This window comes from Paenibacillus cellulositrophicus (assembly GCF_009363095.1).
Lineage (GTDB): Bacteria > Bacillota > Bacilli > Paenibacillales > Paenibacillaceae > Paenibacillus_AQ > Paenibacillus_AQ favisporus.
In genome coordinates, this window is the sequence record NZ_CP045295.1 from 5526165 (window position 1) to 5641507 (window position 115343).

Annotated in this window: 90 protein-coding genes (1 of these 90 only partly in view); 73 read left to right on the forward strand and 17 right to left on the reverse strand. The window is 51.3% G+C overall.

The window, feature by feature from the left end; translation table 11 throughout:
* Positions 1 to 250 precede the first annotated feature (250 nt).
* Positions 251 to 1159, forward strand: coding sequence for a divergent polysaccharide deacetylase family protein (locus tag GCU45_RS25345; RefSeq protein ID WP_244364245.1), 909 nt, complete (start codon positions 251 to 253; stop codon positions 1157 to 1159).
* Here the strand turns inward: GCU45_RS25345 and GCU45_RS25350 are convergent.
* A complete protein-coding gene (locus GCU45_RS25350) occupies positions 1134 to 1799 on the reverse strand; it encodes an N-acetylmuramoyl-L-alanine amidase (protein WP_425281305.1) in 666 nt (221 codons plus the stop codon). The two genes, GCU45_RS25345 and GCU45_RS25350, sit on opposite strands and share 26 nt — an antisense overlap.
* A gap of 221 nt (positions 1800 to 2020) precedes the next feature.
* Between GCU45_RS25350 and GCU45_RS25355 the strand changes: the two genes are divergently transcribed.
* A complete protein-coding gene (locus tag GCU45_RS25355; RefSeq protein WP_152401397.1) occupies positions 2021 to 2230 on the forward strand; it encodes a YqzE family protein in 210 nt (69 codons plus the stop codon).
* A gap of 98 nt (positions 2231 to 2328) precedes the next feature.
* Here GCU45_RS25355 and GCU45_RS25360 read toward each other — a convergent pair whose 3' ends face one another.
* From GCU45_RS25360 to GCU45_RS25370, 3 genes are all read right to left on the reverse strand, one after another.
* Positions 2329 to 3315, reverse strand: a complete 987-nt coding sequence (locus GCU45_RS25360; protein WP_152401399.1) for a hypothetical protein — start codon at positions 3313 to 3315, stop codon at positions 2329 to 2331.
* 141 nt (positions 3316 to 3456) lie between these two features.
* A complete protein-coding gene (locus GCU45_RS25365) occupies positions 3457 to 4398 on the reverse strand; it encodes a YqhG family protein (RefSeq protein WP_152401401.1) in 942 nt (313 codons plus the stop codon).
* Entirely contained in the window at positions 4398 to 6143 is a 1746-nt protein-coding gene (locus GCU45_RS25370; RefSeq protein ID WP_397351431.1) for a DEAD/DEAH box helicase, read from the reverse strand. Before GCU45_RS25370 ends, GCU45_RS25365 begins: the two co-directional genes overlap by 1 nt.
* 452 nt (positions 6144 to 6595) lie before the next feature.
* On the opposite strand from GCU45_RS25370, the gene GCU45_RS25375 reads away from it, so the two are divergent.
* Positions 6596 to 9208 carry an adenosylcobalamin-dependent ribonucleoside-diphosphate reductase gene (locus tag GCU45_RS25375; protein WP_152401405.1) on the forward strand — a complete coding sequence of 871 codons (2613 nt, stop codon included), beginning with the start codon at positions 6596 to 6598 and terminating at the stop codon, positions 9206 to 9208.
* A 434-nt stretch (positions 9209 to 9642) separates the two neighbouring features.
* On the opposite strand, the gene GCU45_RS25380 is transcribed toward GCU45_RS25375, so the two are convergent.
* On the reverse strand, positions 9643 to 10155 hold the full coding sequence (locus GCU45_RS25380; protein WP_152401407.1) for a hypothetical protein: 513 nt from the start codon (positions 10153 to 10155) through the stop codon (positions 9643 to 9645).
* A 27-nt stretch (positions 10156 to 10182) separates the two neighbouring features.
* Positions 10183 to 10959: a hypothetical protein gene (locus tag GCU45_RS25385; protein ID WP_152401409.1), complete on the reverse strand. Its 777-nt coding sequence runs from the start codon at positions 10957 to 10959 to the stop codon at positions 10183 to 10185.
* Positions 10960 to 12248: 1289 nt separating this feature from the next.
* On the opposite strand from GCU45_RS25385, the gene GCU45_RS34050 reads away from it, so the two are divergent.
* Positions 12249 to 13376 (forward strand): DUF120 domain-containing protein, encoded by a 1128-nt coding sequence (locus tag GCU45_RS34050; protein ID WP_152401411.1) that lies wholly within the window; start codon positions 12249 to 12251, stop codon positions 13374 to 13376.
* Between the two features lie 790 nt (positions 13377 to 14166).
* On the opposite strand, the gene GCU45_RS25395 is transcribed toward GCU45_RS34050, so the two are convergent.
* Complete coding sequence (locus tag GCU45_RS25395; protein WP_152401413.1) at positions 14167 to 15051, reverse strand: LysR family transcriptional regulator; 885 nt, start codon at positions 15049 to 15051, stop codon at positions 14167 to 14169.
* A 332-nt stretch (positions 15052 to 15383) separates the two neighbouring features.
* Here GCU45_RS25395 and GCU45_RS25400 point away from each other — a divergent pair, with 332 nt between their 5' ends.
* The 36 genes from GCU45_RS25400 to GCU45_RS34450 all read left to right on the forward strand — a co-directional run bounded on the left by GCU45_RS25400 (position 15384) and on the right by GCU45_RS34450 (position 64275).
* Entirely contained in the window at positions 15384 to 16718 is a 1335-nt protein-coding gene (locus GCU45_RS25400; RefSeq protein ID WP_152401415.1) for an LLM class flavin-dependent oxidoreductase, read from the forward strand.
* Between the two features lie 29 nt (positions 16719 to 16747).
* Positions 16748 to 18403, forward strand: a complete 1656-nt coding sequence (locus GCU45_RS25405) for an ABC transporter substrate-binding protein (RefSeq protein WP_152401416.1) — start codon at positions 16748 to 16750, stop codon at positions 18401 to 18403.
* A gap of 21 nt (positions 18404 to 18424) precedes the next feature.
* Positions 18425 to 19348: an ABC transporter permease gene (locus tag GCU45_RS25410; RefSeq protein ID WP_152401417.1), complete on the forward strand. Its 924-nt coding sequence runs from the start codon at positions 18425 to 18427 to the stop codon at positions 19346 to 19348.
* Positions 19349 to 19418: 70 nt separating this feature from the next.
* Positions 19419 to 20333 (forward strand): ABC transporter permease, encoded by a 915-nt coding sequence (locus tag GCU45_RS25415; RefSeq protein WP_244364247.1) that lies wholly within the window; start codon positions 19419 to 19421, stop codon positions 20331 to 20333.
* A gap of 1 nt (position 20334) precedes the next feature.
* Complete coding sequence (locus GCU45_RS34440; RefSeq protein ID WP_152401420.1) at positions 20335 to 22398, forward strand: ABC transporter ATP-binding protein; 2064 nt, start codon at positions 20335 to 20337, stop codon at positions 22396 to 22398.
* Between the two features lie 87 nt (positions 22399 to 22485).
* The gene (locus tag GCU45_RS25425; protein ID WP_244364249.1) at positions 22486 to 23832 is read left to right on the forward strand and encodes an LLM class flavin-dependent oxidoreductase; all 1347 of its coding nucleotides are present in this window, start codon (positions 22486 to 22488) and stop codon (positions 23830 to 23832) included.
* Between the two features lie 30 nt (positions 23833 to 23862).
* On the forward strand, positions 23863 to 25002 hold the full coding sequence (locus tag GCU45_RS25430) for an LLM class flavin-dependent oxidoreductase (protein ID WP_152401422.1): 1140 nt from the start codon (positions 23863 to 23865) through the stop codon (positions 25000 to 25002).
* A 51-nt stretch (positions 25003 to 25053) separates the two neighbouring features.
* Entirely contained in the window at positions 25054 to 25962 is a 909-nt protein-coding gene (locus GCU45_RS25435) for a CoA transferase subunit A (RefSeq protein WP_152401424.1), read from the forward strand.
* A gap of 6 nt (positions 25963 to 25968) precedes the next feature.
* Positions 25969 to 26706 carry a CoA-transferase gene (locus tag GCU45_RS25440; RefSeq protein WP_152401426.1) on the forward strand — a complete coding sequence of 246 codons (738 nt, stop codon included), beginning with the start codon at positions 25969 to 25971 and terminating at the stop codon, positions 26704 to 26706.
* A gap of 47 nt (positions 26707 to 26753) precedes the next feature.
* Positions 26754 to 27338: a cysteine dioxygenase family protein gene (locus GCU45_RS25445; protein ID WP_152401428.1), complete on the forward strand. Its 585-nt coding sequence runs from the start codon at positions 26754 to 26756 to the stop codon at positions 27336 to 27338.
* A gap of 45 nt (positions 27339 to 27383) precedes the next feature.
* Positions 27384 to 28559, forward strand: coding sequence for a CaiB/BaiF CoA transferase family protein (locus GCU45_RS25450; RefSeq protein ID WP_152401430.1), 1176 nt, complete (start codon positions 27384 to 27386; stop codon positions 28557 to 28559).
* A complete protein-coding gene (locus GCU45_RS25455; protein ID WP_152401431.1) occupies positions 28556 to 29044 on the forward strand; it encodes a DinB family protein in 489 nt (162 codons plus the stop codon). The genes GCU45_RS25450 and GCU45_RS25455 overlap by 4 nt, the downstream gene beginning before the upstream one ends.
* Before the next feature lie 763 nt (positions 29045 to 29807).
* Positions 29808 to 30587, forward strand: coding sequence for a DeoR/GlpR family DNA-binding transcription regulator (locus GCU45_RS25460; RefSeq protein WP_152401433.1), 780 nt, complete (start codon positions 29808 to 29810; stop codon positions 30585 to 30587).
* Between the two features lie 17 nt (positions 30588 to 30604).
* Entirely contained in the window at positions 30605 to 32899 is a 2295-nt protein-coding gene (locus GCU45_RS25465) for a helix-turn-helix domain-containing protein (protein WP_167527221.1), read from the forward strand.
* A gap of 341 nt (positions 32900 to 33240) precedes the next feature.
* Entirely contained in the window at positions 33241 to 34152 is a 912-nt protein-coding gene (locus GCU45_RS25470; RefSeq protein WP_152401437.1) for an ABC transporter permease, read from the forward strand.
* Between the two features lie 70 nt (positions 34153 to 34222).
* Complete coding sequence (locus GCU45_RS25475; protein WP_425281306.1) at positions 34223 to 35107, forward strand: carbohydrate ABC transporter permease; 885 nt, start codon at positions 34223 to 34225, stop codon at positions 35105 to 35107.
* Between the two features lie 64 nt (positions 35108 to 35171).
* A complete protein-coding gene (locus GCU45_RS25480) occupies positions 35172 to 36740 on the forward strand; it encodes an extracellular solute-binding protein (protein ID WP_152401439.1) in 1569 nt (522 codons plus the stop codon).
* 87 nt (positions 36741 to 36827) lie between these two features.
* On the forward strand, positions 36828 to 38927 hold the full coding sequence (locus GCU45_RS25485) for a beta-galactosidase (RefSeq protein WP_244364667.1): 2100 nt from the start codon (positions 36828 to 36830) through the stop codon (positions 38925 to 38927).
* Entirely contained in the window at positions 38924 to 39913 is a 990-nt protein-coding gene (locus GCU45_RS25490; RefSeq protein WP_152401444.1) for a DUF4432 family protein, read from the forward strand. Before GCU45_RS25485 ends, GCU45_RS25490 begins: the two co-directional genes overlap by 4 nt.
* Positions 39914 to 40282: 369 nt before the next feature.
* Entirely contained in the window at positions 40283 to 43642 is a 3360-nt protein-coding gene (locus GCU45_RS25495) for a fibronectin type III domain-containing protein (RefSeq protein WP_244364253.1), read from the forward strand.
* Positions 43643 to 43988: 346 nt separating this feature from the next.
* On the forward strand, positions 43989 to 44138 hold the full coding sequence (locus tag GCU45_RS33900; protein WP_167527222.1) for a hypothetical protein: 150 nt from the start codon (positions 43989 to 43991) through the stop codon (positions 44136 to 44138).
* A 158-nt stretch (positions 44139 to 44296) separates the two neighbouring features.
* Positions 44297 to 49726 (forward strand): sugar-binding protein, encoded by a 5430-nt coding sequence (locus tag GCU45_RS25500; RefSeq protein ID WP_152401447.1) that lies wholly within the window; start codon positions 44297 to 44299, stop codon positions 49724 to 49726.
* Positions 49727 to 50153: 427 nt separating this feature from the next.
* The gene (locus GCU45_RS25505; RefSeq protein WP_244364255.1) at positions 50154 to 50999 is read left to right on the forward strand and encodes a class I fructose-bisphosphate aldolase; all 846 of its coding nucleotides are present in this window, start codon (positions 50154 to 50156) and stop codon (positions 50997 to 50999) included.
* Entirely contained in the window at positions 50999 to 52156 is a 1158-nt protein-coding gene (locus GCU45_RS25510; protein ID WP_152401449.1) for a Gfo/Idh/MocA family protein, read from the forward strand. The genes GCU45_RS25505 and GCU45_RS25510 overlap by 1 nt, the downstream gene beginning before the upstream one ends.
* A 1-nt stretch (position 52157) precedes the next feature.
* A complete protein-coding gene (locus GCU45_RS25515; protein WP_152401451.1) occupies positions 52158 to 53360 on the forward strand; it encodes a carbohydrate kinase family protein in 1203 nt (400 codons plus the stop codon).
* Positions 53361 to 53373: 13 nt separating this feature from the next.
* Positions 53374 to 53967 (forward strand): D-lyxose/D-mannose family sugar isomerase, encoded by a 594-nt coding sequence (locus tag GCU45_RS25520; RefSeq protein ID WP_152401453.1) that lies wholly within the window; start codon positions 53374 to 53376, stop codon positions 53965 to 53967.
* Positions 53968 to 53986: 19 nt separating this feature from the next.
* Entirely contained in the window at positions 53987 to 54265 is a 279-nt protein-coding gene (locus tag GCU45_RS25525; RefSeq protein ID WP_152403323.1) for a DeoR family transcriptional regulator, read from the forward strand.
* A gap of 268 nt (positions 54266 to 54533) precedes the next feature.
* On the forward strand, positions 54534 to 55661 hold the full coding sequence (locus tag GCU45_RS25530; protein WP_152401455.1) for an ROK family transcriptional regulator: 1128 nt from the start codon (positions 54534 to 54536) through the stop codon (positions 55659 to 55661).
* A 175-nt stretch (positions 55662 to 55836) separates the two neighbouring features.
* Positions 55837 to 56799, forward strand: a complete 963-nt coding sequence (locus GCU45_RS25535) for an ROK family protein (protein WP_152401457.1) — start codon at positions 55837 to 55839, stop codon at positions 56797 to 56799.
* Entirely contained in the window at positions 56768 to 57493 is a 726-nt protein-coding gene (locus GCU45_RS25540) for a glucosamine-6-phosphate deaminase (protein ID WP_152401460.1), read from the forward strand. The genes GCU45_RS25535 and GCU45_RS25540 overlap by 32 nt, the downstream gene beginning before the upstream one ends.
* Before the next feature lie 60 nt (positions 57494 to 57553).
* The gene (locus tag GCU45_RS25545; protein WP_167527223.1) at positions 57554 to 58876 is read left to right on the forward strand and encodes an ABC transporter substrate-binding protein; all 1323 of its coding nucleotides are present in this window, start codon (positions 57554 to 57556) and stop codon (positions 58874 to 58876) included.
* A 95-nt stretch (positions 58877 to 58971) separates the two neighbouring features.
* A complete protein-coding gene (locus GCU45_RS25550) occupies positions 58972 to 59880 on the forward strand; it encodes a carbohydrate ABC transporter permease (RefSeq protein ID WP_152401466.1) in 909 nt (302 codons plus the stop codon).
* On the forward strand, positions 59880 to 60719 hold the full coding sequence (locus GCU45_RS25555; protein ID WP_152401468.1) for a carbohydrate ABC transporter permease: 840 nt from the start codon (positions 59880 to 59882) through the stop codon (positions 60717 to 60719). The genes GCU45_RS25550 and GCU45_RS25555 overlap by 1 nt, the downstream gene beginning before the upstream one ends.
* A 22-nt stretch (positions 60720 to 60741) precedes the next feature.
* The gene (locus GCU45_RS25560) at positions 60742 to 62127 is read left to right on the forward strand and encodes a family 4 glycosyl hydrolase (RefSeq protein WP_152401470.1); all 1386 of its coding nucleotides are present in this window, start codon (positions 60742 to 60744) and stop codon (positions 62125 to 62127) included.
* Between the two features lie 20 nt (positions 62128 to 62147).
* Entirely contained in the window at positions 62148 to 62822 is a 675-nt protein-coding gene (locus GCU45_RS34445; protein WP_280117451.1) for a glycoside hydrolase family 3 N-terminal domain-containing protein, read from the forward strand.
* Positions 62749 to 64275, forward strand: coding sequence for a glycoside hydrolase family 3 C-terminal domain-containing protein (locus tag GCU45_RS34450; RefSeq protein ID WP_280117452.1), 1527 nt, complete (start codon positions 62749 to 62751; stop codon positions 64273 to 64275). Before GCU45_RS34445 ends, GCU45_RS34450 begins: the two co-directional genes overlap by 74 nt.
* A gap of 114 nt (positions 64276 to 64389) precedes the next feature.
* Here the strand turns inward: GCU45_RS34450 and GCU45_RS25570 are convergent, their stop codons facing one another.
* A complete protein-coding gene (locus tag GCU45_RS25570) occupies positions 64390 to 65193 on the reverse strand; it encodes an inositol monophosphatase family protein (protein WP_167527224.1) in 804 nt (267 codons plus the stop codon).
* A 190-nt stretch (positions 65194 to 65383) separates the two neighbouring features.
* On the opposite strand from GCU45_RS25570, the gene GCU45_RS34595 reads away from it, so the two are divergent.
* The 6 genes from GCU45_RS34595 to GCU45_RS25600 all read left to right on the forward strand — a co-directional run bounded on the left by GCU45_RS34595 (position 65384) and on the right by GCU45_RS25600 (position 70339).
* Entirely contained in the window at positions 65384 to 65884 is a 501-nt protein-coding gene (locus tag GCU45_RS34595) for an ATP-binding cassette domain-containing protein (RefSeq protein ID WP_425281229.1), read from the forward strand.
* On the forward strand, positions 65881 to 66684 hold the full coding sequence (locus tag GCU45_RS25580) for a substrate-binding domain-containing protein (RefSeq protein ID WP_152401474.1): 804 nt from the start codon (positions 65881 to 65883) through the stop codon (positions 66682 to 66684). The genes GCU45_RS34595 and GCU45_RS25580 overlap by 4 nt, the downstream gene beginning before the upstream one ends.
* A gap of 38 nt (positions 66685 to 66722) precedes the next feature.
* Positions 66723 to 67211 carry a hypothetical protein gene (locus tag GCU45_RS25585; RefSeq protein ID WP_152401476.1) on the forward strand — a complete coding sequence of 163 codons (489 nt, stop codon included), beginning with the start codon at positions 66723 to 66725 and terminating at the stop codon, positions 67209 to 67211.
* Positions 67212 to 67306: 95 nt separating this feature from the next.
* Positions 67307 to 67852 (forward strand): RNA polymerase sigma factor, encoded by a 546-nt coding sequence (locus tag GCU45_RS25590; protein ID WP_152401478.1) that lies wholly within the window; start codon positions 67307 to 67309, stop codon positions 67850 to 67852.
* Between the two features lie 64 nt (positions 67853 to 67916).
* The gene (locus tag GCU45_RS25595; RefSeq protein ID WP_244364257.1) at positions 67917 to 68576 is read left to right on the forward strand and encodes an anti-sigma factor; all 660 of its coding nucleotides are present in this window, start codon (positions 67917 to 67919) and stop codon (positions 68574 to 68576) included.
* A gap of 149 nt (positions 68577 to 68725) precedes the next feature.
* Positions 68726 to 70339, forward strand: coding sequence for a GMC family oxidoreductase (locus GCU45_RS25600; protein ID WP_152401482.1), 1614 nt, complete (start codon positions 68726 to 68728; stop codon positions 70337 to 70339).
* 112 nt (positions 70340 to 70451) lie between these two features.
* Here GCU45_RS25600 and GCU45_RS25605 read toward each other — a convergent pair whose 3' ends face one another.
* Entirely contained in the window at positions 70452 to 70871 is a 420-nt protein-coding gene (locus tag GCU45_RS25605) for a DUF1259 domain-containing protein (RefSeq protein ID WP_152401484.1), read from the reverse strand.
* Between the two features lie 53 nt (positions 70872 to 70924).
* Entirely contained in the window at positions 70925 to 71344 is a 420-nt protein-coding gene (locus GCU45_RS25610) for a DUF1259 domain-containing protein (protein ID WP_076169217.1), read from the reverse strand.
* Positions 71345 to 71826: 482 nt separating this feature from the next.
* Between GCU45_RS25610 and GCU45_RS25615 the strand changes: the two genes are divergently transcribed.
* From GCU45_RS25615 to rplD, 3 genes are all read left to right on the forward strand, one after another.
* A complete protein-coding gene (locus GCU45_RS25615; protein WP_152401486.1) occupies positions 71827 to 72858 on the forward strand; it encodes a Cfr family 23S rRNA (adenine(2503)-C(8))-methyltransferase in 1032 nt (343 codons plus the stop codon).
* Positions 72859 to 72907: 49 nt separating this feature from the next.
* Positions 72908 to 73171 (forward strand): CD3324 family protein, encoded by a 264-nt coding sequence (locus GCU45_RS25620; RefSeq protein ID WP_116232485.1) that lies wholly within the window; start codon positions 72908 to 72910, stop codon positions 73169 to 73171.
* A gap of 335 nt (positions 73172 to 73506) precedes the next feature.
* Positions 73507 to 74130: a 50S ribosomal protein L4 gene (rplD, locus tag GCU45_RS25625; RefSeq protein WP_152401488.1), complete on the forward strand. Its 624-nt coding sequence runs from the start codon at positions 73507 to 73509 to the stop codon at positions 74128 to 74130.
* Positions 74131 to 74290: 160 nt separating this feature from the next.
* On the opposite strand, the gene GCU45_RS25630 is transcribed toward rplD, so the two are convergent.
* The 5 genes from GCU45_RS25630 to GCU45_RS25650 are packed head-to-tail and all read right to left on the reverse strand — an operon-like array spanning position 74291 to position 78895.
* On the reverse strand, positions 74291 to 75217 hold the full coding sequence (locus GCU45_RS25630; protein ID WP_167527225.1) for an AraC family transcriptional regulator: 927 nt from the start codon (positions 75215 to 75217) through the stop codon (positions 74291 to 74293).
* A gap of 26 nt (positions 75218 to 75243) precedes the next feature.
* Positions 75244 to 75933 (reverse strand): PIG-L deacetylase family protein, encoded by a 690-nt coding sequence (locus GCU45_RS25635; RefSeq protein ID WP_152401491.1) that lies wholly within the window; start codon positions 75931 to 75933, stop codon positions 75244 to 75246.
* 34 nt (positions 75934 to 75967) lie between these two features.
* Positions 75968 to 76813, reverse strand: coding sequence for a carbohydrate ABC transporter permease (locus GCU45_RS25640; RefSeq protein WP_152401493.1), 846 nt, complete (start codon positions 76811 to 76813; stop codon positions 75968 to 75970).
* 15 nt (positions 76814 to 76828) lie between these two features.
* The gene (locus GCU45_RS25645) at positions 76829 to 77743 is read right to left on the reverse strand and encodes a carbohydrate ABC transporter permease (RefSeq protein WP_152401495.1); all 915 of its coding nucleotides are present in this window, start codon (positions 77741 to 77743) and stop codon (positions 76829 to 76831) included.
* Between the two features lie 30 nt (positions 77744 to 77773).
* A complete protein-coding gene (locus GCU45_RS25650; RefSeq protein ID WP_244364259.1) occupies positions 77774 to 78895 on the reverse strand; it encodes an ABC transporter substrate-binding protein in 1122 nt (373 codons plus the stop codon).
* Positions 78896 to 79356: 461 nt separating this feature from the next.
* Here GCU45_RS25650 and GCU45_RS25655 point away from each other — a divergent pair, with 461 nt between their 5' ends.
* From GCU45_RS25655 to GCU45_RS25680, 6 genes are all read left to right on the forward strand, one after another.
* A complete protein-coding gene (locus GCU45_RS25655) occupies positions 79357 to 80271 on the forward strand; it encodes an AraC family transcriptional regulator (RefSeq protein ID WP_152401497.1) in 915 nt (304 codons plus the stop codon).
* A 129-nt stretch (positions 80272 to 80400) separates the two neighbouring features.
* Positions 80401 to 81681 (forward strand): glycoside hydrolase family 27 protein, encoded by a 1281-nt coding sequence (locus tag GCU45_RS25660; protein ID WP_152401498.1) that lies wholly within the window; start codon positions 80401 to 80403, stop codon positions 81679 to 81681.
* Between the two features lie 393 nt (positions 81682 to 82074).
* Positions 82075 to 82995, forward strand: a complete 921-nt coding sequence (locus GCU45_RS25665) for an ABC transporter permease subunit (RefSeq protein ID WP_152401500.1) — start codon at positions 82075 to 82077, stop codon at positions 82993 to 82995.
* Complete coding sequence (locus tag GCU45_RS25670) at positions 82992 to 83900, forward strand: carbohydrate ABC transporter permease (protein ID WP_105443991.1); 909 nt, start codon at positions 82992 to 82994, stop codon at positions 83898 to 83900. Before GCU45_RS25665 ends, GCU45_RS25670 begins: the two co-directional genes overlap by 4 nt.
* A 39-nt stretch (positions 83901 to 83939) precedes the next feature.
* Entirely contained in the window at positions 83940 to 85706 is a 1767-nt protein-coding gene (locus GCU45_RS25675) for a type 2 periplasmic-binding domain-containing protein (RefSeq protein WP_152401502.1), read from the forward strand.
* A gap of 53 nt (positions 85707 to 85759) precedes the next feature.
* Positions 85760 to 87304 (forward strand): carboxylesterase/lipase family protein, encoded by a 1545-nt coding sequence (locus GCU45_RS25680; protein WP_152401504.1) that lies wholly within the window; start codon positions 85760 to 85762, stop codon positions 87302 to 87304.
* An 18-nt stretch (positions 87305 to 87322) separates the two neighbouring features.
* Here GCU45_RS25680 and GCU45_RS25685 read toward each other — a convergent pair whose 3' ends face one another.
* On the reverse strand, positions 87323 to 88087 hold the full coding sequence (locus GCU45_RS25685; RefSeq protein ID WP_152401506.1) for a helix-turn-helix transcriptional regulator: 765 nt from the start codon (positions 88085 to 88087) through the stop codon (positions 87323 to 87325).
* Between the two features lie 314 nt (positions 88088 to 88401).
* Between GCU45_RS25685 and GCU45_RS25690 the strand changes: the two genes are divergently transcribed.
* From GCU45_RS25690 to GCU45_RS25730, 9 genes are all read left to right on the forward strand, one after another.
* Positions 88402 to 90057, forward strand: coding sequence for an ABC transporter substrate-binding protein (locus GCU45_RS25690; protein ID WP_152401508.1), 1656 nt, complete (start codon positions 88402 to 88404; stop codon positions 90055 to 90057).
* Positions 90058 to 90137: 80 nt separating this feature from the next.
* On the forward strand, positions 90138 to 91121 hold the full coding sequence (locus GCU45_RS25695; RefSeq protein WP_076169205.1) for an ABC transporter permease: 984 nt from the start codon (positions 90138 to 90140) through the stop codon (positions 91119 to 91121).
* A gap of 14 nt (positions 91122 to 91135) precedes the next feature.
* Complete coding sequence (locus tag GCU45_RS25700) at positions 91136 to 92047, forward strand: carbohydrate ABC transporter permease (RefSeq protein WP_076169204.1); 912 nt, start codon at positions 91136 to 91138, stop codon at positions 92045 to 92047.
* Positions 92048 to 92168: 121 nt separating this feature from the next.
* Entirely contained in the window at positions 92169 to 93707 is a 1539-nt protein-coding gene (locus GCU45_RS25705) for a response regulator transcription factor (RefSeq protein WP_152401510.1), read from the forward strand.
* 24 nt (positions 93708 to 93731) lie between these two features.
* Positions 93732 to 95552 carry a sensor histidine kinase gene (locus tag GCU45_RS25710; RefSeq protein ID WP_152401511.1) on the forward strand — a complete coding sequence of 607 codons (1821 nt, stop codon included), beginning with the start codon at positions 93732 to 93734 and terminating at the stop codon, positions 95550 to 95552.
* A complete protein-coding gene (locus tag GCU45_RS25715; protein WP_167527226.1) occupies positions 95545 to 97083 on the forward strand; it encodes a response regulator in 1539 nt (512 codons plus the stop codon). Before GCU45_RS25710 ends, GCU45_RS25715 begins: the two co-directional genes overlap by 8 nt.
* Positions 97084 to 97205: 122 nt before the next feature.
* Positions 97206 to 98504: an SGNH/GDSL hydrolase family protein gene (locus tag GCU45_RS25720; RefSeq protein WP_341874527.1), complete on the forward strand. Its 1299-nt coding sequence runs from the start codon at positions 97206 to 97208 to the stop codon at positions 98502 to 98504.
* A 65-nt stretch (positions 98505 to 98569) separates the two neighbouring features.
* The gene (locus GCU45_RS25725; RefSeq protein WP_152401517.1) at positions 98570 to 99340 is read left to right on the forward strand and encodes an alpha/beta hydrolase; all 771 of its coding nucleotides are present in this window, start codon (positions 98570 to 98572) and stop codon (positions 99338 to 99340) included.
* 393 nt (positions 99341 to 99733) lie between these two features.
* Complete coding sequence (locus GCU45_RS25730; RefSeq protein WP_152401519.1) at positions 99734 to 101107, forward strand: ABC transporter substrate-binding protein; 1374 nt, start codon at positions 99734 to 99736, stop codon at positions 101105 to 101107.
* 49 nt (positions 101108 to 101156) lie between these two features.
* On the opposite strand, the gene GCU45_RS25735 is transcribed toward GCU45_RS25730, so the two are convergent.
* Entirely contained in the window at positions 101157 to 101990 is an 834-nt protein-coding gene (locus GCU45_RS25735) for an AraC family transcriptional regulator (RefSeq protein WP_244364261.1), read from the reverse strand.
* Between the two features lie 98 nt (positions 101991 to 102088).
* On the opposite strand from GCU45_RS25735, the gene GCU45_RS25740 reads away from it, so the two are divergent.
* The 9 genes from GCU45_RS25740 to GCU45_RS25780 form a co-directional block, all read left to right on the forward strand.
* Positions 102089 to 102913 carry a sugar phosphate isomerase/epimerase family protein gene (locus tag GCU45_RS25740; RefSeq protein ID WP_152401521.1) on the forward strand — a complete coding sequence of 275 codons (825 nt, stop codon included), beginning with the start codon at positions 102089 to 102091 and terminating at the stop codon, positions 102911 to 102913.
* A gap of 269 nt (positions 102914 to 103182) precedes the next feature.
* Positions 103183 to 104814, forward strand: coding sequence for an extracellular solute-binding protein (locus GCU45_RS25745; protein WP_208837159.1), 1632 nt, complete (start codon positions 103183 to 103185; stop codon positions 104812 to 104814).
* A gap of 18 nt (positions 104815 to 104832) precedes the next feature.
* Entirely contained in the window at positions 104833 to 106596 is a 1764-nt protein-coding gene (locus GCU45_RS25750) for a sensor histidine kinase (protein ID WP_244364263.1), read from the forward strand.
* Complete coding sequence (locus tag GCU45_RS25755; RefSeq protein ID WP_152401522.1) at positions 106574 to 108205, forward strand: response regulator transcription factor; 1632 nt, start codon at positions 106574 to 106576, stop codon at positions 108203 to 108205. Before GCU45_RS25750 ends, GCU45_RS25755 begins: the two co-directional genes overlap by 23 nt.
* Before the next feature lie 104 nt (positions 108206 to 108309).
* Complete coding sequence (locus GCU45_RS25760; protein WP_152401525.1) at positions 108310 to 109770, forward strand: glycoside hydrolase family 43 protein; 1461 nt, start codon at positions 108310 to 108312, stop codon at positions 109768 to 109770.
* A 336-nt stretch (positions 109771 to 110106) separates the two neighbouring features.
* Positions 110107 to 110838, forward strand: a complete 732-nt coding sequence (locus tag GCU45_RS25765) for an ABC transporter ATP-binding protein (RefSeq protein ID WP_152401527.1) — start codon at positions 110107 to 110109, stop codon at positions 110836 to 110838.
* Positions 110792 to 111859, forward strand: coding sequence for an efflux RND transporter periplasmic adaptor subunit (locus tag GCU45_RS25770; RefSeq protein ID WP_152401528.1), 1068 nt, complete (start codon positions 110792 to 110794; stop codon positions 111857 to 111859). The genes GCU45_RS25765 and GCU45_RS25770 overlap by 47 nt, the downstream gene beginning before the upstream one ends.
* 43 nt (positions 111860 to 111902) lie before the next feature.
* On the forward strand, positions 111903 to 114785 hold the full coding sequence (locus tag GCU45_RS25775; protein WP_244364269.1) for an ABC transporter permease: 2883 nt from the start codon (positions 111903 to 111905) through the stop codon (positions 114783 to 114785).
* Positions 114786 to 114788: 3 nt separating this feature from the next.
* Positions 114789 to 115343: the 5' portion of an ABC transporter ATP-binding protein gene (locus GCU45_RS25780; protein WP_152401532.1), read on the forward strand. 345 nt of this gene lie beyond the right edge of the window; the window shows 555 of its 900 coding nt (coding positions 1-555); its start codon is at positions 114789 to 114791; its stop codon lies beyond the right edge, outside the window.

The following is a 115343-nucleotide window of genomic DNA, read 5'->3' on the forward strand; positions in this document are numbered from 1 at the left end:
TTGGTTCCCTTTAGCGCGCTAGATTCAGGTCCGTGTGGGCTAACCCCCCGTGGAGGTTCGAGTCCTCTCGACCGCATACATACATAAGGCGTTCCCGTTTTGAACAACGGGGACGCCTTTTTGTGTTATTTATTATTCCCGTAACTTTCCTGAGAGGGGCGAAACGGGGATTTTTGCTATACATAATTCCTCCAACTTCCTCAAACAATGAAACCACATCGTGGAGATACCGAGTAAAGGAGGAAGTTGCTTGAGTACATCATCTTTCAATAAGCTGCATCACGGCTGGCGGAATATTGCGGCAGCGGGACTGGCGCTTACGGTTGCGCTTTCTGGTCAAACCGCCTTCGCGGATGGGGAACGATCACTGGCGGCGGAGCGGGTCTTCAACGAGCAAGCGGAGCAGCCCGCAGCAGACAAGCGGCAAAGTGACATGAAGCCGGATAAAAAGGTTGCGATCATCATCGACGACTTCGGGAACGGGCAAGGGGGAACCGAAGAAATGCTGTCCCTGCCGATTAAATTGACCGTGGCCATCATGCCGTTTCTTCCTACCAGTAAAGCCGACGCGGAGCTGGCCCATAAACAGGGGCATGACGTCATTGTCCATATGCCGATGGAGCCCAAGCAGGGCAACCCCAAGTGGCTAGGTCCAGGCGCCATTACCTCCAATATGAGCAATGAGGAAATTCGCCAACGGGTGGAGGAAGCCATCGATAACGTGCCGTATGCGGTCGGCATGAACAATCATATGGGATCGAAGATTACCGGAGACGAACGGATCATGTCCATCGTGTTGGAGGTCTGCCGCGAACGCGGGTTGTTCTTCGTGGACAGCAAGACCAACTACCATTCCGTTGTCGGCAAGCTGGCCGTTCAGATGGGAATGCCTCCGGTGGCCAACAACATATTTCTGGACGACCGACACACGGTCAGCCATGTCAGCAAACAAATGAAAGCCGTTGAAACCTGGGCGAGCGAACATCAGAACTGTGTAACGATCGGTCATGTCGGCGTGCAGGGGGAAAAGACGGCGGAGGCCATTCGCCAAAGCATCACCAGTATGCAGAATTCCGTATCTTTTGTAGGAATCAGCGATCTCGTCCGGGATATCTGGGATTGGAAGCCGGCGCCTATATTGCCGTCAAATAATAATTGATTCCGTTCGCGATGGCCTGCGCGATCTTGAGCTGCCCGCGCCGATTGCACAGCATCGCCCGGTCTGCGGCATTGCTGAGAAATCCGGTCTCTACGATAACCGCAGGATCTTTGACCTGGTTCAGCAGGTAAAACGGGCTTCCCAGCCGGATGTTTCCCTTCGTCTGGTACAGCGGGTTAAGCTGCTGCTGAATGCTGTCCGCAAGCAGGACGCTGCGCCCTTCGTTCTGGTGAAGCACAAGCGCCCCGTTCTTTGAAGGATTGCGGCCCCAATTGACGTGAAGACTCACGACGATCAGGGTCGGCAGCTGATGGCTTAGCTCCTTGCGCTGCGCGAGATCGCGTTTATGGCGGGAGGAACTGCGGAGCCAGTGATTGTCGTCGCTGAGGGCGTAGTCGGCCGTCCGGTTCAAGACCGCGTCGTACCCTTGGCTGCGCAGCAGCATAAACAGCTTCTGGGCGATGGCAAGGTTAATGTCCTTTTCCAGAATGTTCTGAAATGAAGTCCCTCCGTCGACACCGCCATGTCCTGCATCCACGATAATAACTTCATGCGGAAAAGCCGGATGCTCCGGATAGGCGGTTGTACTTTGGTCACCGGGGCCTGCGGCCCAAGCAGACGAGCTGCCTGCGCACAACATTGCCGGGATCAGGAGGATGGCGGCGATCAAGCTTTTGATAGGCATAAAGGATGGCCCTCCTTTCGTTAAACGGGATTTGAGCGAAAAATTGATGTCGAAGTTAGAATGTGCAATAAACGGTAAAAAATGCACCGTCCGCACTCCTCCGTTTAAATTACAATATCTCTGTGCAAACTAAGAGCATAGCAGAGCTGTAATTTGGCATTGTGGGGGGAATGGAAATGGCCAGTGGAGATGAACTTGTAAAATACATTACAGAGCGCGTCGTCAACTACATGGAAACACCCAAGGAAGAACGAAGGAAGCAAAAATATAAAGAGCCGTGGACGGTCAAATGGTTCGGCATGATCCCGTTCGGATTGTCCCAATGGGGAGGCCGGACGGCTGACAAACGCCATCCCAAGCGGCGAAAAATCAAGATACATGACTGAACGAAAATGAAAGAAGCGGACCTCGTGTGGATACGAGGTCCGCTTCTTTTTGGGAAGGAAACGCGATAAGGGCAGGAACAGATAATCATGCAGCGGATCTAGGGGCGGGCATGAAATTCTCCGGCAGCCATCAGCATGGAGACAGGGAGGTACCGGGTTCCGGCACGTCCTGTGGCCGCATAGCTGACCACAGGAGCGCTTGCGGCTGGAGACCATGTCTGAATCCCGCTTACCGCAAACGGCGCCCCATAGGACGCGTTACGGCCGGGAGCGGTGAAGATCAGACTGCCGCCGGATGCGACTGCTTTCAGCAGATCGTCTCCGCGGCGGATGTTCAGCCGGGGGGAGGTCATCCAGAGCAGGTCGTCATAAGGATCGTTGCCATCTATCTTCGCAGCAGGTGACGATGCCTCGAGCCGGAGACCGTTCTGATTGGTAACGACTGCTGTCTTAGAAACGGAGGCGGTGCTGGCGGAAACGGCATTTGCCGGCAGAAGCTCCAAAGTCAGCGCATTGATGTACATCGCTGGCTTGCCGGGCAGGGTCACTTTCCAAACCGGCAGCATGGCCGAATATTGAGCTTGGATTTGAACGTTTGCGGGGAGGCCGGGGTGATCAGGAATAAGGCCATCCTCAGCAAGCCGGTCATGGAGCGCATCGCTGCTGTAAGGGATGGCTGGACCGCTGCCGTACTCGCTGAGCATATATCCGCCTTCCTCCCTGGCGGTGAATATTAAATATCCCAGCTGCTTGCTATCCTTTGAAACGATCGCAAGCCAGCTGTGGGTGCCGGGCCCTAGCGGGTAATAGTCGATGGCGGCGCCGACCCACTGCTGAAACTCGGACTGCACGGACAGCTCGCGGATGACGGAGCCGGCAAAGCTCTCCAGCGGCGCGGGCACCGCCTGCATGACCGATCCTGATGCGATCCGAAGCAAGGCCGTCCGCGCTGGGCTTGCCGCCTTGGCGGCAGCGATGCCGACCGCTGCGGCCGATTGCGGGACCGCAGAACCCCAGGCCGGCAAGGCGCAGCTGACGGCACAGGTCAACGCCGTCACTTTTAAAGCGAGAGATACCATCCTCACCACATTCACCCTCCTCGATTTCAGAGCTTTATTGACATCATTGTATCGGACAAGCCGTAAAAAGGCTGTTGCAAGGTGTCGGGCTTTGGGGCGCGGGCACGGGTCTTTTTTTGCCTTCTTTTAGCGAGGGAGGTCAAATGCTCATGGACGGATGGATCTTAAGTGAAACAGACCGCAGGTTATGGCGGACAGGTTCACCTTGGGTTCATACTGCCATGTCATTTCGCTGCGCCGGTTGTCGTATTGCTCCCGGATGGCCGTAAGCTTCTCCTCCTCGGTTTCCTTCAGGAGGTCTTCGTAATACATGTCGATCACTGCAAGCTCATCCCTAAGGCGCTCCCTGGCGGCTTCCGCCCAGCTGTAATCCTCGACTGCGAGCAGTCCCTTCATATGCTTCTCCAGCAGATTGGCCGCGCCTGCGAGCGAGAGGCTTCCCGGCTGGATATGGATATTCTCGGGAAGCCGCGGCCCGAGCTGAAGCGTCTCCAGACGCCGGGCAAACTGTTGGTCGATTTGCCCGGTCACCAGCGAGATACCGATGAAGTGGAGCGCTTCTTTCTTCACGTCGCAGGTCATCTCGACCTTGAAGCAGACGCCCAGCCACGGCTCGTAGGGGGCGGAGAACAGCGTCTCCCGCTGCAAAGGGCCCGGCTGCTCGAACAGGTACACGCAGGAGCCCTCCTGCCGGGCTACGGACCAAATTTGCTGCAGCCGGCTGCTGCCGTATGTGACGTCTTCACGGGGAATCCGCCCCGGGCCGATCCGCGGCCCTGCCGGATTCACCCCGAAATACCTCGACAGAATGCTGTCCTGCGGCTGGGGCTGCGTTGAAGGCGGCGGGTTTTTGGCCGCCTGTTCGTTATATTGGTCCGGATCAAAGACGAAGGTGTAGGAGAGAGTCTCCGGCTCCGCCCCAGTCCGTTCAATAAAGCCCCAGTAGTAGGGGCGGTTGGTCAGCTGTTTGTCCGCCTGCGGTGACAGCTTGACGGTCACGTGATAAGGAGACTTCTCGATAATGCTGCATTCGGTCGTTTCCAGATAGGTTAGCACTTGCTTCTGAACTTCCTGCGGGGACAGGCTCATCAAGCTTCCTCCTCAATGACGGTTTCCGCATCTTCGTATTCGATCTCGCGCTTGATCTGGTCAAGCGACTGCCCGAGCGAGCTGACCTTGCTGCGGATTTCCTCATCCGACTCCGACTCGAGGAACAGCTTGTAGAGGCTTTTCTCGAACGATTCCTTTTTCTCGAAACGCTCCAGAATGACATCCAGGCCGCCGATGACCGACTCGAACATGTTGATTTTTTCGTGCAGCAGGTTCAGGATATGCTCCTCGATCGTTCCGGTGGTGGACAGGTTGTAAATCTTCACGTCGTTCTGCTGCCCGAGCCGGTGGACGCGGCCGATCCGCTGCTCCACCCGCATCGGGTTCCACGGCAGGTCAAAATTGATCATATGGTGGCAGAACTGCAGGTTGATGCCCTCGCCGCCGGCTTCGGTGGCGATCATGACTTGGGCCCGACCGCGGAACAGGTCCATCATCCAGTCCTTTTTGCCCCGGTTCATTCCGCCGCGGTACGGTACACAGGACAAGCCGTGTTTTTGAAAATACTGAAGCAGGTATTCCTGCGTCGCCCGGTATTCCGTAAACACGATGACCTTTTCGTTCATGTCCTTGATCAGCTCGATCGTCTTTTCGGCCTTCGTGTTCGCTTTGATGTTCCGGATCGCGTTCACCAGCTCCCACACCTCGGCGGTGAGCGGGGAGTCGTCCGGAATCTTCTTGGACAGGTTCACGAGGGTCAGGAACACCGCGTCCCGGCTGCTGCACACCTCGCGCTGCAGCGTGACCAGAGACAGCATGCTGCTGAGGTTGCCCCCGGACGCTTTGTACTGGTTCTTGACGAAAGAAGTCACACCGTCGTACAGCGCCTGCTCCTCAGGAGAGAGCTGCAGGCTGACGTTGCGTACCGTCCGCTTGGTGAACTGCACAGGACCTTCGCCGCGCCGGTTGCGGATCATCACCTTCGCCAGCTCGTCCCGGAGCTGGTTCTCGTTCTTCGCCTGCCGTTTGCCGACGACGAAGTTGGCCGCAAAATCCCCCTGCCGCCCGAGCTGGCCGGGCTTCAGCAGCGTAATGAGGTTGAAGAGCTCGCTCATATCGTTTTGAACCGGCGTCGCGGTCAGCAGCAGGCAGTACTTTTTCCGAAGCTTCTGGATAAATTGATAGTTCGTCGTTTTCTTGTTCTTCAGCTTGTGCGCCTCGTCGATAATGAGCATGTCATATTCCTGCTCCATCAGCATGTCCTTGTGGGGCTCGCGCTTGGCGGTATCCATGGAGGCGACGACGACGTCGGAATGCCAGGAATAAGCCTTTTTCTGCGCGACCGCCGGAATGCCGAATTTGCTGTTCAGCTCGCGTACCCACTGAAGCACCAGGGAGGCGGGCACCAGAATCAGCACTTTGGATACCAGCCCGCGCACCATGTATTCTTTTAAAATGAGTCCCGCTTCGATCGTCTTGCCCAGTCCGACCTCATCGGCCAGAATGGCTCTGCCGGACATCTCAAACAGCACTCTCCGCGCCGTGTCGATCTGATGGGGAAGGGGGGACAGGTCCTGCAAATGCTTCACACACTGCAGCTCGTCAAAGCTCGTCACAAGCCGCGCCTCTTCGCCTTGAACGGCCAGCTGAAACAGCCGGAAGTCACCCCAGGGGCCGCCTTTATCCAGGCGGGATTCGAGGTTATCCAGCCAGCTGCGGTCAATATTCAGGGGAACGGGAAGGTCCCCGGCCTGCGCCCCGCTACCGAGATGAGAAGTTTTCAAGCCTTGTACCTCCTTCATAGGTTCGTAATCTCGCGTAACAGTAGTATGCACGTAAACTGGAGAGTTCATAACCTCCGTATGGATGAAGGCATCCGCTGATTTTCACAATTTTTTTCAAAGGAACCGAGGCAAAAAAGTGAGATTGGCGGAGAAAAGCAAAGGTTGTCCCAGAGTGAAGAGCTTTCGTGGTCTAAATTTCAAGATTAAGGCGTGGAGTAACAATATGTGGTATAGTATAATCATTGATGCACACAATATATGGTACATGACGAGCGGATTTGCGTTTTGAATGGGGATATTTCGTTTATTGAATGGAAGGAACTCGGCTACATACAGGCCTTTCCCGGAAGTGAACCGGCACTTTTAGCGCAGGCGGCAGACCGACAATATCCGCTGATCGGAACCGGAGCCGATTCGTTCGGCAGAACCAGTCATGGGAGGAGAATGTAACAGTGAATCAAGTTCAAAGCAAACAGAAGCTTGAGGGGTTAAGCGAAAAAATCTTTTTGGACCGGTATGCATGGAAGGACCCGGACCCGAATCACGCTAAAGTAGGAGATGTCGTTCTCGTACTGACCAAGGATGATCCGAAGTTTCCGACAAAGGAAGTCGGCGAGATCGTATCGCGCGAGGGGAAACGGGCGACGGTAAAAACACGCCGCGGCGAGCTGGTGGAGACGGACGTCGAGAAGCTGACGCTGAACATCGAGAAGACGCCTGAGGAAATGTGGGAGCGGCTGGCCGGAGCCATGGCATCGGCGGAGCCGACGCCGGAGCTGCAGGCCGAGTGGAAAGAGAAGTTCCGCTACATTCTGGAAGACTGGAAGCTCGTTCCGGGCGGGCGGATTGCTGCCGGAGCGGGTGCCAGTGACGAGCTGACGCTGTTTAACTGTTACGTCATTCCTTCGCCGAAGGACAGCCGCGGCGGTATCATGGCGACGCTGTCCGAGATGACCGAAATTATGGCGCGGGGCGGCGGTGTCGGCATCAATCTGTCCTCGCTCCGTCCGCGCAGAGCCGTGGTCAAGGGCGTGAACGGATCCTCGAGCGGTGCGGTATCCTGGGGCGGACTGTTCAGCTACACGACCGGCCTGATCGAACAGGGCGGCAGCCGGCGCGGCGCGCTGATGCTCATGATCAACGACTGGCACCCGGACGTGCTCGACTTTATTACGGTCAAGCAGACGATGGGACAAGTGACGAACGCCAACCTTTCCGTCTGTGTCAGCAATGATTTCATGAAGGCAGTCAAGGAGGACCTGGACTGGGAGCTGGTATTCCCGGATACGACAGATCCGGATTACGACGAGCTGTGGGACGGCGACCTTGAGAAATGGAAGCAGGGCGGCCATGCCGTCATTCCGTACCGGACGGTGAAGGCGAGCGAAATCTGGCATACCATTATCGAATCGGCGTGGAAATCAGCCGAGCCGGGCGTCGTCTTTATGGAATATTACAACCAGATGTCTAACAGCTGGTACTTCAACCCGATCATCTGCACGAATCCGTGCGGCGAGCAGGGGCTTCCAGCATGGGGCGTCTGCAACCTGTCCGCGATGAATCTCTCCAAGTTCTATGATGAAGAGAATCATGATGTGGATTGGGACGAACTGGCGACGGTGACGCGTTACTCCGTGCGTTTCCTGGATAACGTCATCGACACGACGCCGTACCATTTTGAAGAAAACGAGAAAAACCAGAAGAAGGAGCGCCGGATCGGCCTCGGTTCGATGGGTCTGGCGGAGCTGATGATCAAGCTGAACATCCGGTACGGCAGTCCGGAATCGCTCGAGTTCCTCGACAAGCTGTACGGCTTTATCGCCCGCGAAGCGTACCTGGCATCGGCCGACATTGCGGCAGAGAAAGGCTCGTTCCTGGCGTTTGACGCGGATCCGTATTTGCAGAGCGGATTTATGAAAAATATGACCGAAGCGTTCCCGGAAGTCGGCACGGCCATCCGTGAGAAGGGCATGCGCAACGTGACCGTCATTACCCAGGCGCCGACCGGCAGCACGGGAACGATGGTTGGCACGTCGACCGGTATCGAGCCGTACTTCGCGTTTAAATATTTCCGTCAGAGCCGACTCGGCTTCGACGAACAATTTGTGCCGATTGCCCAGGACTGGCTGGACGCCCATCCGGGCGAAGAACTGCCGGATTACTTCGTGACGGCGATGGATCTGACGGCGGAAGACCATATCCGGGCCCAGGCTGCCATTCAGCGCTGGGTCGACAGTTCCATCTCGAAGACCGCGAACTGCCCGGCCGACTTCACGGTCGAAGAAACGAAGCGGCTGTATGAGCTGGCGTTCGACCTTGGCTGCAAGGGCGTGACGATCTACCGTGACGGCAGCCGCGACGTGCAGGTGCTGCAAACGGAGAAGAAGGAAGACAAGAGCGAAGCGAAGGCCGCTCCGGCTGCAGAAACAGCTGCTACTGAGGCTGCTGTACCGGCTGCCGCAGAGCAGGCGGGTGCCCAGGTAGCTGCTGCCGTGGCAAGCAGCCAGAGCTCTGTAGTGGATAAGCAGTACAAGCGCCGGCCGCAGGTGCTGCGCGGCGCAACCTATAAGATCAATACGCCGTTCGGCATGGCGTACATTACGATCAACGACCTCGACGGCATCCCGAGCGAGATTTTCCTGAACGTAGGCAAGGCAGGCTCCGATGTGTTCGCCATGGCGGAAGCGCTGGGCCGCGTCTGCTCCTTGTTCCTCCGCTACGGCGACCATGGCCACAAAGTGGAGCTGCTGATCAAGCACCTGAAGGGCATCGGCGGGTCTGGCGCGATCGGCTTTGGCGTCAACCGCGTGGAATCGATCGCCGACGCGGTCGCCAAGGCGCTGGAAGCGCATGTGCAGAGCGGCATCGACGAAGATCATCCAGAGCCTGCTCCCGTGGCGGCTACGCTGGCACCGGAGACGGCGGACCATGGCGGCACACACTCGCACAGCCATGATGCGCCGAAGGCGTCGGTGGACCTGTGCCCGTCCTGCGGGGCTGCGGCGCTGATCAATATCGAGGGCTGCAAAACTTGCGGCAACTGCGGGTACAGCAAGTGCTCGTAAGCTTTATTCAAAATCATAAAGATTGAAAAAGATTCTTTCACTTTTTTCGCATTAATTGAAAAAGGTTTAAAAAAACGAAGCGGTATTTAACGCTTCGTTTTTATTTTAGATGAACAAGACTAATCGCCAGATGGAACCCTCTTTTTCAGACCGGAGTAGTCCTAACTGCACATTTACTAGCAGCTCCTAGTAGTGGCATTCCCTCGTCGAGTCCATATCAAGCCCTTCGGAAGATGAGTCATTAGCGAATCAAGCTGATATTGATAGTATGGATTCAGTAAGAAGAATCACAACAACTTCAGAGTAGGAATCCAGATACCAGCTGTCCAACAAGAAAAGCAAATTATTTTCAATGAATCCAAGATAGCACGAGCCAAAAGGGACATTGGACCCTTAACTACGGAATCTTTTTAAGAACTGATATACATTGAGATTCATGAAAAAGGAGCCTTTGTCTCACGCAAAGGCTCCTTTTTTGTTTGACTCGAGCATGGCGCCGGCGAGTGATCCTTAGCTTCATTGGCTCTTCGTTCAATAAATGGGTTCATAAATTCATTAAATTCCGGAAGATATACCTTCTCGCTTGGCGAACAAAGGACATACCCCTCCCCGCCAACACCAACCGTAAAAGTGAAATGTTCATTTGATTTCGTCGTTAAGCTTACTTGAAATGGTCCTCCTTTTGGAAAAGGACCACGATATGGTTTGATGTCTTCCTTCCTCACTTTTCGCAACATGATGATAAGCGAATCAATTTCCTCACTTTTCAGCGTCCAGCAAAATTCACCCCATTTTACATAGGCTGTTTGAACATCGTTTGAAGTTAATCTAAACACTTGCGCATTAGAGTTGCTTCGGAATGCTTTAGATGGGGACGATTCAGCAACAACAGCGAAGCCGTAGACCAGAAGGCAGATAACAAGCAACGCGAACAATTTCCCTTTCATTTTGGTTCCCCTTAGCTCAACAGGTTTTTAGTTTTCTCGTCTACATTGTTTGCGACTTTCTGTTACTGAAATACCTTTTTGTATCTCAACTTTAATTATTTTAACACCATTTTCTGGAGTATCACTCAACGTAATATGGATTCTATCGTAGGGAATATCACCATGATGTGCACTATAATTTAACGCACTTACGCGAACAATATGTCTTCTTGTATCCCCATTTATTCTTTCAATTTTATCTATTTGGGGACACATGATAAAATCCGAGTAAGTTTTAACGAAATAAGGATAGTATCTGGAGTATAAAGTCTCTTCAAGCAGCTCTTCTTTAGAAGCTCCTACACTTTCATATTTCCACCCAACTAATAGCCAGTCGAACAGTTCTCTGGATTGCAATCGAACCTTTTTATTATTCCAGGTATATATAACCTCGCCTTCCGCTAGCGTGCATATCTTTGTTTTGGATGCAGATAAACAATTATATGCAGGTTCAATAACAGAACCATTTCCGTTTTTCATTTTTATTTTTAAATTGGGGAGAGTAGAGGGGGGATTAAGCTCTAATTCAGTTGGTCCAACGGAAAGGTTTGATGTATTAATCCATTTAATAACCTTATTGATGGTTACTTCCTCATACCCATCACGTTCATTAAATAAACGAGAACGACCGTATAAACCGTTTACTTGAAGAGATAAAACGTCCTCTGGTGTTAATAACGGTTTCTTTAATTGAAAACTTGCTTTTGTAATATCCATTTGGCAAAACAATTCAATAACAAGGATTAATAAAACTAACTTTTTCATAAGCACCATGCCTCTGAGGATAAATTGTAGTAGTGTTTATAATATTCCCAAACAATAAAATTACATGCCCAATATCTCTCAGGAGCTCCTTGACTTTCGTATTTCCATGGTAGGTAGCGACCTGCCTGCCTTGAAACATTAGCTTAATTTTTATGTATAACTTTAGCTGTTTATTAAGTTTTGGAGCTACTATCGCAAATTAAGAAATTCCTACAAAGGAGAAATAAAAGATCGGCACCACCCATGCCAAATGGCAACTATTGTGTTGTGGTAGGTTGTGACGTTAGTATTCTAAGACGTTGGGAAACAACCTGTCTTAATTTAGTTAGCTTAGAAAAATTAATAGTCTGTCCCCCTTTATTTAGCTAGTAGAATTCAATACCCTCTAATAGAAATAGTGTCATAAGGCAGACCAGCTTACACATAGTGTGTAATATTGAGGTGATTGTTAATGGGCAAGCTTTACAAATACGGATCCGCATCAAACGTAATCCGTTCCAATCCACTCACCTGCCTTTTTTAAATTTACTTATTTGTAGTTCTCGCTACTTAAAATGGATTATCATGGTAATTGGGGTGAAGGGACAATGCTAAAGAATTTTCTGATTGGATTCGTTGTTGTAATATGTCTATTAATTTTGGTCGGTGTCTACCATTTCATTACCACACAATAGTTGAAGGGTGAATCTCATCGGAGCGATAGATAGGGTCTGGGGCTTTATTGGATCAATTTTAGGAATTGTTCTGTCCGTATTTTTGATTTTTTGGTTTCGTACAGATCCCGGAGACATTCAATATTTGGTTGTTATTCTTTTTATGCTTTTGCCTTCATTGCTTGCCCTTTATGCTGTAATAAAAGCATCATTCAGTATGCTACTAATAGCTGACATATGGACTATTCCTTTATTATGTTACTTGACTTTTTTTGGACACCGCATTCCCAAATTTTCTCTATTAATACCTTTGCTATATACTATCAATCTATGGATTTTAAAGTATAAAAGAGAAGAACAGTAATTATTGTTAGCAATATGAGCCAGGAATCATTCCCGATGCTAACAAGATTGGCAGCGAGCATAAACATAAACTACTTAGGTGCTCAATAGAGCGAAGTCTCCGCATTAGTGCACCTTCATCGACTCACTAATGCCGATGAAGACAATGGACATGGGTATTCATTCGGATATATGTTTCTGGCGTTGGTTTAATGTTTGTGTGAGGAAAGTTTCAGTCTGCTAACGGCTAGGTTAGCGTGGTAATATCATGTTTTAGAGGGGGAGGGAAGCATTTTGAGGTCACTATTTATCTACGGGGACATCGGGGAAAACTTCGACGAAACATCCGTACCTTTCATACAGGCGTCGGGTGGCATTGATTCAAAAATTTGTGTCTTAGGGTTAGGTGGGTCATCGTGGGAAGCTTATTTTCACAGGGTTTTTCGTGAACGTTGGATAAGATTAGGGGTACAAAATGTAATCTCGATAACACCCAACACCAATTTGGAGTTTGATTCTGATGTTCATGAAGAACTAAATAGTTGCACAGGCTTACTAATTTGTGGAGGCGACACCAGTAAATATTACCAAGCGTGTGTTAAAAATTCGAGGATGAATCATTCAATAAATGCTTTGTATAGGAGAGGAGTTGCCATTGCGGGAGTTTCTGCAGGGGCATTAATATCAAGCTCCCCTTGCACGATATGGGGAAGTAAGGTTTCTAGTGATAAAAATGAGTTTATCGTTAGAAGCAACTATGACGCTACAATTTCCGAGCAGGAACTCATGATTGGGGAAGGATTGGGGCTTATAAAAGATTGTGTTGTGGAACCTCATTTTAGTGAGTACGGCTCTTTTCCGCGCTTAGTGGCTACAATGCAAAAAACTTCTGCTCAATTAGGTCTAGGCTGTGATGAACCGATTTGTCTTGAGATTAATGATGAATCACACGTTAAAGTGCATGGCAGGGGACGTACATATTACATTAAAAATAACATAGATGATTTTAGTGTGAAAATATTTGAACCAGGTCAGGATTTTCACCTTAACAGAACGTTAAAAGGAAGAGTAATTGGCGGTCAGGGTAACTTTTCATATTGGATTGAAAAGCTAAGTTCTTATTACGAAGCTAAAACGGGGATGAGATTTTTCCCAGGCACATTAAATATTCAACTTGATGTACCTTACGACTTACCTAGTGACGTAATACGCCTAGAAAAAGAGGAATATGGTGGCTCGGTTTCAGTCAGTATTCAAGAATGCGCAATATTCGGAAGAAAAGCATTTATTTTAAGAACAGATGGTAGTGCATCTGATAATGGAGACCATCCTAGAACAATTATTGAAGTAGCAACTGATGTAAAATTAAGGGACTGTTACAACTTAAGAGATGGCGAAATTGTCGAAGTAAAGTTAAACTAACGGTAAAAATAGTTCAGTTCAATTAAACCACTCATGGAGCGGTTTTTACTTTTGAAGTATTTACATGATGAGGGATGGAAAGCCCATACACGGCGAATAAATGGCTTCTCAGCAGGATAATATTTAAGTTTATAAAGTCACCGCGCCGGGAATAGCAAGGCTATGCTAACACTTTTTCACAAATGAAAAGGAGCCGGGTAATTAATATCCGACACCATTTTCATACTTTATGATCGATTATGTTGGTCCATCTGCAAGATGCATCCGTTTGCTAACATTATGAAATATTTAAGAGCTTTTTCGAATTTTAAGGAAGAAATCAACCTTTTGCAGATTTTAGAAAGAATTTAACAACTATTTTCAAATTAAAAGAAGAACCCGTTGCAACTTTTGTGAAAATACCCCTTGATATGCCTCGATTTAATCAATTGTTTTTTTCAGACCTTCTGGAGAACAACAGCCAATCTTGATTATAAATGTCATCGCCTGAATCCTTGATGGATCAGGCTTTTTTATTTTTTGGATTTGGTTACATCGTAGTTTATGTTGGCTTATTTGTGGAATTCATTGAGGTTATTTATCGACGAACCATAGGGGGAGCGCGCAGATGGCGGTCGAGCACCTTATCGGCTGGGCCAACGGCAGAAATATAATCCTTATAGATTCTGGAAAACTTGAACCGTCGCTTTTCGAGAACGATAAAGAATCAACTGCCCATATTTTAGCGGATTGCGGATTATGCACAAAATTTAGCGTGTTAAAGAAACGATATTCGCCAAAGGGGAAGTATTTATAGAGCCTGAAGTTCCTTGCGCAAAATGGCAATCAGCTTCTCAGCCGCCGAGCTGAGCGACGAACCGTTTGGCTTGCGCAGCAGACCGGTGACAAGTCCTGAGTCCAAGTCATGTATGTTCTTGAGTACCGTACCCTCAGGGTTCGGGATTGCCGTAATGACCGGCACGACAGCGATACCGAACTGAGCCTGTACATAATATTTCAGCGCGGCCATGTTCCCAATCTCCATGCCAGAATAAGGGCTTCCTCCTTTTTCCAAAAGGGAGGTTTCAAGTTTCTTGCGATAAGGGCAAACGGAGGTTGTAATCAGAATATTCTCATTTTGCAAATCTCTCAAAAAAATCATGTCTTTGGCGGCCAGCCTATGCGTATCCGGAATAAGCAATGCCAGCCGTTCATTAAACAGCGGCTCAAACACATGTCCGACACCCGTCTCCGGAGTGGAGCAGATGGCAAGGTCAATCAGCCCCTCATTCAGCATTTGGCTCAGGATGAACGTATTGCCGATCTGGATGCTGACCTGTACTTTAGGATACTGCTGCATGAAAGGCGCCAAAATTTGCGGTAGCCGATAGCTTGCGGTCGGTTCCATCACCCCCAACCTTACGACCCCGGCCTCCCCCTGAATCAGCTCATTCATCGTTGTCACAAGGTAATCGTAATTTTTCAGCAATGTATCCGCATTTTGATGAAACAGCCTTCCCGCTTCCGTCAGCTTCAGCTTTTTTCCTCTTTCCAGCAGCTTGACTCCGAGATCGCTTTCCAGCTTCTGGATGTGCATCGTAACGGTAGATTGCCCGTATTGTAGGTCTTCCGCAGCGCGCTGAAAACTGCCGAGCTTCATGATCGTCTGGAACGTTTTGATCGTTCGGATATCCACCTTCATATACTCCTTCCCAAATAAGTTCATTATTTGTGAAGCGATGCTTCGGATATTTGCATTGTACAAAAAACGAAGTGTTCGATATAACTAGTTAATAAATGCTAACTATTCCAACTTGATTACTAAGTATAATCCCGTTTTTTTACTCTGGCTACCCATTTATGGTTCACAAATCATGAATTTACGGTTCACCTATTTGCATTTTACAAAAAGGAATCAACTACATTATGATTTGGGCATGAGAATAACACAGTAAAAATGTCGGAATAGTCACGTATGGTTAGGGAGGCAAGTCCAAAGAAGTTGAAGCCATAAGGAGGCGTATGAAGATGTCGAAACCCAAAAAGCTCAAGCTTGGAGCAATGATTCATGGTGTGGGCGGAGGTTGGGAGGACTGGAGGCACCCAGATGCAATAACCGATGCCAGCGTAAATTTCGATTTTTACAAAAGAGAAGCCCTTACAGCGGAGGCTGGCAAATTCGATTTTGCTTTTATCGCTGACAGTGTACACATTACCTCCAATTCGAGTCCGCATTATCTCAATCGCTTCGAACCGCTGACGATCTTGTCGGCTCTTGCCGCCGTAACATCTCGAATCGGGCTGGTCGGTACGTTAACCGTGAGCTACAGCGAGCCGTTCACCGTCGCCAGACAATTCGCTTCCCTCGACCATATCAGCCACGGCAGAGCAGGATGGAATGTGGTGACTTCATGGCTCTCGGGCAGCGCCAACAATTACAGCAAAGACGAGCATCCTCCGCATGAAACCCGGTATCGGATCGCCCAGGAGCATGTGGATGTCGTCCGGGGCTTGTGGGATTCCTGGGAGGACGATGCTTTCGTTCGGGACAAACAGTCCGGCGTGTTCTTCGATCCCAGCAAACTGCACGCCTTAAATCATAAAGGTGAATTTTTCTCCGTCCAGGGGCCGCTTAACATCGCCCGTTCCAAGCAAGGGCAGCCCGTTATTTTCCAGGCGGGGACTTCCGAGGACGGACGCAACTTCGCAGCTAAAAATGCCGATGCCATCTTCGTCGGCCACGAAACAATAGAAGAAGCTCAAAGCTATTACCGCGACGTGAAGGGCCGGGCGGCTGGTTTCGGACGAAATCCTGACGATCTTTCGATTCTTCCCGGTATCCGGCCCATCATCGGCAGAACGGAGGAAGAAGCAGAGCGCAAATATCAGGAGACGGTCAATCTTGTTTCTATCGAAAAGGCCGTCGTCGCTTTGGGCAGGCCGTTCAACGATTTCGACTTCAGCCGGTTCCCGCTCGATGAGCCGTTTCCGGATTTGGGCGATCTGGGGCTGAACAGCCAACAGGGGAGCTCAGAGAAAATTAAACGGCTGGCCAAAGAGCACAATCTAACGCTGCGCCAAGTCGCGCTCCGTTTTGCCACACCGAAAAGCCAATTCGTCGGTACTCCAGAACAGGTTGCGGACACGATACAGCAGTGGTATGAGCAAGGAGCAGCGGACGGCTTTATTATAGGCGTTGGCATTCCGAACGGATTGCAGGATTTCGTCGAGTGGGTCGTCCCGATTTTGCAGCAGCGGGGCTTATTCCGGGAAGCGTATGAGCACGATACACTGCGCGGACATCTCGGTTTGAAGTTTCCAGTTAACCGTTACAGCGACTTGCAGCAGCCGGTCAACGGATAAACAGACTACTTTGTAGATGGAGATGGGTTATGAAAAAGTCTTGGGTAAAAGCCGTTAAAATGGCTACGATTCTTTTGGCGCTGACCCTGCTGCTGTCCGCTTGCGGCGATGGAAGCAGTCAAGCCACGCAAGGAGCGAATGCAGCGGAAGTGGACTCTGGGCCTGTCACGCCTGGAGGGGAGCTGGTCTTTGCACTGGGGGGCATCGTGACCGATGACAATCTGGACGCACACAAGGCGGGCAACGCCCAGAACGGGCGGGTAATGAGATCGCTGTACGACAGTCTGGTCGTTGAGCTGCCGGACCATTCGATCAAGCCATGGCTCGCCACTTCATGGGAAATTTCGGAGGACAAGAAGAGCTATACGTTCCATTTACGCAAGGACGTCAAATTTCACGACGGCACTCCGTTTAACGCGGAGGCGGTCAAATTCAACTTCGATCGGATCAAGGATCCGGCGACGAAGGCGTCAAGCTCGTTGAATGAAATCGGCAGCTACGTCTCAACGGATGTGCTGGACGAATACACGGCGAGAATAAACTTTAGCGCCCCGTTCGCGCCCTTTTTGAGCAATGCGGCGAAGGTCGATCTGGGGTTCGTTTCCCCTGCGGCCGTCAAGAAATACGGGGATAAGTATCCCCAGAATCCAGTCGGCACGGGACCGTTCAAGCTCGTGAAGTTGGTGCCTGGAACGGAAGTTCAATTCGAGAAGAATCCCGACTATAATTGGGCTCCGCCGACGGCGAAGCATCAAGGGCCGGCTTATTTGGATAAGCTGACCGTCAAGTATGTGCCTGAGGAAGCGACCAGAATCAGCGTGCTGCAGAGCAAACAGGTGCAGGCAGCAGACATTATACCTCCGCAAAATTTGGTGGCTTTAAAGGCGGACAATCAATTTAGGGTTCAGGAAACCGAACTGCTGCAGGTGAATTTCTCGATTTATTTGAATCCGCAAAAAGCACCATGGAATGATCTGAAAGTCAGGGAAGCCGTGCGAGCGGCTATGGATCTGGACGCTGCGGTCAAAACGATCTATCTGGGCACCTCAAAGCAGGCCTGGTCTCCGATTTCACCTTCTATGCTCGGCTATACTCCGACCGTGGAAAACTCCTGGAAGCCGGATGCGGCGAAAGCGAATCAGCTTCTGGACGATCTTGGCTGGGTAAAGGGAGCGGACGGCATCCGCGAGAAGGACGGTAAGAAGCTGACCATTGAATTTATCGATACGCAGGGGAACCGGGAGAAGCGGCTCGATTTAATGGCGGTGCTTCAGCAGCAGTTGAAGCAGGCGGGTGTTGAATTAAAAGTCGTGTCTCTGCCTTCGGGCACCTATTCGGAGCGCCGGCTGAAAGGGGATTACGACCTTGTGGCTGCGAGCCAATTCTCAGGAGATCCCGACGTGCTGCGGCAAATTTTTTCCACCAAGGGCCCGTCGAAGAAGAACAATCTCGCCAGGGCAAACGATCCCCAGCTGGATCAGTGGCTCGAAGACGGTTATCTGGAGAATGATCCGGAGAAGCGTAAAGAAGTCTATAAAAAAGCGCAGGAATGGATTATTCAAAACGTATATTCCATACCGACCTACGTATTTCAATACTCGCTCGCATCCGTTCAGGAGGTGAACGGCATCACGTTTGATTCTCCCGGCTGGCCGGTCTTTTACGATGCATGGATCAAAAAATAAACGAATCGGAGGGAGCCGTCCGTGATCAAATATATTCTGAACCGGATTATCGTCTCCGTTCCGGTCATTCTGGGTTCACTGACGCTGGTGTTTATTATCATCCATTGGCTCCCGGGGGATCCGGCCCAGATGATCGCCGGCGACGATGCGGCGCCGGAGCGGGTCGATTTTCTCAGAGAGCAGTTTGGTCTTAACGAGCCTTTGTGGAAGCAGTATCTCGACTATTTGTGGAACAGCCTAAGAGGGGATTTCGGTCACTCCTTCGCCAATAGCCAACCGGTCCTGGAGAGGCTGGTTGCCCAGCTTCCGGCCACGCTTTCACTCGCCGTCGTCAGCACCATCTTTGCTATCGTGGTCGGCGTTGCACTCGGTGTGTTATCCGCCGTGTATAGGAACAAAGCGCTCGACTACGTTGTACGGGTCATCAGCCTGCTGGGAGTTTCCATGCCGAAGTTTTGGCTGGGCATTCTGCTCATTCTGGTCTTCTCCGTGCATTTGCGGCTGCTTCCAGCCATCGGTAACGGGAGCTTCAAGCAGCTGATCCTGCCTTCATTCGCCTTAGGTCTAACCGGCGCAGGTATGCTGACGCGGATGGTGCGCAACAGCGTACTCGAAGTGATCCAAGAGCCATTTGTGGTGACCCTTCGCTCCAAAGGCTTGACCGAACGTGCGGTACTCTACCGGCATGTGCTTCGTAACGCGCTGATGCCGGCGATAACCGTTCTTGGCGTGTTAGTCGGTGAAATGCTGGCAGGAGCCGTTGTGACGGAAACTGTGTTTTCTAGACAGGGGCTTGGCAAGCTCGTTGTGGACGCGATCAACCAAAAAGATATCCCGGTTATTCAGGCAGCGATTCTGATCACCGGAATCTTTACCATCATCGTCAATTTGTTGGTGGATATATCGTACTCTTATGTCGATCCAAGGGTGAGGAAGGCCCGATAACATCCGTTTGTTCTTATTCCTGCGTTGGAAAACAGACGTATTAAATCCATGGGGAAGGAGTGAAACATCCATGCAGGTGAACTCCGTGACACCGGAAATGACACCAGAGGCGGTAGCGTCGAATCCGGTGGGAGGTGCGGCCCAGCCCAAGCTGCGATCCAAGGCCGGAAGCTTGACTGTGTCCAAAGCGCTGCTTGGCTTCTCGCTTGCCGTGCTGGCCTTTCTGGTTGCGGCAGCCATCGTTCCACAGTGGATCGCGCCATATTCGCCTACGGATATGAAGACGGACCAGCTGCTGCATTCGCCGAGCCTGTCACACTGGCTCGGAACCGATCAATTCGGCCGGGATGTTTGGACGCTCATCATTTTCGGCAGCCGCCAGTCTCTATTGATGGGGATCGTATCGGTTCTTATCGGCGGGTTGATCGGCACACTGATCGGCCTCATAGCCGGATATTGCGGCGGCATCGTCGATTCCGTCTTCATGAGGCTGAACGATATTCTGATGACGATCCCCGGCATTCTGCTCGCTATCGCCATTTCTGTGGCACTGGGACCGAGCTTTTTTAACGTCATCCTCGCGATCAGTGTGGCAGCCATACCTGGAAAAGCGCGGGTGATACGCAGTACGGTCCTGTCGATTCGCAGCCGTCCGTTCATCGATGCCGCCCGTGCCGTCGGTACTTCGCATCTTGAAATTATGTTCCGGCACATCTTGCCGAACTGCTTCTCTCCCCTTCTTGTGATGATGACCATTGGGGTAGGAAGCTCCATTCTCGTAGGAACCGGACTAAGCTTTCTCGGTCTTGGCGTCGTTCAGGAAATTCCGGATTGGGGCTACCTGCTCTCGCAAGGGCGCAGCTATATGACGGTGGCCTGGTGGGTGGCCACGTTCCCGGGGCTTGCCATCACATTGCTTGTTATCGTAGTGAATCTAATCGGAGATCATCTTCGCGACTGGATGGATCCGAAGAGGGGAGTTTGAAATGAAGCCATTGCTGGATATACAACAGTTGTCCGTCGACTTCCAGACGCCCAATGGCCCGTTGAATGCGGTTCAGCACGTCAATCTGTCGATCGGAAGCGGAGAGATCGTCTGCCTCGTCGGAGAGTCGGGAAGCGGCAAGACGATCACATCTTTATCCATCATGCGGTTGATCGACTATGATAACGGCAGAGTATCCGAGGGTCGGATCATGCTGGACGGCCGCAGTCTAGTCGGATTGTCGCAGCGGGAAATCAGCGAGCTTCGAGGCAAGAAGATCGCCATGATTTTTCAGGAGCCGATGACCGCTCTAGACCCTGTATTTACGATCGGGCAACAAATCACGGAGGTAATCCTTCGTCATGAGAAGGTAAGCAAGGCTGCGGCACGAGATAAGGCCGTCCATTTGCTTCGGCGGGTCGGGATTCCGGAGCCGGGCATCCGGATGAAGCAGTATCCGTATGAGCTCTCAGGCGGTATGCGGCAGCGGGCGATGATTGCGATGGCGCTGGCATGCGGTCCCGAGCTGCTTATCGCCGATGAGCCGACAACGGCTCTCGACGTCACGATTCAAGCGCAGATCCTGAGCCTGCTTCAGGAGCTTAAGCGGGAGTTTCAAATGTCCATACTGCTCATCACGCATGACTTAGGCATTGCCGCCGAGATGGCTGACCGGGTCGTGGTCATGTACGCGGGAAAAGTGGTCGAACAAGCAAACGTTCATATGCTGTTTGAACAGCCTTCCCATCCCTACACTCAAGGGCTGCTGCAGTCCATCGTGACACTGGATCAACCCAGGGGTTCGAAGCTGTACACGATCCGCGGCTCTATCCCGAGCTTAGCCGATCTTCCTTCCGGGTGCCGTTTTCATCCGCGCTGCCCTTACGCTACGGATCGCTGCAAGAAAGAGGACCCTCCGCTTGCCCACGTGAACGGGAGAGATGTCGCCTGCTGGCATGCAGAGAAATTGGACCATCTTGCCGCCGAGGTGTACTGGGGACAATCCGAAGCTTCCGCTGAGCTTAACCTTGGCTCCCATCTGTCTCATGCTTCGGGAAGTTCCCAAGCGGTTTTGGAACAGCAGAGTCCTCTGCTGGAGATCAAACAATTAACCAAGTATTATCCTGTGCATGGAGGAGTATTTCATCGGAACAAAGCGTTCATTCGCGCGGTCGACGGGGTTTCCTTCCGGATCGAGAAAGGGGAGACCTTCGGTCTCGTCGGTGAATCGGGATGCGGCAAGTCAACCCTTGGACGGATGCTGCTTCAATTGGAAAAGGCAACCGGCGGGGAAGTCATCTTCGAAGGACGGCATCTGCTTCCCGCCGGTGGTGGAAGAAGCGGCGGCAGGGTCAGCTGGAAGGAATCCCGCCGCGACATGCAGGTGATCTTTCAGGACCCGTACGGCTCGATCAATCCGCGCTGGAAGGTAGGGGATATCATAGGGGAGCCATTGTGGGTGCACGAATCGCTGCGGGGATCGGCCAAGCGGGAGAAGGTCGAAGCTGTGATGCAACTCGTAGGCTTGAATCCGGCATGGTATGACCGTTATCCGCATGAATTCTCCGGCGGCCAACGGCAGCGGATCGGCATTGCCCGCGCTATTGCGCTAAATCCCAAGTTCATTCTGGCAGATGAAGCGGTCTCCGCACTGGACGTATCGGTCCAGTCGCAAGTCGTTAATCTAATGAAGGAGCTTCAACAGCAGCTGAAGCTGACCTACCTGTTCATCGCGCACGGTTTGAACATCGTGCGGCACATCTCAGACCGGATCGGCGTGATGTATCTCGGCAAGCTGGTCGAACTGGCGCCTACCGACGAGCTATTCAGCCAGCCAGCGCATCATTATACGAAGGCATTGTTATCGGCCATCCCTATCGCCGATCCGAAGCGGAAGCGGAACTACATGCCGATCGAAGGTGAGATACCGTCCCCGGCCAATCCGCCATCCGGCTGCCGGTTTCATACGCGTTGCCCTGCTGCAACCTCGCGATGCAAAGAAGTGGAGCCCGTGCTTCAACCGGTCGGAACAGGTCACTGGGCAGCCTGTCATTATCCTCTATAAGAAAGGTATCATTGGCTGCCACCGCAACGGTGCAACACCAAAGAAAATCGGCGCAAAGTCGCCAAATTAGGGAAGAGGAGGATCAGCATGAGTAAAATGATGCATTTGGGGCTCTTCGTCACTGCGGCCGGCCACCATGCAGGCGGCTGGCGCCATCCGGATGCGGCTGTCAGCGATCCGCTTGATCCCGATTATTATCAATCGATCGCACAAAAGGCGGAGCGTGCCAAGCTGGATATGCTTTTCATCGCCGATAAACTGGCCATAGACGATAATTACGGAAGCAGCTTCGACATGACGGTCACACACCGCCCGTCCTTATCCGCAGAGCCCCTGACGCTATTAGCGGCATTAAGCGCGGTGACGGACAGGATCGGGCTAGCGGCCACCGCCTCCACGACATACAATGAGCCTTTTCACATCGCGCGCAAGTTTGCGACACTGGATCATTTGAGCAAAGGCCGCGCGGCGTGGAATGTCGTCACTTCAACCAGCGATGCCGAAGCGCGCAACTTCAGCAAATTGGAACACCTCGATCATTCCACCCGTTATGATCGGGCCACTGAATTTCTCGAGGTCGTCCGATCGCTTTGGGACAGTTGGGAAAACGATGCGCTGCTCAGCGACAAGGAGAAAGGTATTTTTGCCGACAAGGATAAGGTTCATTATGTTCATCATCAAGGCGAGTGGTTCAACGTCCGTGGACCCTTGAACGTACAGCGGCCTCCCCAAGGCCATCCGGTGCTGATTCAGGCCGGTTCGTCCGGCCCGTTCCGGGATTTGGCCGCCAGATACGCGGAGGTGATATTTACGGCTCAGCCGAATTTCGAGTCCGCAAGAAGCTTTTATGATGATTTTAAAGGAAGGCTGCAAGCGCTGAGCCGCTCTCGCGACGACGTCAAAATTTTGCCCGGGACGATGCTTATTGTCGGCCATACGGAGAGGGAAGCACAGGAAAAGGAGCGCTACCTGGAGTCGCTCATCCATACGAATACCGGACTCGCGTTTATGTCGGGCAGTATGAATTACGATTTATCCAAGCATCCGTTGGATGAGCCTTTTCCCGACATTGAACATGCCATTCGGGGGAGCAGGGGACGATTCCAATTCGTTTTCCGCAAAGCACGGGAAGAAGGCTTAACGCTGGAGCAAGTGGCCCGATGGTATATCGCGAGCCGGTCGCATCATATCGTGACGGGGACTCCGGAGACGATCGCTGACCGGTTGGAGCAGTGGTTTCGTGGCGGCGCATGTGACGGATTTAATCTGATGGCGCCTTATATGATGGATGGCTTGGACGACATACTCGAACACGTCGTTCCCGAACTGCAAAACCGCGGATTGTTCCGCGAGGAGTACAACGGTGTGACGCTTCGTGATCACTTCGGTCTTAAGCAGCCCGGCAATCGGTATGCCAAAACTGCAATTCGTTAGAGGTAAATATGGTCCTGGGAGGAATGAACGATGGCGATTGACTTTATTACCATGCTGCCGACAAGTGGGGATCGGGCTCTGATCGGCAAGCTGACCGCAGACCCAAGTCGAGTGGATGCATGGAGGGATATCTCAGACCGCGAGCCTTCACTTGCCAATCTGATCTCGATTGTGCAAGCCGCCGAGAAAGGGGGCTTCGATGCGACTCTGCTCCCGACAGGCAATGTCTGCCTTGATTCGCTCGTGACGGCCTCGGCGCTGATAAGCCACACGGAGAAGATTAAATTTCTGTTTGCGGCGAGACCGGGATTTACGGCACCTGCCGTATTCGCCAGGCAAATTGGGACATTGGATTATTTGTCCGGTGGACGTGCGCTGATCAATGTCGTAACAGGCAAATCGCCTGCCGAGCTGGCGGCGGACGGGGACTTCGTGCCGCATGATGCAAGGTATGACCGTACGGCCGAATTTATCCATGTGCTCAAACGCTTGTTTACGGAAGATCATTTTGATCATGAAGGAGACTATTACCAGCTTCGCAATGCTTCGTTATTTTACAAATCGGTGCAAAAGCCCCGGCCGCTCATTTACTTCGGCGGCGCTTCGGAGGCGGGCAAGCGGGCAGCCGTCAAGGAAGCGGATGTCTATATGCTGTGGGCGGAATCACTGGACCTAACGCGCGAGCGGATCGAAGAGGTAAAAGCGCTGGCCGCTCTTGAAAATCGGGTACTGGACTATAGCATCTCGTTCCAGGTGATTCTGGGCGATACCGAGGAGGAAGCTTGGCAGAGGGCTCATGAGATCATTCGCCACGTCGATCCGTCCGTCATCGCCAGAAAAGAAAGCGAAGTGACGATCAAGGACGAGTCGATTGGAGACCGGCGGCTGCAGAAGCTGATGAATGAATCCCGCGCCAACGACTTCCAGATCGGGCCAAACGTATGGGCCGGTCTGACGCAAGTATTAGGTGGTAACTCCATCGCCTTGGTGGGGACTCCCGATCAAGTAGCCGACCGGATTCTGGAATATGCGGATCTCGGTTTCACCAAAGTGCTGCTCCGCGGTCTCCCTTTCCTCGACACTATCACAGCCATCGGGCGTGACGTCATTCCGAGAGTACGCGAAAAAGAAAAGGCGCGTCAGCGGGAATCCGATTCACAATCGGCATAAAGCCGGTTGGATCCGCCATCACACGCATTTCATACGAAGGATGTGAAACCTGTGGGAGTTGCCTTTGTTTCACTGCAGGAAGCGATGCAATGGATTCATGATGGGGTTACCCTCGCAATAAGCGGACATATGGATATGTCGCCGATGGCGCTCATTCACGAGTTAATTCGAACGAACATACAAAACTTGTCGATCGTATGCGCAGGAGCCGCCGCCATAAACGCAGACCTGCTCATCGGATCGGACGTGGCGCAATCTATCGAATTCTCGCAGATAACACTGGGAGAATACGGCTTTGCCCTCAACTTCCGCAGACGATTCGAGCAGGGGAACCTATCAGTTCGGGAGCATGCTTGTCCTTCGTTAGCGGCCGCACTGCAAGCCGGCGCGGCGGGGATTCCGTTCATTCCCGTTCGAGGGCTGCTAGGAACCGGATATATGGACATTCGCAGCGATTTCCGAGTGATAGTAAATCCATTCGATATGGAAGAGTCCATCGCAGTCGTCCCCGCGATTCGACCGGATGTCGCCATATTCCATGCATTCCAGGCGGATACGCATGGCAATGTAGCCGCCTATCCGGGACACAATAACCGCCTGCTAGCCCAGGCGTCGCGCCACGTGATCGTCTCGGTAGAGGAAATCGTTACGCCCGAGGAGCTAAGCCGGCATCCTGGAACGATCATTCCTTCTGTTTATATTACAGCCGTCGTTCATGCACCTCAAGGGGCTTATCCTACCGGCTGTCCAGGTTACTACGGTATCGACAGCGACCATATTCGAACCTATGTTGAAGCCTCGCGATCGGAACCGACGTTTCGGGAATATATCGATCGATTCATTCGCTCCGACGCTGCCTGCGGTACCCGGCCTAAAGTGTCTATATGTCAGCTCCGGGCTTCCGGCCATCGTACGGGGAATGAAGTGGCTGAAGAGTTTGGACCAATAGAAAGCGGGTGAGCAGTCATGAGCTTGTACAGCTCTTACTCGGAAGAAGAATGGTTAATCTGTTTGCTATCCCGTCAGCTGAAAGATCATGAAGTCGTTGCGGTTGGCAACAACTCGCCTATTCCTGCGGCCGCCTCCTTGCTGGCACGGGCTCTACATGCCAGGCAGACGGAGGTATACATTTTGGGGCAGCCGGATTGGCCGTTCGAAGGAACGAAGGAATTTTTCGACTGGATGCAGCGGGGAACCGTCGATGTGTTTTTCTTAAGCGGCGCGCAAATCGATCGCAGCGGCAATATCAATCTGCATGTGATCGGGAACTACGAGGCTCCGAAAGTGAGGCTGCCTGGTGGTGCAGGCTCCGCCGTTGTCTATTTCATGTGCAAACGCATTTTATTGTTCAAGACGGACCATACTCGCAAAGGTTTTCCGGAGAAGCTGGACTTTGTGACGTCGGTCGCCCGCTCGAGTCAGGATGTGTTTCGGAGAGGCCAACTGGAAGGAGTCTTCACGCCTCTCGGAATATTGAAGCCTCAAGATGAAGATCATTTGCTTCGGTTGACAGCCGTTGCTCCTGGGGTCACCGCCTCCGAGGTACAAGCGCAAACCGGGTTTGATCTGGGGATTGAACGGGGCGATTATCTGGAACTGCAGCCACCGACCTCACTTGAGCTCAACACGCTGAGGAGCGCTGTGGCTAAAGAACTGCAGTCGATTTACCCAGAGTTTGCGAAACAGTGGAATCATTCGGCCTGATTCGGACTGAAAGTTCATTAATATAGGAACAGAAAGTGAGGAGACCGATGAGCGACTATACGTTTGACCAACTGGACAGGGATATTCACCGCGTACTGGAGCAGCATACAGGGCATCGTGTGATTATAGAGGGAGTTAGACCACTGCTTCAGAGGTTGCTGGCCAATGAGCACCTAATCCCCGAAGCTTACCAAGAACCGTTACCCGACAAATACGCTCAATATTTGCTCTATAAGCCCGAAGATGAAGCCTTTAGCGTTATTGCTTTTATCTGGGGGCCAGGGCAGGTCGCGCCAGTTCACGATCATCTGGTATGGGGGTTGGTTGGCCTTTACCGCGGTTCGATCGTTGAGAAGCGTTATCGCAGGGAAGATCACGGCGAGGCTTCGCAGCCGAGGTATTCGCTCCGCGAGGTGGCTGAAGTAACGGCGCATGCAGGGGACATCTCTTTCGTCTACCCACCGGATTACGATATTCACGGTGTGGCGAACCCTTTTGATGAACTTGCGATTACGGTCCATATATACGGTACGGATATCGGCAAGCAGGAGCGCCATATCCATGACGTGGCAACAGGAAGTTACCGGGATGTGGTGACGCGCCACGACAATGCATCCCCCATCTACACCTAAATCATGGTAAGAAGATTTTGCTAAAAAAAGGGAGGCAAATACAAAATGCCACAAAGCCAACAAGGGCCTCTGGCCGGTTTGAGAATACTGGAATTTGGGCAAATCGCCGCAGGTCCTTTTGCAGGGATGCTGTTTGCGGATCTCGGCGCCGATGTGGTTAAAGTGGAGCGGCCAGATGTTGGAGACGGGATGCGGGAATGGCCGCCGTTCTTCTCTAACGATGAGGGGGAGCCATTCAGCTCCAATTTCAGCTCGCTCAACCGGAATAAAAGGAGCATTGCGGTTGATTTTAAATCACCCGAGCAGTTAGCGAGGCTGCATGAGCTGTGCGCCAAAGCGGATGTCATCGTCGAAAACTACAGACCCGGCGTGCTGGCCAAGTTCGGCTTAAGCTACGAGGCACTCTCGGCAGCCAATCCGAAGCTGGTATATTGTTCGATTTCGGGCTACGGGCAGACCGGAGCTTACTCGCAGAAAGGGGCGTTCGATGTAACCATTCAGGCCATCAGCGGCTTAATGAGCGTGACGGGTGAGGAGCATGGTGAACCGGTCAAATGCGGTGTTCCGGTCGCAGACTTTGCCGCAGGGTTATACGGAGCTTTCTCCGTCGTCGCCGCCATTCTCCAGGCGGAGCGGACGGGGCAAGGTACCTATGTCGACTGCTCCATGCTGGGCAGTGTGCTGGGCATATCCGCCTTACAAACCAGCGAATATTACGGCAACCTGACGGCTCCGAAAAGGCTCGGAAGCGCGCATCCGCGCAATGCGCCATACCAGGGCTATCAAGGAAGCGACAAACCTTTCGTGATTGCCGCCGGCAACGATAAGTTGTGGAGGGAAGTTTGCGCCGCGGTGGATCGGCCGGAGCTTGCGGACGACCCGAGGTTCGCCAACCAAACCTTGCGTGCCCGGAACCAGAAAGAACTCGCCGGACTGCTTCAAGCGTCGTTCAGCTTGCAAACCGCTGCCTATTGGCTGAAGGAGTTTGATCGTAGGGGCGTGCCGTGCGCTCCGATCAACACTTACGAAGATATTTTGCAGGATCGGGTCATCGCCGAATCCGGGCTAATTCACGAGCTAGCTCTGCCCAACGATACGAGCACTAAAACCGTCGGTTTTCCTGTCAAGCTGACCGGATATGAATTTCAAATTTACCGGAAACCTCCGCTCAAAGGGGAGCATAATGACGAACTTTTCCGGGAATGGGGGAGTAAACCATGAGTGACGATATCAATACGAAGTCATCGATTCAAGATTATCTAGCAACTGCAGAACTTATTCAGCGGAGCATCGCAGGATTAACGACGGATCAATTGGAATGGAAGCCAGCACCGGACAAATGGAGCGTAAAAGAAGTTGTTGCGCATTTGGTAGACTCCAGTCTTGTTCATTCTGTGCGTATTCGTAAAATCATTGCGGAGAGCGAGCAGCCACTTCTGTTATATAATCAGGATAAGTGGGTATCCTCCGCCCGGTCGAATCAAAGTTCCTTGTCCGACATTCTCACCGCTTTCGATGCACTGCTTACTTATAACAAATTATTTTATGAGAGACTTTCTGATGCAGACTGGAGCAAGAGCGGACCGAACCAGGACCAAACCGTTTCGGTGTCGGAGCTGTTTGAAGGATTTATACGGCATGTACACACTCATATCGCTCAAATCGAGCGGGTACGGGCGCAGATCTCTTTCAATACCTCTATATAAGCAGGATGATGTCCTGAAGAAGCTTGTGTCTATTTGACAATGGATGCAGGCTTTTTTAGGTTCAAAGCGACTCATATCGAATCGCTCTGAACCGTAGATAACGAAACGAGGACCGGACCAGCAAAATCCGAAGCCTCCTCGCCATTGGGATTGCGAAGACGAAACAGGAAGGCGTCGCCGTTTAGTCTATTGAAAGTGAAGGTAGGGCAGCAAATTTAAGGTAGAGATATGAAGCCGGGCATCCGTTAAGATTTTCGGCTTTTTTACGTTTACTCATTTTTACTCTAAGTAAAATGATGGCCAGCGCAAAAAGCCTCACGGCGCAACTTAATATGATATCTCTATGCAGAACTAGGTAAGAAGGTAGAAAATATCTCGGATCGATCTTGATTATTTGCCGATGATCGGATACGTTGACCACCTTATTGATATGTTCGTTATAACTATAAAATTGTTGCAAACGAACAAAAATCTGTTATTATCAAAAGATAGTTTCAATGCTTACGTAAACATGGATTGATGCTCGATCGAGGGACCCTCATGCTTTATTAAAGCAATGTGTCTGGAGCATCGTTATCCTCCCGGCAAGCAGGAAATATTCTGCTGCCGCTGGGGATACATTTATCTCTATCGCCTATTCGATGATAGGAGCGAATGCCATAATCGAAGAAGATGTCGAATAAAAGCAGGATGAAGGATTGAATGCCTGCCAATTGTGATATGTGCAAAAATAGTCTAGAAAATAAGACAGGAGGAAGCTGTCATGAAACCTGAAGCCCATCGCCAACTGAATTCCAGACAATCGCAGATGCTGAACCTGATCTCCCGCGAAGGGGAAGTCCGAATCGCCGAATTGAGGGAATCCTTCCCCGTCACGGAGATGACGATCCGCCGCGATCTTGAGAAACTGGAGGAGACGGGCGTCGTAAAGCGGACGTTCGGTGGGGCAATCTTTGTTGGGCAAGACGTGGCTCTAAAAGAGCGAACGGGAATTCTCACCGATGAGAAAATCCGAATCGGACGCAAAGCGGCTTCACTCGTTCACCCTGGGGATTCCTTGTTTCTTGACGGGGGGACGACGACGCTTCAGGTCGCCCGGTATCTTCCGTCGGATCAAAAGCTGACCGTTGTGACAAATGCACTGAATGTGGCTCAGGAACTCACGGCAAGAGGCATCCCGACCACCATTACAGGCGGGACGCTACTAGAGTCAACGCTCTCGCTTGTCGGTCCGATTGCTGTTCAAAACTTGTCCGGCATGGCGTTCGACCTTGTTTTTCTGGGAGCAACCGGCATCGACGCCGAGCATGGCTTCAGCAATTCCAACTTCTATGAAGCCGAGATCAAATCTTTTGCTATCCGTCAGGCCGCGGAAGCCGTCGTCGTGCTGGATCATACGAAATTCGGCGCTCGTGCGCTCGCTTCGTTCTCTCCGCTAAAAGGCGTCGGCCGCATCGTGACCGACGAGCTTCCGGAAGAGACGTTGTTCCAGACATGCAAGGAGAACGGCGTTCAGATAGAAGTCGCAGACAGACATCAATAAGAAAGGGTGCTGGCAACATGCCACAATCATGGATCGGCAGAATGAGTGTTGTGGCCGGGGCGAACAGGCTGATTCCGAAGCAGACGTATCTCCGGATTTTTCTCGGAGTCGGCCTTCTCTTGGCGATCGTCTCCATCCCTTTCGCCTTCTTGCTGTCCAATCAGTTCTCCCGCTATGCGATGAATCAGATCGATAAGGTGAGCGAGGCAGAGATGGCGCATTCTCGGGACAACGCGCAATTCCTGCTTAATAAGATGATCTCATACGGCTTAAACATGTACGCGAACAAGAACATTCAAGCTTGGATGATGGCGGACGCCGAATCGCAAGGGACCCAGGTCGACGCTTTGGCGGCGGGGACGCAATACATGGCGACCGAACCCTTCCTTGATAACGTTTACATGATCAACATGCAGACTGAGCACGTCATCGATCTTCGCTACGGCATCTCCTCGTTCGCACAATTCCGCGATCCGTCAATGCTAGATCTGGTACGGCATCCTCAGCCTTCTTACCAGCGCTTTATTCCTCACGAGCTGTACGGCAAGACCAAACTTGCGCTCGTCATCCCGACCGTCCCTTCCGGCCAGCTTTCATTCGGCTATCTCGTCTTGGTACTTAACGAGGATCTGTTGAAGCAATACTTGCTGAAGGACAATGGGAAAGCAGGCGTCCTTTCGTTTATTCTGGACGATAAGGGCAAGGCGATGCTCGGACCGGCGAACGATTCGTTTGAGTCTCTTTACAATGGCTACGCGTCCAAGGTATCGGCGGAACAAGGGAGCTTCACGGCTCGATATGAAAACGAGACGTGGTCGGTTCAATATGCGAAAATCGAACCACAAGGATGGACGTTCTTTCAGATGGCGAAATTGGCCGGCATCCAGTCCGACTTCCGCACGTTTCAGACGAGAATGACCGTATTTCTGGCAAGCCTTATCATTTTACTGCTCGCCATCTTGTTCTGGAACTCCCGGCGGACGTACCGCCCGTTCTCTCAACTTGCCAACCAGTTGGAGTCGAAGTTCGGAACAGGGCTTCGCAATATGACGAGTGAGGGACCCTCGGAGGAATACCGAGTCATCCGCTACGGGATTGAGATGTTGGAGAACCGGATGGACCAGCTTGATTCTTCGATGAGGGAGCATCGTAACGTCATCAAAGCCGAGTACTTGCGGCAATGGATCCTGCAGGGCAAGCTTATCACGCCATTAGAGACGTATTTGCGTCAGGAAGCCATCCCTGCGTTGTTCGAAGAAGAAGGTCTCTTTGTCGGAGTCATTCGCATTAACGGTTACAGCGCGTTTAAGGAGAAATACAGCTTTGCTTCGCGCAAGCTGGTCAAGTATGCAATGGGTAACATCGCGGAGGAAATCATCCGGCGCGAAGGTTTCGCCGAGGCGGTCGACCTGGGAGGTGACCATCTCGTGCTTCTGATAGCGGGAGGCACTTTGAAGGGGGACCTTCTACTGCGATTGCTGGAAGAGACGGGCGAACAAATCATGCAGTGGACGCAGGTTAGGGTTGCTCTCTCTGTCAGTGGACAGAAAGCGACCGTAGACGATCTTCGCGCCGTTTATCAGCACGTCCTCGAACTGACGATGCTGCAGTTCGTCTCGGGCGAGAGCAAGGTATTCTTGGAGCGAGACTTCGAAGCTTACATGCGGAAGGTCGAGCCTCTTCCCGACGACAGTCTACTGGATGATCTGATCGCAAAAGTCCGAATGGGGAGAACGGAGGAAGTGTCGGCAGGGCTAGACCGGATTTTCGAGCCGATGCATTCCATGCTGTACGCCCAAAGCAAGTTCCAGCTGTCGCATATGCTGTATACGCTGTTCAAGGCGTTCAACAAGCTGCCATCTGTCGAATCGGTGGAAGGCATTAACGGCTTGCTCGAATCGTTCGATACGCTGGCCGGCGTTCGGAGCTGGCTGGAGAGTGAGTTACTTGCGATCATCGAGGAACTCAGCAGCAGGAGAAACTCAAGCCGCCGCGATGAGGTCGTAACGGAAATCGTCGATTATGTACGCAGTCACCTGCACGATCCGAATCTGACGATCGAGGAGATCGCCGAGCACGTCTCACTCTCGACCCGTCATGCAAGACAAGTTTTCAAGGACGTGTGGGGCATGACGCTGTCGGACTATATTCTTCAAGAACGAGTGGAGGAGGTTAAGAAGCTGCTAGATACGACCGAATGGACGGTAACGGATATCGGCGAGAGAGCGGGCTTCCAGACAAAGAGCCACTTCTTCACGGTCTTCAAGAAGGCGACGGGCAAGACTCCTAGCCAGTATCGTGAGGGGGTATAAACGTTTGAAGAACTCCGCATCGCTCGGTTGGGCGAGGCGGAGTTTTTAGCTATGGAATTGTTAGCACATAGCTGATTCTTAAATGACTTTCTCTAATCCCATAAAAAACTATTTTCACTTGAAGCCTTCCTGTTCGAAGAGCCCCCTATATTCGCCTCCACTGCGGCTTTTCTTCACCCTATTTCCTTCACGAGAACCGAATTCCAGTTTGAGAACCTTGATTTCATGCGGTTTTCTAGCCCTTTTTCCAAGATGAGAACTATACAGACCGAGCGCGGCGCACGTAATGTTGGACGCAGAGCAAGTTAATTGCCGACTGCAAGAAAGGAGACGAAAAACGGGTGGGATTCATTAGAGAGATCGTTAGAAACCGCTATTTGTACGTATTGGCATTGCCCGGGTTATTGTTCTTGATCGTGTTCGCCTATGTGCCCATGGCCGGACATTTGATCGCGTTTAAGCAGTACCGGCTTGCCGACGGCATCTGGGGAAGCAAGTGGATTGGCTTCGACAACTTCAAGTTTTTCTTCATGGGTAGCGATTGGTATAAGGTGACGTTCAACACCATTTTTCTTAACGGGTTGTTTATCGTCTGTGGCCTCGGAATCGCGCTTCTGCTCGCTATTTTCCTAAGCGAGATTCAGAATGCGCTCTATAAGAAAATAGCTCAATCGCTCATTTTTATGCCTTACTTCATTTCCTGGCTTGTCGTTAGCATGATGGTGTTTGCGTTCCTAAACATGACCGACGGCATCCTGAACCGGACGCTTGCTGCGAACGGGTTGGATCCGAAGAACTGGTATCTAATGCCGAGCATTTGGCCAGCCGTGCTCACCATTGTTTATGTGTGGAAGTTCGCGGGGTACTACTCGATCATCTTCCTCGCTGCGATCGCAGGCATCTCGGGCGAGTATTACGAGAGCGCACGTATCGACGGAGCAACACGGTTCCAACAGATCATCCACATTACGCTTCCGTTAATCCGCAACGTTGTCATCGTGCTTGCGTTGCTCGGGGTTGGGCGGATTTTCTACGGAGATTTCGGAATGATCTATGGCATCGTCGGCGATACCGCGCCGCTCTACCCGACGACGGACGTGATCGATACCTACTCTTACCGCGCACTGAGACAGCTTGGCGACTTCGGAAAATCATCAGCCGTTATCATGTACCAATCTGTGATGGGACTCGTAACCATCATTATTTTCAATGCGCTCGCCAAACGAATCGACAATGATGCCAGCCTATTCTGATTCCGACAACAAGGAGGTAAAAAGCGTGGAAAACGCTATTCAACAAGTCCGTTCCAAAAAAGCGGCCAAAATCAAAAACGACCGAACGTTCTCGGAGAGGTTGTTCGTTATTTTTATCTATGCGTTCAGTGGATTGTTTGCCCTAATATGCTTCCTTCCGTTCTGGCTCGTGTTCATTAATTCTTTCGCGGCCGAATCTGCCATCAAGAAATACGGCTATCAACTCATTCCGCACGACTTCACTTTGTATTCTTATGAATTCGTTATGAAAGGCAAGCAGGTAGCTAGCAGCTACGGTGTCTCCATGATGGTGACCATCGTGGGCACGGTGCTAGCTTTGCTAATTACGGCGATGTACGCCTATGTGCTGGCCCATCCAAGAGTTAAGTACCGCAATATTCTAAGCTTCTTGACCTACTTCACGATGATTTTCGGTGCAGGCCTGGTCGGATTCTATATTCTGATTGCGAACTGGCTCCATCTCAAGGATACGATGTGGGCTCTCATCCTTCCTTATCTGTTGAACCCATTCTTCGCCTTCATCATGGTATCGTTCTACCGGACGCTCCCTTATGAGATCAACGAAGCTGCCACGGTAGACGGAGCAAACGAGCTTCGAACCTTTTTCCAAATTATTTTGCCAATTTCGAAGCCCGTTCTTGCCACGGTCGCTCTTTTCTACGCGCTGCAATATTGGAACGACTTCTTCCTGGCGCTCATGTTCATTGATGATTATAAGCTGCATCCATTGCAGATGATGATCCGTCAGCTGATCTCCAACATAAATATCAGCGCCTACGTTGGCGGTAGCCAAACGACTTATACCCAACCGTTGCCTACTTATGGAGCTCAGCTCGCGACGGTATGTTTGACCATCGGCCCGATTTTCCTCTTGTATCCATTCGTTCAGCGGTTCTTTGTCAAAGGAATTACGATCGGCGCCCTCAAGGGTTAGTCTTGACACGGGGACATAAAGTCCGGTTAAGGATAGAGACGTATTATATAGGAGGTCATTAAACATGATTTTTAGAAAAGGATTAACGGTAATTGCGGCAACCGTGCTTCTTCTGGTAACGGCGGCATGCGGCTCGAATTCGAACGACGCCGGTAACACAGCCAGTTCGAACAAATCTGCCAACGAGGCGATATCGGGGACATCGTCCTCTCAGCTGGACCCAATCACGCTTAAAATAGTCGTACCGGGAGACCGCCCGGCGGATATGGACACGGTCATTAAGGAAGCCGAGAGCCGGATGGCAGATACGATCAACGTCAAGCTTAACCTTGTGTTCATTCCATGGTCGGACTTGGCTCAGAAGACACAAGTTATGCTCGCTTCTGGTGAAGACGTCGATCTTATCTTCGACGCACCGTGGCTGCACTTGGATCAGATGATCAGCGCCGGTTACTATGAACCGTTGGAAGACCTGATGGACAAGTACGGCCAAGACGCGGTGAAGGTCCGTTCCGATCAGATGTTCGACGCCAACAAGTTCCAAGGTCACATCTACGCGCTGCCCCTCGGCAACACCCATCTCGCAGGCAGAACGTATCTTGTGCGCAAGGATCTTCGCGAGAAATACGGGCTTCCGCCGATCCAGTCTTATGATGATCTGATCAAGTTCGCGTATAAAGTCAAAGAGAATGAGAAGGATATCGTGCCGCTGCTCGCGTACGGGCAATCCGGCCAGAAGGACGTCTCCTGGGGAGCGTTCCGCTCCTTCATGGAATACGATCCGCAGCTGCTGCGCTCGGATGCACTCGGCCAGAGCCTCGTGCTCTACTATAAGAACAACGACAGCAAGGTTTACAACCTGTTCGACGAGATGGAACCTCGCGTTTGGTCGTGGATCAAAGACGCCCGCAAGTTATACACGGATGGCCTAATCCATCCAGACGTTCTGGCAATCAAAGACGTGGACTCTGTCATCAATTCCGGCAAGGTTGCTGTAGCCACGTACAATGAATTTGGCGTACCTTCTTCGATTAGCGCTGCCCTTGCACAGAATGCTCCGGGCGCTGAACTGGAAGCGGTCACGTTTATCAAGATGGAGAAGGGCAAGAACATTACAAACTTCAAGCAAGCAAATTTCCAGGCGATTCCGAAGGTCAGCAAGCACAAGGAACGGGCGATGATGTTCCTTAACTGGGCAGCAGACAAGGACAACTACGATTTGCTCGCTTACGGCATCGAAGGTAACAACTATGAGAAGATCGGCGACGACCAATACAAGCAGATCGGTTCGGGCTACAGCTACTTCCCTTATGCATGGATTTGGAATCCTACAACGGACCGTCTCAACGGGGGCTTCGACGAGGAGTCGATCAAGCACTACCAGTTTAATAAAGAAGCTTCCAACCTGACCCCGAGCATCTTGACGGGCTTCTCTTTCGATCCGACGCCGGTCATTAACGAAATCTCGCTGTATAATGCTACCGAAGACAAATACTACAATTCGTTGTTTAATGGCGTAACCGACCCCGATGCAACTTGGACGAAGTTTAAGAAAGAAGCCGAAGGCAACGCCAAAAAAATTCAGGTCGAGCTGCAGAAACAAATCGACTCTTTTCTGGCAAGTAAGAAGTAAGAGAGGAATACTTAGTTAGACCGCGGGTATCCGGCAGCTGAGAGGCGCTGGGTACCCGTCCTTGACAGGAGGGAATACGATTTGGATATGAAAAGGGTTCAGCCAGTTATCAGGTTCGGCGGAGATTATAATCCCGAGCAGTGGCCTGAGGAGATGCTGGAGCGGGACGTTGCTTTCATGAAAGAAACGGGGGTTAACGCAGTTACATTAAACGTGTTCGGCTGGGCGGCGGTTCAGCCGGAACGGAATAGATACGATTTTCGCCGATTGGATACCGTATTTGATCGGTTGGAGCAGAGCGGGATCGGAATCGTCCTGGCGACGCCGACGGCCGCGCCCCCGGCTTGGCTGTTCCATGAACATCCGACGATGCTGAAGGTTGGGGAGAACGGTCAGAGGGCCGTACATTGGAGTCGGCAGGCATATTGTCCGAATCACCCGGTCTATCTGGCGGAAATCCGTAAGCTTGCGGCCGTGCTAGCCCAACGATACGGAAAGCGCAAAGCACTGCTCCTGTGGCACATCAATAACGAATACATCGTTCATTGCTATTGTGATCATTGTGCCGAGGCGTTCCGGGAATGGCTCAAGCGCAAGTATGGTACGGTGGAACGGTTGAACGAGGCATGGCAACTCAGCCAGTGGAGCCTGACGCGTACTTCCTGGGAGCAGGTTTCGCCGCCTATTGGCGGAATGTCGCACACAAGCCACAGTTTGGATTATCAGCGGTTTTTGTCGGATTCCAACCTGCGAGGTTTTCTGGCTGAGAAAGATGAGATCGTTCAGCGTTCGCCAGGTATTCCCGTCACAACTAACTTTTACTCCCTCGACTTCCGGGGACAGATCCATCCACAATGGGCGCCTCATTTGGACGTCATAGCGTGGGATTCTTATCCTCCTCATCGGGATCACGCGGTTTGGTCGGCATTCCAGCACGATTATTTTCGCGGCTTGAAGCACCGGCCGTTCCTCCTCATCGAGCAAGCGACCGGCAGCGTCAACTGGAAGGAGTACAATCCCGCCAAGCGACCGGGCATGATGCGTCTCCAAAGCTACCAGGCAATAGCGCGAGGGGCGGAGGCAGTGATGTTCTTCCAGTTCCGGCAAAGCCGGGGGGGCGTGGAGAAGTTCCACAGCTCCCTGGTCAGCCACGGCTCAGAAACGGAAAACCGAATTTTTCGGGAGGTCCGTGATTTAGGTGGAGAATTGGCAGGGCTGGAAGTGCTCGCATCGGCGGGCATTGGAGAAGCGCGGGTCGCAGTGCTGTTCGATGTAACAATTAGTTGGCTTGCTGATTGGAATCGCGGGAGCCGTGACGTCTCATATCGAGATGCGGTAACGGCTTTCTATCGGCCGTTCTACGAGGCGAACATTCCCGTGGACGTCGTTCACCCGACGGACGATCTAAGCAGATATGAGATCGTTGTCGCTCCGATGCTGTACATGTTCGAGGAGGGCGTACCGGAGCAGCTTCGCGCTTTCGTTAAGCGTGGAGGCAAACTGGTCATGAGCTACATGAGCGGCATGGTTAACGGCAACGACGTTGTAGAGTACGGAGGGTTCCTGCGGCCGATCGACGACGTGTTCGGAATCATTGTGGAGGAGTGGGATGCTTTCGAACCGGACATGGCCAATCGAATTACATGGAAGAAGGGAGTGGCGGCAAGGGTAATCGAAAAGAACTTTTCGTCGGGAGCTGGCGTGACCGATTCGCTCCTGACGAGTGACTCCATGTGCCCGAGCTATGAAGTCCAAAAATGGGCGGAAGTTGTTCATCTGCAAGGAGCTGAGTCCCTAGCAACTTTCGAGGAAGACTACCATGCCGAGCAACCGGCTGTCACGCGCCATAAGTATGGCAAGGGAGAAGCATATTATGTAGCAACTCACCCCGAGGATGCTTTCTTACGCGAGCTGTTCGGATGGATCTGTCAGCAGTACGGCTTGGAATCGCTTGGCGGCCGGGACGTTCCGGCTGGGGTGGAGATTACGTCTCGAGAAGGAGAAGAAGGCACGTATTTGTTCGTCTTGAATCACAATTCGGAGACGGTGGAATTCCATCTTGAGGAAGCCGTCGGCGGATGGGACCTGATGAACGGACGGCCAGTAAACGGCGGACTGATTACTATAGATGGATACGGCGTTGCCGTCGTAAGGCAGGAGTCTAGGAAGGAGTCGGTTGATCCGTGAGTTTCTTGGACATTTGTGAGCTTTCGGTCGAGGGCATACCGGCTGTGCGGCTCGAGAACGAGTGGCTGATTGTCGTCGTTCTGGTCGGTAAAGGAGCGGATGTGTGGGAACTTATATATAAGCCGCTAGGCATTGACTTGCTCATGAAGACGAAGAGCGGACTAGAGCCTCTACATGGAAGAGACTTGCGATCGAAGCCGCTCACTCATTACGCGAAGCCTTATCCTGGTGGATGGCAGGAACTATTGCCGAATCGAGCACTGTTCGGCGGCCGCGAAATCGGACACGATCGTGAAGGCGAATCCGCTTGCGTTCCGTGGGAGTTCGAGCTTCGTCGGAACGTGGCGGGTGAGATTGCGGTGCGATGCAGGGTAGCGCTGACGGAATCCCCGTTGATAGTCGTGAAGGAATTCCGGCTGCGTGCGGGAAAGCCGGAGCTGTTCGTTGAGGAGGAAGTCGAAGGAGTGGGGGGATGGCCCGTCCAGTTTATCTGGACGCAACACCCGGCTTTTGGCGAGCCGCTGGTTGATGGGTCCGCGAGAATCTCGCTTCCACCAGGGAGTCGGGTGTTTCAAGCGCTTTGGTATGATGCAGCACCGGATTCAAGGGCGCTGTTGTCCTCGTTCGAGGAAGAGGTTGGGAAGATAACGCTGGATAACGGTAGAATTAAAGATCTGCGCGAAGCAGAACAGAGGAGGATGGATGGGGATAACTGCTTCGTTTCTTTATTCGGCTTCGAGGAAGCAGAAGTGGGTATCGATAATCCCCGGCTCGGAATCCGACTGAGGTTGATGTGGGATAAGGAGACTTGGCCGCATCTGCGCTACTGGTCAAGCAACAACGAGGAGATGTATACCGTTGCGCTGGAGCCATCCAACTCTCGCTTTTCCGACATTCACGACAGTCTGAAGCATGGCGAGGCTCTCACACTTCACCCGGGAGAGAAATGCTCAGCCTGGATGCGTCTTCGAGTTGAACGGCTATAGTCCTGCCTATTGTTCTGCCTCTAACTCCCGATTTGACTAAGGGCGAGAGACGAATCGCCTAGCTAGCCCCAGAAGCTCATTTATCCGTCTGCTATGAAAAGAAATCAGTAGCTCTAATAGCAAATTCGCGCTTAAGTCATAGAGGACCGTATCTAGCTGCGGTCTTTCTTACGACACATTTTGTAAACGCTTACGAATTAAATGGGGTTCGGATCATAACCGGAATACTCTCGCGATCGGACGGGCGGTGGACTAATCCGAAAGGAGGTGATGTAGCGCCAAGATGACATGTTGGAAAGGAATGTCCTGATAAGTGAGGGAGAGTAATGAAAGGGCATGAAATCAACAGAATATGGGGGAGGAATTGCAATGAGGGGCAAAAAAATCGCAAGTAGTCTGCTGGCGTTGACGCTAGCGTGGGGCGGGTTCCCTGCGCTGAGCGGCAGCGTATCGGCCGATAATCCTGCGCCGATGGTCAATCTGCTGGCGGCGGACATGGACGTGCATTTCGACGGGGGAACGAGTTCGTTCGTCTTATCCAATGCTTCGTCTGGTGGGACGCAGCAGATCGTGCAGAAGAACGGCAACAACGCGTTGGAGTTCCGAGATGCTTCGCTCGGCACGAACGTGTCCAGTTATTTCTATCAGAGGTTCAGCAGCGGGACGTTAAAGGATCGCATCAACCAGGTGTACAACCAACCAGTTGGAAGCCAGCCGGTGGACTTCATTCTGGAATACAAGCTGGAGCGCACTGCTATGAGCGACAAGCCGGTCGCCAAGGACATTTACGCGCAAATCCAATTCGGTAACTTCGACAACGTCAACGTGCCCCGGTTCCCAGTGGCTGCGACAACGATAACGGGAACTGCCGCCTACACGAGCACGGAAGGCATACTCAAAACGGTGAACGACGTCGACATCTCGGGCTACCGTTTCACCGTTGTGCCGAATGGCGGCCAGCGCACGATCTCGAACCTGGAGATCGGTTTCTCCGTCCGTGTCGATACCGGGGGATCTGACGAGGCTTACGTCATAGACGACCTGGCTGTGTACGAAGTGGGCAGCGTACAGGATACGGTGCCGCCGACGGCGCCCAGCAGCCTTACAGTGACGGGTCAGACGGATACGAGTGTCAATCTTTCGTGGACGGCATCGACGGACAACCAAGGTGTGACAGGCTATGACGTTTATCGAGACGGTACCTTGGCTTTATCCGTCAGCGGTTCTGTATACGGTGCACAAGTCACGGGACTGACGCCGGCAACGTCATATAGCTTTACTGTTAAAGCAAGGGACAGCTCCGGAAACGCCTCCCAGGCCAGCAACGTGGTGACAGCGAAGACGAACGACTCTCCTGGCAGCTTGCCGACTCCGTTCGGAGACCAGGATATCGGCACCGTAGGCATCGCGGGAAGCGCGGTTTACGACGCGAATTCCGGTTCATTTACGGTATCAGGTTCCGGCGCAGACATCTGGGGAACGGCGGATGCGTTCCACTTGGTGTACCGCCCTTGGACCGGTTATGGACAGATCGTCGCGCGAACGGCAAGCGTGACGAATACGGCCGAATGGACGAAAGCCGGCGTCATGATCCGCGCGAACCTCAGTCCGCAATCTCCGTACGCGTTCGTGGCATCGACTCCTTCCCACGGCACGATTTTCCAAGATAGATTGCTTCCCGGCGGGGTTTCCACGCAGACGAACGGCACGACGGCGGCGGCGCCGTATTGGCTTAAGCTGGTGCGCGACGAGCGCGGGATCAGCGCCTATGATTCTTATGACGGCAACAACTGGACGCTGATTAAGAGGGAGACCATCAACCTGCCGGAGACGATCTACATCGGGTTGGCCGTTACGAGCCATGCGAACAGCCGCCTCGCGACCGCCGTGTTCGATCAGGTGACCGTATCGGAGGCACCGCCGATTGAGAGCACGTATGCGCCATTCCCAGGTACGATCGAGAGCCGCAAGCAATGGCTGTGGGTCAAAGCAAAGACCATGCAGGAGGAGAGCGGACCGCTTAACATCACGCAATATGTCGCCCAAATCCTTGATGGACAGAACGTGGCGAACAACCTACAGAAGCTGGACGCAATGTATCAGACCTACGATTATGAACAGTACAAAACAATGGCCAAGATGTACGCCTATCTCATGGTCGGCGATCAATTCAGCAGTGCGATGATGGAGCATGTTCGGGCCTACTTCGCTTCGTACGCTTATGCTGAGCTGGCTCAGACGGAGAATTTGCGAATGAGCAATTACGCGACCGGCTATCTGGTTGGGCAGTATTTTCCCGATCTGGTCGATCTGAACGGCAATTCCGGTACGACGCTAAAGAGTATCAACAAGGCGAATGTGATAGCTATGATCGAAGCGGGCGTGCATAAGGGGTGGGCGGAATACGAGAGTCCGGAATACACATTTATGACCTATTTTTGCCTAAATGCGATCTATCAGTATTCGGACGAAGCCGACCTCCGGCAAAAAGCAAAGATGGCGATGGACGTCATGTGGTTCGAGTGGGCGAACGACTGGATCGACGGCTACCCCATCTCCTCGGAGAGCCGAGCGAAGGGTGATTCCGTGTCCGCGGTTGACCCTTCGTGGCGGGGAGCCGAGCATACCGCGTTATCTTGGGCCTACTTCGGTGCGCACCGCGCCCAGCAGGCGGTAGGCGAGTCGGACAATTCGGCACCATCTCTCTACCGTCCGAACCTCGAATATCTCGGTTTGGTGCTCTACAGAGGAATGAGCTACGAGCCGCCTGAGTTAGCGATCCGAATCGGACAGAACACATCCAAGGAGTACCAGTCCCGCAAGACGACGATGCAGAACTCGAGCGGACGCGGAATGAAAATCTACCGCCAAGCCTTCGTGAAGCCGATGTGGGGACTTGCGACCGAGATTCAATACGAACGCGTCGACAACTGGATCGAGGACCTGCCCGTCGTGCTGCGCTGGCACTCCGATGCGGCGAATCCGCTGTTCCGGTTGTCCACGGACCAAGGTACAGCTCCGATCGGCAACTATGACCAGCCTTCGAGCCATCGGATCATGCAGGACGGCGAAGCGGCCGTAGGGGTGTTTAAGCTTGAGAACAGCCCAACGACGAACTACATCAACGCCTTATTCCCGGATACAGGATCGATGATCGCCAAGGAGGAGCAAGGCGGTTGGACGTTCGTCAACGCCGGGCCGATGTACTTCGCTTTCCAATTTGTGAAGCCGGCGGCCTGGTACTACCAGACGAACACCGACCCTTCCAACAAGGTGAAAACGACGGCTCAACTGCACCCGACGGCAATGCTGCTTTACAACTACAACATTCTCCGAAGTCAAGCGGACAAAAACGGCTGGGTGCTTCAGACGGCTGATGCTTCTGAATACGCGGATTTCGCAGCGTTCAAGAGTGCCGTTCTGACGAACGCATCGGTTGACGCGAGCCATCTCGACGAGACGAATCCTCGCCTGATCTATCACGCTCTGAACGGGGATACGATGGATATCACTTTTGACGCAGCTTCGGCGACATATAACAATACACACAAAATCAACGGTACACCGATTGTTTACTCGTCGTTTAAGGTGTTCGATACGCCGTGGTTGAAGCAGGACCAGAACAGCCACATATTCACTGTGACTGAAGATGGAGAGCAGCTCGTCTACGACTTCGCCAATTGGATGGTTACTTCCCTGGATCCGAGCGCGGGAACGGATAGCTTCTAGACTCCAATCTCGTGCCTACGCATGAGATCGAGAAGGTGACTGTAGCGGACGGGTACGTATACAACCTCGAAGTCTGGAGTCGTGACGGTCGCCTTTCCCAATGAAGTTCCGCTCGCTCCTGTTGCGGGTAATACTGCCAATGGGCAGAGGAGGGGGAGGGCAATGAGTCTCTTTGGGATTTGGACTTTTCCCCGGTATTATCGTCCTTTGCCCCGGTTTTCGGCTCGGCTGGATTTCGATACCCTTAGTTATGTAATCGCTTTCAGGTTGATCGGCATCCGGTAAACAAGGAATCGCCAGGAGTTCCGTTGATTTCGGGAAAGCGAGTCTTCTAAAAAAGAGAGGTTTGGAGGAGGGGCGATTCGCCTCCAACGATCTGGACTCCCCAACCAAGATCGCCAAGCAGACCGAACTGAACATGTTGAGAGATTCGGTGTTCACGCAGATCATAATGGGCGGTGATTTCAACAAGTTCGACGACTTCATCAAGAAGTAGAGACCTCAAGGCGGCGAACAAATCCTGAGTGAGCTTGAAGCTTCGATCCAGAAAAAAGCAGGCAGGTAATCAATAGAACGACAGCAACCTCTCTGGCGATCCGGTTATTCCGGAACGTCAGAGAGGTGCTTGTTGTTCATTCAAGGAGGGAATTCAGAATGAGCAGCCCTTTTCGGTTTGTTGCCCTACTTTTGATTGCGGCTCTATTAGTACAAGGCTGGCCAGGACTTCCTGGCATTAAGGTGTCCGCGGCCTCCGCGGAAGAGGCGGCTCTGCTGTTCTCGGACGACTTCGACGGCGGGTTGACGCGATGGGATCTGTTTGGCAGCGCGGCATGGCAGATTCAAGGCTCAGGAGCCGCGGCGAAGCTGGCGGGGATGACGACATCGACATCCCCGCAACGTGCGGTCGTCAAAGCCTCCTCGTTGCCGTATAGTTCCACCGATTACGCAATGGCCTTCGATGCCCAAGGTGATCGCTTCCGTGTCATGTTCCGCTACTCGTCGGGAACGAGCTATTACTTTTTAGAATTCAAGACCGGGCATTGGGTCGAGCTTTGGAAGTATCCCAATTCTTCGGCAAGTTCGCAGGTTGGCAGCTCCGTCGATATCGCGGCTGTTCTGCCGGGATTCGATCTGGCGGACCGCCACGACTATCGGCTGAACATTCGCGGGTCGCAATTCACCCTCTCCATAGACGGGAAGACCATCTCGACGTTCTCCGACTCTTCACTCGTCTCGGGCGGCGTTGGCTTCGCTCTCCGAAGTGTTGGATCGACTGTCAGCCTAAGCGTCGATCGGGTAGAGGTGCTTCCGGCCGATGAGCCGGCTGGCGGCGATCTCTCGATCGTACATACGCCTGTTTCGGGCGTCCCTTACTTCGCCGACCTGCCGATCTCCTTCTCGCTCACGGGCGCCACTCCCGAATCGACCGCCGCGATCCACTACGGCTACGGGGATGAAGAGGCGGACCGGGAGTTGGCGGCAACGCCGGGGGGAGCCGGCGTCTTCTTGGGAACGGTTCCCGGAACGAACCGGGCGACGTCCATCCGTTATTACTTGACGGCGGAGGATGGCGCGGGCGGAATAGCCCGTTATCCGGTAACCGGCGAGTTGGTCGTACCGATCGCGGCGATGCCTGCGTATGCGAACAACTTCGAAGGCGAAACGGCGAACGCCGCTCCGGCTGGCTGGACGACAGGCGGAAGCGCCAAAATCATACAACTTGAAGACGGCAACAAAGTGTTTAATCTCAACGGTTCGGGGAGCGCCAAGCTGAACCTGCCGGAATACCGCAACGCGGACAACTTCATTGTCAAGTTCAAAGCGAAGTACGAGCGCACGAGTACCGCGGCGCAAAATACATGGCGCCTTCGCTATCGCGCGGCGGATGACGCGAACAACAACGTGATGGAGTGGGCAACGCACAATTCGAAGTATTTTCTGATGCGGAAGACGACGCTCGGAGGCAACTATCCGATCGCGAACTATGTGCAGTCGCTGCTCGGGGGCTGGCACGAGTACGAGCTTCGCATTAGCGGCATCACTCACAAGCTTCTGATCGACGGAGTCGAGATCGCCAGCGGCGAAGATTCCGACCCGCTGGCGCCGGTCAAGGGCTACTTCCAATGGAACGTCGTCGGGGGCATTAATCTGATGATCGACGATTTCTCTATCGAGCCTCTGCCGCTGCCTTACGTTATCGATCTGCAGCCGGCGGGAGATTATTCGGGCATCTACCTGACGGGCGAGAATCCGGGTTTGGATCTGGCGATCGATGCCGGAGCGGCGGCGCACGAGCTTCAGATCGACTATGAGGTCAGCCGCGCCGATGGTGATCTCCGGGCGGTCGTTTCTGGGACGAAGTCATACGATCTCGATGCCTACGAGAAGCTGAACGATACGCTGTCATTCGGGCCGGGTTTAAGCTCGATCGGCACCTATGAGGTGAAGTCGAACTTTACGCTTGACGGGAAGTCGATGCCGGCTCTAGCCAAGCAGATGCGAGTGGCGATCATCGGTCAAGCAGGAACGGAGGGCGCCCCCCTCGATCTCGATAACGAGAGTAAGTTTGGGCTGAACACGCATTACGCGCTTAATTGGCGGGACGACATTATCGACGGAGCACGCAAGCTTGGAGCCAAGCACCATCGCTCCGGCATCTCCTGGGCGGACGTCGACAAGAACGTGAAGGACGCTTCAGGCAACGCGGTTTACGATTACGCCGGGACCGACTTGTTCCTGAATAAGCTGTTCGATTACGGCTTCAACCAGATCACCGTGCTCGGCATCGATCAGAACGCATATTATCAGAGCGGGATTACGAATACCTCGACCGCGCTTCGGGCGATGGGGGATTTCGTCTACCGTACAGTGGATCGCTACAAGGGACAGATAAGACAGTGGGAGATGCCGAACGAGCCGGAGATTTTCGCCCAGCCGTATATCCCCGAGGAGTTCGTCCAATTGCAGAAGATCGCCTACCTGAATATGAAAAAAGCCGATCCCGATGCAATGCTGCTCGCAGGAGACCATACGTCGAGCGTGCTTAGCGTGCTGCCGAAGGAGCTGGCGCTCGGCTCCTACGACTTCGCCGATGCGTATTCGTTCCATCCGTACGTGTACAACTCGATGCCTGACGACAACTTGCCCAACCTGATTGACGGCGTCAAGGATAAAGTTAACGCGTACGGCGGCTGGAAGGACTATTATCTGACGGAAGGCGGATGGCCGACGGCGAAGGCCGGCTACCCGTCGGTAACCGAGGAGACGCAGCGGGATTACATCGTGCGGGCTTTCCTGACTTACCTGACGCTCGATCAGGTGAAGGCTTACGAGTATTACGATTACAAGAACGACGGAACGGATGACCGCTACTACGACATCTTCTGGGGCATCACGGACAACGACGGGCGGCCGAAGCTGGCGTACGCGGCGGTGAATCAGCTTATGACCTCCCTGGAGCGGGCGAGGTACCTCGGCACTTGGGATGCGGGAGATCCGAACGTGTCCGTCCAGTTGTTCTTGGAGGATGGGGAACCGGTTCTGGCTGCCTGGAGGAAAACCGACCACAAGGACGATCCCGACGTTCGGCCGCCAACAAGCGTTCTAACGCTTCCCATCGCAGCCGCGGGAATGACGGCGAAGGACATTAACGGCGTGTCGATCCCGCTCCCGACTTCTGGAAACGTGTCGTTAACGATCAGCGGCTCGCCCGTCTACTTGACGGGGTTGCCGGAAAAATTCGTCTATGAGGCCGCATCGCAGCTACTCGCATCCAAGCAAGCCGAAGCAGCCGGCAAGCTGGAGGCGCTGCGGACGGGGGCGAACGGCAACATCGTGGATGGCGACCTCGCGGCACTTACCTCGTTGGCGGCGGCATTCGAGCCGGGGATTAGCGGCGGCGGACTGTCCGATGCGGCTCTAGAGTCCGCGGTAGGCGAGATTTACGAGTTGATGGCCCAAGGAGCCGGGCAGATCGGGGACGGTTCGGTCGCGGTGGCTGCGGGATACGTCGCTTTGGAAGCGCTGTACAATCTGGCAGAGAACGCATCTGTCGCTTTGGCGTATGCCAAAGCGGAGTCGGGAGCCGCAACGGCGAACTCTCTTGACTACGAGCCGGCTACGACGGCTGCGACCTCAGCATTTGAGAATCGCAAAGGAACCGACAACGTTATGCCTGTCTCCGCTTCAGCGGTGCTGCGGATGAACCGGTACGGCAGGCTGGCGGAAGCGACGCGTGCAAGGGGCGATTACGCGGACAGCTACGCGTACAACCTGCTGGCGCGGGAGTTCGCGGCAGCAACTGAAGCGATAGTCGCCTCCGAGAAGCCGAAGTTCGTCGGCGTCGGCTCCAATCTCGTGCCTACGCAGGCGAGCGGAGAGGCGGGGTCCCCGAACTCCTTCACGATTTCCTTGTTCAACGATACCGACGTTGCCAGGGAAGTGACGGTGCAGACGCAACTGCCGGACGGTTGGGACGCTTCCCAGACCGAGCCTCAATCGATCGCGATGACAGTCCCCGCTTGGGGAACGGAGGATGCCGTCCTTACGGTGATCGTTCCGGAAGACGCGGTCAACGGAAGGGTTGATATCGGCTTCGACCTGCTGGCGGACGGCGCTGTCTTCGAGACGAAGAAAGCCCAGTTGACCGTGGAGGACGGCATCGGCGTGCGGCTTGCTCCCGTCACGAAGACGATTGATGAGCTTGAGACGGTTACGGTGAAGCTGACGGGCACCTCGTCGGCCGCGAAGTCAGGCGGCGTGACGGTCGTCGGACCGGATGGTGTTCCGCTCGCCCCGGTTGCGGGCAATACGTTCAGTGGGTTGAAGAAGGGCGACGTCTTAAGCCTTGATTTTGTCTGGACGGACCACGAGCGCAGGCCGTACAACGAGTACCTGGTCGACGTGAAGGTCGAAGATGCCGCCAGCGGAAAGACGCTCTTCCGCGATGGGGCGATGCCGCTTGACTTCATTCTGATTCAGAAGGCAACGGGTGTGACGATCGACGGCGACTTGATCGATTGGCAGGACGCGTATCCCATCCACCTGCGATATAAGACGCAGAATGCGAGCGGCTACCACGATCCGGACAATCTCGAAGCGGCGGCTTACGCGAAGTGGGAGGACGACGGCCTTCTGCTGGCGCTCTCCGTCGGTGACAACATCCATAAGCAGTCGGAGAACGCGGCGAACTTATGGAAGAACGATTCCGTGCAGATCAGCCTCGACCCTCTGAATAATCGCGAAGCGCCTTATGGGCCGGACGACGTCGAATGGGGCTTCGGGCTGACGGACACGGGCACCTTGCTGACGAATATCTTCAGCTCTTCGCTTCCTAATCCGAACGGCGACATCAGCGGCAAGACGCCTTTCGCTGCCGTCCGGGACGAAAAGGCGAAACGGACATTCTACGAACTCAAGATTCCGTCCACTTATGTCGGTCATTTGCAGCCATCCATTGGCGGTCATATCGGCCTGAACGTGGCGGTGAACGACGCGGACCTGCAGAACGGACGCGACGACTTCATTCAATGGACGAAGGGAACGGCCGATTCGAAGAATACGTCGCTGTACGATTCGTTCGTCTTTATCAACGACGTGCCTCCCGCGGCGCCGGACGAAACGGCTCCTTCCCTGCGCATCGTCGCGCCAGAGAGCGTGACTTTGCTGGAGGCGGCGACTTTGGCCGTGGAAGCCGAGGATGCCGAAAGCGGTGTCGATAGCGCTCTGCTTCGATTGGATGGCACGGAGGTCGCGAGTCCGCATGAGGTTTCTCCTTTATCGTTAATGCCGGGTGAGCACCGCCTCGAAGCGGAAGCGGCCGACCGCGCAGGGAACCGCTCAAGCACGTCGGCGACGCTGACTGTGGCGTTCGGCTGGGAGGACCTGCCTGCATTGTTGAAGTATGCATACGAGCAAGGGTGGATTGACGGACATGGCATTCTGCAAAGCTTACTCGCGAAGGTGAACGGGGAGGAACCGAACATCAGGCCTTTGCTTCAGGAGATTCAGGCACTAAGCGGCAAAAAGCTGAATGAGGAATTCGCTTCTAAGTTGAAAGAGCTTCTGAGTTTATTACAGCCATAAAAAACGCCATGCGGCCGGCGGGCTGAGCAGGATAGGGTGCCGCTTTTCTGCTGACGAATCCTCCGGTGGAAAATTTGCTCGAAACGCAGCATCCTGCTCCCTATGAGGCTATTGTCGGTTATTTTACGCTGAAGACGAGTACTTCGTAGAAGACCCTCCCCAATACTATGAATAAATGCAGAAGCCCTTTCACCGTAAATTTCGGCCGAAAGGGCTTCTGCATGACAAATAATCATGACGGGAGATCTTAAGCGAAATCTGCCAGATCATCCTATGATGAACGTCTCGTCAGATGGTTGCATTTATCAAAGGGAGGAAAAATTCGCAGAGATATATAGACAGATGTGAGAGTTTACTTTAAAATTGTGTTTGAAAATAACATTTTAGTGTTATAAATAAACAATTCCTTGGTGGGAGTGATGATTCAGTGGTGTCGACAAAAGCTAGATTGAATCGTATGTTTAGTGAGCAAGGAAAATGCTTCGATGTTGCAATCGATCATGGCTTTTTTAATGAATGTTCTTTTTTATCAGGCATTGAGAATATGAAGCAAGCCGTTGAGACAATTGTAAAAGCTGGACCGGACTGCGTTCAATTAAGTGCAGGTCAAGCAAAGCTGCTTCAAGATATTCCCGGCAAACATAAGCCAGGGCTCGTTCTAAGAACGGATGTGGCCAATATTTATGGAGGCTCCCTTCCGCGGTTTCTGTTCAGCGAGTTGATTGACCGAGCAATCGAACAAGCGGTGGTTCTGGATGCCGTCGCGGTATGTGTCAATTTGCTGCTATTACCGAATCAACCGGAACTGCATCATCAGTGCGTGCGTAATATTGCACAGCTTAAAACAGAATGTGAGAAATACGGGATGCCACTAATGGTCGAGCCGTTGGTCATGCAGCCGAATGAAGTGAAAGGCGCATACATGGTGGATGGCGATCTTAATAAAATCATGCCTTTAGTCCGCCAGGCAGTGGAGCTTGGTGCAGACGTCATAAAGGCGGACCCGTGCGATGATGTGAGGGAATACCACCGGGTAATTGAGATTGCTTCTGGGGTTCCGGTACTGGTTCGAGGCGGGGGCCGCGCCAGTGATGAAGAAATTATGTACCGCACCGTAGAATTGATGAAGCAAGGTGCTTCTGGGATCGTATACGGTCGCAATGTCATCCAACACCCGAATCCAGCCGCTATGACTTCTGCATTAATGGCGATTGTCCATGAGGGAGCGGGAGCCGAACAGGCACTTGCGATTTTGAAAGGGGACCAGGCTTAATGGAGAAAAAGATCATTCGTTTCGGCGTTATTGGTTGCGGTCTTATGGGCAAGGAATTCGCTAGCGCAGCAGCAAGATGGTGTCATCTCGTGGATGTGGATTTCGAGCCGCGAATCGTGGCAGTTTGTGACGCTAATCCGGCTGCAACTCAATGGTTCAGGCATCAAGTTCCGAGCGTAGAGCATGTGTATACAGACTATCGGGAATTGCTGGCGGATTCGTCGCTTGAAGCAGTTTACTGCGCAGTACCGCACAATCTTCATGAGCAAATCTATATCGATATCATTAAGGCTGGCAAACACCTGTTAGGCGAAAAGCCGTTCGGAATCGACCGCCATGCGAACGCCGCCATCCAAAAGGCGCTTAATGACAATCCGGACGTTATAGTACGCTGCTCGTCGGAGTTCCCTTTCTTCCCCGGGGCGCAGCAAGTTGTCGAATGGGTAAATGAGGGGAAATTCGGACGCATTATTGAAGTCGAAGCGGGTTTCTGGCATTCCAGCGACTTGGATCCGACGAAACCCATTAATTGGAAAAGAAGAATCTCCAGTAACGGCGAGTATGGCTGCATGGGCGATTTGGGTATGCATGTTCTTCATCTTCCCCTACGATTCGGGTGGAAGCCTTCGAACGTTCGAGCGTTATTGTCCAAGATCATACCTGAACGGCCGGATGGCAAAGGCGGAGCTGCACCTTGCGAGACGTGGGACAATGCGCTACTTGCATGTGAAGTGAAGACGGACAGCCAGCAGTTTCCGATGCTCCTTTCTACAAAACGTATTGCACCGGGGCATGCAAACACCTGGTTTATTCGTATCCAGGGCACGGCGTTTTCAGCTGAGTTTACGACCAAAAATCCCAAGCAAGTTGCATCCCTCCCTTATGAGCCGGGAGAACAGCAGGCCTGGCATATCGTCGATGCGCCTTACAAATCCGCTTACTCCACCATTACGGGCGGAATATTCGAATTTGGTTTCTCTGATTCGATTCTGCAGATGTGGGCCGCTTTCTGTGATGAGTTGGCTCACCGGGGCGATATGCGGCAGCCTTTCTACTGTGCCACACCTGAAGAGGCGGAAGGAAGCCATCGCATCTTTACAGCTGCGCTCGAGTCGGAGCGCACTGGTGAAACAGTAATGTTAGATTGGGGGGGTTAAGGTGAAGAAAGTTTCGGCTGATTTTGTAGTAGCCGGACATATTTGCTTGGATGTCATCCCCGAGATTTCGGGTCTTGCGAATGGGCTTGGCGATCTGCTTGTACCTGGGAGGCTGACGGCCATCGGTCCTGCATTGATGTCTACAGGCGGAGCGGTCTCCAATACCGGACTGGCTCTTCACCGGCTTGGGTTTGCGGTTCAATTGATGGGGAAAGTAGGGGATGACCTTTTTGGAAAGGCGATATTGGATGGGCTTTCGGAATATAGTAGCGCTCTGACGGAAGGGATGATCCTTACTCCAGGAGAAATAAGTTCGTATACTGTCGTAATAAGCCCTCCAGGTGTAGACCGAGTATTCCTTCACGCAACGGGAGCGAACGATACATTTTGCGCGGAAGATATACAAACGGATCTGTTGGAGGGAACCAAGTTGTTTCATTTCGGCTATCCTCCGCTGATGCGTCAAATGTTCGAGAACAACGGGAAGGAGCTTGTTAGACTTCTATCAAAGATCAAGGCCCTCGGAGCAACGGTGTCGCTTGATACCGCCATGCCTGACCCGGCATCGCCTGCTGGTCGAGCCGATTGGCGTAAGATTCTCACTGACGTGCTCCCTTTTGTGGATATATTTCTGCCTAGCTATGAAGAAATTTTGTTCATGCTTCATCCTGAGATCTATCAAAAAATGGTGCGGGAATACGCAGGGAAAGATCTTTTATCCTGTGCAGACGGTTCGATGTTGTCATCGATGGCAGAAGAACTGTTGGGGATGGGTGCTGCCGTAGTCGGTTTTAAGCTGGGCGAATATGGTCTCTACATCCGTACTTCCAACGACACTGAACGGCTTTCCGCGATGGGAGCATGTGCGCCTTCGTGTACGGATAATTGGATGAATCGCGAGCTTCTCGTTCCCTGCTTTCAGGTCGAGGCTGTCGGAACAACAGGTGCGGGGGATTGTACAATCGCAGGGTTTCTGGTTGGAGTGATGAACAGGCTTACCATCGAAAATACGATGCTGGGAGCCGTCGGTGTCGGAGCATGCAATGTGGAGCGAGCAGATGCGGTAAGCGGCATGCGGTCCTGGAAGGATGTTCTGAGCAGAATTCATGAGGGTTGGCCACAGAGCGGCCAAATGATCCCGCTTGATGATTGGCGTATTTTAGATTTACAGGGGCTGCGACTTTATGAACAGAATCATGAATGAAGGGGGTTAAAAGATGAATCTGAAACGAAGTGAGTTCAAACAAGCACAGGCGCGTGCGGCTGAATTATTTGGTCGTGCGGGAATCGTTTTGACGGAAGAGGAGCGGGAAGGTATCGAAATCGCAGGCTTCGGACTTGGAAACCTCGATCTTCAGGGCCTGGAGATTGTCACTTATGTTAATACGGAGCGTTATTGCGCGAAGGAGTTGGCGCTTTTCCCAAAACAGACATGTCCTGAGCATCTTCATCCCCCAGTGAACGGGGAACCTGGCAAAATGGAGACGTTCCGATGCAGATGGGGAACTGTTTACTTGTACGTGGAGGGAACACCGATGAGTAGCATTCATGCGGTCGTTCCCAAAGGAAGCGAACCTGTATATACGGTGTTTCACGAGATTGTTCTCCGTCCTGGTGAGCAATACACGATTCCATCGGGAATGAAGCATTGGTTTCAGGCAGGACCGGAAGGAGCGGTAGTGTCAGAGTTTTCTAGCACGAGTCGAGACGAATTTGACGTTTTTACTGATCCATCGATCGTAAGAATACCTGTCATCGAAGAGGATGAAATGGAACTTCCTTCCGCAGATTACGAAGCGCGCATGAAATAATGATCCTCCGGGCAAAAGCATAAGCGGCCCACCCCGCCGTGACTTAGAGAAGTTAGAGGAATCCAGAAGCGTTAGAAGGACGTATGGCGGGGCGATCTTTGAGGGAAAGGGCATCACGATACAGGAACGCTCAGGTATATTAACGGTAAAGAAAATGCGAATCGGAAGTAAGGCAGCAGCAATTCGACTTGGAGAATCCATTTTCATCGATGGGGGTACAACGACTTTGCAGATAGCGCGCCACATTCCGGCTGGGACGAGTTGCCTGATCCTTAATGGATCAGGCTTTTTATTTTAGTTGGGTTACGGGTAATATCCAGACGTTCTTCTATCTCGCATCGCTCTGAACCGTAGATAACGAAACAAGGACTGGACCAGCAAAATCCGATGCCTCCTCGCCTTTGGGATTCCGAAAGACGAAACAGGAAGGCGTCGCCTGCATCCCTATTTGAATTGTCCGTGTGAAAACGGAGCAAAAAAATAATATCCCTGCAGATCTGTCCATTTGACGGGTTTAATCCTATCGATTACATTAGGCTTAAACCTAATGCAGGGAGAATGGGATTGTGAGAAAAGGAAACTTGGAGCTTTTAAAAAAAATTAATAGGGATCTCGTACTCGAAACGATACGCTCCCAGCAGCCCATCAGCCGTGCTAAAGTCGCACAGCGTCTCAATTTCAGCCGTTCGACAGTTTCGTCCATCGTCGACGAATTAATCGCAAAGAAATTCGTGGTGGAAACCGGTCTCGGGTCATCAACCAGGGAAGGCGGGAGAAGGGCGATCGAGCTCGAATTTAATCCGAAATCCGGTTTCGGGATTGGCGTCGAGCTGATGGCGGACGGGCTGTTTATCTGCATCACGGATTTGGATGGGAACATGGTATGGAAAGATCGATCGGACTTAGGCAACGACTTTAAGACAATCTATGAGTGCATCCTAGCGAGTTTAGATAAAGCGTCTATATCGATGGATAAAGTGATAGCCATTGGATTCTGTATTCCGGGTCTTACCAACAGTAAAAAAGGAATCATTGTGGATGCGCCAGAGCTTGGCTGGAAGGATGTTGCCTTTGTCGACGAAATGAAAAAATACTTGGCCAAGCCCGTCTACGCAAACAACGACGTGAACTGCGCGGCTCTTGGTGAACGTTGGGTCGGCGGGGCCAAGGACCTGGAGAATTTTATCTACATCTCGATCGGAATGGGCTCGGGTGTCGGCAGCGCGATTGTCGCGAATGGCAACCTGGTGCATGGCAAGGATTTCATGGCCGGAGAAATCGCATATCTGATCCAAGAAGAAGACGTCATGCGGAATCAGGTGAATGTAGCTGGACAATTCGGGGTCTTTGAGAAAAAGGTTTCGGGCAAATCGCTCGCTGATGACGAGAGCTCGGTCCAGGCTCTTTTCCGTGCCTATGCACAAGATGATCCCCAATCCGTTCAAACGGTTAGCCATTTCGTTACACACCTATCGATCGGGATCGCCAACATGGTCAGCCTGCTTAACCCCGAGAAAGTGATTCTTGGAGGCGAAATGGCCGGGTATCTGGAGCCCGTGTTAGCCGAAATCCGTTCCACCGTTGACCGGATGACCCCGATTCGAACGACAGTAGAGACTTCACAAATGGGTGTAGAAGCTGGAGTCCTTGGTGTTATCGCTTACGCCTTTGATCAGGAACAAAACGTTATTTAGGAGCGGTTTGCTCACAAACTTAATTCATCATGCGGTTGGTTCGAATGTAGAACCAACCGCATTTTTTTATTGACATCCCTATGAAATCGGTTTATTATTCGTTTTAGTTAGTACGTACACAGAACAAACTAACTTAAAACAGCGGAAACTGGGGTGCCGACAGAGTGATTAAACAGTGAAAAGGAACAATGCACAGCTGTCTCAAGCTGAACAGTTATACGGTGTCGGAGTCGATATCGGCGGAACGAAGATCATGATTCTGATCGCTAACCAAGCCGGCGATATCGTACACAGGAAAAAAGTGAACACCAGCGGCGAATTTGATGTTATTTCTGAGCATATCAAGGAAAGTCTGCGCGCCGCCGGCATCTCTCTGGATCAAGTGGCCGCCATGGGCTTCGGGGTTCCGGGCATTACCAACAGCGAGGAAGGCAGCGTGATTGAGGCGCCTGCGCTGCAGTGGGATCATGTACCGTTTCGGGAATGTATGCAGCGGTACTTCGACAAGCCGATTTTCGTTGACAACGATGTCAATTGTACAGCACTTGGCGAGAAGTGGCTTGGCTCAGCGAAAAACTCGGAAGATTTTGTCGTCGTAGCGATCGGAACGGGCGTGGGCAGTGCGATCATTGCGAACGGATCGCTGGTGAAGGGCAGCAACCATATGGCCGGGGAAGTCGCGTATTTGGTTGTCGAGCAGGACATGCTCGGTGATCGTGTTAACGCTTTCGGCGATTTCGGCCAATTTGAGAAGAAGATCTCAGGAGTTGCCTTATCACAATACGGTGCGTTGCCTCATGAACTATTCGAGCAATACGCCCGCGGTGACGAGAAGTCGAAAGGGATCGTCCAACAGTTCGTGACAGATTTGTCGATCGGGATTGCCAACATGGTGAGTCTGCTTAATCCCCAGAAGGTCATTCTTTGCGGTGGAGTCTCACAATCGTTGGAACCGGTGCTCGAACTTATTCGCTCAACGGTGTCGAGCTTGACGCCGATTCCCACTTCGATCGAATTGACTTCCATCGGGGAAGAAGCAGGGGCCATCGGAGCAGTCGCGCTAGCATTTGAAAAAGCAGGTATGGATTTAAACAGGGGGGATTGGCATGAAAACGCATATCGCACGCAATTATCATGAAATGTCGTCACAAGCCGCCGAAATGATTATTCATCAAATCAGGCAAAAACCTGACTTGCTGGTTTGCTTTGCTGCCGGCAATACTCCGCTCGGCACGTTCTCCTGTTTGGTAGAAGCGGTGCACCAGGGAAGGCTAAGCCTTGATCAGTGCAAATTTATCAGTCTGGACGAATGGGTTGGCCTAGGAGCTTCGGATGAAGGAAGCTGTCGGGAGACGATGGACCGCCATTTATTTGAACCTTGCGGAATTAAGGAGCAAAATATCCATTTCTTTAACGGGACCAGCAATGATCTGGAAGCGGAATGCAAGGCGATGGACGAATTCATCGGGGCACACGGAACGATTGATTTATTACTGCTCGGCGTTGGATTGAACGGTCATTTGGGCTTTAACGAACCCTATGCCGACTTTGAAGGGTATTCGTATGTGACGGACCTCGACTCTACTACGAAGCAGGTTTCTGTGAAATACTTTCCGGATCAGAAGGACGTCCAAAAGGGCATTACACTCGGGATCAAACATCTAATGCAGGCCGGTACTGTGATTCTAATCGCGGACGGAGACAAAAAAGCGGATATCATGAGAAAGGCTCTTAAGCACGAGGTGACGAGCGAGATACCGGTCACGGTTCTGCAGCGCCATCCCAATGTCTACGTCTACATGGACGAGGCAGCCGCAGCGTTGGTTCGCTGAAAAGCGAACCCCACGGCTAGGCAGTAAACTATTTTAGAGATGAGAAGAGGGGGCATTCCAATGTCTAAAATGAAAGCGAGTCTTTTATTCGTCAGTTTGACCGTCATGATTGTCAGCCTTTTTGGTTGCGGTTCCAATGGGGGAAATTCGGCTGGGTCTTCTTCCGGCGGCTCATCCGGTTCAGGCAAAATTACGTTGAACGTCACTTCCTCCATGACCGACGAGGCCCGGGTCAATATCATGAATGAAACGATCAAGATCTTCAACAAGACACATCCCGACGTCACCATTGAATACAACCCTAGTCCATGGTCTGAATATACGCAAAACCTAAAGCTGTCCTTCAATTCCGGCGCAGGTCAGGATATCGTCTACGTCGACGATACCATGCAGCAGATGCTGCAGAAAAATAATTATTTGATGGACATTACTGACGATATAAAGAGCCGAGGCTGGATCGACAAAGAAGTAAACGGAGCGATTGACTTCCAAAACGCCAGGACGCCGGGCAAGTACTACAGCGTTCCGTTTGCGAATGCTCCCATCGTTGTTTACTACAACAAAGACATTTTTTCGAAGCTGAATTTGACGCCGCCGAAGACGGTGGACGAATTTAACGCGATTCTGGCCAAGGTCAAGGAAGCCGGATACATTCCATTGGAGAATGGCGGTATGACCAATAGAACGAAAATATGGGCAGTGTTCCACATGCTGTATAACCAGGTGCCGGTGGACGATATCAATAAGTTCTACTTCCAGCAAGGTATTACGCCTAAGTTCGAGCAAGCGTTTACGGTAGCGCTGAGCCAAATTAACGAATGGGATAAAAGCGGATATTTTCGGAAGGAAGACGCGTCAATCGACGACACGGCGGTGCCGACCTATTTTGCGAAGGGACAGTCCGCGATGGTCCTCAGTGGCAACTGGGTCATCCCGACTTTTGATGACACAAAGATGCCGATCGGAGCATTTGCCTTCCCTCAGCAAGATGTGAACAGCAAGGAACACCGGATCGTAAATCCAACAGATGGCGGATGGGCGCTGAACGCCAATCTAAGCGGTGAAAAAAAGCAAGCGGCACTGGATTTCATAGACACGTTCATGAACCCGGATGTCGTCAAGCTTTGGTATGAAGGCGGTATGACACCAACGATCAAAGCAGACATGTCTGGGGTTGAGGCTTCCGACTTGAAGAGAGACTTCGATCAGGCCATTGAAGGCACTCAACTGGGCTACTACCTCGACAATGCCGTTCCGGGACTGCTCGATATTATCAACAAACAAATGCAGTTAATGTACTTCCAGAAAACCACACCTGAGAAGGCATGGAATGAGATTAAGCAGGAGTACAACAAGCTGACCGAGGCAGCTCAAGGACAGTAGGCACAATGAAATTATGACAAGATGCCCTTTAACCCGTCTGGGTTAAGGGGTATCCATCCCGCAAGATTGAGGTGATCTTAGTGAGACAAGAAGCCATGCCCCAGCAAAGGCGTACGTTCAGACGAAGAGGAGCCGAGAAGACCAATCCGCTGGCGTACTTGTTCCTTCTGCCGGCATTTGCCATGCTGGCTCTCTTCATGATTTGGCCGGCGCTGCAAACGGTTTATATCAGCATGACGAACTGGGATGGGATTAGTCCGAAGAAGTTTATCGGATTACAAAATTATATTCATCTGTTTACCGACGAGCCTATGTTCTTGCAGGCGATCAAGAACACGCTGCTGTGGGTCGTTGGCGGCGCGACGATTCCCGTCGGACTGGGTCTTATTTTTGCTAATTTGCTTGTTCGTGGGAATATCCGATTCACGAAGTGGTTCCAAATGGGCTTTTTCTTCCCACAGATTATCTCTTCCGTTATTGCAGCGGTGATCTGGAAGTGGATTTACGATCCAAGCTTTGGTCCGCTGTCCACGATTCTGGATCATCTCGGCATCGCACGGCCGATGACCGGCTGGCTTGGTAATCCTGATCTTGTCATGTACGCTCTGTTTGTCATTTTCGTATGGGGCAGCTTCGGCTATACAACGATGCTCTTCACTGCAGCACTGCAGAGCGTGGATTCGCAATTGTACGACGCCGCAAATATTGACGGCTGCAGCGCTTGGGGCCAGTTCTGGAACGTCACCATTCCCGGTCTGCGGCAAACGATGACGACGGTCATCATCCTGATGACGATCAGTTCCTTCAGCGTGTTTGACATCGTTATGGCCACCACCAAAGGCGGACCGGGATACAGCTCGTACGTCATTTCCTATTATGTCTACACGCAAGGCTTTATTGTCAATCGGTTGGGGTTTGCAGCGGCCGCTTCCATTATTATGACGTTATTTATTCTCATCGTTTCGAGAACCATCATTTGGATGAGAGAAAGGGATCAAAGCTGATGAATATGACCCGATCTTTGCTTTTGCGACGCACACTTGTCTATGCCTTCATGATCTGCACGGCGCTGTTGACGGTCGCTCCGTTTCTGCTCGTCATCAGCACATCACTAAAAACGATGAACGATATCAACATGGACGGCCCCTTAGCGCTGCCGCATGTTTTCCATTGGGAGAATTATTCTCGTATCTGGGAAGTCGGCAATTTTCTTACCTATTATAAGAATAGCGTCATCGTTACCGTCGTGGTCGTTGTGTTGGTCGTCTTGTTGTCTATGCTCGGCGCTTATCCATTTGCGTTCATGAAATTCAGGGGCAAGAGCATATTTTTCCTGATCGTCCTCTGGGGATTAACGGTTCCTTTGGATTTGATCATCATTCCGTTGTTCAACAATTTAAGGTCCATGGGCTTGCTGAATACGATTTGGGCACTCATTCTGCCGCAAATCGCGATGAATATTCCGTTCTCCATTTTTCTGCTGAGAGGGTTTATGAAAGACATCCCTTATGCCCTGTTGGAATCAGCCCGGATCGACGGCTCGACTGAAGCGAAAAATTTGTATCATATTATCATGCCGATGCTGTATCCACCCATGGTATCCCTCATCGTGTTTACGGCAATCGGAACATGGAACAACTTTATGCTTCCGACCATTTTGATCCAGAATGACGCATTGAGAACGCTGCCGGTCGGACTAAATTATTTTCAAACCAAGTTCACCATGGATTATCCCATGATTGCCACGGCTGCCGTTGTTTCGGCCCTTCCGGCTGCGCTGGCTTACATCATCTTCCAACGCAAGATTATTTCAGGCGTCATGGTGGGTGCTTTGAAAGAATAGATCACAAAGGAGTTGTTTAACGATGAAAAAGATGAAGATTGCGTTAATCGGAGCGGGAAGCGTCTCGTTCGCCTTGGGAGCCCTGCAGGATATCGTTCTGTCTCCACGGCTCAGAAACGAAGCGGAACTTGAAATCGCACTCATGGATATTAGCGAGGAGAACGTCAACCGGACGTATCGATATGCGAAGGAAATGTTTGATTCTTTTTCCCATCCGGCTTCAATCTGGCAGACGACGAATCTGGAGCAAGCGCTGCAGGGTGCCGACTTCGCCATTGTTGCGATCGAGGTGGAGCGTTACTTCTACTGGTCTCAGGATTTCCACATTCCACGCCGCTTCGGCAGCAAGCAAATCTACGGGGAGAACGGCGGACCCGGATCGATGTTCCATACGCTCCGCAATCTTGGGCCCATGCTCGAAATTGCCCGGACGATGGAAAAAGTATGCCCGGACGCCTGGTTCATTAACTACACGAATCCGGAAGCAAAATTGGTTGAGGCCATTTCCAAGTTGACTTCCATTAAGATTGTGGGCCTCTGCCACGGTTTGGATATGGGCATTCATCAATTGTGCGAGTTTCTGGAGCGGAAGCCGGAAGAAATCGGCATCGAAGGCGGCGGCTTGAACCACTTCGGCTTCTTTACGAAGATTTGGGACAAGAAGACGGGTGAAGATCTGTATCCGTTGTTCCGCGAAAAAGAGAGCAAAGCTAATCGCCTGGCACAGTTCGATCATATCGGGCTGTCAAGAGCGATGTATCACATTTACGGCTATTATCCATACCCGGGGACGAACCATTCCGGTGAATACGTATCTTATGCAGACGATTTTTATGCAGGGCTGTCGCTGCAGTATCGCTATAATCCGATTCGGGAGCAGCTGTGGAAGGAAGGCTCGAGAACGCCGGATTTTGTCTATGCTGCGAGCGGCAGCAGCCTGGACAAAGGACTGTTCGACAGTGTGCAATCGCAGGAAAGCTGGGTTAAACAAGCTTACACGTTCGATAAAGAAAAAGTTAGTCCGAGCAACGAATACGCCATTCCGATCATTGAGGCGATCTTTTTCGATGACGAGGTGCAGATCAATTCCGTGAACTTGCCGAACAACGGCGCTATCCGCGGTCTTCCCGACGATATGGTGGTTGAGACGCAGGCGTTCGTCAACGGGCAAGGTATCGCACTGAAGCCGATGACCGTTGACCTGCCGACGGCGGTGATTGGCACGATTCACATTCAAGGCACCATTCACAAGCTGCTGCTCGAAGCGTTCGTTGAAAAGTCGAAGACGAAGCTGCTGCAAGCGATTCTGCTCGATCCAAGCGCGCCAACTTATTATCAGGCCTGCGCGATGATCGACGAAATGTGCGAGCTCCAAAAGGACATTTTGCCCGCCCTCGAATGGGTGTAATCCGGAAGAGAGGCCTTACGATGGATAATAACCGATTGAAAGAGTTACTGGCGTCCATGACGCTGAAAGAAAAGTTCGGACAGTTGTCGCAAATTACGGGCGAGCTTTACGTTGGCCAAGTCGACGAGGAAATGGTGGAGACTGGACCCGCCTACCCGCAGCACATCCTGGACGAGGACACGATCTACACGATCGGCAGCGTCATTGGCGCCTCCGGCGCCGAAACGACCAATCGGATTCAGGCAGAGTACCTGCAGCGCTCCCGGTTGAAAATCCCCTTGCTCTTCATGCACGACGCGATTCACGGTTACCGGACGATTTTCCCGATCCCCCTCGGCCTGTCCTGCAGTTGGGATGAGCAGCTGGTGAAACTGGTGGCTGAAGAGACAGCTTCCGAGCTGCGGGCGGCCGGCATCCACGTCAACTTCTCACCGATGACGGATCTAGTCAGGGACGCCCGCTGGGGCCGGGTCATGGAATCGTTCGGCGAGGACCCTTTGCTATCCGGCAACCTGGGCAGAGCCATGATCCGCGGGTATCAGAAAATCCTCCGCGATGGGCGAATCGCCCCGGACGGCGTCGCTGCCTGCCTGAAGCATTTTGCAGCGTACGGAGCGGGAGTTGCGGGGGAAAGATTACAATGCCGTCGATATGTCCATGCGGGAATTTTTCGAGTTCTACGGCAAACCTTATGAGATCGCGCTGCAGGAACGGCCGAAATTGGTCATGAGCTCGTTTAACAGTTTCAATGGGGTGCCGGTAACAGCCAGCTCCGAAATGCTCAAGGAAATTCTGAGAGGCCAGTACGGATTTGAGGATTTGGTCATCTCTGACTGGGGCGCAGTTACCGAGCTGCAGAAGCACCGCGTGGCCCGAGACGGTAAAGAAGCTGCCGAATTGGCGCTGGAAGCGGGCGTCGACATTGAGATGGTTTCGACGCATTACCTGGAGCATTTTGAGGCCATCGTTGCAGAGCGGCCGGAACTGCTGGAGGACGTGGACGCGGCCGTGATGAAGGTACTGCGACTCAAAAACGAACTGGGCCTGTTTGAAAATCCATTCGCGGACGAAGCCAATGAAGACGAGGTTATTCTGAATCCGGTTTCCCTTGCGCTCGCTGAAGAAGCGGGCATACGAAGCTGCGTTTTGCTGAAGAACGAGAATGAGATACTACCGCTGCGTCCGGAGCACCGAAACATTATTCTTGTTGGACCGTTCGCTCGCACGCGAGAGCTGCTAGGGAATTGGGCCTGCAAAGGCCGCTTCCGCGATGCCGTATCGCTGGAAGAAGGTTTACAACAGGCAGATGACTCGCTGTCGGTCGCTACTTTTGCTACGCTGGAGGATTGCCCGAAAGAGGTGCTGGACCGATGTGATTACATCGTCGTGGCGATCGGCGAGTATTGGGAGCAAAGTGGAGAGGGACACAGCAGCGTCAAACTCGAGCTGGAAGACAAGCAAAAGCAGCTGATTCAGGATGTAAAGAAAACCGGGCTGCCGTATGCCTGCGTTTGCTTCTCCGGCCGGCCGCTGGCGCTGCAGGATATCGTCGACGATATGCCAGCGTTGCTATGGTGCTGGTACCCGGGGACAAGGGCAGGGGTGGCTGTTGCAAAGCTTCTGACCGGTCAAGCGACTCCAACAGGTAAGCTGACGATGTCATTCCCCCGCGTTTCGGCACAGACGCCGATTTATTACAACGAGTACAGCACGGGCCGGCCAGCCAACACATCCAGCTACAGCAGCCGGTATCAGGATTGCGAAATCGGACCGCTGTTCCCGTTTGGCCATGGGTTAACCTACGCTCAAGCGACCTATTCGGACTTCGTTATATCAGGCAGCCGAATCACGGAGACCGAGGATTTGTGGGTGACCTTTCAGATAAATAATCCCAGCCAATACGAATACTCGGAGATCGTCATCCTGTATATTGAAGATGTCGTATCCAGGACGGTTCGTCCGGTTCGGGAAATGAAGGCTTACCAGGTCGTTCCGGTTCCGGCTTATGGTTCCGCGAACGTCGAGATGCCCATCACCTTGGAGGACTTGAGATATGTAGATGCCGATTTGAGGAAGACGGTTGAACCGGGAGAATTCCGGGTCTACATAAACGATCTTGAACATCCGGTATTTGCGTTCGAATATTGAGCCATGCGGTCAAACAGAAGCCATTTAAACTTTTAATGTAAACAAGCAAAAGACTATCCGATAACGGATAGTCTTTTGTACTATTCATTGGACACTTTATATTTTGTTAGAGTCTCAAAAATACAAAACGGCTTTGGAAATTCCTAATATCTCTTGGTGGAGGTCTTTTCCGGCAGCAAGAATGCTGGTGCCAGGGAGGTATACCTTAACCGGTTCTCCGTTTAAACAAGTCACGGTACCGCCTGATTCTTCGATTAGCAATTTACCGGCAGCAAAATCCCACGGCTTTTGGTAAGAACTAAAATACGCATCAAATCGCCCGCAAGCCACGTAGGCTAATTCCAGAGAGCCGCATCCGGTCATGCGGATTCCTCTGGAGCCATTAGCTATTTGGTGTACAAACCGATCCAATCCAAGCTCTTTTTCTTCCTGGTCATATCGAATGTATGTCGCAATTAATGATCTGGATAATTCCGCTGATTCAGTATGAATCCATAGTCGCTGGTTGTTCAGATAAGCACCGGAGCCTTTTTCTGCCCAGAAAAGCTCTTCCTTAACAGGATCATACACAGCCCCGCATAACCCTTGACCATTCCGGTACAAAGCGATCGAGATGGCAAAACTCTGCTTCTGATGCACATAGTTTGTTGTCCCGTCGATGGGATCAATAACCCAAACGAGATCGTCCTGCTCAAAAGCATCTCCGCTGTAACTTTCTTCTCCCATGATTTTGTGATGGGGGTAACTTTCATGGATTCGTTGTGCTGCTGTATGTTCATTTTGACGGTCTACGAATGTGACTAATTCTTTATGAGATCCTTTCAAACCGGCATCCAAGTGTCCTTCTAAGTGAAGCAAACTATTTTTTCCTAATTCGATTACGATTTCTTTAAGTAATTGGAGATACGGATTGGACATTTGAAAAACCTCCGGGCAAGTTTTTGAAATGCTTTGTGATGACGGACGAATGTGTACTTTTAGACCAGGTACCATTTTTTACTATCATAATATATTAAAAGTAAGACTATAAGGATTTATATTGCTAGAGTGGAAAATTTGGTCAAGTCTTATGGTCAAGAAACAATTTTAAATAATATGAATTGCTCCTTTGGAAGAAAAGATGCGGTTGTTTTGCTCGCCCCAGCGGAATTACCTGGAGAAGGTAGGATTAGCTGAGAAATGGAATCATAGAGCTGACAGCTTGAGCGGCGGGCAAATGCAAAGGGCGGCCATTGCGAGAGCCTTAGTTCAGCGTCCGACAATACTGCTTGTCGATGAAGGTCGTATTCTCTTGTTATTACACAAGGGAAGTCGAAATGTCGTCTTTTTTTTCTATTTTTATCACATTGGAAGTTCAGACCATGTGCTGAATGAGCATGATCATATCCAGAATGTGAAAGTAGTGACATCAATCCTGGACAACCAAGGCAGACTCGTTGGGCCAGAAAGCATGATCGGAATTGTTACGGCTGAAGGGGAGCAGTTCCTGCCAATATGGCTGATTTTCCATCTAACTATTTTACAATTACAATCAAACCGTTTACAGCCTCCCTTCGTTTCCTTTAACAGTACCGGAAAAATCATGTGTGAAATGGAGGAAGAATCATGACGAAAACCGTGTTCCTGTCAGTTCTACTGCTGCTTGTCTTTACGGCTGCCGGATTGTCAGCCTATGCAAAAATGGACAATAAGCCGGCGTCCCAGGCGACACCAAATTCCAGCCAAAGTGATCATGTCATCCGGGTGTACGGGCCGGGCGGACCACTTGGACCGATCAAAGAAGCTGCTGAACATTTTACAGTTGAAAAGGGTATCAAAGTGGAAGTAACAGCCGGACCAGAGGGCAATTGGATTGGCCAGGCAAAGCAAAATGCAGATATTATTTTCGGTGGCTCCGAGTACATGCTGCAGGACTTCATCTTTAACCACCCCGATATGATCGACACTAAATCACGAACGGAGCTTTACCCGCGTGCAGCGGGAATATTGGTGAGGAAAGGAAATCCTAAGAAGATTGAAAGCCTGGAGGATTTAACGAAAAAGGGAGTAAAAATAATCGATGTGAATGGGGCCGGCCAGCTTGGCCTGTGGGAAGACCTGGCAGGCGGAAAAGGGCTGATCGAAGGAATCTCCCAAAATATTAACCTTTCCGTAAAGTCGAGTGCCGAAGCCATTGAAAGATGGAAATCAAATTCCAGCCTGGACGCCTGGATTACCTATGAATCGTGGCATTACCGGCTCCAGGATGTGACTGACCTGGTCGAACTGCCTGACGAAGAAAAACTCTATCGTGGAACGCCGATCGCCCTGACGAATCTCACCGATCAGAAAAAAGAGGCCATGCAATTTATTGATTATTTAAGAACGGAAGAATCTCACCAAATCTTTCAAAAATGGGGCTGGATGTAAGGATAAGCCTTGAATCTAAAAAACGGGGAGGTACTTACATGAAAAAAGGAATTTTTACCCTTGTGATCCTATCGATTATTTTTGCTTTGGCTGCCTGCGGAAAAAGCACTGAGGAAAAAACAGAGACGGGTCAACCCGATCAAGCCCAAACGGATCAAACTAAATCGGAAAAAGCTCCGGCTGACAGCCTCCGGCTTTTGGAGAATGAGAAAGCTGGAAAGTACCTGGCGGATCCACAGGGAAGGGCCCTGTATTACTTTAAAAAGGACGAAGCAGGAAAAAGCAATTGTAGCGGAGAATGCCTGGCAAACTGGCCGGCATTTACCCAGGAGGATTTCACCGTCCCGGAAGGTTTTGACAAAAAGGATTTTGATACGATCACAAGAGAAGACAACGGGGAGAAGCAGGTCACGTATAAAGGCTTTCCTCTCTATTATTTCGCAAAAGACAAGCAAGAAGGGGATGTAAACGGACAAGGAGTAAAAGATATATGGTTTGTCATAAACAGCGAAACAAAATTTGAATAAACCTGCCAGGGAACGATCAGTCGCGGTCGTTCCTCTCTTTTCTTTTAGAATAGAAAAATTGCAATGAATTTTTATCCAATAGCAGGGAGTGCCATATGAAAGAAAAACACGATGCGGAATTAATGAGATTGGTAAACGAAAACCACCGTCACGCATTAGAAGAGCTTTATGATCGATATATAAAGCTTGTCTACAGCTTTGTTATGAAGTTTTGCAATGGAAATGAGGATAAGACGAAAGAGATTATTCAGTTGGTCTTTTTGAGGCTATGGACAACAAACAGCCAATACGACCCCGCTCAAGGGAGCTTTGTTAATTGGCTCCTCACGATTACCCGTAATATTTGCATTGACTACCTTCGCAAAGAGAAGAGGCATACGCAGTACCATCAAGAGGAACATGAAGAGATCGCCGATCCTGACAATGAAATCGAGCAACGAGTAAATACGAATAATATTGCGATGGCGAAAAACAAATTGCCGATGGCGCAAAGAAAATTAATCGATTTGCTTTATTGGAAAGGGTACTCTCTTTCAGAGATCGCCAAGCTGGAACAAGAGCCGCTCGGCACAATTAAAAGCAGACTTCACCAGGCTCTTAAAGGATTGAGAAAGCATCTGGAACCGGAGGAGATAAAATAAAATGAAAAGAGAGTGCGACCATTTAATTCCATATATAGCGAATGAGCTCAAGGAGAGCGAACACATGGCCTTTGTTGAACATTTAAAGAATTGTACGGATTGCAAGAAAGAATATCAGGAATTGTCCCAGGCATGGCATGCTTTGCCGTTTGATTATACCGAAATCGAGGTGCCTGAATCGCTAAAAGGTGAGGTGCTGGGGTTTGTTTTTGATCACAAAAGGAGAAGCGTTCCGGAAACATTCATGACTAAGATGAGCAAGCTGGCCATGATGCTCAAAAGCCAGTTCACTCCAGTTTCAGCCAGTATCGTGGTCGTCTTGTTGCTCGCGATTATTGGCTTTGGAATAGCGAATGTACAGGACAAAAATCGCCATGCCGAAAATATCCCTATTGAAATTTTAGCGGCCATTCCCTTAAAAGCAGCCAATCACAGCCACCCGGGAACAAACGGCATCGCCTATATTGTCCAGCAGGGATCAGAGAAAAATTTGGTGGTGCAGGTACACGAATTGCCCAGCGTCGAAGCTTCACAGGTTTACCAGGTTTGGCTGCTGAAAAACGGCACAAGGGAAAATGGCGGCATATTCAAGCCGGACTTACACGGATCCGGAATACTGACCTACCAGCTCGCCGCAGGGCAGACCTTTGATCAAATCGGTATCACCGTTGAACCGGACGCCAACAGCAACCAGCCAAGAGGAGAAAAAATAGCCGGGTCATAGATGGTATCTTATCGATGTCCTTTTTCGTTTGTCTACCTGAAGGGGATAACACCATTGCTCCACGGAATTCCCTTTTCTTATTGGCTCAGGAACCTAGGACAGGTCAATGTAATATCCTTACATTAGACCATATAACAAGGAGAGCTTAGATGAGCCGGAAATTAACCTTTGATTATATTATCGTAGGAACGGGTCCTGCTGGCGCCGTCATCGCCAAAACATTAAGTGATCATAAAGAAGTATCGGTTCTTGTCCTGGAGGCCGGTGGGAACAACGATAAAGACACCCCCATTAGGGACTCTACATTCGCACTGGAATTGGAAGAACAGTTCTTTCCCCAATATTTTTGGCAGGGGGAAGGGGTTCCGCAAGAGGAGCTGGATGAACGGGCATTTGAATGGACAACAGGACGCCTTTTAGGCGGAGGGTCATCGATTAACGGTGAGCAGTATGTACGTCCTACATCAGCCGTTTTCAGGGAATGGGAAAAGCTCTTAGGTCCGCTGTGGTCACCTAGACGGGCCATTCGCCGATTCAAGAAATTAGAGAAGTATAACGGAGAAACCGATGATCTAAACGCCCGTGGATTCAATGGACGGATCGATATTAGGCAGGCACCGGTAGACCCCACGTCTATGGCGGAAAAGCTCACTACAGCTATTGAGAAAGCTACAGGCTATCCGGAGATCCTTGACTATAACGATCCTAAAACTCCCCTGGGTCCATTTACCCGCTGGCAGTTGTATCAAAAACCAAATGGCCGAAGGGAAAATTCCTCCGCAGCCTTTCTCTCCCCGGACATCATGACGCCTTCCGGCCGCGGTGTAGACGGCAGGAAACTAAAAGTGTTCTTTAATTCAACGGCTCTGCGCGTGCTTTTTGACAAGAAACGCGCCACAGGGGTCGAATTCCTGAAGGAAGGAAGACGCATTCGTGCTTACGCTCAAAAAAAGGTCATCATATCTGCGGGCATCAATAGCGCTCAGCTATTAATGCTGTCCGGAATAGGCCCGGCTGCTCTACTTAAAGAAGCTGGGATCCCAGTGGTTTTCAGTAACCCGAACGTAGGGAAGAGATTGAGAAATCACACGCTTAACACTGCGGTGTTCACTACGAATCCGAACGATTCTGCCCTGCCTGCGAATGACCCGGCTGCACTTTATACAGGGGGAGCCTTTTTGCCTGATCCGACGGGTGTAAACAGCAATCGCCGGGCGGTTCAACTGATTGGCATTGGTTCTGACAGCACGTTAACTTTAGCGGTTCTTTACTTGCGCCCCAAGAGCCGCGGCTCGATTAAGATACAGAACAAGGATCCGCTTAAAATCGTGCTTGCGGATGAAGGATTTCTCGCCAATCCGGATGACATGGAAGCCGTTAAAAATATTTTTAGAACCTATGTGAAAAATATAGCCGCAGAACTCGCATCCATCGATCCGTCGTACCAGCTTGTTTCACCGACACTGGATATGATTGAGGACGACGCCCAATTGGAGGAGTATATTAAACAGAATTTCGACCATAATCACCACCAGCAAAGCTCCCTTCGTATGGCTCCGTTAAAAAAGGGAGGGGTAGTGGATCGAACAGGCCATGTGCATGGGGTAGAGGATTTGATCGTTGCCGACGCTTCCATCATTCCATTTACGGTGGACGGTAATACATCCGCCGCTACTTTCCTTATTGGGTATACGATTGCCAGGCAATTGGTCTCACCGGATAAAAAAGGCAGAAGACAGCCATCCGAGGGCGACGAAGAGTAATGGCCCCAACTTATTCATAAATAACGCCTAAGTCCCCGAGCTCGAAAGCTCGGGGACTTCTTCTACATGCGGTGCAGCCAGTATCATGAAGCGCTTTGCTCCTTGTTGTTCCTCAGCCCAAAAACTTAATGGATTCTTTGGTTTTTCTGGCAAATGCAATGGGATCATCGACCGACTCCCAGTGCACGTACATCAAGCGCGGATTCTCGAATAACCAGTGATTGTGGACGGCCGTTACTTTAATCCCGTTTTTGCGGAGATTGCTCAGCAAGCGGTTGACTTGATTCTGGAAGAGAGCGGTTTCGCCTAAACAGAGCGCCTTGCCTGAACTGTTCAGGGATTCGAAGGAGAAAAGTTGATAGCGGACCAAAGGAGAAGTGGTACGTCTTCCTAAAATCGAGGCTCTAATGACCCGATTTCTGGAGACAAAACAAACCGGACCTTTCGTAATTTCGTGCTCGGTTCCACCTAAAATAGCTGAGAATTCGTTACAAAGTTTTTTAAAGCGAGGACTTACTTTAACTTGCGCCATCCGAAATCATCCTCCCATGAAATGATATAATACAGCCTGCCCGTTTAACTGTGTTAGCCCAGGAATTTAATGGATTCTTTTGTTTTTCTGGCGAATGCAACCGGATTGTCAATAGACTCCCAGTGCATATACATTAAGCGAGGCTGCTCTTTCAGCCAGTGGTTATGGACTGCGGTTACTTTAATCCCGCGTTTACGGAGGTTTGACATCAACCGATTCACCTGATTTTGGTGAACGGCCGTTTCACCCAAACAAAGCGCGCGGCCCGACTTATCAAGAGATTCGAAGGAAAACATTTGCATTTGAACCAAAGGGGAACGCGTTCTTTTTCCCAGAATGGTTTCTCTTAAATTCGTCATCCGCGTAACAAAGCAAACCGGACCTGCTTCAATTTCCGATTCGCCTCCCAATATTTTTCCGAATTGGGTACAAAGTCTTTTGAACTGCGGGCTAACCTTTACTTGTTCCGCCATCATAAGTCCTCCTTTAATCAAGTTCTATGTATTCTATGATCAAGGAAGGAAGAGGTATGGACTGATAGCGTAGGGTACTCGCATAAAAAACGAACGACCGATGCTGCATCATGATCAGGCCGGTCCGTTATCTAAACCCGTATCGCGTTTTCTGCCAGAGCAGCATGACAAATGCTTGACGGGGAGAGGCATTTTGTGATAGTTTCATTCATATCAAACGAACAGGGAGGGATAAAGCGATGACGATTTCTGAGATTGTAGATGATCAGGTGAACCTGTCTTCGGGAGCAATGCTGGGCAAGGTTCACCAAATCACAAATCGGATACCGGAGCTTTATCCTTCTATGCATAAATATCGCAGGTGACTTGTTTTTAAAATAGTCGCTTGTTTGTGTATAGCTTGGTTAATGTATCGCAAGAAAGCACCGGTATGCTGGTGCTTTTTTTTTGCGTTGTCTCCGTGTAAAAGGAGATCGTTAACGTTGAAGCACATCACGAAATATGAAAAAATCCGCCAGATCCTATCCATCCTGAAACAACCGGATTATAGATACAAGCAAATAACTGATGCTATTTTCAAGCAGAAAATCGGACATTTTGAAGAAATGAGCAGCTTGCCTAAAGCCGTAAGAAACGAATTAATCAAGGAGATTGGCAGCCCTGTGCTGAGCATTACGCCCAAAATCGTGCAGCAGTCTAAGCAAGTAAGCAAAATTCTTTTTGCTATCCCTGGCGACGAGCATATCGAATCCGTAAAGTTAAGTTATAAAAACGGATGGGAATCCTATTGTATCTCATCCCAGTGCGGCTGCGGGTTTGGCTGTACCTTTTGCGCTACGGGAACGTTGGGGTTGAAGAGAAATCTCACAGCGGATGAAATCACGGACCAGCTTCTTTATTTCCACTTGAACGGCTACCCATTGGACAGCGTGTCCTTTATGGGGATGGGCGAGGCCCTTGCAAATCCGTATGTGTTTGATGCCTTACATGTGCTGACGGATCCTGAGCTTTTTGGCTTGGGGCATCGGAGGATTACGGTGTCTACGATAGGCATACTGCCTGGAGTAAAGAAATTAATGAAGGATTTTCCGCAGATGAATCTAACCTTTTCTCTTCACTCCCCATTTCCGGATCAGAGAAGCGAGCTCATGCCCATCAATCATCATTTTCCGCTAGAAGAAGTGATGAAAGTGCTTGATGAGCATATTCAAACGACGAAACGAAAGGTATACATTGCTTATATCCTTTTGAGGGGAATCAACGACTCGGCCAAACACGCTGAAGCGGTTGCTGATTTACTGCGGGGAAGAGGACCATGGGAACATTTATATCACGTCAATCTCATCCCTTACAATGCCACCACGGCCACCCAGCAAAGTTATAAAGAATCGGATCACAGCGGAATCAGCATGTTCCTTAAAATCTTAAAGACCAAAGGAGTCCATGTTACCGTCAGAACCCAGTTCGGTTCCGATATCAACGCAGCATGCGGTCAGCTGTACGGATCACAGTGAAATTTTGAAATTTTGCTGTCTGAACCATTTTTTCAAGGAGTGAGTCTCATTGAGATACATTAACGCCTCTGCCGTCCTGCCGGAGGAATTGGTTGAAAAATTACAGGAATTTGTACAAGGGGAATACCTCTATATACCGGCTATAAAAAATCAACATCGAAGCTGGGGAGAGTTATCAGGCGCCCGACAAGAGATCAATAAAAGAAACCATGAAATACTGAAAGCATATGTACTGGGGGCATCCGTCGAGGAGCTTTCGGAATCGTTCCATTTATCGACCTACGCGATCAGAAAAATAATTTATCAGAAGTAGAAGTGGGTTCCCCCCTCTAGCAAATCGTGCTGAAGGAAAGCATGATGTGACTTGCAGGGGGGGTTTTACGTTGTTGCTACGAAATGCTACAGCATCATTCGGTATATAGATCAGGAAAATCCAATCTGTTAACGTATAAATGTAGGCAGGGAAGAGGAGGTCAGAGTCATGAATGCCATCGTAAATATTTCGGTAGTGGTTTAAGTGAGCATAAAAGTAAGTTGATCAATCATACGAGTAACAACTGATTATCGCCATTTATGCTTGCTTAAGGCTGATCGTTCCTACGCATATAATTCACGATACGTCTAGAGGATCATCAGGAGGTAGTTAGGTTGTTAAAGATTTCAGTATATGATATGGATGGTAGAGTGACCGGTGAAATGGAACTCGAACAATCCATCTTTGGCATTGTCCCGAACGAATCCGTTTTACATGAAGCGGTGGTCAATTATCTCGCGAATAAGCGCAGCGGGACGCACTCCACATTAACCCGCGGCGAAGTTAGAGGCGGAGGCCGAAAGCCCTATAAACAAAATAAAATCGACCGATCCAGAGCGGGTTCGATTCGTATGCCGCACTGGCGTCATGGAGGGATTGCGTTTGGCCCCAAACCGCGCGACTATGGTTACCGCCTGAATAAAAAGGTCAGGCGTCTGGCGATCAAATCGGCTTTGTCGGCTAAAGTACAAGATAACGAGCTCATTGTCGTCGACCGCATTCATTTAGAGAGTTACAGGACAAAGACCATCGTTGCCATGCTGAATGCTCTGGGTGCCGATCGAAAAGCGCTCATTGTCCTACCTGAAAAAGATCATATGATCTATAAAAGTGCAAATAACATTCCGGGTGTGCAAACCACAGAAGCCGATTCGCTGAATGTATATGACATTCTGAATTGCGATAAGTTCATAATCACTAAAGATGCTGTAAGAATGGTTACGGAGATCTATGTTTAGGAAGGAGTTTAATTTCATACGCGTAACTTGTTTTTTGAGGCTGAAAAAGTGTAATGGTTGTTTTTATTGGTACCGTACACTGTGGAAAAAGCTGTAGTCGACTTGAAAGGGAACTACTCGCCCTTTTATAGGGCGGGTAGTTTTGAAACAGAGAAGATGCTCAGTATTTCTCCAAGTGGTAATAGTTGCGCGGGGATTTGCGGTATTGCCCAGGGCTCATGTCGAACATTTTTTTAAAAGTCCATTGAAAATGGGTGACGTTGTTGAACCCGACCGAATGAGCGATATCCGTAATCCGCTGGTTCGTATACAGGAGCATTTCCTTGGCCCGCCAAATGCGCTTGAAGGTAATGAACTCCACGACGGAAAAGCCTGAATTTTGCTTGAATACGCGGCTCAGATAGGATGAATTCACTCCGATAAAATCGGCGATACGGTCCAGAGTGATTTCTTCAGCATAGTACTGTGCGATGTATTCCATGGCTTTGGATACAACGGGTTTGAAATGCACATGGGACGTGTCCTCCATCTTAGAATATGGGGAATTGTCCTCATAACCTTCTTTGATCTCCAGTAAAATCCATTGCAGGAGTGACTTGATTTTTTGGCTCGAATAACGGTTTTGATGGTCGTAATGCTCTTGCAGCTGACTGAAGCCGAATTCGAGCTTCTTTTTTAAAGGTTCATTGACTCTAAGGCAATGGGAGAACCCCGGCTCGCGTTTTTCGAACAATGACAGCAGATTGACCTCGTCCTGCAGCGGATCGGTTTCGGCAAGCTGCCGGTTGAACATAAGTACTTTGGCTTCAAACGGTTCGTTGTTGATCAGCTGGCTTTTATGGAGCTCCTGATTGCCGATGACGAACAGGTCGCCTGGTTCAAACACATAGGTTTTGTTATCGATATAAAACTGCCCCCGTCCCGATAAGACATAGAACACCTCCAACTGCTCATGCCATTCAAAGGGCATCCGCCACTCTTCCTCGTTTAGATTCGTAAATATTTGAAATTCATCGAATCCCTGAAACGTTTTTAATGAATCGGGCAGACCATCCTTTGGGGAGATATTGTTCTTGTGCTTATCCATCTTCATCCTCCCCCGGTTTTATTGGTTTATATGAGATATGAGCTGCCATAGATTTTACGAAAGGATTCGGTTTTCCGAAGCTCGCCATCTTTCGAAGCGGACTGGACATGTCTCAAATAGTTCTCCTTGAACGTTCTGCCTCCGGAACCTTGACTGACATGCGAATCAGCGGCTTGAAGCTTGGCCTCCCATGTGTCAGTGACATCCACCGTATAATTAGGTTCATCCGACCAGAGGAGGTAGACCTCGCGCGGCTTCCACGGCTCAATGCCTTCTTCCAGATGCTCCGGATAATAACCGTAGCCGTCGGCCAAATAAGCGGCTTCGGCAGCGGCCAGACCGAGGGCGCGATGGTCGGGGTGGAATTCCCATTTTCTCCAGGCGTCCAAAGTGATCACCACATCGGGTTTTTCGTTCCGGATCAGGCGGAAGATGCGTTCCTTCAAGTCCGGCTGTTCGCTTAAGGTTCCGTCATCGAATCCGAGCTGGATCACTTGATTCACGCCCAGAATGCGGGCGGCATCCGCCATTTCCTTTTCGCGGGTCTGGGCTAATTGTTCCGGCTTTACTGACGTATCCTGCGTTCCCCGATTCCCGTTCGTCGCGATGGCGATGGTTACCGAATGGCCTTGTTCGGCCAGTTTGGCCAGCGTGCCGCCGCAGGATACTTCGTCATCGGGATGAGTCGTGATTACAAGTACGTTCCACTTTTCCATATGAAACCCTCCAGTTCATTTAGGTTTTGAATCGTTATCCCTTTAATCCGCCCAGGGTAATTCCCTCGATAAACTGCTTTTGCAGCAGAAAAAAAATAAGGATCATGGGCCATACAGCCAAGAGCATGCCTGCCATCAGTACCGGATAATTTGTCGTGAACTGTCCCTGAAGGGAGGCAAGTCCGACGGCCAGCGTCATTTTGTCCATCGAATCGTTGACCACAAGCGGCCAGAGGAAGTCGTTCCACGACCATAGGGTGGAGATGATCGCCACGGAAATCAGTCCCGGCTTTGCTAACGGGAGCATGATATTCCAGTAAATGCGGAAGGGATTGCACCCATCGATCCTGGCAGATTCCTCGAGTTCCGAAGGAAGCCCAAGAAAAAACTGACGCAGCAGAAAAGTGGAGTACGCGCTGAACATACCGGTTACGGTAATGGCTTTCAGAGAGTTCAGCCACCCCAAATCTTTCATTAATAAGTACTGGGGAATCAGAAAGACTTGGCCGGGCACCATCATGACCGATAAAACCAGCAAAAACAGCAGGGTTCTGCCGGGAAAATGAATTCTGGCAAAGGCATAAGCGGCCAGGGAACTAAATAATAAACCGAAAAGCACCTTGACGAGCGTCGTTACAATCGTATTCCAATAAAACGTCATAAAAGGAAGCAGGTCGGCGACCTTTTGAAAATTGTCCCAATGCGGCTGGCCCGGAAGAATCGTGATCGGGATCCGGGTAACTTCATCAGGAGCTTTTAAGGAAGTAAGAAGTGACCATAATACAGGGACAACCATAAGGAACGACCCGACCATGAGCACGATATGGATGATCATAGGCTGGAATCTTCGTTTCTGTTTTGCGTGCGTGACTGTGGTCATCTTTGCGGCCCCTCCTTAATCATAATGCACCCATCTTTTCTGCAGTTTGAATTGGAGCGCCGTCACGATCAGGATCATGATAAATAATAGAACGGCAATGGAAGATGCATATCCTTTATCATTTTTAATAAAAGCTTGTTGATAGAACAAGTAGACAACCGTATTGACATGATCGATGGCTACTGTGCCGACCATCATATAAATGAGATCGAATACCTGCATGGCTCCGATGAGCGAAGTAACTGATACGAAAAACAAGGTCGGCGTGATCAGAGGGAGCGTGATCCGGAAAAATTGGGACACTCGGCCAGCGCCTTCGATGGAAGCCGCTTCATAAAGCATAGGGGAAATTCCCTTAATCCCCGATATGATAATGACGGCTTGAAGACCAACCGCTCCCCATACAGCTACGCCTACGACGGCGATGAGAACGGTTCGGGAATCCGTCAGCCAGCTAACACCGTGAATCGAAAGCAGCTTCAGGCCGGCGTTCAGCAGCCCGTAATCGCCATTTAATATCCATTTCCAAGACATGGCGATGGCAGCCGGCATCAACACGGACGGCAGGAAAAAAATCGTCCTATACACCGATATGCCGCGCACTTTGCTGCTCAGCAGAACACCCGCCAAGGTGGACAGAATGACAATCGCAGGCACATAGATGATCACGTATTGAAGCGTGTGCAGAAGGGAATGGTATACGGCCGTATCACGGAGCAGCCTGATGTAATTGCTCAGACCTGTCCAATGATAATTGCCAAAATCGCTCCATTCCGTGAAGGATAAATAAATGGTCCGCAGTACCGGCCATATGAACAACGCGCTCATGCCGAACAGAAGGGGAAATACCATGGCGTATCCCCATCCATATTCCCTTCTCTTCAGCTTTGAACGCTTGGCGTTGATAGAGGATGGTTGTTTTGCATTCATCACATGAGTTTCCCTCCGATGCAATGACGTTTATGGATTGGATGCGATGGCTTCGTTCACGGCCTTGGCATACGCTTTGGCGGCTTCCTCAGGAGTGGATTCACCTGTATAAGCACTTTTCAGGTACTCTTCTTCCAAACCGTCGAGTTTGGCATTTTGCGGTCCGCGCGGTAATGCTTTTGCAGCGTTAGCCATATCCAGCAAGTTCTGCAGGTGGAACTGGGGTACCGATTTGAGCCACAATTCCTGTCCGCCATGAAATGCGGGGAGTGCGGTTCCGTCTTCCCCTTGGATATCGGCAGATTCTTTGGAACCCAGGAAATCAAGGAATTCGATGACTTCTTTAGGATGCTTCGTATTGGCTGCACCTACATTAGCCAGCCCATGAATGACGCTTGTTCTCAACTTATCTTTAGGTAGAAGAGCAACATCGACATTGTTCTTGGTATACTCATTGGTGGCAAAATCTTTGACATTCCAAGACCCGTCTATCAGCATGGCTACTTTGCCGGATCTAAACAAATCTTTGGGCGACGTATCCGTCATTTGGGCAAGCGTTGGAGAAACCTTATACTTGTGAATCAGATCGGTCTGAAGCTGGAGGCCGCGAATGCTCTCCGGAGAATCGTACAAGGATTTCTTTCCGTCATCCGTATAGAATCCACCCCCGGCCTCAAGTATTGTATTGTAATATCCTGTTTGTCCCTGGAACTGAGCGGGAAGCCCCCATATGCCATTGGCCGGATCAGTTAATTTCTGCGCGGCCTCGACGGCCTTGTTCCAATCCCATGTTTCATCCGGATAAGGGATGCCTGCTTGATCGAATAAACTTTTGTTGTACCATAAACCGATAGCGTCCATGTCTTTGGGTACCCCGTAATGTTTGCCATCGTATGTATAGATGTCGACAAGGCCCTGAGGATAATTTCCGAAATCGAGGCTTGTGTCTTTCGCGTAGTCGTCCAGATTCAGCAGTTGATTGTTGGATGCATACTTCGGCAAACTTGCTCCGTTAATCCAAAATACATCGGGTAGGTTTCCTCCGGTAGCTGCCGTTTCCAATTTGGTCCAGTATTCATTCCATGGGGTTAACTTGATCTCAACATGGATATCTGGATGCTGTTCCTCGAATTTCGCGATAATTTTCTCCATGGCCGGCTGTTGGACTTGATCCCACAGTCCGTATGTCAGCGTGACATTGCCGGAGGCGGACTCTGATTCGTTGGACGAATCGCTGGCTGAATTGCCGGCTCCGCACCCGGAAAGAAGAAGTGTGAGCATAACCGTAAAAATGAGGATGGATGCATAATTTTTGTTCATATCCGTTTGTCACTCCCCTATGAATTAAGTATAATAAATCCGTGTAAACCACTAGGATTTAATGATATTTAATATCTTAGGATAATCTATCGCGATTTTCAAATGATTCCTTGCGTGAAACATTAGATATTTTTACCTTTTGCTAATTTATTTTTTTGAAGAATATAGCATTGGAAATGGAGGGGAAGCCTCCAGTGCGGCGGTCTTTTTCTATATGCGCATGAACGGTGAAGGATTATAGTTATAACAAAGCCCTATCATATAAAGATCATGCTTGAATAGGAGGAAAGCGCATGGCATCCGGTACGGAGACAGGCACATACGGCTTTCGTTTCACGGCGCCTTCGCACCTGGCGCTGTGCGAATTGTTTGCGGTCGGGCGGGACGAGATCAGGCATCCGTCGTACCGATGGGACGGGGTGGAGCGGAAGGACGGTCCGCTGCTGCTGTTCCAGTATACGCTGGAGGGCGAGGGCATGTTCGAGTCGGGGACGGAGACGTACCCGATCGATCAGGGACGGGCGATTATGGCCGAAATCCCGGGTGATCACCGCTACTATTTTCCGGCGGGCGGGTCGCATTGGTCCTTCGTGTTTATTCTGATGCGCCCATCGCTCATCCTGCCGAATTGGGAGGAAGCAAAGCTGCGGTTGGGAGAGGCTCCCTACTTGCCGCCCACAAGCCGGCCTGTCCGCGCGCTGCTGGAGATTTGGGATCAGGCGGGCCACGGCCGGATTACCGACCCTTACACGGCCTCTTCCTGTGTATACTCTTTCATTTCTGAGCTGTGCCGGTATGCGGTAGCGCCGCATGACGAGCGCCGGAACTGGCCGGAGAAAGTGCGACAGGCCGCCGAGTATATGGATGCGAATTACCGCTCGATGATCAGCCTCGACCAGCTGTCGGAACGGCTCAGGTGGTCCAAATACCATTTGCTGCGCACGTTTGCGGCCGCGGTCGGCCAGACGCCGAGCGAATATTTAAACCGGGTCCGCATTGAACAAGCGATGCGGCTGCTCCGGCAGACGGATATGAGCGTTGAACAGATCGCGGAGCAGGTCGGATATTCCGGCGGCAGTTACCTGATCAAGGTGTTCCGCAAAATGACCGGGCTGACGCCCGGGGGCTTCCGCTCCGAAGAGGGGCAGCTGACGTTCAGCCGGATGTTTTTTGAAGATTATAACGTCGACAGACGTTTTTCTGATTAGTCGGCTATTAAACCGCAATATTTTGCTGTAACAGAAGAAAGATTACTATGGAAACGTTGTTCTTCCCGGACGTAATATAGGAGGCGTAAAAGCAATTTTATGATACGAAATCAATTCGGGAGGAACGTCATGCAGCATCATTCGTTTGCACCAACACCCCCTATGGGATGGAACAGCTGGGATTGTTACGGCGCAACCGTTACGGAAGCGGAAGTTCGGGGCAATGCCGAATATATGGCGCATCATTTAAAGGATTACGGCTGGGAATACATTGTCGTCGATATTCAGTGGTACGAGCCGGGAGCGGTCTCAGACCTGTACAGGCCCTTCGTCCGGCTGGAAACCGACGGTTACTCGCGCCTCATTCCAGCAGTGAACCGCTTTCCGTCTGCGGAGGGAGGCCAGGGCTTCAAGCCGCTGGCGGATTACGTACATAGCCTTGGACTAAAATTCGGCATCCATATCATGCGCGGCATTCCACGGCAGGCCGTACATGATCATACGCCGATCAAGGACACGAACGTTACGGCCCGGGATATCGCCCATACCTGCTCTTTCTGCGGGTGGAACACGGACATGTATGGCGTCGACGCAGGCAAGAAAGGGGCTCAGGAATACTATAATTCCTTGTTTGAGCTGTACGCCGAATGGGGCGTCGATTACGTCAAGGTGGATGACATTGCGGATTCTTGGCTGCACGGAGGGCCGCATTTGGCGGAAATTGAGCTGATCCGCAAGGCGATCGACCATGCCGGCCGGCCGATGGTGCTGAGCCTGTCGCCCGGACCCGCACCTGTGAAGCATGCCGATTTCCTTGAAGCCCATGCCAACATGTGGCGAATGACTGACGATTTCTGGGACCGCTGGCCGCTGCTGCTTGATATGTTCGACCGCTGCGAGACCTGGCAGGGTCGGCCGAAGCCCGGATGCTGGCCGGATTGCGACATGCTCCCGCTGGGACGAATCGGCGTCCGGTGCAGTCATCCCGACCGGATGACGAACTTTACGCGTGACGAGCAGCTGACGATGATGACGCTGTGGACGATCTTCCGCTCGCCCCTCATGTTCGGCGGGGAGATGCGTGACAACGACGAGTGGACGTTATCGCTGCTGACGAACCGGGACGTCCTGGACATGCATCAGCACAGCTTCGGCGCCCGCCAGGTGAGCCGGAGCGAAGGCCGAGTGATATGGGCTGCTGAGGGTCCTCAGGGCGAGCGTTACGCCGCGCTGTTCAATACCGGCGAGGAGACTGCCGAAGTTTCCGTATCGCTGGCTGAGCTAGGCATTTCCGGCTCGGCGCATGCGCGAAATTTGTGGACCGGAGAGGAGCGCAGGGAGCTGGGCGGCACATTGGACTCTGCCGTTCCGCCGCATGGAGCCGCTTTGTTCCGGCTTATAATGGAATAACAACCCTTTTGTTGATGCAGACATAAGAGAGGAAGTCTATCTTTTATAGATAGGCTTCCTTTTTGTTAAGATGATCGAATTCATGAAGCTCTGTACGGCCCTGGCTGGCCGATGTGACGATATATCAATTAGATGTTGGTATAGATCATTGTTTAAATCAGGGGAGTCATTTACAATTTTTTTAAATTTATTGCAAGTCATATAGAGATACAATGATATCACGAGAGATGTATGGAGGTGTTCCGAAAAAACAGATGAGACCTTTGTGATCGGAGAAATGGATGGGGTCAGAGCATTTTCTTGCTTATTATTGAAAGCGTTTTCGAATGATTGGCTGGGAGTGGATCTTGTAGTCCCCCGTCAAATCTACGAATCTTTAGGGAAGGTGACACGATGCGCATACGAGAGTACAGCACGAAAGGCATATCTTTCAGGAAATTCCTCTACATACTTCCGTTCATGCTTTTGCTTGCTGTCTTTGCCTACTATCCGCTATACGGATGGGTCTATGCATTCTTCGACTACTCGCCGCCGATTCCGTTGTCCAAATCTCCGTTTGTCGGCTTACAGTGGTTTCGTTCCTTGATCGAAAATCAGGTCAAGATCGACCAGCTGCTTCAGGTCATCAAGAACACGTTCGGGATGAGCGGATTGGGGTTGCTGTTCTCCTGGCTACCCATGATTTTTGCCATATTCCTAAACGAAATGAAGGCCGTGCGGTTCCGGAAGTTTGTGCAGACAGTAACGACCCTGCCGAATTTTATCAGCTGGGTACTGGTATATTCTTTGGCGTTTTCCATGTTTTCCAGCGAAGGCATCGTCAACGGTTTGTTGAAGCAGCTGGGACTGAGCGATTCTCCGATTTTGTTCCTTCAGAACTCCGATCATGTCTGGATCACCATGTGGTTGTGGACGATCTGGAAAACGTTAGGCTGGTCCGCCATCTTGTACATAGCGGCGATTACGGGAATTGATGATTCCCTTTATGAGGCGGCCCATGTGGACGGGGCAACGAGAATGCAGGTGATATGGAACGTCATCCTGCCGAGCATGCTCCCGACGTATTTTGTTCTGCTGATGCTGCAGATCGCCAGCTTTCTGAATAATGGCTTGGAGCAATATTTCGTATTCCAAAATGCATTCAACAAGGAAAATATACAAGTTCTTGACCTGTATGTTTATAACCTGGCGATGGGGGGCGGCAGCTACTCCGTATCGGTCGCGATCAGTATGCTGAAGAGTTTGATTAGTGTTGTTCTTCTCTTTTCGGTAAACGGATTCTCCAAATTGTTAAGAGGAGAGAGTATCGTATGAGAAAAGCAGTTCAGGTCAGCCCGACCGACAAAATGATCACTGTATTAATCTACGTCCTTTTTTCCCTGTTTGCTTGCGTGTGCGTCTATCCGTTTTACTCCATCATCATTAATACGATAAGCGCAAACGATATCAGTGCCCGGGGGGACGTCGTCTTTTATCCGCGGAACATCCATTTCCAGAACTATTTGGACGTTTTTAAAATACCGGGGCTGGGGAATGCGGCTTTGATCTCCCTGGGCAGAACCGTGATCGGAACTCTGCTGACGGTAGGGGCCTCCGCCTTTTTGGGATTCATGTTCTCCCAAGAGGATATGTGGGGGAGAAGATTCTGGTATCGGTTCACCGTAATCACCATGTTCTTTAACGCCGGCATTATTCCGTGGTATCTCACCATGCGCTCCCTGCATTTGACCAACAATTTTTTGGCATACATTCTGCCGACGATCGTCGCCCCGTTCTTCATCATTCTGGTCAAGACCTTCGTGGAATCGACGCCGAAGGAATTGCAGCAGGCGGCAAGCATCGACGGAGCGGGAACGATGATGATCTTCTTCAGGATCATATTGCCGATAAGCAAGCCCATATTGGCAACGGTCGCGATATTCACTGCAGTGGATCAGTGGAACTCTTTTCAGGATACGCTGCTGCTCGTTACGGATAGTAAATTATACACGCTGCAATTTATTCTCTATAACTATATCAATCAGGCGAGCTCATTATCGACCATGGTTAACCTGCAAAATGCCGGTTCGACGGCTATAGCCAGTCTAGCCACAGAGCAAACCACGACTTCCATTCGCATGACTGTTACCATTATTGTCGTTGCCCCCATATTGCTCATCTACCCGATCTTCCAGAGGTTTTTCGTCAAGGGAATTATGATCGGGGCGGTCAAAGGTTGATTTTCACTTGATATTAAAATGGATTTAGGAGGATGGCCAATGAGTAAAAGCAGGAAAGCAGCAAAAAAATCGGTCATGCTATTGTTCGCTTGCCTCTTCATCGCCTCGGTCGGGCTGGCCGGATGTGGAGGCGCTTCTAATGAGGAGCCGGGTACCGATGCAAAGACTTCCGAGAATAACACAGCCATCGATCACAGCAAGCCGCTGACGATTACGGTGTTCGATAACGCGGCGAATTACCAGGGCGAGCAGACCGGATGGTATGGCAAGCTGCTTAAAGACAAGTTTAATCTGACGCTGAACATACTTGCTCCGCAGGTTGCCGGGGATCAGCTATACAAGACGAGGTCGGCAGCAGGAAATTTGGGGGATCTCCTGATCATCGATAACAGTCAGCTGGAAGAGCTCATCCCGGCCGGTCTCGTTATGGACTTGACGGATAGGGTCAAGAACACCAAGTACTTGTCCCAGTATGTGGATAATCACTTTAAACCTTTTAACGAGGCTTTCGATAAAGTGAATCCGGACGGCAAAATTTACGCGATGCCGACGTTTACAGCCGATACTTCGCCAACGACCTTCTCGGAAGACCAGCCTTATTCAAGCCCTATTTTGCCTTGGGATTACTACAAGGGGGTAGGGGCGCCCAAGCTGAACAATTTGACCGACCTCCTGAATGTACTGAAAAAAATGCAGGAGAAGTATCCCAAGACTCCAGACGGGAAACCGATCGTTCCGATCACCCTGTGGAAGGATTGGGATGGCGGAGGAATGGAGAACGTACGCTGGCTGAGCAACTGGTACGGCTATGAGCAGCCTGACGGAACTTCAACCTTACAGCTGAATGCGAAAGGCGATATCGTTCCGCTCATTGATGATAACAGCATGTACAAAAAGATTTTGCAATTTTATTTTACGGCCAATCAGATGGGGCTGATCGATCCGGATTCCGCGTCGCAGGATTGGAACAAAGTCTCTGAAAAACTGACCAACAAACAGGTGCTCCTCTTATGGTATTCCTGGCAAAGAGGGTTCTACAATTCCATTGAAAGGGGCAAAAACGGCGACGGCTATGTTTCAGTCCCGATCGCGGATTCCCGGATCATTCAGACCAGTGATGCCTATTACGGCAACGGCAGGGTTTTTGCCATCGGTTCAAAGGCCAAAAATCCCGAAAGGATTATGGAATTCCTGGATTGGTCGGTTTCTCCCGAGGGCTTGCGCTACTACACGAACGGCTTTGAAGGGTTCAATTACGAAAAGACGGATGACGGCAAGTTCAAGCTGACCGAAACAGGACAAACCGCTTTCCAGAAGAACACCCCCGTACCGGATCAATATGGAGGCGGCGGATACCAGGACGGACAGAGCAAGATCAACAGCATGATCATGAGCGATTTTGTCAAGGACCCGGACACCGGCGAATTCTATAACAACAATTACTGGAGTTCTACTATAGAAGCGAACAAGACCGCCCTGACCACGGACTGGCAGAACACCTACAACGCCAAGAACGCAACAGACTACTATCAGAAAAATAAGATGATCGACATCGTGCCGAATATCAATACAAGCTTCGGTGTTGACTCATCGGATATTAAAAATAAACGAAGCCAGATTTCGGACTATGTAAAAAATGCATCCTGGAAAATGGTGTTTGCGAAGGATCAGGCGGAGTTTGACCAGCTGTGGGCAAAGATGAAAACGGATGTGGCAGGTCTCGGCTGGAATGACGTACTTGCTGCGGATACGGCAAAAGCGCAAAAAATCGTTCAAATGCGTTCTGAGGCATCGGCCGGCAAATAAGAGCAGGGGCTGTGAAGGCCAGTGAATTCTAACGATGAAGGGAGACGTTACACATGCTTCGAATCGTACAAGTTGAAAACGGGGTGGTGCAGGGACTACCAGCAGCCGACCCCCGAATCACCAGTTTTAAAGGAATCCCATTCGCCGCTCCGCCCGTAGGCGACAATCGGTGGCGTGCCCCGCAGCCGGCCAACGACTGGGAAGGCGTGCTTAAGGCGTACGAATTCGCGCCGATCTCGATGCAGGTAAGGCAGGAGATCGACGAAAACAATATCTATACCCGGGAATGGGCCGTGGAACCGGACATCGCCATGGACGAGGACTGTCTCTACCTGAACGTATGGACACCGGCTAATCGGACCGATGAGAAGCTGCCGGTCTACGTATGGTATTTTGGCGGAGGTCTTCAGGTCGGCCATACGGCTGAAATGGAGTTCGACGGTGAGCGCATCGCCAGAAGAGGGATCGTGGTCGTCACGATCAACTACCGCCTCAATGTGTTCGGATTTTTATGCCATCCGGAAATTACGGCGGAAGCGCCCGAAGCGCCGGCTAACTTCGGCAATCTCGATCAGCAGGCGGCCACCAGATGGGTCAAGCGCAATATTGCGGCTTTCGGCGGCGATCCGGACAACATCACGATCGGCGGTCAGTCCGCCGGCGGCGGCAGCGTGATGACCCAGCTGACTTCGCCTCAGAATGAGGGGCTGTTTCAAAAGGCGATCATTCAAAGCGGAATCTACACGAAGCTGTATCCGGGGACTCGCGTGCCCCCGCTTCGGAGTCATTTGGCTGATGCCGAACAGGATGGCGTGAAATTTTTTGAATACCTTGGCGTATCTTCACTTGCGGAAGCCCGGCAGCTGGATGCCGTCACTCTCCGCGACAAGGCTGTGCAATACAAGGGATTCTGGGGCACCGTCGCAGATCAGGTGTTCAGCGTAGGCAATCCGTTTGAATTGTTCCTTGAGAACAAGCGCTGGAAGGTGCCGGTCATGTTTGGCCACACGTCCTCCGAGTTCTTCAGTACTCCGGATGTCCATACGCCTGAAGACTTCAAGAAGCTGGCCGTGGACATGTTCGGAGACGATGCGGATGCGTTCCTGGAGCTGTGTGGCGCGCCATCGGCCAACGTGGAGGAGAGCCGGCAGAAGGCTGCGGTGAGTGGCATCGAATATGCGATCCGCATCGCCGCACAGGCCAATGCCGAGACCGGCTCCGGTACGCCATTGTACTATTACAATTTTGATGCCGAGATCCCCGGCTGGGATCATCCGGGCACCTTCCACTCGGTAGATCTCTGGTTTTTCTTCGAAACGCTGGCTAAATGCTGGCGGCCCTTTGTCGGCAAGCATTACGATTTGGCCCGCCAGATGTGCAATTACTGGGCGAACTTCATCCGTAACGGTGATCCGAACGGGCTGGATGCAACAGGAGAGGAACTGCCGCGATGGGAGCCTTATACCCCGGAAGCCCCCTATGGAATGCTCTTTGCTGATCAGGCCGAATCTTCCCAAGAGCAGCCGAGCGAGATCATAAAATTTCTGGTGCATCAATATTTCAAGAAGAACAGACCCGTCTTGCAACCAGAGGCTTAGCATGACGTGATATGGATATCAAGCTTGTTTATGCTCCTGGAATTTTCTTGGCGAATAGCCTGTCAACTGTTTGAACTGTCTGCAGAAGTGCTCCACATTTTGATACCCGCATCGGGAGGCGACTTCAGCAATGTTTTGGGTGCTGTGAATTAAATATTCTTTGGCCAACCGGATTCTGCTGTTGATGACGTCTTCCATGCAGGTGACCTTAAAGGTTTTTTTGTAGATGCTCTGCAGGTAGCCTGGGCTGATCCCGAGATATTCGGCCATTTTCGCAATCGTCCAGTAATCGCCCGGATCGTTCTGGATCGCGGTTCGAAGCTTCAACAAGTTATAATACTGAGGCGTAATCGGTTCGTGAAAATAAGATTCCAGCAGCTTGTTGAACAGCGTCCGCAGCAAACAGTCGATGGACGAAGCCCTGTAATCCCGATGAAAGTTGTGTTCGATGGTCAACAGTTCAAACAGCTTGCGGCAGTAGTCCGGATCATCCAGGGAAAAGGGGACTCCGAGCGGCAGCGGCGATTCCGTAATATAGGGTTCGTTGGATTCAAAGCGGATCCAGTCATTGATGAATTGATCGGCGCAGGCCCGATAATATACTTTCTGCTGCGGGCGGTAGAGGATAACGCTGTGTGTAGGATATTCCTTCAGCGCACCATTGACCCAGAATTGCGCGGGGGTCTTGGTGATGACAAGAAGCCAGTGATGACCCACGGGAACATCGATCACAAAGTTGCTTGGGTGCGTCGTGTTATACTCAACAAAATGAATATGGGCCATCCTTATCCCTCCTTGGAATGATGTCTCTACTATACTATAACAAGGAAAATATGAACGAAACCCTATGAGTTCTACCTTAGCATCAGGTAATATGTTCAGTGAACGGATCATGAGATGATCTACCGTATGCAAGCGCCTCGCGGCTGCCGTCAATTCGCCGCGGGGCGCTTGTTTGTGTTAAACCTTGGGCGACTATATTTTTAGGGGGAACATCTTGAGTTTGTGAATTGTAAGCGATTTCTAGAAAGATATAATTTAGTTATCACCGGGTGAGAATGTGTAACAATAGATGAAAAAGGGGAGGGCACAAAGAAATGCGCAAAAAGGTAAAACGTTCACTCATCGTTTTGTGTATCGGCATGATTTCTACGGCACTGCTGCTATCCGGCTGCAGCGGATCAGGAAAAACGAGCGGCGGGGGATCGGCGGCTGAATCAAGCGGGGACGATACGAAACCTATTACCCTGTCTGTGTTTATGGACGCCCCGGGTCAGCAGCCTACGGCCGACAACAAAATTTATAAATTGATTAAAGAAAAAACCGGCGTCAGTCTGAATATGGAATTTTTGGTCGGGGATCTGCAGCAGAAGCTGGGCGTTATGATCGCAGGCGGCGACTACCCGGATCTCATCTCGGGCAATGACAAACTGATCAATGCGGGGGCTTATATTCCGCTGGAAGATTTAATTGAGAAGTATGCGCCCAATTTGAAGAAGCATTATGCGGAAGTATGGAATCAAATGAAGGATCCGAAGGACGGACATATTTATGTACTCCCAAGCTACGGCGTGTATACCGGTTCGGTTCACGATACGACCTATCAGGGACCAGGGTTCTATTTGCAAAAGGATGTTTTGAAAGAAATGGGCTATCCTACGCCGAAAACGCTGGAAGAGTACTTTGATATTATCGCGAAATATAAGGCCAAGCATCCGGATATGATCGGATTTGAAACCTTGAATTTTGACTGGAGGGTATTTCCGCTCCAGAACGCGCCGGAGCATTTATCCGGTCACCCTAATGACGGCGGCGTGATCGTGGACAACAACAAGGCGCAAATTTTTGCGGACAAGGATATCGCGAAAACCTACTATAAGAAGCTGAATGAAGTGAACGCGCAGGGCTTGCTGGATAAAGAAGCCTTCGTGCAGAACTATGACCAGTACCTGGCCAAAATCGCCAGCGGACGAGTGATCGGCATGTTTGATCAGCATTGGAACTTCCAGGATGGTGAGAATTCCCTGATTTCCCAAGGGAAAATTGGAAGCACTTACGTCGGCTTTCCGCTCATGTATCCCGGTGCAAAGGAATACTACCGCGATCGCGGAGGGCTGAATCTCAATCGCGGGTTCGGTATTTCCGTAAAAGCCAAAGATCCGGTTCGGATCATTAAATTTATGGATGCATTGATGACTGAGGATTGGCAGAAGACGCTGCAATGGGGAATCAAGGGAGAAGATTATGAGGTAAAAGAGGACGGCACGTTCTACCGGACTCCGGAGCAGCGGAAAAATGCGGACAACAATACCTGGAAATTAGCGAACAAGGCAGATTCGTTCTTTGGATACATGCCTAAAATGCAGGGATCTTACAGTGATGGCAACGCAACGGATCCCGGAACCCAGCCGCAGGAATTTTACGATAGCTTGAAGCCTTATGATCAAGAGATCTTGAAAGCATACAACCATAAAACCTGGGCGGAATTTTTCAAGGAGCCCGGACCGAACCCGGTATATTTCCCGGCTTATACCATCATTCTGGAGGACGGCTCGGCCGCTCAACTGGCCAGCACCAAATTAAACGACCTGTCGGTAAAATATTTGCCGAAAGCGATTATGGCTTCCCCTTCGGAATTTGATAGTGTATGGCAGGATTATGTGAATCAGATCCACAAGCTGGATATTAAGGCTTACGAAGACCGCATGAATGAACAAATTCAATGGCGGATTGAGAACTGGAGCAGCAAGTAAGAGCTGTAGAAATCCAAACGGGGCGGGGAATTCATTCCCCGCCCCGTATTGGAAATGTCATAAGGGAGGGGAACAACGAGATGTCTGAAATCGTGCTGACCGGGGAGGTCAAGAGCAAGAAGAAGAAGAAGAGAGTGGACCCAGAAATTGGTGTCAGCCTGAGCTGGAAAACCCTGAAAGCCCAAAAACAGCTGATATTCATGTCGGTTCCAATTGCCATTTACTTAATCATCTTTTCATATGTCCCCGTCTGGGGATGGCTGATGGCTTTTCAAAACTATCGTCCGGCCCTGTCCTTCTGGAAACAGGATTGGGTTGGACTGCAGCAGTTCCGTTTTCTGTTTCAGGACGATGCTTTCCTTGGGGTGCTGCGAAATACGATTGCCATGAGTTTCATCAACCTGGTTTTGGGTTTTGTAACGGCGATTGCCTTGGCACTGCTGCTGAACGAGATCAAGGTGCGGTTCTTTAAAAGGACGGTACAAACCATATCCTATCTGCCGCATTTTCTGTCATGGGTCATCGCGGCAGGCATTGTTGCGACTTCCTTATCTGTGGATGACGGCATCGTCAACACCGTACTCATGAAGCTGCATTTGATTGATCAGCCCGTGATGTGGCTGAGTAAAGGACACTATTTTTGGGGAATCGTCGGGCTGTCGAACGTTTGGAAAGAGGTTGGCTGGAATACGATCATCTATTTGGCAGCCATTACCTCGATCGATCCGTCCCTTTACGAAGCAGCTTCCATCGACGGTGCAGGCAGGTTTCATAAAATGAGGTATGTGACGCTCCCTGGGATCAAGTCCACTTTTATCATCCTGCTCATTATGAATATCGGGCATATCCTGGATGCAGGATTTGAGGTTCAGTATTTGCTGGGAAACGGCCTGGTCGTGGACTGGTCGCAAACGATTGATATTTTCGTGCTGAAGTACGGGATATCGATGGGGAATTATTCTCTTGCCACGGCAGCAGGCATATTTAAAACGATCGTGAGCGTCATACTCGTATTCATTGCGAATTCCATCGCAAAGCGTCTTGGCGAAGAACGATTGGTATAGAGGAGGACGGGGAAATGAAAACAGAAGTCAAGAGTCAGTTTCGCCTGGAACCCGTCGTTTTCCATACGCTGAATACGCTGTTTATGCTGATTGTCGTCATTGTCACGCTGTACCCTTTTCTTCATACGATGGCGATTTCATTTAATGACGGAAGCGATTCACTGAAGGGGGGCGTGTACGTTTGGCCGCACACCTGGACCCTGCAAAATTATAAAGCGGTATTCGTATCGGGCACGATCTATCACGCCGCGTTCATTTCTGTGTCCCGTACCGTCATTTCGACCGTGCTCGGCGTATTTCTGACGACGATGCTGGCTTATACATTGGCCCAGCCTCACTATATTTTCCGCAAAAAAATAAGCATGCTGTTTATATTGACGATGTACTTCAACGCAGGCTTGATTCCCAACTATTTTTTGATCAAAGATCTGGGTTTGCGGAACAGCTTCTGGGTCTATATCCTGCCGGGTTTGGTCAGCGCATTTAACCTGATCGTGATCCGAACGTACATCAGGTCGCTCCCAGGGAGCCTGGTAGAATCCGCCAAAATTGACGGAGCCGGTGATTTCCGGATTTTCTGGCGGATCGTATTTCCGCTGTGTACGCCCGTCCTTGCGACCATTGCCTTGTTCATCGCCGTAGGCTCCTGGAATTCCTGGTTCGACACGTTCCTGTACGCTTCTTCTGAACAGAACCTCAGTTCACTCCAGTATGAAATGATGAAGCTGCTTGGATCGACCATGAGCACGAATAACGATCCGTCCATGATGGCAGGGGCTAATACGAACCAAACCCAGGCCATGGTAACGCCGGCGTCCATTCAGGCTGCAATCACGATCGTGACCGCGATGCCGATATTATTCGTTTATCCTTTTTTGCAAAGGTACTTTGTGGTAGGCTTGAACTTGGGAAGTGTCAAAGAATAAAAATTTTTCGGGTGCTCGTTTCAGACGAGAACAGTACCGTTCCGGCAGCCTGTCGGAACGGTTTCTCCTATTCCATGGGTGTATAATGAAGCAAATTCAATCGGTGGAGCGGTGATGCCAAATGCTTAAAGTCTTACTTGCCGACGACGAACCCTTGATGCTGGAAGGTCTGTGTTTTTTGGTCGACTGGACCGAATTGGGCTTTGAGATTTGTGGTACGGCTATGGATGGGGATGACGCCTTGCAGCTAATCCAAAGTCTCAATCCCGATTTGGTCATTACGGATGTTCGTATGCCCGTCATTGATGGATTAGAGCTGATTAAGCAGGTGCAGGGCGGGTCTCTCCAACCGAAATTTATTATTATAAGCGGATATGCTGATTTTCAATATGCCAAGACAGCCATTCAATATGGCGTTTGCAACTATCTGACCAAGCCTCTGGATGAGGGCGAGCTGGAATCGGCCGTGAAAAACATAGCTTCGGAGATCCGGTCCGAGCGGAAATCGGATGCGCACCGCAGAGCCGAGACTGCCTATGTCAAAACAGAACTGCTCTCGCAGCTTCTCACAAGAGAATACGCTCCACAAGAGCTGGAGCAGGCGGTTAGGCAGCTCCCCATCGGCGATGATTCGCGGATTCGCTGCATGCTCGTGTATGGAACTACTTTGGAGCACGGAAATGTTCGCGGCTGTCAGCTGCTGGATCGGCTGAGCCGTCTGGCCGAACAGCAAATAGAGCATATTACCGTGCTTCCTTTCGTGATCGGGCAGGACAAGCACGGCTACGTATTGATATCCAGCCCCGACGGACCGGAATTGACTCCCCTTCTTGTTACCCGGTTCATCCGATGCATTAGAAACGATTATGAGGAGAATGTCACCTTCTCGGTGAGCGATGAGCATAGAGGACCGTATTCCCTCAACACCGTTTTCCAAGAAGCCGTTGCGGCTGGGGTTTCCCGTCTCGATAACCGTCATCAAGAGGTTTATTATTATGAGGAGGAGAATCTGGAACAGCAGCTCCTTCTTCCCTCTGCGTTTATGAAATCGCTCACAAAGGCGGTTGTGGAAGGCAGGGTGGATGAGCTGCCCGGTCGTGTGCGCGAGTTTTTCGCCGTCATTTCGGGAGACCACGCTTCAAAACCGTGGATCAGCGCTTATGCAGCCAATATCAAGGTTGAACTCCTCCATGAAATCGGCAGAAGGGGAGGCAGCACAGCGGACTGGGAGAGGAAATGGTTTACTGGCTCACCGGCGTTGACGATACAAAGCGACCTTGAACAACAAACCCTGACCGAGCTTCGCGAAGCGGCGGAGTGGTTTGCTGAAGAAGATGGGGTTCAGACGGATCAAAACATATCGAAAGCGATAGAATTCATCCGTGATCATTATCCCGAGAAACTGAAGCTGCAGGATATCGCCGAGGTTCTGCATGTCAATGCGGCCTATCTGGGACAGCGCTTCAAGAAGAAACTCGGCATTTCCTTTAACGAATATTATCATGCCGTGCGGATTGAAGAAGCTATGAAGCTTCTTCGGCGAACCGACTTGAACATTTGCGAGATTGCGGCTCGTGTCGGTTATGCCGATACCGATCAGTTTACGGCCAAATTTAAAGCCATCAACGGCATATCCCCTTCGGTTTATAAGAAGGGCTGAAAATATGATGCAGGAGACAGGTGCATGAACGTGAAGTGGAAGACCTCAGCTCTCATGGACGATATCCCTTTAAGATACAAGTTTTTAATCATCCTGCTCGGTGTGCTTATTCCGATCATCAGCATCAATACGCTGTTCTATTTGCAGACCAGCAAAAATGCCGAAACCCGTGAGCAGGAGAATCTGCAAATTTCGGTAGAGCGGGCGGGCTATGATTTTATGCAAATGGTTAATGAATGCGTTGCCATCGGCAACACGGTAGCTGCGGACCGGACGTTGAATGAAATGCTGGATTATAACTATGCGGATTATGATGAGTACTATGAAAATTACGATAATGTATTAAGAGATCGGCTGCGTCAGTACAGTAACCTGCATTCCTATATTTTATGGCTTGGCGTATATACGACGAATCCGACCATTCAAAGCGGCAACAGCTATTTTGTCTTGCAGGACAGCGATAAGAACAGCGAGTGGTATCAAAAAATCGCCGGGAGCAAAGAAAAAGTGCTGCTCACTTCGTATTTGGATACGAACCCGATGTACCCGAATCAAAAGAAGGTATACATCAGCATCATTCGGAAAATGGACAATTACCCCGGACTATTAAAGCATACAAAGTATCTGCGGATCGATTTGCGATTGGACAGTCTGAAGGAATTGTTCGCCAAGGAACGGGATTATATGACATTAAAGCTGATCGATGACAAAAACAGAATCGTTTTGGCATCCGATCAGTCGCATGATAATGCGGGTGACAGTCAACTGTTGAGCCTCCCTGCTGAGAGCGGAGCTTCCGGAGATGGAGCGATAAAGGATATTATCAGGCCATTAGGACCGGCAAATTATACACAGGGCTGGAATCTGGTCGGAACGCCCGAAAGGAAAGATATCAGCGGCGAGCTTCGTCATATCCTTCGTTTTATCCTGATTTTAGCTCTGATCACCACGCTGATCCCGGCTATTTTGTTTGTAGTCATTCTGCGGTCCTATAATCTAAGAGTAAAGCAGCTGTACAAGCATATGAAGCTTGTGAATTACGAACGGTTCGAAACGATTCATATGTACGAGGGAAAAGATGAAATCGGCGGACTCCTGCGGAGCTTTAACATGATGACCGAAAAAATCCGCAATTTGATCAACGACGTCTACAAGCTGGAAATCCAGAAAAAGGATCTGGAGCTGGAACGGGTCAGGGCGGAATTGAACTATTTGCAAAGCCAGGTGGACCCCCACTTTTTATTTAATACATTAAATGCGGTGCTGGTCATCTGCAAAAAATACAAGTACGAGCAGGTGACCGATATTATTCGCAATCTGGCCCAGATCCTGCGCAGACTATTAAGCTGGAAAGATGACCTGGTGACGATTGAGGAGGAGGTGATGTTCATTGAAATGTACCTCCAGATCGAAAAGTTCCGGTTCCAGGACCGGTTTTCCTATGAGTTGGACGTTGATCCCGGCCTGATGAAGTACCGGATCCCTAAAATGAGCATCCAAGCGCTCGTGGAAAACTCTTGCAAGCATGGACTCCAATCGGTCAAAGGAGCACGGTTGATCCGGATCGGGATCCATCGGTCCTATGAGGACCTCATCATTACCGTGGAAGACAACGGGATCGGCATGAACAAGGACAAGCTGGATTGGATCAACCGCAATCTTCATTCGGACGATGACACCGGAAAAAATATCGGACTGCGCAACGTGTATAAGCGTCTGAAAGTGTACTACGACGGTCAAGCCAAGCTTGTCATTGAAAGCGATCCATATGTACGTACGGCGATCGTAATCCAAATCCCGTTGAACCAGGTTCATGCACAAGCGGGAGGTGAAATTCATGTATAGCGTGCTTCTTGTGGATGACGAAGCGATTGCCCTCGAGGGGCTGAAGATGTTGAGCGATTGGGAAGGACTCGGTTTTCAAATCTGCGGAGCATGCGACGACGGCGAAGATGCCCTGTCTCTGATTATGGACACGCTGCCGGATTTGGTGGTCACCGATATTCGCATGCCGGGGATCGACGGACTGGAATTGATACGCCGAGTCCGTTCTATGGAACATTATGATCCGATCTTTATCGTTCTCAGCGGGTACAGCGACTTTGAATATGCCCGCACGGCTCTTCGGTACGGGGTGAGATTTTATATGCTCAAACCGGTCATTGAGCCTGAGTGGGATGCGATGATCGCGACGATTGTTAGTGAACTTGACGCCAAATCACGCACCAGGGAGCAAGAGGAAGCCACCTCCAGACAAGTCTTGGCCATCGCCCTTTCCCGAATGCTTCGCGGAGAACTGATCGAAGTCGACGGGGATATTGCGCATTTGATGGATCAGATGAATCAGCAAGTTACCGGCTGGCGGTATATCCACATTGAAGGGCTGACATGCGAGGGAACGGAAATTTGCCGGTCGCTGTCCCAGTCAGGGCATGCGTTATATGTAGATATGTACTGCAATCAAGCCGGTCTTATCGTAGATACTGCCCGTAAACCATTAGAGCTTGCGCGGCGCGTGCATGAAGAACTGCTGGAGCATGGCCTTGACTGCTCCGTGTCCGTCGGCACTTCGGTTCAAACCCTTCATGACTTGCCTGAGTCTTATATGAGGGCAGCCAAGGCTTCCCTTCAGCACTTCTTCCGTTCGGAGGAGGGAGGGGTGATTGACGGTGACCCGGATTCCTCGCATGAAATGAGTTACGTTCTTCCTCCGTCCCTTGTCCTGGATGAATTGCTCATCGCTGTTGAGAGATCACAGGAGCAGAAAGTTTGCGATATGCTCCATCAGTTGTTCGAGACATTTAAGGATAACAAGACTGCCCCTGAAGTGGCGTACATGGCAAGCATTCAGATCGTCATGAAAAGTATCGAGCTGCTCAGGGAATTCGGCGGGACCACGGATTTATGGCGGGATGTGTTCCATTTTTTAAAAACGAAGCCGGGTTCCGTTGCTGCGTTAAAGCAGTCGCTGCACGCGTTTTTAGAATTATGCATGGGAACCGTCAAGCACTACAAAGAAATGAATTCCGAGCATCCCTTGGTGCAAATCGAGCGTTACTTGCAAGAGAATTTCCATCAGAATCTGACGATCAAGAAGATCGCGGAACGATTTTTTATCAATCCGGTTTATTTAGGGCAGGCGTTTATCAAAAAGAACGGTGTCGGCATTCTGGAATACATCCACGATCTGCGGATTGCCGAAGCCAAAAGAAGATTGTGCGACACCGAAGAAACGGTGCGGGTGATCGCAGAGGATCTCGGATATGTCCACTATCACCATTTTTTAAGAGAATTCGAGAAGCGGACGGCTCTCAAACCTGTAGCTTACAGAAAATGGCATCAACCGGGAGATCGGTTAGGTATTTCTGCCCCGTAAGCAGTAAACATCGGGTGGGTATGTAAAGAGATGCGGATTGAGTTTATCCGTCGGCTGCAGGGATAATGAAGTTTGATAAATCGAAACGCAAATTCCTAATCACAGTGAAAAGGGGATTTCCCATGACAGACCATCCAGCTGCATCCACGAACGAAGCTCGCGGCCCTGCGGCCCCGCGGGACCCCGAAAACCGGCGTGAAGATCATCAAGCTGCCGAAGACATGATCGATCCTCCGGTTGACTTTGAAGGGCAGTCCTACCGTGACATGGTCGCCAAATCTCTTTTGAATCAAGGCAACAACCAGAGATTGAAAGCGGCCATCGAAAAAGCGAAGAGAGGGGAGCCGGTCACCATCGCCTACATCGGCGGCTCTATCACTCATGGAGCTGGGGCTGTCCCGCTTCCTGCAAATAGTTACGCCTACAGGTCGTACGATCTTTTTAGGAAGCGGTTCGCCTCCTCCGAAGGCAGTCCGATCCGTCTGATCAAAGCGGGAGTAGGCGGGACGCCGTCAGAGCTGGGGATCGTACGTTATGATCGGGATGTGCTCCGGGACGGTACGGAGAATCCGGATATCGTGGTCGTGGAGTTTGCCGTCAATGACGCCGGCGACGAGACGCAGGGCAATTGCTACGAAAGCTTGGTGCTCAAGGCGCTTGGCGGCGATAGCCGGCCTGCGGTGATCTTGCTGTTCAGCGTGTTCCTGAACGACTGGAATCTTCAGGATCGGCTGGCTCCGGTCGGGTGGCACTACGACCTTCCCATGGTCAGCATAAAGGATGCCGTCGTCGAGCAGTTCAGTTTGGCAAGGGACCAAGGAGGCGTCATCTCCAAAAGGCAGTTTTTCTATGATATCTATCATCCGACGAATAGCGGCCATCAGATCATGGCGGATTGCCTGGACTGGCTGTTCGAAGTCACGGACCGGTCTGCTCCTGATGAGGAGGATGTCCTGACCGATAAACCGCCGTTGATCGGCAACGATTATGTCCACACCCGGCTGCTGGATCGCCAGAACGGTGACCGTATCGCTCAGATCGATACCGGTGGTTTTCGGGAGACCGATACCGATCTGCAGCTCGCGGAAATGGACGATCACGATTACGGCACGCCCCAATTTCCCCATAACTGGATGCATACAGCCGGATCGGGAGAGGGCCATTTTACAATGACCATCAGGAGCAAGCGTCTCATTCTCGTATTTAAAGACTCGGGAAGCAGCGATTTCGGATCCGCGGAGATTCGGGTGGACGGAAAGCACAAGCTGACCGCTGATCCGCATGAGGTGAACTGGACGCACTGCAGTGCGGTTATTTTGTACGATGAGCCGGAATCAGGGCAGCATACCGTCGAGATCCGTATGGCGGCGGGCAGCGAACATAAACGGTTTACTATTCTGGGGTTTGGTTACGTGCTGTGAAGCTTGTTTGTGCTTGGTACAGTTCTATTTAATAAGGTGAGTTCATAACAGGGGAGGAAAAGAAATTGATAGAAACAGCGCCAACGGGCTTTGACCAATATAGGGAACATATCAGCCGCGGACAAATCGAACTTGTGGAATATCATTCAGAAACTGTCGGCTGTGACCGCAATATGTTCATATACACCCCGCCCGAGTACTCAGAACAACATAAGTATAACGTGCTCTTTCTCCTGCACGGAATTGGCGGGGATGAAGCCGAATGGAAGAATCACGGCAATATACAGGTTGTGCTCGATAATCTTTACGCCGACGGCAAGCTCGAGCCCATGATCGTCGTACTCCCTAATGGCCGCGCGATGCCGAACGACAGGGCGGAAGGAGACATATTCGATCCAGACAAGGTGAAAGCCTTCGAGACCTTCGAGTTCGATTTGCTTCATGATCTGATTCCTTTTATTGAATCGAAATACCCGGTATTCACAGGCAGGGAGAATTATAGTATCGCCGGTTTGTCCATGGGCGGAGGGCAGGCGCTGAATATCGGATTGAATCATCTCGACCGCTTTGCCTGGGTAGGAGCCTTTTCTCCGGCCCCGAATACCAAGGTCCCCGAACTGCTCGTACCGAATCCCGAAGAGGCAGCAAATCTCCTTAGACTGCTCTGGCTATCCTGCGGAGACCAGGATGACCTGAAGCATATCAGTGACCGGACGCACTCGCATTTGTCAAAGTATGGAGTTCCTCATGTCTGGTACGAGGAAAGCGGCGGTCACGATTGGCCGGTTTGGAAAAACGATCTGTACCATTTCTCGCAGTTGCTGTTTCGAGTTTAGCATCGTGGATCAGAAAGAAACCTTTCCTTTACGGAGAGGTTTCTTTTTTTTGAAGATTATAGAATTTAAAATTTCAGCGAAGCTGAACCATTCTAGAATCGCAAGAAAAACTTCAGCTACACGCGGTCTGTCTTCTTTGAAGGTACGTCGATAGACGTTTTTCTTAGCGCATATTGAAAATCCGAAATGATGTTTAAAACTTACAAATGCCATTTAGATTATCTATGGTTGTTTGCCGGAAATCCATTTAACATGATCCGTGTGCTTGCAGTTCATCAGGAACCACCAGCATCGGAACCGATTCTTTCGGTCATCACGGAGGCATACGCGTGCAAGCTCATGTTTTGAAAGCGCTGTCCTATGAAGACAGCGAAATCCAAAGGGGGGTATTTTATGAGGAAGCGTAAGTCAATGGTGCTGGTTTGGTGTTTGATTCTGATCCTGATGGCCTCTTGCAGCAGCGGTTCCGGAGGAGGCGCATCCAACACGGATTCAAGCGGCGGAAATACCGCTGAGGAAAGCACGAATGCACCCGCGAAGCCGGACGAAAAAGAAGAGAGCGGTACTTCGGAAATGAATTTCGACATGGGTGGCCGGACGATCAAATGGGTATCTTGGTACGACGAATCGATCAAGGAAGATAATCCGGACAATATTAAAAAGAAGCAGAACCTGGACGAACTCATGAAGAAGCATAACTTTAAAATGGAATACGTCACGATCGACTATGGCGAGTACGTGAATAAAGTGACGTCATCGCTGTTAGCGGGAGAGCCGCTCGGCGACATGATCCGGATGGCCAGACCTTGGATGATTCCAACGCTCGTGAAGCAGGATTTATTCTCCCCGGTTGATGAATTCACAAAAAATCAGAACGTATTTATTCAGCAGTACACGAACGATTATTCGCAGTTTGAGGGCAGGGGCTACGGGTTCAGGGCAGGCATCAACGGTGCTTCATCAGGTATTTTTTATAATCGAACCTTGATGGAGAAACTGGGCCTCAAGCCGCTGCAGGAATACGTCAACGAAGACGACTGGAATTGGGAGACCTTCATCCAGGCAGCCAAAGAGGCGAACAAAGATACGAATAATGACGGTAAGCTGGACACCTGGGGGCTCGCTTCCGCTTCCATTTTAGTTCAGGCTCTGGCAGCCAACGACGCAAATATCGTGTCGGGAGATAAGCAAAATCTGGAGGATCCGAAAACGAAAGAAACCTTAAACTTCATATCCCAGCTCGCAACGGAAAACATCGCCAGACCGACCGAAGGCGGTGATTGGACCGAACCCGGCCAATTTTTCCGTCAAGGGAACACGCTGATGTATGCCGGGAGCGATTATGAGATGGATGGATTCAAAAAGGATATGCCTGATTTGGATATAGGCTTCCTGCCCTTCCCTAAAGGGCCCAGCGCGACAGAGTACCACTCCCATCTTACGATTCCGAATTACTTGACGATCCCGAAGGCGGTCGAACATCCCGAGCAATTGGTTTACATTTATGAAAAAATCAACGATATCGAGTCCATCTACGACTACCCGAAACAAGCTTCGCTCGAAACGTTATTCAAGAACGAAGACGACATCAACAATGCAAAAATGGCAGGGGAAAGCATCAATGTCGTCGATGGCAAAGACGGGTATCCTTCCATGCCTTACTACGAGCTAGTCGGAGACATTATTGACGGAAATTCCGTTTCCACGGTCATTGGAAAATACAAAGAGCCGTTCCAGGCTTCGATTGATGAGGTTTGGAAAAAGTAGCGGTGATATGTACCGTCCCCACAAAGAAAACATCCGAAGTGGGGACTCCTTATTCAAGGAGGTGCTTCTGCCCTGCCTGCTTCCTTGCAGCAGATGGAGGATAGCCCTTCATTTCCTTGAACAGCTTGCTGAAATAGTAAATATCGTCAATCCCGCACATTTCCGCTGCGTTCTTCACGGTAAAGTCACCGGATGACAGCATCATTTCGGCATTGTTGATGCGAATGCGTTTGATGTACTCCTTGAGTGTCGTACCGGTATTCTGCTTAAATAACCTGCCCAAATAGACGGGGCTCAGATGCAGCCATTCCGCCAATTCGGCGATCGAGAGATTTTCCGAGTAATGCTCTGAAATGTATTCGGTTAATTTCTTGATCCGCGGATCGATCGGCATGGGCGCTTTCCGGTAATTGTTGGTGAGCAGACGGTGGAGGATAAGTTCGAACAAAGCGCGTGCCTGGATGTGGTAAAACGGCTGCTTGCTCATCCATACGTGGTTGAATTCACGAATATACCCCAGAATCTCCTTGGTGATCACTTTCTTGGTGACGCCTTTAAACGGGAGATGGATATGATTATACGGTTCAGCCCAAAAAAAGTTGAACGGATACGAATGCATGAGGGACTCCTTGAACGTATGGGCTTCCCGGATGCTTCCCTCGGGGACGTAGATCATGTCACCTGCTTCAACTGTGAATTTTTCTCCATTAATATAGTAATTCGCCATGCCTTCAACCACAAACGTTAGATCGTGGAAGCCGATTTTCGCTTTCTGGATCGTCCACTCGGGAAAGCATCTACGGTCGATGAACAGAAAGATATTCGGAACAAGATGAGGATGATGCTCAATTTCCAAGTACACCGCCTCCTTTAAGCTAATCATAGGTTTCACTCCAGAAATTTCAAGAGAAAATCGAGATTGTATGACTCATCCAGGATAAAGTATTTCATTTCAGTTCAACAAATGAAGGGGATTTTGTCATGATTACATTAACTGGTTTCGCGGATGAGATTTCATCGGATTTGGAAGAACAGCTGGATGTCCTCGAATCGGAAAATATTCGTTATCTGGAGCTGCGGGGAGTCTGGGGGAAAAATGTATTGAACTTAACCGAAGAGGAAACGGCAAAAATCAAAGAACGGCTGACCCGGCGGGGATTCGGCGTCTCCGCGATCGGCTCTCCTCTGGGAAAAATCAAGATCACCGATGACTTTGATCCACATTTTACAAAGGCCGAGCACGCCATACGATTGGCAGCGTTTTTTGAAGCCAAGTTTGTCCGCATCTTTTCGTTTTATATTCCGGAGGGAGAACATGACAAATTCCGTGAGGAAGTATTCCGTCGCATGAAGCGGCTCGTTCAGCTGGCGAATGATGCCGGAATCGTACTGCTGCATGAGAATGAAAGCCACATTTACGGCGATACCGGAGAACGCTGCAAGGACATTTTGGAGGCTGTCTCGTCGCCCGGCATGAGAGCGGCCTTTGATCCCGCAAATTTCGTGCAATGCAGGGTACACCCCATGTCTGAGGCATACCCGCTGCTCGCCGGCTACATCTCTTATATTCATGTGAAGGACGCACGGATGGACAATGGTTCAGTGGTTCCTGCCGGCGAGGGAGACGGGCAGCTGCGTCTGCTTCTCCAGCAATTGAAACAGACGGGATATTCCGGATTTATGTCTTTGGAACCGCATCTGCAAGCAACCGGAAAGCTTGCGGGGCTCAGCCAACCTGAACTATTCGTAGTAGCCGCGAAAGCCATTAAGAAACTGCTGGCTGAGCAGGAAATGAAGTGGAATTGACCGACGCAAAGTCCTGCATTTATTGGGGGTATTTCTTTAGTTTATGAATAGGAGGGATCATAAAAACTGATTTAAAATAAATAGAGAAAATGTTTGCGCTTTCATTAAAAAGTAAAAAACGGGTGAGCAAGTAAAAAGATGCGGGTTGTGTGTGTGCGTACGCCATCAAGATAATAGTCTTGATACGCTTTAATGAATCTAATCGAAATGGGGTTGGCGCATTGCGTATTCCCAAATGGAGTGTAGTTGGTCTAGTCCTGACGGTCACGATGCCCTTGTCCATGCTGGCGTCGTGCGACCGGGTCGGGGTGTCTGACAGTGAGGAGGTAACAGGGAAGACCGATGGTCAGTACGTCTACTCGGAACCCGGCCTGGAGAAGTATGATCCCCCGATTGAGCTCACTTTCGTGCGGGAGACGAGCGATGATTTGGACAACCTGATCAGTACGTTTCCGGGAGAAACGCTGGAAGATAACCGGTGGACCCGGCTGTATGAACAAGTTCTGGGCATCCAGATCAAGTATGATTGGACAGCCAAAGGCACCCTCTATAACCAGAAGCTGGGCGTTGCGCTTGCCTCGGGAAACCTGCCTGATGTCGTGAGAGTCGATGCAGATCAGCTGCGTCAGCTGAGCAATGCGGGCCTGATTCAGGATTTGACCGAAGCTTATGAGAAATATGCGGCGCCGTTCACGAAGGAAATTTTGGGCCAGGAGGGGACCGGACCGTTTGAAGCGGCCACGGTAGACGGCAAGTTGATGGGAATTCCCGAGACAAGTGCATCGATCGAGGGAGCACAGTATATTTGGATCCGGACGGATTGGCTGGACCGTCTCGGCTTACAGCCGCCACAAACGATGAATGACGTCCTGAACATTTCGAAAGCGTTTACAGAAAATGACCCCGACCGAAACGGAAAAAAGGATACATTGGGGCTCCCGGTAACCCAGTATTTGTGGGATCCCGTGATGGGCTTGTCGGCATTTATGGCCGGTTACGACGCCTTCCCCAATATATGGATTCGCGATCCATCCGGTAAGCTCGTATACGGAGCCGTTCAACCTGAAGTCAAGACTGCGCTGAAAGTCCTTCAGGACATGTATCGGAACGGAGAAATTGACCAGGAATTTATGTTTAAAGACGGCATCAAGGCCAAAGCAGAGCTTACCGCAGGTAAATACGGGATGATGTACGGCGAACAGTGGGGATCGTTTGTCGTGCAGGGTAATCATGAGCAGGATCCGGAAGCCAGATGGCAGGCTTTTCCCATTGTTTCGGCCACAGGGAAACCGGCGAAAGTGCCGCTCCGCTTCGCTACCCATCAATTTCTTGCCGTCCGTAAGGGATTCCAGCATCCCGAGGCCATCGTAAAGCTGTTCAATTTGCATCTGGAAAAGAACTGGGGAGCGACGGCCGAGTACGAAATCTATTACAGCACCCCATATCCGGCTTGGCAGCTTTCTCCGGTTACTCCGTATCCTGCGCTGAAGAATCTGGACGCCTACTACCAAATTGAAGAGGCACGCCGAACCGGAAACCCTAATGTGCTTAAGGATGAGGCAAGGTCGATTCAAAAGAACATCGAGGCTTATCTGACCCGTGGCAATCCGTCCGGCTGGGGCTGGGAACGAACCTATGGCCCGTCGGGAGCGTTTTCCATCCTTGACCGGTATAAAAGGAACAACCAGTTATTGTATGAGAGCTTCGTAGGTGCGCCAACCGATACGATGATCGAAAAACAATCGATTCTCGACTCTCTGACGATGGATACGTTCACCAACATTATCCTCGGACATCCCATCGATGAATTTGACCGTTTCGTCGAGGAATGGCATCGTCTGGGCGGTGATAAAATGACAGCCGAAGTCAATGATTGGTACTCGAACAAACAGAAAGATTAGTGCATCGGAGGCGTTGTTTTGATTAGGATTCCTGTGAATTCATTGCGTCATACCATCCTGGCCAGGCTCGTTCTGATGTATCTGGTGGTGATCCTCCCGATTATTCTGCTCGGCGTATACCTGTACAATTGGAGCTATACCAACGCAAGCGAAGAAATATCAAGAAATTCACTGGCGCAGTTATCGTCCTATCTCGAGGGGCTGAATCGGGAAATCGAATGGCTTGAAATTCAGCAGTTCGACATTTTGCAGGAAAGCGAGCTCCATAAAATTGCCGTCACCTGGGGGATGATGGACAGCGCCGAGAAAAGGTCCAGCGTAAATTACTTGCTCCACCGTCTGACTTCCATAAAAAACAGCAGCCCGTACATTAAAGATATATATGTCCATATTCATTCGATCGGCAAAACGATTTCGGCCAGCAATGCCGTCCGTACGCTGGACCAGCAAAGATATGATGAAATACGCTCCATCGGAGAACGAAGCGGCGCCCGGCTGATGCGGCAGGGGGATTCGCTTCAGCTTACCGCCTCGAAGTTTGGCGGGACCAATGTGAAGGATCCGCTGTATCTCGTTCAAATCGAATTGGATAACGACAAGCTGAAGGACTCATTGAAACCGCTCGGCGTGTATCCCGGAAGCGGCTCGATTCTAATCGCTAGGGAAGCTGGATTCACATTGTCCAGCACCGGCACGCCGCCAGAACTGCTGGAGGATTTTATAAAGGCGGCCAAGGGCGTGGACGACAGTACGATGCTGCTCGATATCGGGAGAAGGGAGTACCATTTCAATATCGCCAATTCCGACAAGCTGGCCCTCTCGCTCGTTTCGTACTTACCGGAGGGAACGGTCAAGAGACCGCTGATCAAATTCAACCTGTGGGCATGGGTGTTTGCGGTAACTTCGGTTTTTGCCATTATCGTATATGCCTATTCCACTTACCGTTACGTTCATCGTCCGCTGCTCTCGCTCGTCCAAAGCTTTCGCAGGATGGAAGGCGGGACCCTTGATATTCCGATCCAGCATGAGCAGAAGGATGAGTTCGGCTATTTGTATGACCGGTTTAATCAGATGCTCGTCAAGCTGCAAACGTTGATCGATCAAGATTTCAAACAGAAATTGATGATGCAGAAGGCGGAACTGAAGCAGCTGCAGTCGCAAATTAAACCGCATTTCCTGTATAACAGCTTCTTTATCCTGAACTCGCTGGCCAAGACGGGCGATACGGACAGGATCGAGCTGTTTACGATCATGCTCGGCGAGTATTACCGGTTCATCGCCCGCAACGGCGAGGACCACGCCACGCTGTCGGAAGAAATCAAGCATGCGAGAATGTACACGGAAATCCAGCAGCTCCGCTTCTCCCGGCGCATCCGTGTCCAGTTCGACGAATTGCCTGTGGACATGCAGCGCATCAAGGTGCCGAGGTTGATCGTCCAACCGTTGATCGAGAACGCCTATGAGCACAGTCTGGAGAGCATGCCGAACGAAGGGTTTCTCCGCGTTACGTTTGAGCAAACCGGCTCCGAATGCGTCATTAAGGTGGAGGATAACGGGAACAGCATCGACGATGTCGGGCTCGAAGCCCTCCGGTATCGGGTAGCAGGTCCTGCCGAATCCCACGAAATGACCGGGATGATCAACATCCATCGGCGGATCCTGCTTACTTACGGCGAAGGCAGCGGACTGTTCTTGTCCAGAAGCAGTCTGGGCGGGCTTCAGGCCGCCATTCGTATCAAGATCAGGGAGGAGAACGGGGATGTACAGACTGCTAATCGTTGACGATGAAGATATCATTACGGATGGACTGTATGAAGTGTTCAACCGCTATCAACCGGAGCGGCTCGATGTGTGCAAAGCCTATTCCGCCAAGGAAGCGCTGGATTGGATGTCGCGCACGAGAATCGACATCGTCTTGACCGATATAGCCATGCCCGGCATGAGCGGGCTGGAATTATCCGAGGAAATCCGGAAGTACTGGCCCAGATGCAGAGTCGTGTTCTTGACCGGCCACAGTGAATTCGAATATGCGTACCGCGCGATCCAAATGACAAATGCCCGTTATGTGCTGAAGACGGAAGGGTACGCCAAGGTGACCGACACCGTGCAGGTTGTCTTGGACGAAATAGAACGCGCGCATCACGACAGTCTGCTGCTGGAACAGTCCCGTGAGCAGATGCTGGCGTTCCAATTCATGGCGCAGGGTGACTATATGAGGCACCTTCTCCAGAACAGCCGTGTATTGGATGAGGATACAGACATGCTGGCTCGCGAATTCAGCAAGCTGGACATCGGCCTCGATCCCGCCCAGCCTGTCGTGCTGGTCCTTGGCCGCATCTCGTATCCGGAGGGCAGGACGTATAGCGAAAGATGCGAAATCCTGTCGTCTGTCAGAAGGATATGGGATAACTACTTTTCGGGCAGGGCCCGGAGTATGGGAATCACCGACAAGCATGGCGACGCCTTTTGGTTTCTGCAACCGTCTGAACTGGCCGATGGCGGGACCGACAGCCATTTCATCCGGTTCGTGGAGGGGACATTGGAGCTGGTTCAGGAATCCTGCATCGGTTCTCTTGGATTGAGCATCGGGTTGGCGCTGAGCAGCGAAGCATGCAGGTGGGAAAGCTTGACGCGCCAATACGAAAGGCTGCGGGAGCTGCAGCAGTTAAGGAGCGGCAGCGGGGGAGCCATCATTGTACGCGACGGCTTCGAGCCGCTCGATGGAATGGACTGCAAAGCGAGCTTTGCGGACAGTCAGACAGCGGAGGTGCTGAGGGCATATCTGGAGTCGGGGAGACACGATGAATATATCCAAGCGCTTGAGGAGGTGACGGCCAGTGCACTGCAGATGAGCTGTAAGGTTCAGTTAACGATCGAGACGTATTATACGATTGCGCTGATGCTGCATTCCTGCATAGGCCGTATGGGAATGCACGGGCATATCGGTGATACCGGAAAATTGATGCGGCTGAACGATCATCCCTCAATGGAGGAGGCCTTCGGCTATTTGAAACGCGTCGCGGAATCCATTTTCCTAAGCAAACAAACGCAGGAGAGGGACAGGGCCTCGCTGATTGTCGACCGGATCTGCCAGTACATCGAAGAGCACTTGAGTGAGGATTTGTCCCTGGTGCGCCTAGCGGAAATCCATTATTTCAATCCCTCGTATTTGTCGCGGTTCTTCAAGCAGGAGAAAGGAATCAACTTATCCGATTTTATCGACAAGTGCCGGGTGAAGAAAGCCAAGGAGATGCTGCGGGACAACGATTTGAAAGTGCGCGAGGTGGGGTTATCCGTCGGTTACGAGGCGGCCCATTCGTTCACCCGTTTTTTCAAAAAAGCAGCGGGGCTCACGCCGCAGGAATACCGGGATACACTTTCTTTGAATTGAACCTCTGGAAACTAGAGTTTGGCGGGTGATCCGGACGGATCAGACAGGTTGTTACCGCTGAACGCAAGCCTTACTCTTTTTAAGAGAGTTTGGTTATACAAAAAATGCTGAATACGGGAGTTGACACAAAAATGAATGAACTCGTTCATGCACCGATCGGCAAGCTGCCGCGAAACGGAAATCCGCTTGTCGCCCATAAATTTGGAGCAGACCCCTATGTACTGGTGTTCGACGGGCGCGTATACCTCTACAATACAGACGATGTATTAGAGTATGACGAGCAAGGAGCGGTCAAGGACAACAGCTATAGCTCCATCAACCGCATATCGGTAATTTCCTCGGATGATCTGGCGAACTGGACGGACCATGGCACCATTCAAGTGGCAGGTCCGGATGGAGCAGCCAAATGGGCGACGCAATCCTGGGCCCCTGCGGCGGCTCACAAAAGAATAGACGGCAAAGACCGCTTCTTCCTGTACTTTGCCAACAACGCCAGCGGCATCGGTGTGCTGACGAGCGACAGTCCGACCGGCCCATGGATCGATCCGATCGGCAGGCCGCTTATCGCAAGGGACACGCCGGGCGTTCCAGGCGTCGTATGGCTCTTCGATCCGGCCGTGCTGGTGGACGATGACGGCAAAGGCTATATTTACTTTGGCGGGGGCGTTCCGGAAGGCCAGGATGAGAATCCCGGGACCGCTCGGATGATGCGGCTGGGTGACGATATGATCAGCGTGATCGGCGAAGCCGAGCCGATCCCGGCTCCGTTTATGTTCGAGGATGCCGGCATTCATAAGGCAGGCGGCCAATATTACTATTCGTATTGCTCCAACTTCTACAATGGCGTTCGGCCGGAGGGAAGTCCTCCGGCAGGGGAGATTGCCTATATGACCAGCACCGGTCCAATGGGGCCATGGACGTACCAGGGGTCGATCCTTAAAAATCCCGGCCATTTTTTCGGTGTCAGCGGCAACAACCACCATGCCATGTTCCAGTTTCATGGGGATTGGTATATCGCTTATCACGCCCAGACCTTGTCGAAGGCCATGGGCGTGGTGAAGGGGTATCGGTCGACCCACCTTAACCGGGTGATCTTGGACGAAGATGGTGCGATCCAATCCATTGAAGCGGACATGGCCGGCGTTGAGCAGATCAAGCCGCTGAATCCATATGACCGCGTTGGAGCGGAGACGATCGCTTGGTGCGCAGGCGTGAATGTGCGTAAGCTTCAGACGGATGGACTGGAACAGGGCGAAGACCTCATGGTTTTAACGGACATTCATCATGGGGACTGGACCGCCGTGTCCGGCGTTGATTTCGGCGCCGGGGCCTCAGCGTTTTCAGCGTCTGTATCGTGCGCGAATGATGGGGGAGTCATCGAGCTCCGCCTGGACAGCCCTGAAGGCAAATCGATCGGTACGCTTCAAGTGTCTTCGACCGGCGGACAGTGGAGCGAAATGGCGGCGCCCGTCAGCGGTGCGGAGGGCGTGCATGATTTGTTCCTGATCTTCAAAGGGAAGCCGGATATCGAGCTGTTCCAGATCGACTATTGGCAATTTCGATAATGCGCCGGTAATGAATATGTGAGAGTAAGGTCGTTGTAAGAAATGCCGTCCGTTTCATCGGGCGGCATTTTTTAAGATATCAGAAAGTATAAAATTCGAAGCGAGACCTTCCTGATATCGCAAGAAAAACAACATCTAAACGCGGTCTGTCTCCTTTGAGAGTACGTCGATAGACGTTTTTCTTATTGCATACACGCAGCCGCAGAACTTGCAGCCTGCACATATCTACATTTTCTCAGGTAAACGAACGGGAACTGGCGGGTACTTCCCCCTGAATGGAAGCGCTACAATGAGGTTGGTGAAGGCGAATCGGGTCAGAACAAAGGGGCGAGTGCAATGACCGGTAAGGAAACAGAGACGAAGGATACAGGCGGCGGACCGATTCTGCAGGCAAGCGGAATCACACGGATTTTTGGCAGGGGGAATACCTCCGTTACCGCTTTGGAAAATATCCATCTGAACATTCCGCCTGGAACGATCGTGGCTCTGAGAGGGCGCTCGGGTTCCGGAAAGACCACGCTATTGAACATTCTCAGCGCATTAGACGATCCGACGGAGGGGCAGGTGTATTTCAAAGGGAGGGAAATCACCGGTTTATCCGGCTCCGAACGCAGCCAGATCCGGCGCAAGGAGATCGGCCTCGTATTCCAGTCGTATGGCTTGATTCCGCTGATGTCGGCTTACGAAAATGTTGAATTCGGGCTGCGTATCGCGGGACTGAAGGGTAATCGGGAGGTGGTGGAGCATGCGCTTGACCGCGTCGGCATGCGGGAGCGGATGAAGCATCGGCCGTCCGAACTGTCGGGCGGCGAGCAGCAGCGCGTAGCCATTGCCCGCGCCATCGTGCACCAGCCTGAGCTGTTGATTGCGGATGAGCCGACCGCCGAACTGGACAGCCGGATGGGGCTGCAGGTCGTCCGCATTTTTCGCGAGCTGGTGAAAGAATCGGGGATGACGGTCGTTCTCACGACGCATGACCCCGGGATGATGGAGCTTGTCGATCACGTTATCGCATTGGAGGATGGAAATATTGTATCGCAGACAACGAACGAATCTCCCCTTATCTAAAATAGACCGGCGTCTGCGGCGAATAGCCGCGCTTCTGACGACGCTGATGCTGCTCTCGGGCTGTTCGCTCCTTCCGGTCGAACCGGAAACGCTGCAGCCGCCCTTGGTCGAGCCGGCCAAAGAACAGTTTAACCTCGTGCAGGCCAGCCGCGGGAAGATTCAGACCTTCCTGAAGGGAACGGCTTATTTTGTGTCGGCCCAATCCGAAGCGCTGTCCTTCAAGGAGATGGGCGGAAGGCTCAAATCGATTCCGGTGACAGTGGGCCAGGAGGTGAAGGCGGGCGATTTGCTGGCCGAGCTGGAGACGGGGGACCTCGATTTTCAGGTGCGTCTGCAGCAGCTGAATGTAGAGCGCGCACAGCTGCTGTACAAACAGGCACGCGATGCCGGCGCAGGCGCCGTAGACCTGCGGCTCAAGGAAATCGACCTGGAGCGCGAGCGGATGTCGCTGCAGGAGATGAAGGCCAAGCTTGGCCAATCACGCTTGTACGCTCCCGTTTCGGGAACGGTGACGTTTGTCGAGAAGCTGAATGCGGGAGACAACGTGAACGCTTATCAAGCGATCGTCACGGTCTCCGACCCGTCCAAAGTGCAGCTGACTTATGTTGCAGCGGACAGCAAGGATCTGAATCCGGTCAAAGCCGGCATGCCTGTGAGTCTCAAGTATAAAGGCAAGGACTATAAGGGAAAGGTCCTTCAAGCCCCTTCGGATTTGCCGGCAGCCGCCGACAGTTCGAAGGCCGAGAAGAACGGGGTTACGATCTTCATGAGCATGGACAACGCTCCGGGAGACGTCAAGGTCGGCGACAGCGCCGAGCTGACGATCGAGCTTCAGAAGCGGGATAACGCCATCATTGTACCCCGCTCGGCAATCCGCTCCTATATGGGGCGTTCCTATGTTCAAATCGCCGAAGGAGAACGCCGCAAGGAGGTTGACATCGAGATCGGATTGACGACGCCGACGGAAGTCGAGATTGTCAAAGGACTTGAGGAAGGCCAGAAGGTCATTCTGAACAATTAACCGAAGAGCTATGGCCCGGGCCGACCGGGCATTTAGGGATGGGGTGTATGTATTGGCTTTGTGGACGATGATCCTGCGCAAGATGGCCAACAACAAGTGGCTGCAGCTGAATTTGTGGATCGGCCTTACCGTATGCGTGGCCCTGTTCAGCTCCATGCCGCTCTACTCGCAGGCCATTTTGCAGCGGACATTACTGAAGGAGCTGCAGTCCGTGCAGACCGGGAACGGCGTGTATCCGGGCTTTCTCCGAATAAGCACGACGGTCTCGGCATCATCCATGGATGCAAAGACGAAGGAAGCCATCGGAAGCGCCGACCGGTTCGTGAAGACGATTCCGGAGCGCATGGGGCTGGAAGCACTGTCGTTCTATCAGCAGCGGTTCACGCCGAAGATGAAGGTATACGGCGCCGATGCTTCGGCTCAAGAGAAGCAATCGCAAAAGACGTTAGGAAGCTTTATGTCGCTGTCTGATCTGGAGAAACGGGTCCGGCTGATCGAGGGGCGGATGCCTGCGGATCGTTCGGACGGGATCATCGAGGCACTGGTCACGCAGAAGTTTCAGCTGGCGACCAAGCGGAAGCTTGATGAAGAACTGACCGTAGAGCCGCAGGATGGCGGAAGTACCCGCTTTCGGGTCATCCCGGTCGGCATCGTAGAGACGAATCCGGAGGCGGACCGGTATTTGCCGTTTCTGACCACGGAGAACGAGGATGGATTCCTGATCCCATTCCAGCAGTTCGAGCGAGAATTTACTCAGGGCGGCAAAGCCAGGGTCTCCAGCATGGAATGGCGGCTCGCGCTCAATTACGAACAGCTGTCGCTGGGCAAGGTCGATGCGTTCACCCAGGCGGACCGGGAGGTCCGGCGTTATTTTAAAGGCAAGCTTGGGGTAGCCGAAATCAAAATTCCGGCGAGCCCGACCATCGCCTCGTACCAGGGCAAACAGGAGAAGCTCGATACGGTGACGCTTTCGCTGTATACCCCTGTCATGCTGATGCTGGCATTCTATTTATATATGACCGCCAATCTGATCATTGACCGGCAGAAGACGGAAATTTCCGTGCTCCGCAGCCGGGGAGCAAGCCGGCTGCAGATCATGGCTGCCTACCTGCTGGAGAGCCTGCTGCTCGGGCTGAGCGCGCTGGCGGCCGGGCCGTTTCTCGGCGTATGGTTTACCAAACTGCTTGGCGCCTCCAATGGGTTTCTGGAGTTCGTGCAGCGCTCCGCGCTGAAGGTCAGCATGACGAGCAGCGCCTATCAAGTGGCTGCAGCCGCTGTGGCGGGAGCGGTCATCCTGATCCTCATTCCGGCCTTCCTCGCAACGCGGGTCAGCATCGTAAGCCACAAGCAGCAGACGGCGCGCCTCACCCGGCTGTCGATCTGGCACAGGACAGGTTTGGATCTTGTTCTTATCTGCCTAGCAGCTTACCTGCTGTACAATTTCAACCAGCGCCAGGAGGATCTGCGGAGGCTTGCGCTGGGATCTGCCGACCTGCAGGTTGATCCGCTCCTGTTCCTGACCCCGGCTCTTTTCGCGCTTGGAGGCGGCCTGCTGGTGCTGCGGGTATACCCCTGGTTCGTCCGGCTCGTTTATTGGCTGGGCCGAAACGGATGGCCGCCTGCGTTGTATCATACGCTCGTTCAGATCAGCCGCTCGTCCGGGCAGTATTTGACCATTCAGGTGTTCCTGATCATGACGGTGGCGACGGGTCTGTTCAGCGCGAATGCGGCCAGGACGATCAACGACAACATGGACAGCAAGGTTCGGTATGCGGTCGGCACGGACATTGCGCTGACGACGAAGTGGGAAAGCGATGCGCCTCCACCCGTATCCCCGGGGGCGGGAGGGCAGCCTCCGTCTGAGCCGGCAACGACAACCGTGCAGAAACGGGTTCAGTATACAGAGCCGCCCTTCGAGCCCTTTGAGGAACTGGACGGTGTGCAAGCGACAGCAAAGGTGTTCAAGAAGCAGGAGGCCAGGTTCAGTGCCGTCGGCAATGAAAAGTCCGGCAAAACGGCTCTCTTTGGCATCGACACGAAGGATTTCGGCAGTACCGCTTGGATGAAGGAGGGGCTGCTGCAGTATCCGATCAACAGCTACCTGAATCTGATCGCCCCGAATCCGGAGGCCGTGCTCATTTCGCGGTCGCTCGCGGAGGATGCGAAGTTGAAGCCCGGCGATCCGATCCGGGTTTACTGGGACAGCCTGGACGGGGCGACGTTCACCGTGTACGGTATCATCGATTATTGGCCCAGCTGGAGCCCGCTGCCGTCCGATCAGGGAAGCGGAAAACCCGAGCAGCCGCATCTCGTTGTCGGACATCTGGGCACGATTCAGAACAGGCTGGCTGTCGAGCCATATGAGGTGTGGCTGAAGCTGGCGGACGGTACGAACAGCGAACAAATCTACAGGGAGCTGCAGGAGAAGAAGCTGCAGGTGACGAGCCTGCGGGACGCGACGCAGGAGTTGGTCCAGTCCAGAAATGATCCTTTCCGGTTGGCGATGAACGGCGTGATGACGCTCGGTTTTTCCATTTCAATGCTGGTCAGCTTCATCGGGTTCCTGCTGTTCTGGGTGCTGACCTTATCCGGCCGGACGCTTCAATACGGGGTTCTGCGGGCCATGGGCATCTCTTTCCCGCAAATGATCGGCATGCTCGTCAGCGAACAGCTGCTCACGTCGGGGGCCGCGGTCCTCATCGGCGTGTTCATCGGCAACGTCACGAGCATGAAATTCGTGCCGCTGTTCGAAATGTCGTTTGCGTCCAAAGAACAAGTCCCTCCATTCACGATTACCTATCAACTCAGCGATTATTTGCAGCTGTACGGCATTATCGGATTCACGCTGGCGACCGGGCTGCTCATTCTGGGGTACCGGCTGACACGAATCCGCATCGCGCAGGCGCTGAAGCTCGGGGAGGAATAGCTCATGATTCAATGCGAAGGGCTCGTCAAAATCTATAAAACGGCGGATTTGGAAGTCGTCGCCCTTCAGGGCCTGGACCTTCAGGTGGAGAACGGTGAATTCATGGCGATCATCGGCAATTCCGGCAGCGGCAAATCGACGCTGCTCAACATGCTGGGCGGCCTCGACAAACCATCGGCCGGCAAGCTGTTCGTAGACGGCAAGGACCTGCTCGCGTTCAGCGAGCGCGACCTGGTGCAATATAAACGGGAGTCGGTCGGGTTCGTCTGGCAAAATAACGCGCGCAACCTGATTCCCTATTTGACCGCGATCGAAAATGTCGAGCTGCCGATTCTCCTACGGGGCCGAAGACGCCGGGCCCGCGCGCTCGAGCTCCTGGAAGCGGTCGGCTTGAGCCACAGGGTGAAGAACAAGCTCAGCGAATTGTCCGGCGGTGAGCAGCAGCGGGTGGCTATCGCCATCGCGCTGGCGAACGAACCGCGGCTGCTGCTGGCCGATGAGCCAACCGGATCGCTCGATACGGGCACGTCGAATCAGGTCCTCGATTTGTTCCGGACG

What these genes read in the sequence shown, in the direction of transcription:
- GCU45_RS25485 (WP_244364667.1), top strand. Translation starts at nt 36,828, where the DNA reads ATGAAAAGGGTTCAGCCAGTTATCAGGTTCGGCGGAGATTATAATCCC.
- GCU45_RS34440 (WP_152401420.1), top strand. Translation starts at nt 20,335, where the DNA reads ATGAAGCCATTGCTGGATATACAACAGTTGTCCGTCGACTTCCAGACG.
- GCU45_RS25540 (WP_152401460.1), top strand. Translation starts at nt 56,768, where the DNA reads ATGAAAACGCATATCGCACGCAATTATCATGAAATGTCGTCACAAGCC.
- GCU45_RS25770 (WP_152401528.1), top strand. Translation starts at nt 110,792, where the DNA reads ATGGAAATATTGTATCGCAGACAACGAACGAATCTCCCCTTATCTAAA.
- GCU45_RS25480 (WP_152401439.1), top strand. Translation starts at nt 35,172, where the DNA reads ATGATTTTTAGAAAAGGATTAACGGTAATTGCGGCAACCGTGCTTCTT.
- GCU45_RS25640 (WP_152401493.1), bottom strand. Translation starts at nt 76,813, where the DNA reads ATGACCACAGTCACGCACGCAAAACAGAAACGAAGATTCCAGCCTATG.
- GCU45_RS25495 (WP_244364253.1), top strand. Translation starts at nt 40,283, where the DNA reads ATGAGGGGCAAAAAAATCGCAAGTAGTCTGCTGGCGTTGACGCTAGCG.
- GCU45_RS25425 (WP_244364249.1), top strand. Translation starts at nt 22,486, where the DNA reads ATGAGTAAAATGATGCATTTGGGGCTCTTCGTCACTGCGGCCGGCCAC.
- GCU45_RS25585 (WP_152401476.1), top strand. Translation starts at nt 66,723, where the DNA reads ATGAAAAAAGGAATTTTTACCCTTGTGATCCTATCGATTATTTTTGCT.
- GCU45_RS25635 (WP_152401491.1), bottom strand. Translation starts at nt 75,933, where the DNA reads ATGGAAAAGTGGAACGTACTTGTAATCACGACTCATCCCGATGACGAA.
- GCU45_RS25595 (WP_244364257.1), top strand. Translation starts at nt 67,917, where the DNA reads ATGGCCTTTGTTGAACATTTAAAGAATTGTACGGATTGCAAGAAAGAA.
- GCU45_RS25650 (WP_244364259.1), bottom strand. Translation starts at nt 78,895, where the DNA reads ATGGAGAAAATTATCGCGAAATTCGAGGAACAGCATCCAGATATCCAT.
- GCU45_RS25675 (WP_152401502.1), top strand. Translation starts at nt 83,940, where the DNA reads ATGAGTAAAAGCAGGAAAGCAGCAAAAAAATCGGTCATGCTATTGTTC.
- GCU45_RS25445 (WP_152401428.1), top strand. Translation starts at nt 26,754, where the DNA reads ATGAGCGACTATACGTTTGACCAACTGGACAGGGATATTCACCGCGTA.
- GCU45_RS25590 (WP_152401478.1), top strand. Translation starts at nt 67,307, where the DNA reads ATGAAAGAAAAACACGATGCGGAATTAATGAGATTGGTAAACGAAAAC.
- GCU45_RS25760 (WP_152401525.1), top strand. Translation starts at nt 108,310, where the DNA reads ATGCTGAATACGGGAGTTGACACAAAAATGAATGAACTCGTTCATGCA.
- GCU45_RS25645 (WP_152401495.1), bottom strand. Translation starts at nt 77,743, where the DNA reads ATGAATGCAAAACAACCATCCTCTATCAACGCCAAGCGTTCAAAGCTG.
- GCU45_RS25700 (WP_076169204.1), top strand. Translation starts at nt 91,136, where the DNA reads ATGAAAACAGAAGTCAAGAGTCAGTTTCGCCTGGAACCCGTCGTTTTC.
- GCU45_RS25610 (WP_076169217.1), bottom strand. Translation starts at nt 71,344, where the DNA reads ATGGCGGAACAAGTAAAGGTTAGCCCGCAGTTCAAAAGACTTTGTACC.
- GCU45_RS25440 (WP_152401426.1), top strand. Translation starts at nt 25,969, where the DNA reads ATGAGCTTGTACAGCTCTTACTCGGAAGAAGAATGGTTAATCTGTTTG.
- GCU45_RS25580 (WP_152401474.1), top strand. Translation starts at nt 65,881, where the DNA reads ATGACGAAAACCGTGTTCCTGTCAGTTCTACTGCTGCTTGTCTTTACG.
- GCU45_RS25510 (WP_152401449.1), top strand. Translation starts at nt 50,999, where the DNA reads ATGGAGAAAAAGATCATTCGTTTCGGCGTTATTGGTTGCGGTCTTATG.
- GCU45_RS25550 (WP_152401466.1), top strand. Translation starts at nt 58,972, where the DNA reads ATGCCCCAGCAAAGGCGTACGTTCAGACGAAGAGGAGCCGAGAAGACC.
- GCU45_RS25730 (WP_152401519.1), top strand. Translation starts at nt 99,734, where the DNA reads ATGAGGAAGCGTAAGTCAATGGTGCTGGTTTGGTGTTTGATTCTGATC.
- GCU45_RS25600 (WP_152401482.1), top strand. Translation starts at nt 68,726, where the DNA reads ATGAGCCGGAAATTAACCTTTGATTATATTATCGTAGGAACGGGTCCT.
- GCU45_RS25740 (WP_152401521.1), top strand. Translation starts at nt 102,089, where the DNA reads ATGATTACATTAACTGGTTTCGCGGATGAGATTTCATCGGATTTGGAA.
- GCU45_RS25350 (WP_425281305.1), bottom strand. Translation starts at nt 1,799, where the DNA reads ATGTTGTGCGCAGGCAGCTCGTCTGCTTGGGCCGCAGGCCCCGGTGAC.
- GCU45_RS25500 (WP_152401447.1), top strand. Translation starts at nt 44,297, where the DNA reads ATGAGCAGCCCTTTTCGGTTTGTTGCCCTACTTTTGATTGCGGCTCTA.
- GCU45_RS25430 (WP_152401422.1), top strand. Translation starts at nt 23,863, where the DNA reads ATGGCGATTGACTTTATTACCATGCTGCCGACAAGTGGGGATCGGGCT.
- GCU45_RS25545 (WP_167527223.1), top strand. Translation starts at nt 57,554, where the DNA reads ATGTCTAAAATGAAAGCGAGTCTTTTATTCGTCAGTTTGACCGTCATG.
- GCU45_RS25685 (WP_152401506.1), bottom strand. Translation starts at nt 88,087, where the DNA reads ATGGCCCATATTCATTTTGTTGAGTATAACACGACGCACCCAAGCAAC.
- GCU45_RS34445 (WP_280117451.1), top strand. Translation starts at nt 62,148, where the DNA reads ATGGATAATAACCGATTGAAAGAGTTACTGGCGTCCATGACGCTGAAA.
- GCU45_RS25415 (WP_244364247.1), top strand. Translation starts at nt 19,419, where the DNA reads ATGCAGGTGAACTCCGTGACACCGGAAATGACACCAGAGGCGGTAGCG.
- GCU45_RS25355 (WP_152401397.1), top strand. Translation starts at nt 2,021, where the DNA reads ATGGCCAGTGGAGATGAACTTGTAAAATACATTACAGAGCGCGTCGTC.
- GCU45_RS25715 (WP_167527226.1), top strand. Translation starts at nt 95,545, where the DNA reads ATGTATAGCGTGCTTCTTGTGGATGACGAAGCGATTGCCCTCGAGGGG.
- GCU45_RS25380 (WP_152401407.1), bottom strand. Translation starts at nt 10,155, where the DNA reads ATGAAAGGGAAATTGTTCGCGTTGCTTGTTATCTGCCTTCTGGTCTAC.
- GCU45_RS25400 (WP_152401415.1), top strand. Translation starts at nt 15,384, where the DNA reads ATGTCGAAACCCAAAAAGCTCAAGCTTGGAGCAATGATTCATGGTGTG.
- GCU45_RS25450 (WP_152401430.1), top strand. Translation starts at nt 27,384, where the DNA reads ATGCCACAAAGCCAACAAGGGCCTCTGGCCGGTTTGAGAATACTGGAA.
- GCU45_RS25570 (WP_167527224.1), bottom strand. Translation starts at nt 65,193, where the DNA reads ATGTCCAATCCGTATCTCCAATTACTTAAAGAAATCGTAATCGAATTA.
- GCU45_RS25670 (WP_105443991.1), top strand. Translation starts at nt 82,992, where the DNA reads ATGAGAAAAGCAGTTCAGGTCAGCCCGACCGACAAAATGATCACTGTA.
- GCU45_RS25665 (WP_152401500.1), top strand. Translation starts at nt 82,075, where the DNA reads ATGCGCATACGAGAGTACAGCACGAAAGGCATATCTTTCAGGAAATTC.
- GCU45_RS25745 (WP_208837159.1), top strand. Translation starts at nt 103,183, where the DNA reads ATGCCCTTGTCCATGCTGGCGTCGTGCGACCGGGTCGGGGTGTCTGAC.
- GCU45_RS25690 (WP_152401508.1), top strand. Translation starts at nt 88,402, where the DNA reads ATGCGCAAAAAGGTAAAACGTTCACTCATCGTTTTGTGTATCGGCATG.
- GCU45_RS25605 (WP_152401484.1), bottom strand. Translation starts at nt 70,871, where the DNA reads ATGGCGCAAGTTAAAGTAAGTCCTCGCTTTAAAAAACTTTGTAACGAA.
- GCU45_RS25705 (WP_152401510.1), top strand. Translation starts at nt 92,169, where the DNA reads ATGCTTAAAGTCTTACTTGCCGACGACGAACCCTTGATGCTGGAAGGT.
- GCU45_RS25765 (WP_152401527.1), top strand. Translation starts at nt 110,107, where the DNA reads ATGACCGGTAAGGAAACAGAGACGAAGGATACAGGCGGCGGACCGATT.
- GCU45_RS25560 (WP_152401470.1), top strand. Translation starts at nt 60,742, where the DNA reads ATGAAAAAGATGAAGATTGCGTTAATCGGAGCGGGAAGCGTCTCGTTC.
- GCU45_RS25365 (WP_152401401.1), bottom strand. Translation starts at nt 4,398, where the DNA reads ATGAGCCTGTCCCCGCAGGAAGTTCAGAAGCAAGTGCTAACCTATCTG.
- GCU45_RS25710 (WP_152401511.1), top strand. Translation starts at nt 93,732, where the DNA reads ATGAACGTGAAGTGGAAGACCTCAGCTCTCATGGACGATATCCCTTTA.
- GCU45_RS25385 (WP_152401409.1), bottom strand. Translation starts at nt 10,959, where the DNA reads ATGAAAAAGTTAGTTTTATTAATCCTTGTTATTGAATTGTTTTGCCAA.
- GCU45_RS25680 (WP_152401504.1), top strand. Translation starts at nt 85,760, where the DNA reads ATGCTTCGAATCGTACAAGTTGAAAACGGGGTGGTGCAGGGACTACCA.
- GCU45_RS25630 (WP_167527225.1), bottom strand. Translation starts at nt 75,217, where the DNA reads ATGGATAAGCACAAGAACAATATCTCCCCAAAGGATGGTCTGCCCGAT.
- GCU45_RS25720 (WP_341874527.1), top strand. Translation starts at nt 97,206, where the DNA reads ATGACAGACCATCCAGCTGCATCCACGAACGAAGCTCGCGGCCCTGCG.
- GCU45_RS25455 (WP_152401431.1), top strand. Translation starts at nt 28,556, where the DNA reads ATGAGTGACGATATCAATACGAAGTCATCGATTCAAGATTATCTAGCA.
- GCU45_RS25655 (WP_152401497.1), top strand. Translation starts at nt 79,357, where the DNA reads ATGGCATCCGGTACGGAGACAGGCACATACGGCTTTCGTTTCACGGCG.
- GCU45_RS25735 (WP_244364261.1), bottom strand. Translation starts at nt 101,990, where the DNA reads ATGATTAGCTTAAAGGAGGCGGTGTACTTGGAAATTGAGCATCATCCT.
- GCU45_RS25405 (WP_152401416.1), top strand. Translation starts at nt 16,748, where the DNA reads ATGAAAAAGTCTTGGGTAAAAGCCGTTAAAATGGCTACGATTCTTTTG.
- GCU45_RS25460 (WP_152401433.1), top strand. Translation starts at nt 29,808, where the DNA reads ATGAAACCTGAAGCCCATCGCCAACTGAATTCCAGACAATCGCAGATG.
- GCU45_RS25555 (WP_152401468.1), top strand. Translation starts at nt 59,880, where the DNA reads ATGAATATGACCCGATCTTTGCTTTTGCGACGCACACTTGTCTATGCC.
- GCU45_RS25520 (WP_152401453.1), top strand. Translation starts at nt 53,374, where the DNA reads ATGAATCTGAAACGAAGTGAGTTCAAACAAGCACAGGCGCGTGCGGCT.
- GCU45_RS25465 (WP_167527221.1), top strand. Translation starts at nt 30,605, where the DNA reads ATGCCACAATCATGGATCGGCAGAATGAGTGTTGTGGCCGGGGCGAAC.
- GCU45_RS25695 (WP_076169205.1), top strand. Translation starts at nt 90,138, where the DNA reads ATGTCTGAAATCGTGCTGACCGGGGAGGTCAAGAGCAAGAAGAAGAAG.
- GCU45_RS25660 (WP_152401498.1), top strand. Translation starts at nt 80,401, where the DNA reads ATGCAGCATCATTCGTTTGCACCAACACCCCCTATGGGATGGAACAGC.
- GCU45_RS25755 (WP_152401522.1), top strand. Translation starts at nt 106,574, where the DNA reads ATGTACAGACTGCTAATCGTTGACGATGAAGATATCATTACGGATGGA.